Genomic DNA, 111,439 nt, shown 5'->3' on the forward strand with positions numbered 1-111,439 from the left:
CCGTCAATACTGATCCACAACTCGGCCTTGCCGACATCGACCCCGATCCGATGCGTTGCCATCATCACACCTCCCGAGCTAGCTTGGAGTGGTCTGTCGGGGCCTCACCGAACGCTGGCTTGCCATCTATCGTCGGTCCCGAGCCGATCGATTCCTTATCGGCGTTTAAGGTGAGGGGTGGGACGAACTCTCCTACCGTCTGTGCCACAGGCCAGATGCCAGCTTCGTCCCTCCACCCCGACAGACCCTTTCTAGGCCTGCCACGGGTAAACATACAAGCCTGCTTGCAGGCGAAGCCCCTGCCCGCGCCCGACTCTGGCGAACATGACATGCGCGGACCCGTTTGCTCCAGCATTGGTCCGATAACGATACACTTCGTCGATACATTCTCTGGTCGTCTGCGCAGGAGGCCATCATGAGCGAGTTGCAACGCATCACCTTTGATCCGGAAATCTGCGGTGGACGCCCTTGCATCCGCGGCACCCGGATGCGAGTGCGGGATGTCCTTGACCTTCTGGCGGCAGGGGCCTCGCGGGAGGAAATTCTGGAGGACTACCCCTACCTGACGGGCGAAGACATTACCGAGGCGTTGCGGTTTGCCGCGCGTCAAACGGATCACCCTGTTCTTCACGTCGCCTGAATGCGCTTCCTGGTCGACGCTCAGCTGCCGCCGGCCCTTGCGCGTTGGCTCGTTGACCAGGGTGTTGCGGCCGAGCATGTTGCGGATGTCGGACTTCTTGAGGCTTCCGATAAAGAAATCTGGGCGGAAGCTCTCCGAACGGGGGCCGTCATCGTGACCAAGGATGAGGATTTCGCCGTGTGGCGCTCCGCGGACTCGGGGGCCTATCCAGCCGTCGTCTGGCTTCGAATCGGAAATACCCGGAAAGCGGCCTTGCTCGAATGGTTCAAGCCGCTTCTACCTCGCGTGCTCCGGGCGCTGGAGAACGGCGAATCGCTGATTGAAGTCGACTGAGCGAGCGGCCCCTCGCTGAGCGAGTCCTGACACCACGTCTACTCAGGTGGAGTTGAAGTTAGCGGTCGTTCAGCCAGGCGGCCCACTGGGAGTGGGTGGAGACGTCCACGCCGTCGGCCTTCGCGGCCTGTTGCAGGTGGGTCTGCAGGTCGGCCATCAGTTCGGAATCCATCAGATCGGGCTCCAGGGTGAGCTGCGCATGCAGCGTGCTGTAGACGAGCTTGAGTTCAATTATCGGGTACTGCGACCAGTCGAGGTGGGCCATGGCGTCCGTTCTCCGTTTCCATCAGTTGAGTTATAGCCTGAGGGTGGCCTGCGGTGCCATTCAAAAGCACTTGCCAGGGAAACGTTGATTAATGTACACGCTCGCGTTGGCACCCCAGGTTTTCCGAGACAAGGCGCGGTGTGCAGCCGGTAGTGGTTCTACCGGCAAGGGCCGCAACGCAGGATCGGGGAACCTGGGGTGCCAACCCCGAAGGGGCTCGGCCTCTTTTGCGTGGGAACGGCGTTGCGGTTCCCTTGTGCAGAATGACTGCACGGCAGTCACCGCGCCTTGTTCGCACGCAAAAGCGACTCGAGCGCGAGCGTGTACATTGATCAATGTTTCCCCGGGGTGCGGAGATGTTTAAGCGCCGGGCACGTCTGCTGGTGGCGTCGGAACGCCCGGACGGGCGTGCCGCGCGCGTGGCGGAGCTGGCCGCGGCGGCCGAGTTCGAGGACTGGATCGAGGTACGTCCGGCGCGCGCGATGGGCGCGCTGACGGATGATGACCTGGCCTGGGCCGATTTGCTGGTGGCGGTCGACACCGCCGCCGCCCGCGCCATGCCCGAACATCGGCCCGCGACCTGCCGCCCGAAATACTGGCGCTTGCCCGACGAGACCGGCGCGGAGCTGGATCTACAGGCCCTGGAGGCCCTGCGTTGCATGGTTGGCGGGATGCGTATGCTGGCGCGGGTGGATGCCGAAGACGCCTGAGGGGCGTGTCGGCGCGTCCCGTCCAGTGTTCTTCAAGACGCGAGGCATTGCCTTGCGAATCCCGAGTCATCCCGGCCGCAGCAAAGCGGAGAGCCGGGATCTGCGGTGGTTACTTTGACCGGGCGTGTCAGATCCCGGATAACCGCTGCGTGGTTTCCGGGATGACGTCGAGAGAGGTGATCGGGGATACCCGGGCGTGATCGCGAGGGGCACGCCCGGGTTGGTTCCGACCGATCGCGACGGCGCTGTGCGTCTCGCGATGACGATGCTTCTCGCAGTTCGCGTCATGGCGAGGCTCCGTCAGGGGCCGTGGCCATCTGCGGACGCAACCGCTGAGGGTTGCCTGGCTCGGCGTCGGGGCTGTCCACGCGGCTCGCTGCTGCACGTCACGCGATGACGGGTCAGTTTTCCCTGTAGGCCTCCTAGTCGGGGGTGTAGGGCGTCGGTGCGCGGGCGTGCAGCTGGGCCAGGTGGTCTTCGTAGAGGGTCCAGATGCGCGGCGCGATGGCGCCGCGTGTACCGGGGTAGGTGAGGCGGTCGGGGTTGAAGCTGATCAGGCGTTCGATCTCGGTGCAGCGCAGTTCGTCGTTGATCACGTTGAAGATCAGGATCTGCGTGCCCTGGTCGGCGATGGGCAACAGGGCGCCGATGATGCCGGTGTCGTTCAATCCGGGCTCGCCGCGGGCGTCGCCGAGCTCGGCTGGGGGGCGCACCAGCGTCCCCAGCAGTTCCTGGTAGGCCTGATCACAGGCGTAGCAGATCTCGGGCGCGCGCAGCCCCTGCACCCGGGCGCAGGCCTGTTGCACGGTAGTGTCGGGCAGGGCCATGCGCTCCGGTGGAATCGGGATGCGGTTCGATTCGCCATTCGGCAGCAGGCGCGGTACCGCCTCCTGACAGGACGGGCATCGCCAGGTGGCGATGCGGGGGCCGTCGATTACGTTGCTGGGAGGCATCTGGCGACCCTCATCCGGGGGTTCGGGGCGGCATGCGGCGCGCGGTAGCGAACGCCTGGGTTGCTGGCTGATGAGGGCGGGGCCATTCGCGGGCAGGCTCGCTACCACAGGGGCGGGCCCACCGGTCCTGCCCCCTGGGTCGTCCTCGTTTCAAGCGAGCCTCCTGTTCAGCCGAAGTAGTCCGGTTCGTTACCGGGGCGCCACTTGATATTGCAACCGAGGCTGGGATGCTGCGGCTCCGGTGCCGGCTGGCCGGCGAGCAGGGCATCGCTGGCGGCGCGCAGGTCGCGGCCGGTGACCGGGGTGTCGGAACCGGGGCGGGTCTCGTCGAACTGGCCCCGGTAGTACAGCTTGCGATCGGCATCGAACAGGTACAGGTCCGGGGTGCAGGCGGCGTGGTAGGCCTTGGCGACGGACTGGTCCTCGTCGAGGCAGTACGGGAAGTTGTAGCCGAAGCGGCGGGCGTCGTCCTTCATCTTGTCCGGGGCGTCGTCCGGCACCGCCTGGATGTCGTTCGAGGTGATCGCGATTACCGCGATGCCCTTGTTCGAGTATTCGCGGCCATAGCGCGCGAATTCGTGGCGGATCAGCTGCACGAACGGGCAGTGATTGCAGATGAAGGCGATCATGTAGCCTTTCGCGTCGGGGAAGCTGTCGAGGCTGACGTTTTCGCCGGAGACGACGTCCGGCAGGGAGAAGTTGGGTGCCTCGGTACCGAGTTCGATCATCTGCGAGGGGGTGCGGGCCATGACTGCTCCAGTGGTCGGATTTGCGACAATTATACGGCGTTGGCCGGGGATGCTTGAAACCTTCCCGCCTCGCCCGCAATCTTTGAACAATACCTGAGTAATGGAGTAGGGAATATGGGCTGGGTGACCGGTGTCGTACGGGAGCGCAAGCAGTGGACGGACCGCCTGTTCTCGCTGCGCGTGGATGCCGAGGTCGAGCCGTTCAAGGCGGGGCAGTTCAACCGCCTGCGCCTGGAGATCGACGGGGAGATGGTGGGACGGCCGTATTCGTACGTGAACGCCCCGGGCGAGACCCCGCTGGATTTTTACCTGATCACCGTGCCGGACGGCCCATTGTCCAACCGCCTGGTGCAGCTGGAGCCGGGTGATCAGGTGGAGCTGATGCCGCGCGCGACCGGCTTCTTTACCCTGGACGAGCTCCCCGACAGCCGCGACCTGTGGTTGTTGTCCACCGGTACCGCGCTGGGTCCGTTCCTGTCCATCCTGAAGACGGACACCCCGTGGGAGCGCTTCGAGAATATCCGTCTGGTCCACGCGGTGCGCCAGGCGGAGGAACTTACCTACCAGGAAGCCATTCGGGAGTTTCAGGAGCGCGACGCGAAGCGGTTTCAGTACATCCCGTTCGTCAGTCGCGAGCCGTTCCCCGGGGGGCTCGAAGGGCGGGTGCCGGCCGCGATCGCCGAGGGCCGGCTGGAACACCACGCGGGCCTGAAGATTACCCCGGAGCATTCGCAGGTGATGCTGTGCGGCAACCCGGCCATGGTGCAGGACACGACCGCGATCCTGAAGGAGCGCGGCCTGGCGAAGAATCGCCGGCGCAAGCCGGGGCATATCACCACCGAGAACTATTGGTAGGCCCGGGGCTTTTTGGATTCGGGCCGGCCCTCTCGCCCTTCGCTCGCGAAGATCGCCCAAACTCGACAGGCTCCCGGGGCCATGTTGTAGGAGGCCAGCCCTCTGGCCGATGGGGTTTTGCCGGCGCCTGATCGGCCAGGGGGCTGGCCTCCTACGGGCTGTGGCTTGCGCTGGGGCTAGTCCAGCAGGTTCGCCGACCAGGCGCGGATCAGGCCCGCCACGTAGCGGGTGTGTTCCGGGCGCGAGAGCAGGTGGTCGGCCTGGTGCAGGGCGACGAAGCTCTTGGGGTGCTGCGCCTGCTGGAAGATCTTGCGGGCGTGATCCACGCTGACCACCGTGTCGCCCGGTGAGTGCAGCAGCAACAGCGGCCGCTGCAGCGTGTCGAGTGCGTGGTCCAGGGTCGGCTCCTCGATCGACTCGATGAAGGCGTGCCCAATCTCCACCGGGCGTCCGCCGATGCTGATCCGGGCGGAGCCCTCGCGCCGGATCTCGTCGGCCGTGTCCCCGAACAGGTGGGCGACGTGGCCGGGCCGGCTGGGGGCGGCAATGGTGACGACGCCGTCCAGCGTCTCGCGCTGCGCGCCGACATGGATCGCCATGGCCCCGCCGAAGCTGTGACCGACCAGCAGGTTGGTGTGCCGCCCGGTGAAGGTCTCCAGCGCCTCGAGCGCCGAGTGGAGGTCCTCGCAGTAGGTCTCCAGCGTGCTGTCGCGGAACTCGCCCTCCGAGTCACCCAGGCCCATGAAGTCGAAGCGCAGGGTGGCGATGCCCTCCTCGGCGAGGGCGCGCGCCAACCGTACCGTCGCCGGGAAGTCCTTGGAGCAGGCGAAGCAGTGCGCGATGCAGGCCTGACCGCGAATGGCATCGGCCTCGGGTGCGACCAGTACGCCGCCCAGACGGGGGCCGCGCGGGGTCTGGATGGTGAGCGGGGTGTTGTGGATCGCCATCGAGCAGGCTCCTGAAGGGCGGCTATGGTCCCGCCGGGGACGGTCTGCGATCATACGGGTTTGATGATCCGAATGGCCACGCGGGATTCTCCTGCCACGCGGCCACCACTTCACGGGACCACTGGGGGCCGGCTTGGAAACCGAGAGTCAGATTCGCGCACGCCTGGCCGAGCTGGAGGCCGAGCACCGGGCTCTGGATTCCGCTATCGGCGTGATGCACGAGCAGGCCGCACCCGACATCTTCGCCATCCAGCGCCTGAAGAAGCGCAAGCTGCAACTGAAGGACGCGATCCAGCGCCTGCGCAGCCGGCTGATCCCCGACCTCAACGCCTGACCCGGGATATTCACCACGAAGCGGACGGGGGCGCGCATGAGAGCAAAGCGCGTGACAGGAAGATTAGAAGACAGGAAGAAAGGCAAGGCTATAGGCCTTGGGCCCAGATCGTTCTGTTAAGCGTTTACCCGTCGGTCAGATCAGGGGCTCACGACACATAAAGTAATCTGTTTTTCTTCCCGCTCTTCCAGCCTTCCTGTGAATCGCCCTTGACCTTCTTCGTGCCTTCGTGGGCTTCGTGGTGAGCAAAAAAAACGGCGCCCGGAGGCGCCGTTCGAGTGCGTTCCGTGACGGAACGGCTGGGGTCAGCCCCAGATGTCGCGGGTGATCCCGGCGTACCAGGCCCGGGTGTACTGCGCCTCGCGGCTCCGGAAGCTGGAGCTGGCGCCCGACGGGCTGACGCCACCGGCACCATCGACCCCTGCTTGCGCGCCATCCTTGTACTGGTAGACCGCGGCCACGCTGATCGCGTAGTCCGGGGTGACCAGGCTGTAGCAGGTGTTGGCGGAGGAGGGGTTGATCGGCTCCTGGCCGGACAGTTCGCGCACGACCGCGGCCGCGACGATCTTGCCCTGGTTGTTGGCCGAGTGGCCGGACTTCGGCATGGCGCCCGCCACGCTGGCATCCCCCAGGACGTAGATGTTGTCGTCCATCTCCGACTTGAAGGTGAGCTGATCCACCGGGACCCAGCCCTCGTCATTGGTCAGGCCCACGTCGTGGGCGATCTGGCCGGCGCGCTGGGCGGGGATGAAGTTCAGCACGTCGGCACGGACGCGTTCGAAGCCGCTGTCGGCCAGCACGGTCATGTTGTCGACATCGATTTCCTCGGCGCGACCGCCCTCCGAGCCGGCGCGCCATTCAATCATGTCGCCGTAGTGCTCGGCCCAGCCTTCCTCGAACAGGCCCTGCTTGGAGAAGCCATCCTTCGGATCCAGGATGATGATCTTGGAGCGCGGCTTCTCCTGCTTGAAGTAGTTCGCGACCAGTGACACCCGCTCGTACGGCCCCGGCGGGCAGCGGAACGGGTTCGGCGGGGCGACCATGACGAACACGCCGCCGTTCGGCATGTTTTGCAGCTGGGAACGCAGCAGCTCGGTCTGCGAACCGGCCTTCCAGGCGTGCGGGACACGGTCGGCGTCGGCCTCGGAGATGCCGGGCATGTCGTCGTAGCGGAAATCGATCCCCGGGGACATCACCAGCTTGTCGTAGCTCATGCTGTCGCCGCCGGCCAGGCGCACGCTGCGCGCGGAGGCGTCCACCGCGGTCACCCGGTCCTGGACGATCTCGATGCCGTAGTCATCCCGCAGGGTGTCGTAGCCGTGGGCGATGAAGTCCATGTCCGCGAAGCCGCCGATCACCCAGTTGCTGCCATAGCAGGTGTGGTAGGTGGCGTTCGGCTCGATCAGCGTCACGCGCATGTCGGGCGAGAACTGCTTGATGTATTTCGCGGCGGTCGCGCCGCCGGAGCCGCCGCCCACGACCACGACGTGAGCCTTGTCGGCCCCGCGCATGCCGTTGGCTGCACAGCCAATGCCAGCGAAGGCCGCGGCACTGCTGATGCCGGCGACCTTCAGGAAATTGCGTCGAGTAAAGTCATGCATGATGTGATTCCCCCTGATCAGAAGCGGCTGAAGTAGCCGGCCATCGCTTCGATTTCCTCGTCGGTGTAGCCCTTGGCGTGACGATCCATGATCGTCGCGTCACGGTCACCGTCGCGGAATGCCCTCATCTGGCTCTCGATGACATCAGCGGGAATCCGGCCCAGATCCGGTACACCCTCCTGAGCGCCGGCCGCGTTGTGGCAGGCCTTGCAGGAGGCGGCCATCAGCTGGCCCCGGGTGATTTCGTCGTCGGCAAGGGCCTGGGTAGCAGTGCCCGCCATCGCTAGCGAGGCGGCAAGCCCCACCAGGTACAAATGCGATTTCTTCATTGGAACGGACTCCTCCGTTAGAAGTGGCTTTTTGCGAGCGACAGCTGTGGAGTACTGCCTTCATCCTCGGGCCCGGTGTGGTGATCCGGGTTGTGATTTGCGCCACCGGGTTCGAGCCCGGTAGTTGCGCCTGATCGCGAAAACCAACGATCATGGAAATCGTATAGCACACAGAAAGCGCCTTTTCGATACATTGCAAAGGCATCTGCCACCAGGAGGAGTGCCATGACAGGGGAGCGGCGTCGTCATCCACGGATCCCGATGACGGTCGAGGTCGTGGCCGAGTGCGAAAGCGGGGACACGGTGACCCTGACCACCAACGACATCTCCGGTGGCGGAGCCTTCCTGCAGTGGGACGATCCGGAAAACGCCTGTGTGGGGCACCTGATGAAGCTCGCATCGGATGACGAACTGATGCTCCAGGTCTTCGGCATGCTCGGGGATGGCGGCGAGGCGCCGCGGGTGAAGGCCCAGGTGGTGCGGGTGATGGACGGCGGCATCGCCGTGCGCTTCGATCCCGAGGAGCTCGAATAGGGGTTGCCCCGATACCCGAGGCGGCCGCGCTAGTCCTCGCGCTCGATCTGTTCCAGGCCCGCGGCCCACTCGTCGGCGATCATCGGGTTCGTCAGCAGCCAGTGCACGGTGTCCGCGCTCCAGTCGTCGCGGGCCTCCTGCAGTGCGGTATCCCAGTCCGTGACCGCGTAATCCCCGCGCCCGACGCCGCTGAGCGCCTGCAGTTCCGCCTGTTGTTCCGGGCCCAGGTCGCGCAGCGTGCCCTCCAGCTCCTGCAGGGTCAGGTCGCTGGCGTGGTCGGCCAGCACCTGCAGGGCCCAGTCGTCGTCACTGCCCTCGGCGCCGGTATCCGGGAAGACCACGTCCTCCTTGGCGTGGAACTCGCGGGCGGCCTGGATCAGCCGTTCCAGGGTCTCGCCGGGGATGCCAAGGGAGACGGCCATCGTCTAGTGGGACGGGGTCCGCTCCTGGGCGAGGACCCAGGGCGCAGCCACGATGGCGGTGAAGATCGGATCGTTCGCGGCCCAGCGCCGGGCATCGTCATCCGAGGCGCGGGCGACCTGGTCATTGGCTAGCCATTCGCTGACCTGATGCGTGGCGTCATCGCGGAAGGCGCGGGCCACCTCGATCAGGTCCAGTTCCGGTGCCACGCGGATCACCACGCCGCGGGCGAAATGCGGCATGAGCTCCTTCCACGGCAGCGGACCGGCCTCTTCTTCCAGGGGGATCTCGGGTTGTTCGGCAGGGGCGTCTTGCATGACGGTTCCGGTCGGTTTCAGATAGGGTTCAGGCTAGGCCGATACCCTTGCATCTTCAAGACCTTTCCACGCAAATCCCCGGAGGATGCGCCACCATGCGACCCACGCCGGATCTCCAGCCCGGACACCGCGAGCGGCACCCGATGCGGCGTCGCTCGGGCCCGGTGCGGGCGCTGGCCATGCTGTTCCTGGTCGCGCTTCCGGCACAGGCGCAGTTCAATACCGACGACCCCGAGGCCGCGGTCTGGGACCTGGACGAGGCTGTTGCCCAGATCGAGGCACATTACCCGGGGCGGGTCCTGCATGCCCGCGAGGATGTCAGCCGCTACGGGGCGCGCCTGTTCGTGATCCGGATCCTGACCAACGACCAGCAAGTGCGTACCCTGCGCATCGAGGAAGGTACGGAAGTGGAGCTCCCGGAATGAATCTGCGCGTGGTACTGATCGAGGATGACGTTGCCCTGCGCAACCAGATCGGCGAGGAACTGGACCGCAGCGGCTGCCGCGTGGATACCGCCTCGGATGGCGAGACCGGATTGTACCTGCTGACCGAGTACCACTGCGATATCGCCGTGGTCGACCTTGGCCTGCCCGGCATGGATGGCCTAGACGTGATCCGCAAGGCGCGCGAGTCGAAGCCGCGCCTGCCGATACTGATCCTGACCGCGCGCGACCGCTGGCAGGACAAGGTCGAGGGTCTGGAGGCCGGCGCCGATGACTACCTGGCCAAGCCCTTCCATATCCAGGAACTGCTGGCGCGCCTGCGCGCCCTGGCGCGCCGCAGCCTGCAGTCAGGCCAGGAGCGGCTGCACTTCGGCCCGCTGGTGATCGATACCGCCGGCGACGAGGTCTGGTTGAATGGCGAATCGGTGACCCTGACCACATTCGAGTACCGCCTGCTGATGACCCTGGTGCGCCAGCCCGGCCGGGTGCTGAGCAAGGACGCGCTGGCGGACTACCTGTACGACCACGACGAGGACCGCGAGAGCAACGTGATCGAGGTCCTGATCGGTCGCCTGCGGCGCAAGCTGGATGCCGATGGCAGCCTGGGGCTGATCGAGACCCTGCGCGGGCGCGGCTACCGCTTTGCCCGCGAACCCGACCCCGCCCCGGAAAACGAGTCGGACAGCGCCCGATGATCCACCCCGAGGCCGCCCGGTCCGCATGAAGGCGGCCCTGCGCAAGCTGCGCGGCAGCCTGGTGCTGCGCCTGGCGGGGGTCACGGCTGTCACCGTGCTGATCTTCTCGCTGCTGACGGCCTGGGTGCTGGAGGCGGCCTTTCGCGACAATGCGGCGGACGCGGTGGAGACCCGGCTGGAGGCGCAGGTGCTGCTGCTGATGGGGCTGGCCGAGGTGATCGGCCCCGCGGATGTACGGGTCCCCGAGATGCTCCCCGAAAGCCGGCTGCAACTGCCGGTCAGTGGCCTCTATGCGCGCATCCTCGGCGAGGAGGGCCAGACCCTCTGGCGGTCGCCCTCGACGGTGGGCGTCTCGCTGCGTGGCTGGTCGGAGGACGAGTACTTCAGCTTCAGCCTGCCCGTGCAGTGGGAGCTGGAGGGCGACCAGGTGGGACTGACCTTCCAGATGCTGGAGGACCGCGAGGCCTTCAATGAACAGGTCGAACAGTACCGCGTCAGTCTGTGGCAGGGGCTGGGCGCGATGACCCTGTCCATGATCCTGGTGCTGTCGCTGGCGCTGTGGTTCTGGGGGCTGCGCCCGCTGCGTCAGGTGCGGCGCGACCTGGACGCCCTGCGCCATGGCGACCATGCCCGTCTGGGCGGGTACTATCCCACCGAGGTCCGTGCCCTGACCGGCAGTATCAACGACCTGGTCGAGTTCGAGCGGGCCCGCCTGGCGCGCCAGCAGAATGCCCTGGCGGACCTGGCCCACAGCCTGAAGACCCCGATCTCCGCGCTGCGCCTGAACCTCGAGAGCGCGCGACCGGACCCGGACGACATGCAGCGTCAGGTCGACCGGTTGCAGGGGATCGTCCAGCACCAGCTGAATCAGGCGCAGCGGCTGGGGCCGGCCCCGTTCCAGGCTGCCGAGCCGCTGGCGCCGATCATCGAGCGAACCGGCCAGGCGCTGGGACGGCTCGCCGCGCAGGAGGGGGTGACGCTGGAGACCGACCTGGCCCAGGGCTGTACCTTGCGCATGGACGGTGGCGCCATCTTCGAGTTGCTGGGCAATACCCTGGACAACGCCATTCGCCATGCCACCAGCCGGGTGCGGGTCACGACGCGCTGCCAGCCCGGCGAGGTGATGCTGATCATCGACGATGACGGTCCGGGTATCCCGCCGGCCGATCGGGCCCGGGTGCTGGAGCGCGGCCAGCGCGCGGACACACGCGGCGGGCAGGATGCCGACCGGGATACCGGTCAGGGGCTCGGGCTCAGCATCATCCATACCCTGGTCACCGACCACCGCGGGACGCTGTTCATCGAACAGGCCCCGGATCTGCAGGGTGCCCGCATACGCATGGTGTTCCCGGGGGGCTGAACCGACTTGCCGGAGGGCTATCCCGCGGCAGCCGGTTCGCGCGGATCAGAGCCCCAGGCCTTCCATCGGCAGGCTCGGTGCCTCGCCCAGCACCCCGGCTCGCACGAGTGCCGCCGCGCCGCAGGCAAAGGTCCAGCCCAGATGCCCGGATCCGGTGTTCAGGTGCAGGCCGTTGATGGCGGTGGGGCCGAGGATCGGTGTGCCACGGGCACTCATCGGGCGCAGTCCGGTCCAGGGGGCCATCGTCTCCGGGTCGAAGTTCGCGGGCAGGCCGGTCAGGGTGCGCCGGCACTGATCGAGGACATTCGCCGCGCGCTCGATGTTCAGGTGACGGTCGCGGCCGGCAAATTCGGCGGTACCGGCCAGGCGCAGGCGCGCCCCCAGCGGGGTCATCACCACCTTGTTGGCGTCATCGATCAGCGGCAGATTCAGCCGGCAGTCGGCGTCCATCGGCAGGGTCAGCGAATAGCCCTTTACCGGGGCGACGGGCAGATGCAGCCCCAGCGGGCGCAGCAGGTCCGGGGCGTGGTAGCCATTGGCGACCACGCAGGCATCCGCCGCGATCGGCCCTTCGGAGGTCTCCACCGCGTCGATGCGGCCTAGGTGGGTGCGCAGGCGCCGTACGGTGACGTTCGGGTAGTAGCGGATGCCCCGGCGCTGGCCGATCGCGAGCAGCTGCTCGGTGAACCGTGCCGCGTCGCCGATCGCATCCCCGGGGAAGAACAGCCCGCCGCACAGGCGGTCGCGCACCGGGGCCAGCGCCGGCTCTTCCGCGATGATCCGCTCCACGTCCCAGTCCTCGAAGCGCACGTCCTCATCAATCATCGCCTCGCTGGCGGCGCGATTGTGGGCCTGGCTGGCCGGGTCCTGAAACAGCTTCAGGATGCCGCAGCGGCGAAAGTCGAAGTCCAGCCCCTCGCTCGCCAGTTCCCGCTGCAGGCGGTCGATCTCACGGAGCGAGAACGCGGCCAGGCGGGCATTCAGACGGGTGTGCTGCTCGAACAGTGAGCGGCGGCTGTGCCACAGAAAGCGCAGGCCCCAGCCGGCCAGCCCCGGCAGGGCACGCGGGCGCAGCAGCAGCGGCGACTCCGTGCGGCCGAGAAAGCGCAGCAGGTCCAGTCCGACGCCGGGGGTATTCCAGGGTTCGGCGTGGCTGGCATGCAGCATGCCGCCGTTGGCCTGGCTGGAGCCGGAGGCGGGGGCGGGGCCGGCATCCACCAGCACGACCTCGGCCCCGGCCTCCTGCAGGTACCAGGCGGTGGTCACGCCGATGACTCCGGCCCCGATCACGACTACGCGCATCCGCTGCTTCCCTTATCAAGAACGCTCATGTACCGCTTGCCAGTCGTTGGATCACGTCCGCGTATTCGCGTTCCAGCCGCTTCGGCGACACCTTCTCGCGGGTGCCCAGTTCCTGGGCAAACTGCGAGACGCGAAATTCCTCGATGCGGTAGCGAAAGGCGAGCACGTCCGGGTGGTCCGGCGCCCGCGCGATCAGCTCCTGTGCCTGTTGCCACAGCGGCTCGACCGCGACGCGTCGCGCGCGGTCCTTGTCCGGGGCCTGGGTCAGGCGTTCCAGGCGCTTGTCGATCGCCTGCAGGTAGCGCGGCAGCTCGGGCAGCACGGCGTGCGGGGTGCGCAGCAGGAAATCGGCCGGGACCAGGGCCTCGAGCTGCCCGCGGATGTCGCGCGCGGCCTCGATCCAGGACAGCGGCAGATCCCCCTGCAGCCGCGTGCGCAGGTCGTGCCAGTGGCGCAGGATCTCGGCGGCCAGGCGCGAGAGCTCCATCACCGTGGGCGAGAACTCGGGCAGGCTGGCCTCCAGGCGCTCTCCAAAGGCCTCGGCATCGCGCGGCCACGGCTCGGCCAGGAACACGCGGTCGGCCGCGGCCTCCAGGATCTGGTCGCGCAGGGCCTCGCAGCTGCCGAGCGTCGAGTAGTTCAGGCAGGCGCGTTCGATCTCCGGGAGCTGGCGGCGCAGGTCGCGGGCGGTCTTGCGCGCGCCCAGCAGGAAAAGCCGGCGCAGCCCCGCGCGGTGGGTGCGCGTGGCTTGGGCCGGGTCCGGTTCCAGCTCCAGCGAGACCGCGTCGCCGCGATCGACCAGGATCGGGAAGGCGCGCAGCTGCGCCCCCTGGTGGTCGAACTCGACGCTCTCCGGCAGCGCGCCGAAGTCCCATTCGGTGATCCCCTCGCGGGTGATCTCGTCCGGGCGGCTGGCGTCGAAGTGGGCCTCGGCGCTGTCGCCCAGCCGGCGCTTCAGCGCGGGCAGGTCGCGGCCGCTGGCCTGCTCCTGGCCTTCCGGGTCGAGGATGCGAAAGCGCATCACCAGGTGTGGCTCCAGGTTCTCCGGGCGCCAGGCATCCAGCGGGATCTCGGTACCGGTCATCGCGCGCAGGGCCTCGGCCAGCGCCGGGATCAGCGGGCCCTGGCGGTGCTCGATACGCGCGAGCGCGGCCTGCGCGAAGTCCGGCGCGGGCACGAACTGGCGGCGCAGGCCCTTGGGCAGGCTCTTCAACAGGGCGGTCACGCGCTCCTCCAGCAGCCCCGGCACCAGCCAGTCGCCCAGCCAGTCGGGCACCGCGTTCAGTGCCGCGATCGGGATGGTCACGGTCACGCCGTCGTCCGGCTGGCCGGGTTCGAAGCAGTAGGCGAGCGGCAGGCGCAGGCCTTCGAGCTCGAGGTGGTCAGGGTAGGCCCCTTGTGGGAGTGCGGTGTCCGGTTCGTTCAGGAGTTCCGCACGGTCGATCCGCAGGGCGTCCGGGTCCTTCTTCTCGGTCTTGAGCGCCCAGGTCTCGAAGCTGGTGCCGTCGGTGATCTCCGCCGGCAGGCGGGCATCATAGAAGTCGAACAGGCGATCCTCTTCCACCAGCAGGTCGCGCCGGCGCCCGCGCGCCTCCTGCTCGGCGATCTCGGCCACGGCCTCGCGGTTGGCCTGTACCCCCTTCGAGCGGGTGCGCAGTTCGCCGCCGACCAGGCCCTCGCGGATCAGGATACGCCGCGCCTCGGCCGGGTCGTGTCTTGCGAAGTCCACCGGCTTTTTCGGGGCGACGACCAGGCCGTACAGGGTGATGCGGTCGAAGGCCCCGACGCGTCCGCTGCGACGCTGGAAGTGCGGCTCGAAGATATGGTGCTTGAGCAGATGCGCCGCCGCGGCCAGGATCCAGTCGGGCTCGATACGGGCATTGTCGCGGGCGTAGACACGGGTGGTCTCGGCGATCTCCGCACTCATCACCCAGGCGGGTTTCTTCTTTGCCAGGACCGAGCCGGGGTGGATCTGGAAGCGGCGGTTGCGCGCGCCGAGGTAGTCGCCGCGCTCGGTCTTCTGCCCGATCTGGCTGACCAGCCCGGTCAGCAGTGCGCGGTGCACGGGCTCGGCGTCGGCGGGCTGGTGGTTCGGCTTCAGGTCCATCTCGCGGGCCTGGCGCAGCAGCTGCACGCGCAGTTCCTGCCACTCGCGCATGCGCAGGAAGTTCAGGAAATGCTCGCGGCACCAGCGCTTGAGCGCATTCGAGCCGAGATCCTCGCGCGCGGTGTGCCAGGCCTCCCACAGCCGCAGCATGCCCATGAAGTCGGAGCCCTCGACCTGGAACTCGCGGTGCGCCTGGTCCGCGGCCTGGGTGGCCTCGGCCGGGCGCTCGCGCGGGTCCTGGAGCGACAGGAAGGCGGCGATAGTCGCGGTCTCGGTCACGCAGCCGTGGTCGGCCCCGGCCAGCAGCATCGCGCCGTGGCGCGGGTCGATGGGCATGCGTGCCAGCTGGCGGCCGCGCGGGGTGATGCGCCCGCGCGCGTCCACCGCACCCAGCTCCTCCAGCAGGCGGTAGCCGTCCTTGACCAGGCGTGGATCGGGTGGATCCACGAACGGGAACTGGCGCGGCTGACCGAGCTTCAGCGCGGCCATCTGCAGGATCACCGAGGCGAGGTTGGAGCGCTGGATCTCCGGGTCGGTGAAGGGCGGGCGCAGGTGGTAGTCGTCCTCCGCGAACAGCCGGATGCAGATGCCGGGGCCCAGTCGTCCGCAGCGCCCGGCGCGCTGGTCGCAGGCGGCCTGCGAGATCGGCTCCAGGCTCAGGCGTTGGACCCGCGAGCGCCAGGAGTAGCGCGAGACGCGGGCCAGCCCCGAGTCGATCACGAAGCGGATGCCGGGGACGGTCAGCGCGGTCTCGGCGACATTGGTGGCGAGCACGATGCGCCGGCCCGAGTGCGACTGGAACACCCGCGACTGCTCGCGCGCGGACAGGCGTGCGTACAGCGCCAGGACCTCGGTATCCGCGCGCACCTGCCCGCGCAAGGCCTTGTGGGCGTCGCGGATCTCGCGTTCGCCGGGCAGGAATACCAGGATGTCGCCGGGGCCGGCCCGCTCGCATTCGGCCACCGCCTCGCGGATGCCGTCGAACAGGTCGCGCTCGCCGCGACCGGCGTCTTCGTCCTCGCCAGCGTCTTCCGGCTCGATCGGGCGGTAGCGCAGCTCCACCGGATAGGTGCGTCCGGCCACGGTGAGGATCGGGGCGTCGTCGAAGAACGCCGACAGCCGCTCCGGGTCCAGCGTCGCGGAGGTGATGATGATGCGCAGCTCCGGGCGCTTCTTCGACAAGCGCTTGAGCACGCCCATCAGGAAGTCGATGTTCAGGCTGCGCTCGTGCGCCTCGTCGACGATCAGGGTGTCGTAGGCGCGCAGCTCCGGGTCATGCGCCAGCTCGGCAAGCAGCATGCCGTCGGTCATCAGCTTGACCCAGTTGTTCGGCCCGGTCTGGTCGGAGAAGCGCACCTTGAAGCCGACGGTGGAGGTCTTGTCACCCCCCAGCGTGGTGCCCAGTTCCTCGGCGATGCGGCTGGCCACCGAACGCGCGGCGATCCGGCGCGGCTGGGTGTGGCCGATCAGCCCGGTCTCGCCGCGCCCGGCCTCCAGGCACAGCTTGGGCAGCTGGGTGGTCTTGCCGGATCCGGTCTCGCCGCACAGCACCAGCACCGGGTGTTCGCGGATCGCGGTGACAATCCGCTCGCGCTCGGCGTGGATCGGCAGGTCGCCGGCGTAAACGGGCTGCGGGCGCAGGCGGGCGCGCTCTTCAAAGCTTCCTTCGGCGCGGTCCAGGCGGTCGGCCAGGGTGTGAGCCAAGCGATCGCAGGGCTGGCCGCGCTTCTGGCGCTGGCGGGCCCGGCGCAGCAGGTCCGTGAGGTCCTTGCGTTCGGGGCCGGCGGGCAGCGCCTCGATACGGGCGGCGAGGGCGTCGAGATCCGGTGCGGGGGCCGGTTCCACGGTCAGCCCTGGTAGCGCAGACGCAGGGCCTCGATGTTCTCGGTGCGCAGGCGCTCCAGCGCCTGGCGCACGCGGTCCTCGTCACTGAACGGGCCGAGGTACACGCGGTACCAGGTATCACCCTGGATCTCGACCTCGTGCACCTGCGGGTCGAGGCCCAGCAGGGTCAGGCGGGCCTTCATCTCGTCGGCCTGGGCGAAGCGGCGGAACGACCCGGTTTGCAGGACCACCGGCTCCCCCTCGCTGGGGGATGCGGCGGGCGGCAGGGTCGGGGCAGGGGTGTCGCGCTCGGACTCTGGTACGCGGATCTCGTCCTCGGGCAGCAGCTCGTAGTAGCGAAACCGCGGTTCGTCGTCCGACGGTACGGTGTCGCGCTCCACGGGGGCCGGGGTCGGGGCCGGAGCGGCGGTCTCGGCTCCCGGGTCGCCGAACAGCGCGCCCAGGTCCGGTGATCGGTCGGCCCCCTGCAGGTACAGCACGGCGGCAATGCCCAGCCCGATCAGCAGGCCGATCAGCATCCACACCCAGCCGGGGATCGGTCGCGCGGCCTTGCGCGGGGCGGACTTGCGACGGGTCTTGCGGGCCTGGGCCATGGTCTACATCCGTTCCGGGGCGGTCACGCCCAGCAGGCGCAGGCCATTGTGCAGCACCTGCTTGGCCCCGGTCAGCAGGGCCAGGCGTGCGCCGATCACGGCGGCATCCTCCGCGTTCAGGAATGGCACCGCGTTGTAGTAGGCGTGAAAGCCGGCTGCCAGCTCGCGCAGGTACTGGGCGATCTGGTGCGGTTCGCAGGCCTCGGCGGCCGCCGCGATCACCTCGGGGAAGCGGTCCAGGCGATCCAGCAGGTCGTCTTCCTGCGGCTCGGTCAGGCGCTCGGACAGCCCGGTGTCGTCCAGCGCGCTGGCGGCATGGCCGCGCTCGGCCGCAGTGCGCAGCACGCTGGCGATGCGCGCGTGGGCGTACTGGATGTAGTACATCGGGTTGTCGTTGGACTGCGACTTGGCCAGGTCCAGGTCGAAGTCCAGGTGCTGGTCGCAGCGGCGCTGCACATAGAAGAAGCGCGCGGCATCCGACCCGACCTCGTCGCGCAGTTCGCGCAGGGTGACGAACTGCCCGGCGCGGGTGGACATCGGCAGGCGTTCGCCCCCGCGGTAGAGGATCGCGAACTGCACCAGCAGCACGTCCAGGCGGTCGGCCTCCAGGCCCAGGGCCTGCAGGGCGGCGCGCACGCGCGGGACGTAGCCGTGGTGGTCGGCGCCCCAGATGTTGATCACGCGCTCGAAGCCGCGCTGGAACTTCTCGCGGTGGTAGGCGATGTCGGAGGCGAAGTAGGTGTAGTCGCCGTTCTCGCGGCGCACCACGCGGTCCTTGTCGTCGCCGTAGTCGGTGGAGCGGAACCACAGGGCCCCGTCCTTCTCGTACAGCGCGCCGTGCGCCTCGAGATCCTGCACCGCGGCATCGATCGCGCCGGAGTCGGCCAGGCTGCGCTCGGAGAACCAGCACTGATACTCGACCCCGAACTCGCGCAGGTCGTCGCGGATGTCTTCGAGGATGGCGTTCAGGCCGCAGTCGAACACCGTGCGGTACAGCTCTGGGCCCAGCAGCTCGCGGGCGCGGGCGATCACCGCGTCGATGTAGATCTCCTTGTCGCCACCGGCCGGCTCGTCCGGCGGGAGGTCGCGGGTGACGGCCTCGGTCGCGTGCACGGCCTGTTCGCCGATCTGTGCGGTCAGGGCCTCGGCGACCGGGTAGATGTAGTCACCCTGATAGCCGTTGGCCGGGAACGGGACCTGCACCCCGTGCTGTTCCAGATAGCGCAGCCAGACGCTGGCGGCGAGGATGTTCATCTGCCGCCCGGCGTCGTTTACGTAGTACTCGCGGGTGACATCGAAGCCGCAGAAATCCAGCAGGTCGGCGACGGTGGCGCCGAACGCCGCGCCGCGGCCGTGGCCGACATGCAGCGGGCCGGTGGGGTTGGCGGAGACGAACTCCACCTGCACCGGGCGACCGCCGCCCACGCTGGAGCGGCCAAAGTCGGCGCCCTGGGTGGCGATGCGGCCGAGCACCAGCGTGCGGGCATCCGCGGCCAGGCGGAAGTTGATGAAGCCGGGGCCGGCGATCTCGGTGGCGGCGAGACCGGGTACCTCGGGCATTGCGGCGCTGAGGGCCTCGGCGAGGTCACGCGGTTTGCTCTTGGCCGGGCGCGCGAGCTGCATCGCGAGGTTGCTGGCAAAGTCGCCGTGTTCGCGGTCGCGGGCGCGCGTGACCTGCACCTCGACACCGTGATCGGCGGGTACACGGCCATCGGCCACCAGGGTCTCCAGGGCGGCCGCGAGGGCCTCGGTTAGGGTGTCTTTCAAGAGGGGCTCGATCCGTCGTGTAAAAAGGGCCGCATTCTAACCCGGAAGCGGCGCACGTGCCGCCCCGGCGCCTGCCGCGGGAACGGGTCAGGCGAGCGAGACGGGGTCGATGTCGATGGCGATGCGGGTGCCGCGCGGCAGGTCGTCGGCCTGCCAGGCGTGGCGCGCCCGTGCGAGGCCCTCGTGCAGGGGGTTGCGGCGCGTGGACTGCAGCAGGATCTGTTCGCGGAAGCGGCGGTTGACGCGGTGACGCGGCGCGGGGGCCGGGCCCAGTACCCGCAGGCCCTCGGTCGCGGCGCTGCGCAGGTGGGTGGCGACGCGCTCGGCGTGGCGGCGGGTGGTCTCGGCATCGCCGGCCTCGACCCGGACCAGGGCCAGGTGGCCGTGGGGCGGCAGCTCGGCAGCAGCGCGTTCCTCCAGCAGGGGCGCGACCATTGCCGGGTAGTCGGCGGCATCCAGGCCGCGAATCAGGGGGTGGTCGGGATGCCCGGTTTGGAGCAGCACGCGACCGCCGCCGGAACCACGCCCGGCGCGGCCGGCGGCCTGCACGATGAGCTGGAGGGTGTTTTCCGTGGCGCGCAGGTCGACGCTGAACAGGCCCTGGTCCACGTCGATCACACCGACCAGTCCGACCTGGGGGAAGTCGTGACCCTTCGCCAGCATCTGGGTGCCGACCACGATCGCGGCATCCAGCTGGCGGATACGGTCCAGTGCCGCCTCCAGCGCGCCCTTGTGACGGATGCTGTCGCGGTCCAGGCGGATCAGGGGGGTGGTCGGGAAGTGCCGCGCCAGGGCCTGTTCCAGCCGCTGGGTGCCGAGGCCGCGCTGCGCCAGCGGCTCGCCGCATTCCGGGCAGCGCTGGGGGCGCGGTTCCTGGTGGCCGCAGAGGTGACAGACAGCGCGCGGGTTGTGCGCGTGAATGGTCAGCCGGGCATCGCAATCCGGGCACTCGGCCACCCAGCCACAAGCGTCGCAGGCCAGTACGCGGGCGAAGCCGCGGCGGTTGAGCAGCAGAAAACACTGGTGGCCGGCCGCCAGGGTCTGCTGCATGGCGTCGAGCAGCGGGGCGGTCAGGCCCTCGTCCGGGAGGTGTACGCGCGTGTCCACGGTCTCGACGGTGGGTGGTCGGGTCCCGTCCGGGCGTGTGGTCAGCCGGGCGTGGGCGTAGCGGCCCGTGGTGGCCGCGTGCAGGCTCTCGAGGGTTGGGGTGGCGGAACCCAGAACCACCGCGGCCTGCTCCAGCTGGCCCCGCTTGATCGCCAGGTCGCGGGCGTTGTAGCGGAACCCGTCCTGCTGCTTGAAGGCGCTGTCGTGTTCCTCGTCGACGATGATCAGGCCGAGGTCGGGCAACGGGGTGAAGAGGGCCGAGCGGGTGCCGACGACGATGCGGCGCTGGCCCTGGCGGGCGGCCTCCCAGGCGCGCAGGCGTTCGCCCTCGGCCAGGCCGGAGTGGAGCAGGGCGACCTGCCCGGGAAACCGCTGCTGGATGCGCGCGCTCAGTTGCGGGGTCAGGGCGATCTCGGGGATGAGGAACAGCACGGCGCGCCCGCCTGCCAGCACGCGTTCGGCCATCTGCAGGTAGACCTCGGTCTTGCCGCTCCCGGTCACGCCCTCCAGCAGCAGCGGTGCGCTGGTCCCGGGTGTCAGGGCCTCAACGGCCGTGCGCTGGTCGGGGGTCAGATCGTGGTCGCTGGTGGTCGGCGGTGGCGGCTGTGTCGGGTCGGGTGTGATCGCCTCCAGCCAGCCACGCCCCTCGTAGTCGCGTAGTTCGCGCGGGGCCAGCTGCAGGCCGGTCGCGGCGGCCAGGGTGGCGCGATCCAGGGCCGTGGCCGCGTGTCCCGGCTCCAGGGCGCGGAGGACCGCCTGCTGGCGCCGACCGCGCGCGAGGCCGTCGGCCAGGGCGCGGGTGCCCTCGGGGGTGATCCGCCACAGGGTTTCGGGGGTGAGGGCCGGCAACGGGTCGCCGTGGCGCAGGGCCGGTGGAAGTGCCCCCAGCAGGGCCTCGCCCAGCGGGTGATGGTAGTAGCGGGCCCCGAATCGCAGGAGCTCCAGCAGGCGGGGCGAGAGGAGCGGTTCGCTCTCCGGGGCCTCGTTCACCGCCCGCAGGCGTGCGGGCGGCACGTCACTGGTGGTCGCCAGCTCGACCACCAGGCCGACCGTGGAGCCGCGGCCGAAGGGCACGCGCACCCGCTGTCCGGGCGTGAGCGACAGGTCTTCGGGGATGCGGTAGTCAAACAGCCGATCCAGGGGGCGATCCAGCGCGATGCGGGCGATTCGGGGCGCGACGGGCATGGGTCCAGTTTACTGCGTCGGGGCCCGGGAAGGGGGAGTCGGTTGCCTCAGGGCGGATCGGGTTGTTATCCACAAAAGCTGTGGATAACTCTGTGGGTGAAACGGGGGGAAGGGCCCTAAATGCTTGTTACTGCTGGGGGCGTCTTGGATTGGCCAAAAATCGACCAGAAGCCAAAAGAATCGAATAAACAGATAGTTACGGGGTTTATGTGAAACGGAGTGCGCGCTCTGTGTGCTAAGCGGCCGTTGGTTTCATCGCTTGTGGGTAGTCTGTACAGGGTGTGTACAATTGTGACGCCGTCCCGGGTGTTCATCGGGCCTTGAGGAAACAGTGATTCATGCGCACGCAAAAGCGACTCGAGCGCCAGTGTGTACATTGAGCAGTGTTTCCCGAGCCAACAAAAAACCCGGCACCGCGAGGCGGTTGGCCGGGTTTCGGTGGCGGGACCCGTATCCGGATCTCGCATTTGGGGCGGGCTACTAGCCGAGGGCCTTGACCGATGCCACGAGCTCGGCGGCCACCTTCTGGCCGTCGCCGTAGAGCATCTGGTTGTTGTCGGCGTAGAACAGGTGGTTCTCGATGCCCGAGAAACCGGAACCCTTGCCGCGCTTCACGCAGATGACGTTGTGGGCCTGGTCGGCGTTCAGGATCGGCATGCCGTAGATCGGCGATTCCGGGTTGGTCCGGGCCACCGGGTTCACGACGTCGTTCGCGCCGATCACCATCGCGACATCCGCGGTCTTGAACTCCTCGTTGATCTCGTCGAGGTCGAAGATGATGTCGTAGGGCACGCCGGCCTCGGCCAGCAGTACGTTCATGTGCCCGGGCATGCGGCCCGCGACCGGGTGGATCGCGAACTTCACGTCCACGCCGCGCTTCTGCAGCAGCTGGGTGAATTCCCAGATCTTGTGCTGCGCCTGCGCGACGGCCATGCCGTAGCCCGGCACGATGATGACCTTCTCGGCGTAGGCCATCATGATCCCGGCATCGTTGGCCTGGATCTCCTTCATCGTGCCTTCGATCTCTTCCTCGGCGCCGCCGGCGGAGCCGCCGAACTGGCTGAACAGGATGTTCTTGATCGGGCGGTTCATCGCCTTGGCCATCAGCTGGGTGAGCAGCGTACCGGCCGCGCCGACCACGATACCGGCGATCATCAGCGCCGGGTTGTCGAGCACGATGCCCTTCAGGCCGACCGCCAGGCCGGTCAGGGCGTTGTACAGCGAGATGACCACCGGCATGTCGGCGCCGCCGATCGGCAGCGTCATCAGGATGCCGAAGGCCAGCGCCAGGACGAAGAACAGCAGCAGCGTCGCCGAACCGATCTCGCCGCCGCCGGTGGCCATCAGGAAGCCGAGGATCACGGTGATGGCAAAGATCGCGATGTTTACGACCTGCTGGCCAGCGAAGGTGAAGGTCTTCTTCATCAGGCCCTGCAGCTTGGCGTAGGCCACCAGCGAGCCGGAGAAGGCCACCGAGCCGATCAGCGAGCCGGTCACGGCGATCGCCAGGCCGGTGTTGCTGACGGTTTCCGGGGTCGCCTGCAGCAGGTAGATCGCGCCGATGCCGGCCGCGGCGCCGCCGCCCATGCCGTTGTACAGCGCGATCATCTGCGGCATGTCGGTCATCGCGACCTTCTTGCCGCTCCACCAGGCCAGCGCACCGCCGATGGCGATACCCAGGATGATCAGGGTGTAGTTCACGCCGCCGGAGATCTCCGGATGCACGAAGGTCACGAGCGTGGCGATCACCATGCCCACGCCGGCCCAGATGATGCCCGGCCGCGCGGTGGTCGGCGAGGACATCTGCTTGAGGCCGACGATGAACAGTACCGCCGCCGCAAAATAGGCGAGGTTGATGATCATGCTCATGCGTTATCTCCCTTCTTGTCGTCCTTCTTGCTGGTCTTGAACATCTCCAGCATGCGTTCGGTGACGACGTAGCCACCCACGGCGTTGCCCGCGGCCAGGATCACGGCGACAAAGCCGATGGCCTGTTCCAGCGGGGTCGTGGCATGGCCCAGCGCGACCATGGTCCCGACCAGCACGATGCCGTGGACGAAGTTGGAACCGGACATCAGCGGGGTGTGCAGGATGACCGGCACCTTGGAGATGATCTCGTAGCCGGTGAAGGCCGCGAGCATGAAGATGTACAGCGCGATAAAGCCTTCGATGATCATGAGTTCGCTCCCTTCAGGGCCTCGCGGGTGGCCTCGTGCACGATCTCGCCGTCGCGGGTCAGCACGCTCTTGGCGATGACCTCGTCATCCCAGTCCGGCTGGAACTCGCCGCCCTCGGCGATCATCGGCGTGAGGAAATTGAGCAGGTTCTTTGCATACATCTCGGAGGCATGCAGCGGCACCTGCGAGGGCACGTTCAGCGGCGCGTGGATCACCACGCCCTTGTGCTTGCTGGTCTTGCCCGGCTTGGACAGTTCGCAGTTGCCACCACCCTCGGCCGCCAGGTCGATGATGACCGCGCCGGGCTTCATGCCCTCGACCATGTCCTTCGGGACCAGTTTCGGCGCGTCGCGGCCCGGGATCGCGGCGGTGGTGATCAGCACGTCGGCCTTGGAGATGAACTCGCCCAGGGCATCCTGCTGCTGTTGCTTCTCTTCCGCGGTCAGTTCGCGGGCGTAGCCGCCTTCGCCCTCGGCGGAGACGCCCAGATCGAGGAACTTCGCACCCAGCGACTCGACCTGCTCCTTGGTGGCGGAGCGCACGTCATAGGCCTCGACCATCGCGCCCAGGCGCTTGGCCGTGGCGATCGCCTGCAGCCCGGCCACGCCGGCGCCGATCACGATGACTTTGGCCGGGCGGATGGTGCCGGCCGCGGTGGTCAGCATCGGGAAGAAGCGGCAGGACAGATCCGAGCCCATGATCGCGCCCTTGTAGCCGACCACGGCCGCCTGCGAGGACAGCACGTCCATGCTCTGGGCGCGCGAGATGCGCGGGATCAGCTCCATCGCGAAGCTCAGGATCTTGCGCTCCTGCATCGCCTTGACCACGTCCGGATTGCGGTGGGCATGGAACAGGCTGACGACGGTGGAGCCCTCCGGCAGCTGGTTGACCTCTTCCACCGTCGGTGGGGCCACGCGGACCATCAGGTCCGACTGGCCGTAGGCCGTCTCGGTATCGACCACGGTGGCCTTCTCGTAGGCCGTGTCCGGGAAATGGGCATTGGAGCCGGCACCCTTCTCCAGCTGCACGGTGACGCCCAGATCGCTGAACTTGGCCGCCACCGTCGGATCCAGGGCCACGCGACGTTCGCCGCTGGCGGACTCCTTGGGAACGGATAATTTGATTGCCATGCGCTCTCTCCCCGGGCCAAACGTCCCGTACTCCCCTGGGACGATCAGCCGCGCTCGCGGGTGGTGAAATCGGATGCGGCACGCCTGAAGCGGGCATGCCGCACAAAAAACGACCCGCGAGTGTAGCGGAATCGCCCCCGTGCTTAAACCGTGTCCTGCGCTTGCAGGGTCTTGTTCCGGGCCGCGGAGCGTACGATACCTCGGGTCATGGCGTTGTAATTGCTTTGTTCTCGAAGGCTGTTTATTGTTTTTCCGGTCAGTGTTGCCCTGAGGGAGACGCGGGCGTGCGATTCAATCAGCGTCTCCCAAAGGGGGCATGGATTTGTTCACTCGATCCGGCGTGAGCAAATCCGTGTTTCCTTGAGACGGGACGGGTCATGTTGCCGAACGAGCATCAGGTCCTGCGCACGGACGCCGCGGGCATGCCGCTGGAGTGGATCGGCCTGGAGCAGGCCGTGCGCCTCTACTATACGGAGCAGGTGGCCTACACCTGTGGCAGCCCGCTTTATCGCATGCGCGGCGGCATCAACGCCCGCACCGGGCTGCAGTCGCGGATCGAGGTCAACTCGATCATCGCCACCTTTGGGACCCGCCAGTCCCGCTTCAACGACTACATCCCTCCGCTCAACAACACCACCCTGTTCCGCCGCGATGCCCACCTGTGTCTGTACTGCGGCCAGCATTTCTACGAGCGCGACCTGTCGCGCGACCATGTGACCCCCATCAGCCAGAACGGCGAGGACACGTGGACCAACGTGGTCACCGCCTGCAAGCGCTGCAACAACCACAAGGCCGGGTTCACGCCGGAAGAGGCCGGGATGCAGCTGCTGGCCATCCCGTTCACGCCAACCCATGCCGAGTACATCTTCCTCAAGGGCAAGCGCGTGCTGGCCGACCAGATGGAGTTCCTGCAGGCGCACTTCCCGCGCACCAGTCCCCTGCGCGGCCGTCTGGGCTGAACCGGCGCTGGCTGCCCCCGGGTCGCCGGCGCGCTATCCTTGACCGCTGAACCAAATGGCGCTGCGCCACTCCGACAGGGAGTCAGCGTCCCCTCATGTCGGCAAGGAGCACCATGAAGTACTTCGGAGAAGCGGATTATCGTCACGGCCAGGCGCGCGACGTCGGCGTATTGCTGACCAACCTCGGCACGCCGGACGAACCCACCGCGCCCGCCCTGCGCCGCTACCTGAAGGAGTTTCTCTGGGATCCGCGCGTGGTCGAGGTCCCGCGCCCGATCTGGTGGCTGATCCTTAACGGCGTCATCCTCAACATCCGTCCGAAGCGCTCGGCCGCCAAGTACGCCACCGTGTGGACCGACGAAGGTTCGCCGCTGCTGGCGATCTCGAAGCGCCAGGCCGAGGGTGTGCGCCGCCGCCTGGCCGAGCAGGCAGGGGAGGAGATCCCGGTTGCGCTGGGCATGCGCTATGGCAACCCGTCGATCGCCGCGGGGCTGGACGAGCTGCGCCGCCAAGGTGTGCGCCGCGTGGTCGTGCTGCCGCTGTACCCGCAGTACTCGGCCAGCACCAGCGGCTCCACCTTCGATGCCGTCGCCGATGTGCTCAAGGGCTGGCGCTGGGTGCCGGACCTGCAGTTCATCGCCGCCTACGACGCCCAGCCCGGCTACATCGAGGCCCTGGCCAGCAGTGTGCGCGAGCACTGGCAGGAGCACGGCCAGGCCGACCGCCTGGTGATGTCCTTCCACGGCATCCCCAAGCGCTACCTGCTGCAGGGCGACCCCTACCACTGCCTGTGCCATGCCACCGGGCACAAGCTGGCGCAGGCGCTGGGGCTGAATGACGACCAGTGGCAGGTCACCTTCCAGTCGCGCTTCGGGCGCGAGGAGTGGCTGCAGCCCTACACCGACAAGACCATGGAGGCCCTGCCGGGGCAGGGCGTGCGCTCGGTGGATGTGATCTGCCCCGGCTTCTCCGCCGACTGCCTGGAGACGATCGAGGAGATCGGCGACGAGAATCGCGAGATCTTCCTCGAAGCCGGTGGCGAGCGCTTCCACTACATCCCGGCCCTCAACGACCGCGCCGACCACCTCGACTTCCTGGCCGGGCTGCTGCACCAGCATCTGGCGCCGTGGCTCAACGATCCGGACAATGCCCCCGAGGCGCGTGCCGCGGCTCGCGAGCGCGCGCTCGCGCTGGGCGCCAAACAGTAACGTGGCGAAGGCCGGGGCGATGGACGGACCCGTGATGGCTGAACGGGAGCCGGGCGAGATCGAGATCGGCGCCGTGATCATTGGCGACGAACTCCTCAGCGGCAAGCGCCGGGACCGGCACCAGGCGCACCTGACCGAGGCGCTCGCCGAGAAGGGCCTGGAGCTATCGTGGATTCGGATCGTGGGTGACAACGCTCGCCTGTTGGTGCAGACGTTCCGCGAAACCCTGGCAAGCGGAGCCGAGGTGTTCAGCTTTGGCGGTATCGGAGCGACCCCGGATGATCGCACCCGCGCCTGCCTGGCCGAGGCGCTGGGTCGCCCGCTCCAGCGCCATCCGGAATTTGTCGATCTGCTGGAACGCCGCTTCGGTGACGAGGCCTATCCGCATCGTATCCGCATGGCCGAATTGCCCGAAGGCGCCAGCCTGATCCCGAACCCGATCAACGGTGTGCCCGGGTTTCGCTGCGAACGGCATTATTGTGTACCCGGATTTCCTGCCATGGCCGAGCCCATGGCGCGCTGGGTGCTGGACCAACGCTTCCCCCAGCGCAACGCGGAAGCCGGTTCAGTGGAAGAGAGCCTGATCCTGCAAAACACCACCGAGAGCTCGCTGGTGCCGGTGCTTGAGGCAATAGAGGCCGCATTCCCGGACCTGCGTATTTCCTGCCTTCCGCGCATGGATCGCGACGCGCCGCGGGTCGAATTGGGCGTACGCGGTCCCCGCGCCCGCGTCACCGAAGCCCATGCACGGCTACGCCAGACTTTGATCGAAGCGGGCTTCTTGGCCCACTGAGTCCTGGAGAGGTGCGCGATTCAATTCGCGTTTCCCCGATCGTCGGCGGCCTGCCGATCCTTGCCGCACTTGTCATCATGCACCTCGTATTTTCGGATTTGAGCGCCCCGTCGTGGGGCGCGTTCGCCCTTACGTGATGCACGGGGTCCGTGTCGCCGCCTGGTTCCCTTTCCCTCTGAACCGATAAGCCCTCTTCGAAACAGCATCTTAACCCCCTTTCTCGATGCCCCCGGGGCATTGGCATGGATGCTGCAAACACTTCCAGGCGTAAGAACACGTCAGAACAAGTTGAGTCGTGGCGTTACCGATCAATCCATTGGGCAAGACCTGATGGCCTCGAGGGAAGGGGTTTCAAATGACGAACAAGACTGTGCCGGTAGCAGACGAGACGGTGGAGAGTTCTCCTTCCGCGCCCGACAACCCGACGTCGACGGCCCCGGCAGCAGATACCGCGCCTTCGTCACAGGAAGCGCCTCGAGCGGGTGCGTCCTTGTCTGGTGGAGCGGGTGACGCTTCTATCGGCGAACGCCTGAAGGCATCAAGCGCTACCTGGTGGGCACGCTACAGCGTCCGGATGATCTCGGTGGTGGTGCTGATCGGTCTCTGGCATCTGGCCTCCGTCAATGACTTCCGACTGCTCCTCAACTTCGAAAATGTACCTCGGCCCGGGGTTGTAGGCGCGGTGCTGCTGGATCTGTTGTCGTCCGATACTTTCTATCGGCATATCGGTGCCAGCGTCGAGCGCGTCGCCATCGCCTTTGGGTTAGCCACCGTCTTGGGTGTCGCCCTTGGTGTATTCATGGGCCGCAATCGTTTTGTGGAGGATGTCTTCTCTCCCTACGTGGAGATCTTCCGGCCCATCCCGGCGGTGGCCTGGATCCCGCTGGCGATCCTGATGCTCCCTACAGAACAGAGCAGCATTATTTTCATTACCTTTCTCGGGGCCTTTTTCCCGATCGTGCTGAACACCATGCACGGGGTTGATCAGACACCCAAGGACCTCGTGCGGGCCGCCCGCGCTCTGGGCGCTTCCAGTACCTCGATTCTGATTCATGTCGTCCTGCCGGCGGCGCTGCCCAGCATCGTGGCGGGCATGGCCATTGGTATGGGCATCGCATGGTTCTCGCTGCTGGCAGGCGAGATCATCAGTGGCCAGTACGGGATCGGCTACTTCACCTGGAGTTCCTACTCATTGATTCAGTACCCGCAGATCATTGTCGGGATGGTAACGATCGGCCTCCTGGGGACCCTGTCCACGCTGTTGGTGCGCTATGGCGCCCGGCCGTTCCTGCGCTGGCAGCGTTAGGACCAGCCGCACCTCTTTCGGATCATGCTAAGCAACGGGATAGCACAATGAGAATTGGAAATTTCTGGGCCTTTGGCGAAGGGCCCTCACGCAAGAAACCCGCACCGGGTGGGGCGCTGGCGGGTCGTGCCGAGGCAGGCCGAGTGCAGATCTCCGATGTGTCCATCGAGTTCAACACCAATGGCTGCCGTAACCTGGCGGTGGATGGAGCGAATCTGGAGATTGAGCCGGGCGAATTCATCTGTCTGCTGGGGCCTTCGGGTTGCGGCAAGTCGACCTTGATGAATGCGGTGGCCGGCTTCGTCGCGCCCACGGCGGGGCGTGTCGAGGTGGATGGCAAGCGCGTGCGCGGGCCGGGGCCGGAGCGCGGCATGGTGTTCCAGCAGCACTCGCTGTTCCCCTGGAAGAGCGTGCGCAAGAACGTCGCCTTTGGCCCCCGCATGGCCGGTCACTCGAGGACCGAGTCCGACAGTATCGCGCGCACCTTCCTCGGGATGGTGGGGCTTTCGGCTTACGGCAACCACTTTCCGGCGCAATTGTCCGGGGGGATGCAGCAGCGGGTCGGCATCGCGCGCGCCTTGGCCAATTACCCTGACGTATTGCTGATGGACGAGCCGTTTGGGGCGCTCGATGCCCAGACCCGCTCGATGATGCAGCAAAACCTGGTGGATCTGCGCCAGGAGTTCCACACCACCATCGTGTTCGTCACACATGACATCGAGGAGGCTGTGTTCCTGGCGGACCGGATCATCGTGATGAGCGCGAGTCCGGGCCGGTTGATCAAGGATATCCGCGTCGACATCCCGCACCCGCGCACCCACGAGGTAGTGACCGAGCCCCGATTCGTCGAGCTGAAAAAGCAGTGTCTGGACCTGATTCGGGCCGAGACGACTCGGGCATTCGAGCAGCAGGGGCGGTCGGTCTAGAGCCGAAGAGCTACTGGATCCTCTTACACCTCATAACTTGTTATGATAGGCTAGTACATATGATCGATACGCACCGCCAAGCAGGGCTTGCAAGCACGGGACTCCCGCGTCCCGTGAGCCGGTCTGGCGGATCCGGGTCGCTCTACGGCTGGGTCCGCGACAGTCTGCGTCGCGAGATTCTCCAGGGAGTGCGCGCGCCAAACGAACGACTGGCCACCGAGAAGGAGCTGATCGAGGCCTTTGGGGTCAGCCGGATCACCGTGCGCAGGGCGCTTCGCGAGTTGCGCGCAGAAGGTCTGGTGGTAACCGCGCAGGGGCGCGGAATATTTGTCGCCCGCCCGCGGGTGAGCCAGGAGCTGCGGCGCATGGAGGCCTTTGGCGAGACGGTGACCCGTCAGATCGGTGAGGCCGATGTGCGCCTGCTTTCCATGCAGGAAATGACGCCGCCATCGCGGGTGACGCGCGAACTGGGGCTAGCGCCCGAGGACTCGGTCACCCGCATTCGCCAGGTGCAGTGCTTGCGGTCGGAGCCGGTCATGGTCAGTGAGAGCTTTCTGCCGCTGGCCATTGGGCGGCGCATATTCAGCCGCGATCTCACGGTGGACACCTTGTCCGTACTCAAAAATCGCCTGGGCCTCAGGGTGCGGAGTGCCCGTATCGAAATCGAGGCCTGTCACCCGGAGCCAGGGGTACAGGAAGCACTGGCGCTTCCGGTGGAGGCCCCGGTCCTGAAACTCATCCGTGTCTTTCTCGACCGCAGCGGTCGTGCCTTTGACGTGGAGTGTCTGTCGTTCCGCGAAGACACCTTCAACTGCAAGTTCCGTACGGATCCCAATGAGGAGTACCTATGAAAGTCAGCGAAATCGAAACAGTCGAGATGGATGTCCTGGTGATCGGCGGCGGGACCGGCGGTCCTCTGGCGGCCGTCACCGTCAAGGAAGAGAACCCCGAGCTGGATGTCATGTTGCTGGAAAAGGCCAACGTGAAACGTTCCGGCGCGATTTCCATGGGGATGGACGGCCTGAACAACGCCATCATCCCGGGTCGGGCCACGCCCGAGCAGTATGTAAAGGAGATCACCACGGCGAATGATGGCATCGTCCATCAGAAGGCGGTCCTGGCCTATGCCGAGCGTTCCTACGACATGATCCAGAAGCTGGACTCCTGGGGTGTGCACTTTCAGAAGGACGAGACCGGCGATTACGACGTGAAGAAGGTCCATCACATGGGTAGCTACGTGCTGCCCATGCCCGAGGGGCACAACGTCAAGAAGATCCTGTACCGGCGCCTGCGCCGTAACCGGGTGAAGGTGGAAAACCGTTACCAGGCCACCCGCCTGCTGAAGGATCGCGACGGCAAGATCGCCGGCGCCTTTGCGGTGAACACCCGGACCTCCGAGCCCATGCTGATCCGTGCCAAGGCCGTAATCATGGCAACGGGTGCGGCCGGGCGTCTTGGCCTTCCCACCTCCGGCTATTTGTACGGCACCTACGAGAACCCGACCAATGCGGGCGAGGGGCACGCGATGGCCTATCACGCCGGCGCCGACCTGGCGAACCTGGAGTGTTACCAGATCAACCCGTTGCTGAAGGACTACAACGGTCCGGCCTGTGCGTACGTGACCGGCCCGTTGGGCGGCTACACCGCGAATGCCCAGGGCGAGCGTTTCATCGAGTGCGACTACTGGTCGGGCCAGATGATGCTGGAGTTCTACCGCGAGCTGGAAGGGGGCAAGGGCCCGGTCTACCTGAAGGTGGATCACCTCGCCGAGGAGACCATCCAGGAGATCGAGACGGTCCTGCATACCAACGAACGCCCGTCGCGCGAACGCTTCCATGCCGGGCGTGGTACCAACTATCGCGAGCACATGCTGGAGATGCACATCTCCGAGGTCGGTTTCTGCAGCGGCCACTCGGCTTCCGGGGTGTGGATCAACGAACACGGCGAGACCACCGTGCCGGGCCTGTATGCGGCCGGAGACATGGGCTCGGTGCCGCATAGTTACATGCTCGGTGCATTCGTATACGGCCAGATCTGCGGCGAGAGCGCGACGCGTTACGTCAGTGACTGGACTGACGCACCACTGGACGAGTCGCTGATTGCCGCAGAACTCGAACGCGTGATGGCACCGCTGAATGCGGAGGACGGCATTCCGCCGGAGCAGATGGAATACAAGGTGCGCCGCCTGGTGAACGACTACCTGCAGCCGCCCAAAGTGACCAAGAAAATGGAGATCGGACTCAGCCGCATCCTGCAGGTGCGCGAGGACCTGGCCAGGCTCCACGCCCGGGATCCCCACGAACTGCTGCGGGCCCTCGAGGTGCATGCGATTGTCGACTGCGCCGAGATGGCGGCGCGCGCCTCCATGGCACGCAAGGAGTCCCGGTGGGGGTTGTACCACTACTCCATCGACCACCCCGAGCGCGACGACGAGAACTGGTTCTGTCACAGCCGCCTGTACAAGGGCGAGGACGGAACCATGTGCACCGGTACGCGCCCGGTGGACCCCTACATCATCCCGCTGGATGACGACGAGCTGTCGGCCTATCAGTCCATGCGGATCGAAAACACCGACGAAGTCGCCGCCGAATAAAGGGGAAGTGACATGCCTGTAGCGAACCACAAGACGACTGTCCCGGTGGTCGTCGATGAAGAAAAGTGCATCGCCGACAAGGGGTGCCGGGTCTGCATCGACGTCTGCCCGCTGGATGTCCTGCTGATCGACGAAGTCACGGGCAAGGCCCATATGCATTACGACGAATGCTGGTACTGCATGCCGTGCGAGAAGGACTGTCCGACCGACGCGGTCACCGTGAATATCCCGTACCTGCTGAGCTGAAGGTGAACCCGATGAGCCAATACAACGACCCCGAACTGCAGGACATTGCAGACAAGCTGGCCTCCAACGATGTGGAAATGCGCCGAGTGGGGGTGCTTGCCCTGGTGGACAGTGCCGAACCTGAAGCCGCTGATCTGCTGACAATGGCCCTGAAGGACCCCGACCCTTCGGTCCGCCGCGAGGCGGCCAAGGTGGTCGACGAGTTCGAATCCGCCGACATTGCGGATGCCTTGCTGGCAGCCCTCAGCGACAGCGACGAAGCGGTCCGCAATGCTGCAGCACACGCCCTGGCGGACCTGAAGGATACCGATGCGGCGCAGCCGTTACTCGGTGCGCTGAAAGGCAGCGACGATCCATTTGTCATCGTCGGGGTGCTGGGGGCCCTCAAGCCTATGCGGCTTGCCGAGAGCTGCGAACCGGCTCTGGCCTTGCTTCAGCATGCGGATGCCGCCGTGCGTCGTGAGGCGGTATCCGTCCTCGGATGGCTGCGTTCCCCGGCGAATCTTCCGGTCCTGATCGAGCGGGCGCGCGAAGACGCCGACCCGGACGTGCGGCGGGTGGCCGTGAGCGCCCTGTCGTACGGCGATCCGGACTCGATTGGCGATGCCCTGCTGGCCGGGTTGCAGGACGAGAATTGGCAGGTCCGAGCCGAAGCGGCCTCCATGATTGGCAAGCTGCGACTGCGGTTGGCCCTGCAGAGTCTGATCGAAGGCACGCGCGATTCCTTCTGGCAGGTACGTGAGAAGGCCGTTGAGGCCCTGGGCACTTTGGGTGACCCGAAGGCTGTGGAGGCAGTGGGCGTGTGCACCGACGACCCGGTGTCGAACCTGCGCAAGGCCGCGGTTGGCGCCCTGGGCGAGATTGGGGATGCCAAGGCGCAGGCGTACGTGGAAAGCGCGATGGACGACCCGGATCCCGATGTCCGCAAGACCGCCCTTTGGGCCCAGTCGAAGCTGCGCGTGGCGAGCTGATTCGCCGCGTGCTTCACCGAGAGCGACACGTCGCCATACGGAGGCAACCGTGACTTACGTAGTGAACGAGAACTGTATCCGGTGCAAGTACACCGATTGCGTCGAAGTGTGTCCGGCGGACTGCTTCCACGAGGGCCCCAACATGCTGGTGATTGACCCGGTGGAGTGCATCGACTGTGACCTGTGTGTGCCGGAATGTCCGCCCGAGGCGATCCAGCCGGAAGGTGAGTTGGCCGAGGATCAGAAACATCTCCTCGACTTGAATGCCGAGCTAGCGGCTATCTGGCCGCTAATAACGTCGGCAAAGGACCCGCTGCCCGACGCGGAAGAGTGGATCGAACGTTCGGGCAAGCTGGCCGAGCTGGAGCGCTGATTCGTTATGTCTCGCCTTGTTATTACAAGCTGGGTAACGCGTGGCGCCTTTCTCGGGGCTTGGCTGGCCGGCGTGGCCTCCATGCTGGGTGCGCGTCCGGTGGACGACCCGGATAACCCCCTGTTGTGGCCGCCGGTCACCACCCTGGTGATCGAGGAAACTGTGCTCGCCGAACTGGCTCGCACCTGTCCCGTGGAGGGCGGCCCGCTGGCCGCCGGAGGGCGCGCGTAATGAGCATGCAACCGCCGAAGGAGATCCGCCTGCAGGGGCAGGCCGGCGAGGTTCAGTTTTGCTGGCCGACCGGCGAGGTTACCTGCAAGCGTTTCGAGGCATTGCGGCTGGCGTGTCGCTGCGCCCATTGCACTCTGGCCCGGCGTCGGGACGAACCGGTGACAGACGCCACTCAAGTGGACGTGGTCGACATCGTTCCGTTCGGGGTCAGCGGGGTGCGCTTCGTGTTCTCCGATGGTCACGAGCAGGGCATCTATCCGTGGCGCTATCTGTGGGAGATCAGCGCGAGGGCCCCGGCCCATTCAACCAATGATGGAAACACAACCCGACTCGAATCTGGGAGGTAGACCCCATGGCAGCCTGTGACCCACAAGAAGTGCTGAGCGTGCACCACTGGAATGACACGTTGTTCAGCTTCAAGACCACGCGCGACCCGGGCCTGCGCTTCGAGAACGGTCATTTCGTGATGATCGGTCTCGAGGTGGAGGGCAAGCCCCTACTGCGGGCCTACAGCATCGTGAGCCCGAACCACGAGGAATACCTCGAGTTCCTGAGCATCAAGGTTCCGGACGGCCCGTTGACCTCGCGCCTGCAGCACATCAACGAGGGTGATCAGCTCCTGGTAAGCCGCAAGGCGACTGGCACGCTGGTGATCCACGATCTGCTGCCGGGCAAGAACCTGTATCTGTTCGGCACGGGCACCGGCCTCGCACCCTACATGAGCATTATCCGCGACCCGGAAACCTACGAGCGATTCGAGAAGGTGATCCTGGTCCACGGCGTGCGCTACAAAAGCGAGCTGGCCTACCAGGAATATCTGACCGAGGAGCTCCCGAACCACGAATACCTCGGCGAGCTCGCGCAGGAGCAGTTGCTCTATTACCCGACGGTCACGCGCGAGGACTTCGTTCACCAGGGCCGCATCACGGACCTGATCGAGAACGGCAAGATGGCTGAAGACCTCGGTCTGCCGCAGCTCGACCCGGAACAGGACCGCGCCATGATCTGTGGCAGCCCGGCGATGCTCGAGGACCTGTCGAACCTGCTGGATCAGATGGGCTTCACCGCCTCGCCCAAGACGGGCGTGCCGGGTGAGTACGTGATCGAGCGGGCCTTTGTCGAGCAGTAGTCCGGCGGCGCCGACTGAGCGGGAGATCACCATGGAACGCGAGCAGATCGAGATGGATGTGGTCATCGTCGGTGCGGGGCCTGCGGGCCTCGCGGCCTCGATCCGGCTGCGCCAGTTGGCGCAGGACCAGGGCCGGGACGATCTCTCGGTCTGCGTACTGGAAAAGGGGCCCGAGGTCGGGGCGCATATCCTTTCCGGTGCGGTGATCGATCCGCGCTCGCTCGACGAATTGATCCCCGACTGGCGCGATCTCGGAGCGCCGTTGAAAACGTCCGCCGTGGATGATCACTTCCTGTTGCTGCGCGAGCATGGAAGCCTGCGGCTGCCCACTCCCGGCGCACTGCGTAACGAGGGAAATTATGTGGGCTCGCTGGGCAACCTGTGCCGCTGGCTGGGCGAGCAGGCGGAGGCACAGGGGGTGGACATCTACCCGGGCTTCGCGGCGGCCGAGGTGCTGTACGACGAACAGGGTTCCGTGCGCGGTGTGGCCACCGCGGACACCGGCTTGCAGCCGGACGGTACGCCCGGCCCGCAGCACGAGCCCGGTGTGGAGATCGTGGCCGGGCGAACCCTGCTGGCGGAGGGCTGCCGTGGATCGTTGAGCCAGCAGGTGATTGCCGCCTACGAACTGGATCGAGATGCCGATCCGCAGACCTACGGCATTGGCATAAAGGAGGTCTGGGAAGTAGATGAATCCGTCCACCGCCCGGGCACCGTGGTGCATACCGTCGGTTGGCCCCTGGACGCCCGAACCTACGGCGGCGGCTTCCTGTACCACTTCGACGAGCGCCGCGTGTCCGTGGGGTTCGTGGTCGGGCTCGATTACGCCAACCCGAACCTCTCGCCTTACCAGGAGATGCAGCGGTTCAAGACCCATCCGGAGATTCGCCGCCATCTCGAGGGTGGGCGCCGCCTGTCCTATGGTGCGAGGGCCTTGGTGGAGGGTGGGGTTCAGTCCTGCCCCAAGCTGGAATTCCCGGGCGGGATGCTGGTGGGGGATGCCGCGGGCCTGCTGAACGTGGCGCGCATCAAGGGCACCCACACCGCCATGAAGTCCGGGATGCTGGCGGCGGAGGCGGTGTTCGAGCATTGGGCGAACGCATCCGAGCCGGCGGCGGCTACTGGCGTGGACCGGGCGCTGGCGGATTCCTGGGTCTGGTCCGAGCTTCGGCGCGCGCGCAATATCCGCCCCGCCTTCGCCCGCTGGGGATTGTGGGGCGGGCTGGCGTATGCCGCGGCAGACACCTATTTGTTCGGTGGCCGTGCGCCATGGACGTTCTCCCAGCACGCGGATCACGAGCAGCTACAGCGCCAGTCGGAGGCCTCGCCCATCGAGTATCCGGCGCCGGACGGGGAGCTTACATTCCCGTTGTTGTCGTCGGTGCATCTGTCGAACACCAATCACGACGAGAACCAGCCCTGCCATCTGCGGCTGCGTGATCCCGATGTCCCCATTCAGTTGAACCTCGCCGAATTCGGGGCGCCGGAGACACGCTACTGCCCAGCCGGGGTGTACGAGATTGTCGATGGCGACCAGGGGCCGCGCCTGCAGATCAACGCAGCCAACTGCGTGCACTGCAAGACCTGTGACATCAAGGACCCCACCCAGAATATCCAGTGGCAGGTACCGCAAGGCGGCGAGGGCCCGATCTATTCGGGCATGTAGGCCGCATCGAGTCCGATTGCCGGGCCGCAAAGTCAACGGGAGTGAATGCGATGAAAGTACTGGTCGGCGTAAAACGCGTGATCGATTACAACGTGAACATCCGCGTAAAGGCGGATGGTAGCGGTGTCGAGACTGAAAATGTCCGGATGTCCGCTAATCCCTTCGACGAGATTGCGCTGGAGGAGGCCGTACGCCTGAAAGAGGCCGGTATCTGCAGCGAGTTGCTGGCGGTGACGGTGGGTGACGAGGCCAGTCAGGAGGTTCTGCGCAGCGCCCTGGCAATGGGCGCGGACCGCGCGATCCGGATCGATGTGCCGGAATCGCCGCAGCCCCTGAACGTGGCCGCGTTGCTGGCCGCGGTCGCGCGCGAGGAGGCCGTCGACCTGGTGCTTCTTGGCAAACAGGCGATCGACGATGATGCCAACCAGACCGGACAGATGGCCGCTGCATTGCTTGGCTGGCCCCAGGGTACCTTCGCGTCCGAGTTGACCATCGAAGAGGGCCGGGCGCGGGTAGCACGCGAGATTGATGGCGGGCAGCAGACCGTTGAACTGGACCTGCCTGCCGTGGTGACCGCGGACCTGCGACTCAACGAGCCCCGGTTCGTGAAGCTGCCCGCGATGATGAAGGCGAAGAAACGTCCCATCGAGGAGCGCACGCCCGAGGCCCTGGGCGTGGATATGCGTCCGCGGGTGGAGCGGGTCAAGGTTTCCGAGCCCGTTCCCCGCGAGGCGGGTGTGAAGGTCGCGGACGTGGACGAACTGCTGGACAAGCTGCGCAACGAAGCGGGGGTGATCTGAGATGGCGAACACGATACTGGTTGTAGCGGAGACGGCAGGGGAGACACTGGCCGCCAGCACCTTGTCCACCCTGACGGCCGCCCGCGAACTGGACGGTCCCATCGACGTCCTGGTAGCGGGTGCACGCCCCGCGGCGGCGGCCGAAAGCCTCGCCTCGATGGCCGGGGTCCGCCGTGTGCTGGTTGCCGAGGCGCCTCATCTGGCAGGCGGCCTTGCTGAGGATCTTTCCGGGTTGGTGGCTGGACATGTCGAGCACTACAGTCATGTGCTGGCGTCCGCCACCACGTTCGGGAAAAACCTGCTCCCCCGGGTGGCGGCGCTGGTCGACATCCAGATGGTCTCGGATGTCACCGTGATCCAGGACGCGGAGACGTTCGTGCACCCGATCTACGCGGGCAATGCCAACGAAACCTTGCGGGTGCTGGAGCCGCACAAGTTGTTGACCATACGCCCGACTGCGTTCGCCAAAGAGGTGGTGGGCGGCGGTGAGGCCCAGCTTGAACGCATTGAGGTCGGTGAGACCCAGGCCCAGTCCCGCGAGGTCGAACTCCAACTCGACCAGTCGGACCGGCCGCAACTGGAATCCTCCGGGATTGTCGTATCCGGGGGGCGAGCCTTCGGCAGCCTGGAGAAATTCCGTCTGCTGGAGGAACTGGCAGCGGATCTGAACGCCGCCGTGGGCGCCTCGCGGGCAGCCGTGGATGCCGGTTATGCCCCCAACGACTGCCAGGTGGGACAGACCGGCAAGGTGGTCGCACCGGAGCTGTACATTGCGGTGGGCATCTCCGGCGCCATTCAGCACCTCGCCGGCATGACCGGATCCAAGGTCATCGTCGCCATCAACAAGGACCCGGATGCCCCGATCTTCGGCGTGGCCGACTACGGCCTGGTCGGCGACCTGTTCGATATCCTGCCGGAGCTCCACGAGAAGATCCGGCAGCTGCGAAGCGAGCCGGCACCCGGTCTGGCAGAAGCTTGAGTCGTGTCCTGGCGGGGTAACCGGCGCGTACAGTGGCGGTTACCCCACGGGATCGGTTACGAACGATCGATCTCGAATCGATACTTGAACGAGTCGCCACTGAAAAACAGAAACTCGTAGTCGATGGGCCGTCCGGAGCGATCGTGGGTTAGACGTTCCACCTGCAGAACCGGGTCGGCTGCCGACAGGCCCAGCTCCTTCTGTACTTCGTTGTTCGCGAGCCCGGCATCGATGCTGATGTTGGCTGCACCCAGCGGGATGCCCGAGAGGTTCTCCAGGATCGGGAAGATGTCGCCCGAAAGATCCTGATTGAACAAGGGGCGCCCCACATCCAATGGGAAATAACTGACTTCCAGTGACACTGGGACCCGGTTCAGGTAGCGCACCCGCTTCACTTCGACCACCGAGCCGCTTGTTGCACCCCCAAGGTCGAGTGCGTCGCGCACATTCTTGGGCGGGACCATTTCTTCGATTGAAACCACCCGCGCCGTTGCTTCGTAGCCCTGGGCCGCCATGGCCTCGCCAAAGCCTTCCAGGCGCCGCACGTTCTGCACCGCCTTCGGCTTGCTGACAAAACTGCCCTTGCCCTGTGAGCTGAAGATCAGGCCTTCGTTGTGCAGGTCACGCAGTGCCTGACGAATGGTAATGCGGCTGACGCCGAACCGTCGGGTGAGTTCGCTCTCGGATGGGAGCTTCTGGTGCGGCTGGTAGGTGCCGTCGAGGATCCTTTGGCGCAATGTTTCCTTGATCTGGACATACAGGGGCTGCGGGGATTCCTGAAGCGTTTGGCGGTCCGGGGTGCTGGATTCCATGGGCGCGTCTCGTTCCTCGATTCAACTCATCATATCGTGTCATAGAAGGAGTGAGATGGGTAGGGGAACGGACGGTTTGGCTGAGCGAAGTCGGCCGCGGGGTGCCGAATACGGCAGGTGTATTGCTTGTCATGATTGCTGGCGTTCACAGCCGTTATCCGGCACTCCAATAGCGCAGGGATTCCCCAGGTTGGGGCGGTGACGGGCATGGCGGCGGAAGCCGAGGTATTCCTTATTGAAGAATAAAACTCAAGGAAAACAGAAAGGTGCGGATTGTTTTCCCTCGATTGCGGAGTGCGGCACGGAATCTGCTGCGTATCCGGTAGATCAGTCATGGCCTGTTAGTACAGGCAAGTCCCCGAGCCGGGTCTAGTCGGCTGATCAAACGTTGGATGCGCCATTTTGGCGGACACTTAATTTTGGGAGAAGAACCATGCGTTGGAAGCCAATCGTTGCCGGTGTAGCAATCGCGGCCTTTTCCGGGGCCGCGGTGGCCGAGACGATCCAGATCCGGGTCGGGCACCAGAGTCAGGTCACCAATACGGTATCGGGCGGGGTCGTCATCGAACGCCTGCGTCTATTCGAGGAACACTTGCCAACCGATGGCAGATACGAAGATGTCGATTTCGTCGTCCAGTACGCCGACTTCGACTCCGGTCCGCCGATTACCAACCGAATGATCGCCGGGCAGCTCGAGTTCGGGGTCATGGGCGACTACCCGCTAATCGTGAACGGCGCGACCTTCCAGAATACTGGTCGTGCCGAGTCCTTGTTCGTTGCCATGACTGGGTACAACGCCCGCGGTACGGGTAATGGCATTGTGGTTCCAGTCGATTCCCCTGCGCAGAGTCTGTCGGATCTCGCCGGCCAGCAGCTTTCGACGCCGTTCGGCAGTGCCGCCTGGGGTATGACCCTGGATGCGCTGAGCCAGGCCGGTATCCTGGATGACATCCAGCTTCGCGACCAGGGGCCACCGGTCGGGGTAGCGAATATCCGTACGGGTAACATCGATGCTCATTCGAACTTCACCCCGTGGTCCGAGGTGATGGAGTATCGCGGGTTTGGCCGTAAGGTCTTCGACGGTAGCGAAGTCGGCCAGCCGACGTTCCATGGGACCGTGGTCCGTGACGACTTCGCGGAAGAGCATCCGCGTGTGGTTGAGGCGTACATTGCAGCCACGATGGAGGCGCAGGACTGGATCATGGAAGACCCCATGCGGGCGGCGACCAAGCTGGAAGAGTGGACCACGATCGAGAAAGAGGTCCTGTACCTGTACTTCAGCGAGGGCGGCATTACGTCGGTCGATCCGACCCTGAAACCCGAGTGGGTGGACGCGCTGAAGTATCACCATGCGACGCTGCAGCGGGAGCGTTCGGTCCCCGAACTGGACTTTGACCGCTGGGTGGACGACAGCTTCGTGCGAGCCGTCTACGAGGCTCAAGGCAAGGACTACGAGGAGCAGCTGGGCAAGATCACCCGATCCGAACCGGGCGCGCCCGGACTTCCGCCGGCCGAGGTCTGGTTCGCCGAAGAAGGCATTATCAAGTACGACTCCATTGGCGAGATGCTGGCCGCGGTCGAAGAGGTCGAGGAGTCAGGTTCCGACGAGGTTCGTGCGACGTATGTCTACGACCACGGCACGGGCCTCAAGCTGTTCGGCCACGTGGCGTCGTTCGTGGAAACCGAGGACGACTACGTCGCGTTCATGCGGGCCGGTGACGCCGAGGAATATGCCAGCGAGAACGGTGGCACCACTGTCGAACTGGCCGCCCTTCGTTACTAGGGTTCTATCCATGTAGCGGGTTATCCGACTCGCTTGTCTGAGGAAGCCATGGCCGCTCCGATCGGCCATGGCTTTTTTCCTGACACAGGGCCGGCTGTCGCATTCGCAACGATGAAGCCGAGGGAGCAATCCAGCCTCTGTGCCCCACTGAACTCGCGGTGCGATTTTCGGCACCATGCCCTGCTCGTCACGCAACCGCTCGGGTTGCTCGGCCACCGCCGCCTCCCTCGGGGTATGGATGCATCGCATCCTCCTGTCAGATAGAAGGAATCCGACGCCGATGCCGGTGCGCTTAGCAACGCTGATGTCAGTGGCGCTCATAGCGTTCGCCGCCAATTCCATCCTGACGCGTGCCGCGTTCACCTCAACGTCCATTGATCCGGTCAGCTTTACCGCGATCCGGCTTGTCTCCGGAGCGATCATGCTGTGGCTGATCGTTCGGGCCCAGCCGACCCTTCCAGAAGGACGGGGCAGTTGGGGGTCAGCGCTCGCACTCTTCGTGTACGCCATCGGGTTTTCGTTCGCCTACATTTCCCTGACCGCGGCGACCGGAGCGCTGCTGCTGTTCGGCGCGGTCCAGGTGACCATGGTCAGTTGGTATCTGGCGGCCGGCGCACGATTGACGTCTCGCCAATGGATAGGCTTCGCCCTGGCTTTAGCAGGACTCATCTGGTTGCTGTCGCCCGGGCTCTCGGCACCGCCCCCGATTCCTGCTGCATTAATGATCGTGGCCGGCTTCGCTTGGGGTGTCTACACGCTGCGGGCGAGTGGCAGTGGCGATCCGACCCGGGTCACGGCATCCAACTTCCTCCTGGCGAGCTTGCCTGCGCTGGTCCTGGCGGTGGCTTTCAGTCCAGGCGCCGTCGTGGACATTCCGGGTGCACTACTGGCCGCGGCGTCGGGCGCCCTGGCCTCCGGTCTGGGATATGCGGTCTGGTACGCCGCGCTCAAGCTCATTCGGACCTCCACCGCTGCGGTTGCCCAGCTGAGCGTGCCGGTGATCACCGCCATTGCAGGGATCGGCCTCCTCGCGGAGCCGTTGACCCTGCGTCTGGTGTTCGCCGGCATTGTCGTGTTGGGTGGTATTGCGCTGGTGGTCGTAAAGCCGAAGAGCTGAAGACCGATGTTCGGCAACGTCGGAGAACGCGACGTCAGGCGGCATTGGATCTGCCGATGACGTCCTGGCTCAGGAAAATCGGAATGACCTCGTCGGCGGTTGTCATTATTTCGCCCCGTTCTGGTGTATAAGCAAGTCTTTTATTGGATAGCGCGTTGGCAGGGGGCCTCGGCGCTTTCGACCCGCCGTTCCGGCGGCTGCCGCATACCAAACACGGTAGGCGGCAGAAATTACTGATCGCGCATCCCCGTGCGATGTTGGATGAGGCTACAAGGGCTTGAAAACTGAACTGGTGATCCCCGCTCCCGACACAACCACTCCGCCAAGCGCGGTGTCCGGGGCTGTAGTTCCTGCGGCAATGCTCGGGGAGGGAGCATTCGGAGATACTTCCGTTCCCGACTGGCTGTATGGGCTCGCCGCCGGCGAGCCCGTGGTCTGGCCCGACTTCCTGCCCGAGGACACGGTCGATGCGCTGCATGACGAGATCTACGCCCTGCGTGATGCCGCGCAGCTGGCGCAGGCGCGGATCGGTCGGGGTGGCGAGCGCCATCGCGACCGGGCCACCCGCGGTGACTGGATCCACTGGCTGGATGGTGCCAGCCCGGCCCAGCAGGCGTTCATGGAGCGCCTGGATGCGATACGGCTGGAGGTGGGCCGGTCGCTGATCCCGGGCCTGTTCGAGACGGAATCGCACTTTGCCCTGTACCCGCCCGGCACCCATTACGCCCGGCATGTGGATGCCTTCCAGGCCGGCAACTGCCGCCGGCTGTCGCTGGTGTTCTATCTGAACCGCGACTGGCACGAGCAGGACGGCGGCCAGCTCGCGATCTATGACGATGCCGGCCGCGAATGCCAGCGCATCCAGCCGACGGCTGGCACGCTGGTGATGTTCCTGAGCCAGACCGTGCCGCACGCGGTCCTGCCCACCCACCGCTGGCGCGCCAGCATCGCCTCCTGGATGCGCGTACGCGAGCTTGCCAACCCGCTCGCCGGGCTCGACCGCTTCTGACGCTTCTGAAACCGGTCGCGGCGCGTTCTTGCAGCCTGCGGCGCCGGCGCCCATGATCGGGAGAGGGCCTCAGCGCCCTTCGGTCGAGCGCAACGCGGCGGGCCAATATGGGCAAGAGCCGGCAAAGGCAGGGCAACAATCGCCTCCCCCGAGACACGTCGCCTGACGTGCCCCTGCAGCCCTCTTCGGCTTCGATCTGGGCCGAGCGCTATCAGTTGCGTGACGCCCGGGGCGAGCCGGTGGATGCCTCGGTCGAGGCGATGTTCGACCGTGTCGCCCTGGCCCTCGCGGCGGTCGAGGCGCCGGAGAAGCGCGCGCCGATCGAGCGCGAGTTCCGCTGGGCGCTGGACAATGGCGCCATCCCGGCCGGGCGGATACTGGCCAATGCCGGGGCCGAGGTGTACAAGCCGCAGACCACACTGATCAACTGCACCGTATCGCGCACGATCCGGGACTCGCTGCAGGCCATCCTCGATGCCAATACCGCCGCCGGCCTGACGCTCAAGGCCGGGGCCGGGATCGGCTACGACTTCAGCACCCTGCGCCCGAAGGGTGCGCTGGTCGCGGGTGCGGGCGCGCCGACCAACGGCCCGGTCGCGTTCATGCAGATCTTCGACCAGACCTGCCGCACCATCGGCGCGGCCGGTGGTCGCCGCGGGGCGCAGATGGCAACGCTGGACATCGGTCATCCGGATATCGAGCGTTTCATCCTCGCCAAGCGCTGCAAGGGGCGGCTGACCCAGTTCAACCTGTCCGTGCTGGTGCGCGATGCCTTTCTGGAGGCCGTGGAGCGCGACGACGAATGGGCGCTCGCCTTCCCGCTGCTGCCCGTCGAGCAGGACCGGGTGGCGACATCCGAGCTTGTCTATCGCGACTGGCCGGTGGTCGAGGACGGCTACCGCGTCGACGACCAGGGCCGGGTGGCCTGCCGTGTCTACCGCTGTGTGCGCGCCCGCGAGCTGTGGGACACGCTGATGCGCAGCACCTATGACGTCGGCGAACCCGGCGTCATCCTGATCGATCAGGTCAACCGCCAGAACAACGCCTGGTTCGACGAGGTGATCCGCGCCACCAACCCCTGCGGCGAGGAGCCGCTGCCGCCGGACGGGGCCTGTCTGCTGGGGTCGGTGAACCTGACCCGGTTCGTGTCCGCGTCGTTCACCGCCGATGCTGCCTTCGACTGGGAACGCTTCGAGCGGGTGGTGCGCGTGTTCACACGCATGCTGGACAACGTCGCGGACATCTCCGGGCTTCCGCTGCCGGAGCAGCGCGCCGAGATGCTGCGCAAGCGCCGCCACGGCATGGGCATCCTCGGGCTCGGTTCGGCGCTGGCGATGCTGGGGGAGGCCTACGGATCCGAGTCGGCCGCCGACTTCACCGCAGAGGTCTGTCGTCGCATGGCGCTGGAGAGCTGGCGCGCCGGACTGGAGCTCGCGCGCGAGAAGGGCCCGGCGCCGATCATGGACGAGGACTTCACGCTGACCGCGGACATGCTCCGGCGTCAGCCGGCGCTGGCCGAGGCCGGCTATCAGGTCGGCGACGTGCTGAAGGGTCGGGAGCTGCATGCCCGCTTCAGCCCCTACATGCAGCGCATCACCGAGGAGGACCCGGCGCTGGTCGCGGCGCTGGCCGAGGAGGGCGCGCGCTTTACCCACGCGACCTCCATCGCGCCCACCGGGACCATCAGCTTCTCGGTCGCCAACAACGCGAGCAACGGCATCGAGCCAACCTTTCTCCACCACACCACGCGCAACATCCGTCGCCCCGGGCGGCGCACCCGCGAGGCCGTGGACTGCTACTCGTTTGAGCTGCTGGCCTACCGCGCCCGCGTCGATGCCGAGGCGGGGCCGGGGGATCTTCCCGCCAACGCGATCACCGCGGATCGGGTCAGTGTGGATGCCCACATCCGCATGCAGGCCGCCGCGCAGCCGTGGGTGGACTCGGCCATCTCCAAGACGCTCAACGTCCCGAGCGATATCCCGTTCGAGGACTTCCAGCAGGTCTACCTGCAGGCCTGGCGCGTCGGGCTCAAGGGCTGCACCACCTACCGGCCCAACCCGCAGGCGGAGATGGGCGTGCTGATGGACCCCGAGCGCCTGCGCAGCACCTGGTACACCTTCACCCTGGCGGACGGCCGGGAACTGACCCTGCGTGGCGACGAAGAGGTCGAGTACGAAGGCCAGATCCACACCGCCGCCAACCTCTTCGCCGCGCTGGACGAGGGCTACTACGACGACGTCTGACGCCGTCGGGGAGGACACGATGCACCGGATCGACCAGCCCATCATCGCCTTTCGCCGCTCGGACACCCCGCAGGGCGAGGGCGCGTCCGGCAGCGACGATCACCCGCTGGGCAAACGCATTCCGTCGCGCCCCGAGGGCGAACTCGAGTCGGTCACCGAGAAGGTGCGCTACTGGACCCAGGACGGGCCGCAGACGGTTTATCTGGTGGTCAGCTTCGTCGCCGTCTCCGGCACGGTCAGCGGCGAGCGCGTGACCATCGAACGCCCGATCGAATTCTTCCTGCCCACCGGACAGCACTCCGAGTCCTACCAGTGGATCTCCGCCACTATGCGCAGCCTGTCGCTGGCGGCCCGTGGCGGCTACGCCGCCCGCGCCCTGCGCGACCTGCGCAAGGTCACCTGGGACCGCGGCCCGGTCCGCTGCGGCGAAAACGAGTACGGCAAGCCGCTGTATCACCCCTCCGAGGTCGCCGCGATCGCCCACGCCCTGCAACGCATCCTCCAGCGCCGCGGCTTCCTCGACCCCGACGGCCACCCCCGCCCGCTACGCGAACTGGTCGCCAACTACCGCGACCGGGACCGGACCCCGGAAGTCTCCGCCACCCTGGAAGCCCCGCATCGGGTGGCCACAGCCGCCGCCCCCTGCCCGCAGTGCGATGGCCACCTCGAAATCATCGACGGCTGCCCGACCTGCCGTGACTGCGGCTATTCGAAGTGCTAGTGCCTTCGGGCGAAGGCGGGCGGGACCCGAACGGCTGGCGACTCTGAAACCAAGAAAACGAACCGGGTACCAGGCGCCGACACGCGATCGACCAAAGGCTCACCCGGCCCTGAAGCACCATGGATAACCCCTTGGCTTGCAGGGCCGCCGTAGAAATCTCGAAGGGCGTCTCGTAGTCTCCCCGCCTCATCCATTCCGCCTGGAGAGACCGTGGCCCACATCCTGAACCCGTACGCTGACGATCAGCCCGAGCCGAAGCACATCGTGCTGCGCGCCCGCAGTGGGCAGGCGGTTTCGGCCAATTTCACCCTGCAGGATCGGCGAGGACGCCAGAGCGCGGCGGAATATCTGTTTCATCTCTATTCCACCATCAAGCAGAAGCTGGACGAGCCGGTCCTGGATACCGCTGCGCCCTCGCCGGACGACCAGACCGCCATGCAGCGACTGATCCTCTACTCGGCCGGCGCCCACGACACCATGTTCGGCACCTTCAATGCCTCCAGCGCTTCCTCCGAGATGCCGGAGGAGGAGCGCAACGAGTTCGTCGAGATCTTCCTGCTGGCCTGCGCCACGGTCATCGAAGGCCAGCGAATCACCGTCGACCTCCAGCGCGGCCTCATCACCGCCGAGACAGCCTGAACGTTTGTCTTGGTCAGGTTTTGCCTCTTGGCCCGCCTTAATCAGTGAGGCGAAATCCAAAGGTAGACCCTTTGGGCTATGGATGCGGTTACGATCTTCCCCAGCTTCTAATCGATTCAGAAAACCGAGCAAACGAGTCGCTAGTGGCATCACGCGCGTCTACCAATCCGAGCTCGTACACCATCTTCGCTATCTCGCGGGAGTCGCTCTCCCGGTAGTCTCTTGTGGTAGAACGCTGTGGGCGCAGGGCTCGCCGAAGCTCTTCTTTTGCGTGTTGAATCAGGCCGACGTTTGACCCTGAACGTGACGGATCACGCCACTTTCTGTTGACTGACCGAACAGCTTCAGGCCACAAGAACCACCACGCCTCGAGTTCCCAGGCAGGGGTCGCGGCTATGGCGTTTACTCCTTCCTCAGAAAGTAGTCTTTCGATTCGAGAGGAAAGCACTTCATGGGCGGGTTCCACGTTGTCGCAGTCTTCGTGAGCTATGACAAAAAGAACATCCCGCGCGCAGCGCTCGGCCTTTATGAATTCAGCAATTCCAATGGCGTTCTTGCGCGCCTTCGCCTCTTCCCTCCCCCTAACGAGCACTTGAGGCTTGCGCCGAGTTTGGGGGCGTGGCAAGTCATTCCGCAGCGCGTGCGTAAGCCACGCGAGCGACTCCGTGTCGTTTTGGTCCTCACCGAATATCAAGATTACAGGAGGTCGCTTTCGCTCCTTTTTATCCTTCTTCCTGTGCTTCAAAGAACACCACCAAGTGCGCCAGAAAACCAAAGTTCTCCCAGATCAAGCTCTGTGGAATCGCTCATTTCTGCGACGAGCTCGGGATCAATTGCCGGAATCACCGATTCACCGAGATGATTGCGCTCGCAGACGATTAGCTCAGAAGGGTCTAGACGATTTACTAACGCCGGAGAATGCGTGACGACGATAAGCTGCGTGCGCTCCTTGGCGTCGCGCATGCGCTCTACGATGCGATCTAGCGCGTGCGGGTGCAATCCATGGTCAATTTCTTCTACGCACGTCAGTAGCGGTGGATTCGGGTCATGCAGCATAGCCAGAATCGCGATGGCCCTTACGGTCCCAAATGAGGCCGCGCCCAAGGGTGTCGTGCCAGTGAGAGACTCCTCCACAATCCGGATTTCGACACCTTCCTGGCTGCCGCCAATGGGGTGAAGCTCAAGGTCGATGATCCCGGGGACTATCGTACTCAGGTCATCCTTCAACAGGCCAAATGTCTCTGGATGGGCCACCGACAACCATGAAAGAAAGGCGGCGACATTGCTGCCGTCCGACTCCAAACGCGATGTGGTCGTCTCTCGAGAGGGGCGGCGTGCTGCCCAACCATCTACCTCAAAAACCCGAAAGGTTTCGAATAACTTGGCAAGTTCGTCAACTTGGATCGCGCCTGCGTTGCGCCCAAGACGTCGAAGTGTGGAAAGCCCCGATGAACGGGAGGCAAGACCTAGTTCTTGTTGGTCAGAGTCCGTGCGAGCCCCATCGTCGATGGTCACTTTTCCGCCTCGAACGGTGATGCGTCGCCCGCGGCCTTGCGTCCTCTTAAATTGGAGATTCTCGATGCGAGCTAATATTTGTTTTTCATCACCTGACTTTGCCGAGCGAACCCGACGTTGCCAAAAGGTTAGCCCGTATTCATCAGGCGCGTTGGCGCTGGCGTAAGTGGTAACTTGCGCCTTGATGCCAATCTTTATTCTATTGCTGCTTGATGTGGACTTGCTGCGGGCGCCTCTAAAACGCAACGCCTCGAAACCACCGTGACTCTCAATCGCGGGAAGCAGGTCAGTCCGGACAGTGTCACCAAGAAACTGGATGACCTTGAGAAGATTGGTCTTTCCGGCCGCATTCGGCCCGACGAGGACATTGAGATCCCTCAGCTCAACCTGAACGTCATTCAGGCTCAGAAAGTTTTCAGCGCTTATTGAGTGTAGTGGACGCATTTTCTCGGGCTGTGTTCGTCTAGCCTATAGTTGGGCGACACCAACAGAATCCACATAGTGCCCATGGTGGAACCTGTTGTACATGGGGTGGCATTCCCGACTGGACGCCCGAGGAAACGAAATACTCGCCTACATGGTACCTACAAGTTTGTGGAGCGTGCAGCCACGTTTCGTAACTATCTGAAAATGTGGTGGGCCCGGTCGGACTCGAACCGACGACCAAGGGATTATGAGTCCCCTGCTCTAACCAACTGAGCTACAGGCCCGTATGCGGGGAGGGTACAAACGACTGCGGCGCCATTCTACCCGGAAAGGGAGAGATGGCGCCGCAGCGGCAGGGCAGGTTCCGGCTGGTCGGCCGGGACGCCGGTTACTCGGCGTCGGTGTAGGTGCGCAGCAGTTCGGCGCGGGTCGGGTGGCGCAGCTTGCGCAGGGCCTTAGCCTCGATCTGGCGGATGCGCTCGCGGGTGACGTCGAACTGCTTGCCGACTTCCTCGAGGGTGTGGTCGGTGTTCATGTCAATGCCGAAGCGCATGCGCAGGACCTTGGCCTCGCGCGGGGTCAGCGTGGAGAGGATCTCGCGGGTGGCCTCGGTGAGGCTTTCCTGCGCGGCGGAGTCCGACGGCGAGGCGACCTTTTCGTCCTCGATGAAGTCGCCCAGGTGGGAGTCTTCGTCGTCGCCGATCGGGGTCTCCATGGAGATCGGTTCCTTGGAGATCTTGAGCACCTTGCGGATCTTGTCCTCGGGCATCTCCATGCGCTCGGCCAGCTCTTCCGGCGTGGCCTCGCGGCCCATCTCCTGCAGCATCTGGCGGGAGACGCGGTTGAGCTTGTTGATGGTCTCGATCATGTGCACCGGGATACGGATGGTCCGGGCCTGGTCCGCGATGGAGCGGGTGATGGCCTGGCGAATCCACCAGGTGGCGTAGGTCGAGAACTTGTAGCCGCGACGGTATTCGAACTTGTCCACGGCCTTCATCAGGCCGATGTTGCCTTCCTGGATCAGGTCGAGGAACTGCAGGCCGCGGTTGGTGTACTTCTTGGCGATGGAGATCACCAGGCGCAGATTGGCCTCGACCATCTCTTTCTTGGCTCGGCGGGCCTTGGCCTCGCCGATGGACATGCGGCGGTTGATCTCCTTGATCTCGGAGATGTTCAGGCTGGCCTCGTGCTCGATTTCGGCGAGCTTTTTCTGCAGGCGCACGATCTCGTCCTCGTGCTCGGCGAGGGCGGTGGTGTACTTGCCCTTGGCCTTGCAGGCTTCCTTGATCCAGTCGAGGTTGGTCTCGTTCTTGGGGAAGCTGTCGATGAAGGTCTTGCGCGGCATCTGCGCCTGTTCCACGGCCAGCGCCATGATGCGGCGCTCGTGGCGGCGGATCTGGTCGATGCTGCCGTGCAGCTGCGTGGTCAGCTGGTCGACCATGCGCGGGACCAGCTTGAACTCCATGAAATACTTGGCCGTGGCCTCGCGTGCGACGGCGTAGGCCTCGCGGTTGCCCTTCTCGAAGGCCTTATGGGCCTTGGCGTGCAGCTTGCGCAGCTTCTCGAAGCGTTCGCGGGCCTCTTCCGGGTCCGGACCGGTGTCGACCGGTTCGGCGGCTTCTTCGTCTTCCTCGGCGTCCTCCACCTCGTCGACGATGGCATCCAGCTCGGCGCTGGCCTGCTGCTCGGCAGCCGCCGCGGCCGCGGCCTTCTGCTCGTCCTGGGCCTTCTGCGCCTGTTCCGGTGTCACCAGGCCGCGGGCCACGGCCTCGCCGTTGGCGTGGTCGTTCGGGTCGATGAAGGAGACCACCAGGTCGGTCAGACGGCCGTTGTTTTCGACAATCTGGTCGTACTCGTGGATCAGTCGTTCGATCGCGCCCGGGTGGTGAGCCAGCGCGAACAGGACCTGCATCAGGCCTTCCTCGATGCGCTTGGCAATGCGGATCTCGCCTTCGCGGGTCAGCAGCTCGACCGTGCCCATCTCGCGCATGTACATGCGCACGGGGTCGGTGGTGCGACCGAAATCGGAATCGGCCGAGGCAAGCGCGGCCACGGCATCTTCGGCGTCCTCGTCGGCGGAGACGGAGCCGTCGGACAGCAGCAGGCTGTCGGCGTCCGGGGCCTGCTCGTGCACCGCGATGCCCATGTCGTTGATCATCGCGATGATGTCCTCGACCTGGTCGGAGTCGATGATCGAGTCGGGCAGGTGGTCGTTCACCTCGGTATACGTGAGGTATCCCTGCTCCTTGCCCTTGGCAATCAGTTCCTTGAGCTGGGATTGCTGCTCTTCACGATTCATTGCGGTCGTACTCCGAGGTGCTTGGTCGAGCCGCTACAGGACGGCTCTAGGAAATTGGGGCGCAGAAAAATCAATCCTGTATTGTAGCAGAAGATTCTTATATTGCCGGTTGCCGGACGCTGATTGCGGTCAAGGCTCTGCGCGGCGCGCCATGTGGCGCCCTCCGGCTGTCTGAACAATGCGGGCAATCGCGTCCGCTTCAAGGCCCGGGCTGGCTATTGCGGCCGGTCGAATCGCTGCAGCTGCTCGGTAAGACGGGCGAGCTCGGCGCGTTGTTCCGTCCCCAGTTCGGTGCCGGGGCGAGTCAGTTCACGAATTCGCGAACGGTAGTGCTGGCGCAGGAGCTGGCGGGCGCAGTCCAGCGCCGTCTGCCGGGTGACGGCCACCTCGCCGTCGTCCAGGGCCTGGTGGGCCAGGGCCATCAGGCGCTGGAAGTGGCGTTCCTCGCGGAAGCGTTCCAGCAGCCCGGCGGTATGCCGTTCGGGGTTTTCGTCCAGGGCGGCGAGGAGCTCGCGCAGGGTGGCCGCGGCCACGCCGGGCAGTTCGACGAGCTGGCGGATTTCCGGTTGCGACCAGTCGAGTTCCGGGTGTTGCAGGACACGCGCCAGGAGGGCGCCCCACAGGGCCGGCGGGCTTTCGCCGCCGGGTGCCCGGCTGGCGGTGGGGTTGGCCGGAAGATCGCCCCCCGAACCCGAGGCCGTCGCGCGGGCGGGTTCGGGGGGCTGCTCGGACAAGACCTGTTCCAGGCGCTCGTGGCTCAGATGGGTCTCCTCGGCGATGCGTTCGACCAGCTGGTCGCGGAATAGGGGATCGCGCGTGGTGGCCACCAGCTTCATCGCGGCATGGGCGAAGCGGGTGCGGCCTTCGGCGGTGTCGGTCGGGTGCTCCTCGCGCAGCAGCCGGACCAGCGTCTCGGACAGGGGCAGGGCACCGGCCAGCCGTTCCTCCCAGCCGGCGAGGCCGTCACGCAGCACCAGGCTGTCGGGGTCGTCCCCCTCGGGCAGAAACAACACGCGCACCTCGCGCAGGCCCTGGATCGCGGGCAGGGCCTCGGCCAGTGAGCGCCAGGCCGCGCGGCGCCCGGCGGCGTCGCCGTCGAAGCACAGGGTGATGCGCGAGACCTGGCGGAACAGGCTGTCCAGGTGGGCGCGGGTCAGGGCGGTGCCCATGCAGGCCACCGCTCGGCGAAAACCGGCGCGGGCCAGCCCGACCACGTCCATGTAGCCCTCGACCACCACGATGTCATCCAGCCGGGTGCCGGCCTTGCGGGCCTCGAACAGGCCGTAGATGGTCTGTCCCTTGTGGAAGACCTCGCTCTCCGGGCTGTTCAGGTACTTCGGCTCGCCGTCTTCAATCAGGCGCCCGCCGAAGCCGGTAATGCGCCCGCGCCGGTCGCGGATCGGGAACATGATGCGCGCGCGGAAGCGCTCGCGGATGCCGCCGTCGTCGCGGCGCGCGGCCAGCCCGGCATCCACCAGTTGCTGCGGGGTGAAGCGGGGCTTGAGGGCCTCAAGCAGGCCCGAGGGCGGGGCCCAGCCGATCTGGTAGTCGCGGGCCGTGGTGCCGTCGATGCCACGGTTTTTCAGGTATTCGACTGCCTTCGGCGTCTGGCGCAGCTGCTGCACGTAGTAGTCGGCGGCCGCGTTGAGGGCCTCGTACAGCGGGGCGTGGGCCTCGCGTTTGTCGTCCCCTCCGGCCTCGCGCGGGACCTCCAGTCCGGCCTGTTCGGCCAGCTGCTCCACCGCCTCGGGGAAGCTCAGGTTCTCGTACTCCATCAGGAAGCTGATGGCCGTGCCGTGCGCCCCGCAGCCGAAGCAGTGATAGAACTGTTTTTGCGGCGAGACATAGAACGACGGCGTCTTCTCGCCGTGGAACGGACAGCAGGCGGCGAACTCGCGCCCGGCCTTCTTCAGGCTCACGCGGCGCTGGATCACCTCGACGATGTCGCTGCGCTCGAGCAGCTCGTCGATAAATGCCTGTGGAATGAGGCCTGCCATGGGGGTCTGCTGGGGTGCCTGAGCCGTGGGGGTATCCGGATGATACCGGCTGCCGCGGCTTGTGGGTCAGATGCGGTCGGAAACCACGCGTGCGAAGGCCCGAAAATCATCCAGATGCCGGGAGCAGACCGAGTGGGTGATGTCCCAGTTGATGCGTTCGTAGTTGTGCACGGCGATGTTGCGGAAGCCGACCGCCTTCTTGAGTCGCTCGGCCAGGGTCTGCTCGATCACGCCGCCTTCGACGAGGCGGTCGAACGTCTCGCCCATGGTGTTGGGCGGCGGGAGGTCGAGCGAGGTGACCAGGTGTGCCCCGATGTCTACGCATTGCTGCACGGCGCGCGACAAGTTCAGGGCAATGATGTCCTGAGTGTCCGGGTCCCGGGCCAGTTCCTCGGCCGTGGCGGGGCAACGCTGGCTGACCCGGTTAACGCAGTACCGTAGGGTCTCGAGTTTCTGCTCGACTACGCGCGGGTCCACGCGTCTCTCCGCTCGGCCAGGATGCGATTACGGTAGGGCAGGAAATCGGCCTGCTCGATCAGGTGACGGGTCAGGTAGCGCGCGTGGGTCTCGTCGCTGCCAAGCACGCGGATGCCCCGAGTCATGATCTCGCCCAGCAGGGGTTCGCCCGCCTGAGTCAGGTCCACGAGGTCCACCGGACGCCCGGTGGCCGCGGCCAGGGCATCGATCAGCTCGATGCGTGCCTGGGTATCCAGAGGCGATCCGGCGCTGACGGCGAGGTCGAGGTCGCTGTCGAACCGTGCGCCGCTGCGAGCCAGCGATCCGAACAGGATGGCCAGCTCCAGTTCCGGATGTTGTTCCAGCGTGCGCCGGATATCCGCAATTTCGGCTCTCGTTTCCATGGCCTCGAGTCTAGCAGGAGTATCGGCTTGCCCGACGGTTCTCCAAACGCCTCGGTTCCGCACTGAGACGGGCCAAAACAAAACGGGCCCCGTGAGGGGCCCGCGTCGTCGTGCCGCCGGGTGGCGGGTCAGGCGGCCTGGCGCAGGTTGGCCAGCAGGCCCCGGAGTTCGGAGGCCTTGGGCTTCACCAGCCAGAACGAGCCCTGGTAGTCGTCGAAACGTTCCAGGATCTCGCGGCCCCAGGCGCTGTCCGTCTCGTGCACGAACTCGGTGATGAGTTCCTCGAGATAGTTGCGGTGCGCCTCCATGTCCTCGGTGTCGAGGCGGTGCAGGTCGATCAGCTCGTTGTTGATGCGGTCCGGGAAGTCGTTCTCCCGGTCCAGCACGAACGCGAAGCCGCCGGTCATGCCCGCGCCGAAGTTGATGCCGGTGTTGCCCAGCACCACCATCACGCCGCCGGTCATGTACTCGCAGCCGTGGTCGCCGATGCCTTCCACCACGGCGATCGCGCCGGAGTTGCGCACCCCGAAGCGTTCGCCGCACTGGCCGGCGGCGAACAGCTTGCCGCCGGTCGCGCCATACAGGCAGGTGTTGCCCATGATGGTGGTGTCCTGGCTGGCGAAGCCCGAGCCTTCCGGCGGGCGGATCACCAGCTTGCCGCCGGTCATGCCCTTGCCGACGTAGTCGTTGGCATCGCCTTCCAGGTACAGGTGCAGGCCGCCGGCGTTCCAGACGCCGAAGCTCTGCCCGGCCGTGCCCTTCATACGCACGGTGATCGGGGCATCGGACATGCCCTGGTTGCCGTGGCGCTTGGCGATCTCGCCGGACAGGCGCGCGCCGATCGAGCGGTCGGTGTTGGCAACGTCGAAACGGTACTCGCCACCGGCCTTGTTCTCGATCGCCTCGAGCATCTCGGCGACCATCTTCTCGGCCAGCTCGCCCTTGTCGAACGGCTCGTTCTTCGGCTCCTTGCAGAAGCGTGGCTTGTCGGCGAGGTCGCCGCTGGCCAGCAGGCCGTTCAGGTCCAGGTGCTGCTGCTTCGGCGTCTCGCCCGGCAGGATCTCCAGCAGATCGGTACGGCCGATCAGATCCGTCAGGCTGCGCACGCCCAGCTTCGCCATCCACTCGCGGGTCTCGCGGGCGACAAACTGGAAGTAGTGCATGACCATCTCGGGCAGGCCGATGAAGTGGTTCATGCGCAGCACCTTGTCCTGCGTGGCGACACCCGTTGCGCAGTTGTTCAGGTGGCAGATCCGCAGGTACTTGCAGCCCAGCGCGACCATCGGGCCGGTGCCGAAGCCGAAGCTCTCCGCACCCAGGATCGCCGCCTTGATCACGTCGAGGCCGGTCTTCAGGCCGCCGTCGGTCTGCAGCCGCACCTTGTCGCGCAGGTCGTTGCCGCGCAGGGTCGCGTGGGTCTCGGTCAGGCCCAGCTCCCACGGGGTGCCGGCGTACTTCACCGAGGTCAGCGGGCTGGCGCCGGTGCCGCCGTCGTAACCGGAGATGGTGATCAGGTCGGCGTAGGCCTTGGCCACGCCGGCGGCGATCGTGCCAACCCCGGCCTCGGAGACCAGCTTCACCGAGACCAGCGCATCCGGATTGACCTGCTTGAGGTCGAAGATCAGCTGCGCCAGGTCCTCGATGGAGTAAATGTCGTGGTGTGGCGGCGGCGAGATCAGGGCCACGCCCGGATTCGAGTAGCGCAGCTCCGCGATCATCTTGTTGACCTTGTGGCCCGGCAGCTGGCCGCCCTCGCCGGGCTTCGCGCCCTGGGCAACCTTGATCTGCAGCACCTCGGCGTTGACCAGGTAGTGCGGGGTCACGCCGAAGCGGCCGGAGGCCACCTGCTTGATCTTGGACATGCGCTCGGTGCCGTAGCGGGAGACGGCCTCGCCGCCCTCGCCGGAGTTGGAGCGCCCGCCTAGGCGGTTCATCGCGGTGGCCAGGGCCTCGTGGGCCTCCGGCGACAGCGCGCCCAGGCTCATGCCAGCGGAGTCGAAGCGCGGCAGGATCTCGGCCTCGGGCTCGACCTCGTCCAGCGCGATCGGCTCGATGTCGTCGCGGACCTTCAGCAGGTCGCGCAGCACGGTCACCGGGCGTTCGTTCACCAGGTCCGCGTATTCCTTGTACACGCCGTAGTCGCCGGACTGCACGGCGCGGTGCAGGGTCTGGATCACGTCCGGGTTGTAGGCGTGGTACTCGCCACCGTGGACGTACTTCAGCAGGCCGCCCTGGCCGGCGCTCTTGCGCGGGTTCCAGGCGCGCTTGGACAGCGTCTCCAGGTCCGCCTCGATATCGGCGAAGCGGGTGCCCTTGATGCGGCTGGTGGTGCCGGTGAAGCAGGTGTCCACGACCTCGTCGGCCAGGCCGACGATCTCGAACAGCTGCGCGCCGCGGTAGCTGGCGATGGTGGAGATGCCCATCTTCGACAGGATCTTGAACAGGCCCTTGTTGATGCCGCGGCGGTAGTTCTGCGCCAGGGTCAGCGGGTCGGCGTTCGGGATCTCGCCGGATTCGCACATGCCGTGCAGCGCGGAGTAGGCCAGGTACGGGTAGATCGCGGTGGCCCCAAAGCCGAGCAGGACCGCGAAGTGGTGCGGGTCGCGCACGGTGGCGGTCTCGGCGACGATGTTCGCGTCGGTGCGCAGCTTGGCGCGGATCAGCGCGTGATGCACCGCGCCCACGGCCAGCGCGGCCGGGATCGGGCGGCGTTCCGGGTCGATGCCGCGGTCCGACAGCACCAGCACCACGGCACCGCCGCGCACGGCCTCGACTGCGTTTGCGGTCAGGGCCTTCACGGCGTCTTCCAGGGAGCCGGCATGGACGTCGTAGTTGAGGTCCATGCGCTCGACGCGGAAGGCGTCCTCGGTCTGGTTGCACAGCTCGCGGAACTTGGCCTCGGACAGCACCGGGGAGTCGGATACCAGGCGGTGGGCGTGGTCCGGAGTCTCCTCGAACAGGTTCTGCTCACGGCCGAAGCAGGTCTCCAGCGACATCACGATGCTCTCGCGCAGCGGGTCGATCGCCGGGTTGGTGACCTGGGCGAACTGCTGGCGGAAGTAGTCGTACAGCGAGCGGGTGTGGCGGGAGAGCACCGCGAACGGGGTGTCGTCGCCCATCGAGCCCACGGCCTCCTGACCGGCCTCGGCCAGTACGCGCAGGATCTGGTCGCGCTCCTCGAAGGTCACGTCGAACAGCTTTTCGTAGGTCTCCAGGCGCTCGGGCGGCATCGGCTCGCCGGAGAACAGCTGGTTGTCGTCCAGCTGGCTCTTCAGGTGCTTCTCGTGGGCGCGCAGCCACTGGCGGTAGGGCTGGCGCGTGCGGTTGATGCGGTCGACGTCCTCGGGATGGAGCAGCTCGCCGGATTCGGTATCCACGGCCAGCATCTGCCCGGGCTTCAGGCGGCCCTTGGCGACCACGTCCTCCGGGGCGTAGTCGTACACGCCGATCTCGGAGGCCAGGGTGATGTGGCGGTCCTTGGTGATCACATAGCGCGCCGGGCGCAGGCCGTTGCGGTCCAGGGTGCAGGCGGCGTAGCGGCCGTCGGTCAGCACGATCCCGGCCGGGCCGTCCCAGGGCTCCATGTGCATGGAGTTGTATTCGTAGAAGGCGCGCAGGTCGGAGTCCATGTGCGCGACGTTCTGCCACGCCGGCGGGACCAGCAGGCGCATCGCGCGGAACAGGTCCATGCCGCCGGCCAGCAGGACCTCGAGCATGTTGTCCAGGCTCTGCGAGTCGGAGCCCTCCAGGTTGACCAGCGGCTCCAGCTCGGCCAGTTCCGGCAGCTTCTCGGTGGCGAACTTGTGCTGGCGTGCGACCGCCCAGTTGCGGTTGCCCTGCACGGTGTTGATCTCGCCGTTGTGGGCGAGGAAGCGGAACGGCTGCGCCAGGCCCCACTGCGGGAAGGTGTTGGTGGAGAAGCGCTGGTGGAACACGCAGATCGCGGTCTCCAGCTCCGGGCGCTGCAGGTCGCGGTAGAACACCGGCAGGTTTTCCGGCATCACCAGGCCCTTGTAGGAGACCACGCGCGCGGACAGGCTCGGCACGTAGAACACCGGGTCGTCGCCCATCGCGATCTCGGCGCGGCGGCGCACCACAAACAGGGCGCGCTCGAAGTCATCGCCGTCCATGTCGGCCGGGGCGTTGATGAACACCTGCAGGATGTGCGGCTGGCTCTTCAGGGCCTCGGCACCACAGGCGTCTTCCGGGTTGACCGGGACCTCGCGCCAGCCGGCAAGCGTAAGCGGGCCGCGCTCGATCGCGTTCTCCACGGCGGCACGCGTCTCGGCGATCCGGTCCGGGTTGATGAACACGATACCGGCGGCGAAGCGCTCGGCCAGCTCGATGTTCGACTCCGAGGCCAGGGTGCGCAGGAAGGCCTCGGGGGCCTTCATCAGCAGCCCGCAACCATCGCCGGTCTTGCCGTCCGCGGCGATCGCGCCGCGGTGGGTCATGCGTTCCAGTGCCTTGATTGCCGTGTCCACCACCCAGTGGCTGGCGACGCCGTCCATGTGCGCAATGAGGCCGAAGCCGCAGTTGTCGCGCTCGAATTCGGGGCGGTAGAGGGTGCCGTTCAGTTGGTTCTGTCGCATCGGTGAACTCCGGTCGCAGCGCGCAGGGCCTTGCGCGGGCGCGGTACGTTGGGTCAGGGCCGTCCCTGGGAACAAGAACACGAAAAAAGGCGCAGGAATATAGCGAACCGCCATTCTCCCGGCAAACCGGGCCCGGTCAAGAAGGCACGACACCCGCGCAGGTAAAGCCCGGCGAGGCTATTCACCACGAAGCACACGAAGGCACGAAGAAGGTCAAGGCATTTTCACCACAGAGGACACGGAGGGCACAGAGAAAAGAAAGGAATTGGTGAAACTTGGGCGAATGCGGCTTTAAAGGCGCCTTGCCCTTCAACCCTGATTTTCTCCGTGTCCTCTGTGCACTCCGTGGTTCAAAACGCCCTTGAAGTTGACCTTCTTCGTGCCTTCGTGTGCTTCGTGGTGAACAAGGCCCTTGATCAGTCGCGGACGGCGTTCTGGACGGAGCCGATGGAGCGGATCCAGGGCTCGTCGTTGCGCACTGCGGCCGGCAGGTCCTCGGCGGCGCGCTGGGCGGCCGCCCGGTCGGAGAAGACTCCGGCCAGGATGACCACGAAGTCGCGGTTGTTGACCCGGGTCGGGATGTAGCGGATGGCACCCAGATCGTGCTGGTCCGCGTATGCGCGTGCGGCCTCCATGTTCGGCGCGGCCAGCAGCTGGATGGTCGTGGCGCTGCCGTCCTGGTTGTTCAGCCAGTCGCGGTCACTGGCCAGACGCGCGGCGTCGGCGTCGTCCACGGCCGGTGCTTCGGCGGCGGGTTCCGGCTCGGGTTCCGGTTCTGGCTCTGGCGCCGGTTCCGGTGCGGGCTCGGGGGTTGGCTCCGGCTCGGGTGCTGGCTCCGGCTCCGGAGCGGGTTCTGCGTCACCGGCTTCTGCGGTGGGTTCAGGTTCGGGTTCGGGTGCTTCTGCGGCCGGTTCCGGGGAGTCGGTCCCGGGCGCGGACGGTTCGGCCGCGGCCGGCGGGGGCAGATCCAGCGGGTCGGCCACGGCGATCTCGTCATCGTGCGCGGGCGCCGGCTCGGGCCTGGGTTCGGGCTCGGCCTCGGTGACGCGCGGTTCGGGCAGGGGTAGCTCGATGATCTCGCTGTCGGCGGGCGCGGGCTCGCCCTCCAGCAGTTGCCAGGCGACCGGTGCGGCGATCCCCAGTGCCATGGTGATGGCGACGGCGGGTACGAACCAGCGCTGGTTCCAGAACGCGGCGTTTTCCGGTGCCGGGGGCTCGGGGATACGGTCGTCGGCCGCAATGCTGCCCGGCTCGCTCGCGGAGCTCTCCGGGGCGGGAGGCTCGGCGGTGGAGGTGGACAGGGCTTCGGCCGCGGGCGTGAAGTCCTCGTCGTCGCGGCTCGCCCGGAGGCTCGGTTCCGGTTCCGGGGCGGGCTCGGGGGTCGGCTCGGGCTCCCTGCGAGCGGCGTGAAAGGCCGGTTCTTCTGTGTCCGGTTCCGGGTCGGGGGTATCGACCTCGGCGGCGTCCCCTGCGGCCACGCCGGGCGCGGCGCTGCCGGTGGTCGCCGCGGCGCTGGCCCGGCGCTCGCTGCGGCACTGGCGTTCGAGGAAGCTGTTGGCCTCGCGGTTGAGGTTGCCCGGCAGGCCCTGGCTGGTGGTCTGCAGGTGGGCAATGGCGTCCGCGTCCAGCAGGCGGTCGGGGTCGGTCAGGCCCGCCGCCTGCAGGCGATGGCGCAGGTAGGCCGCGGTCTGTTCCAGGTTGAAGGCGCGCAGGCTGACCCGGGTGACCTGATCCTCGTCGGAGGGGTCGGGCAGGTACAGGCGGCGGCGCAGCAGGCCGCCGGACCCCACCAGGATGATGCGCGGGGCGCGGCCGTGTTTGGCGAGGACCTCGCTGCGCATCCGCATCAGATTGTTGACGATGTCGGTCCCCACCAGGTGGGCATCGTCCATGGCAATGACCGGGTCGACGCCGTCGGCGACGCGGTCGGCCAGCAGTTCGGTCAGGGGGCGGTCGGGGTCGTCCGCGTTCTGCGAGCGCAGGTAGTTGCGAATGGTGTTGTCCACCGATTCGAACTGGGTATTGATCCGTGCGCGGAAGGCAATCAGCTCGAACGGGTCGGGCAGCATGGCCAGCAGCCGCATCAGCTGCAGGCTGCGTCCGGAGCCGTTCTCCCCGGTCATCAGGACGACCGCCCCGGGGCCGTTCAGAGCAGCCCGTGCCGATTCCAGCTGGCCGTCCAGCAGCGGGTCGCTGTAGATGAAGGTCTCGTCGGGGGCGTCGTCAAACGGCGGCGCGTGCAGGCCGAGTTGTTCCAGGCATTGTTCGGAAAGCGCCATCGGATTCGGTCTCAGGTCAGCGTGCCCAGGTCGAACAGGCGGTGGTGTTCGCGGATGGCGTGGCGGTCGGTCATGCCGGCGATGTAGTCGGCGATGGCGCGTTGCAGGGCGTGCGGGTCATGCGCGGCGATTGCGTCCGCGTGGCGCTGAAAGTTCTCGGGCATCAGGCGGGGCTCGGACTCGAACGCGGCGAACAGGTCGTGGATCAGCTGACGTGCCTTGTGCATGACCCCGTGGACCTGATGGTGATGGTAGAGGTTCTCGCGCAGGAAGCCCTTGAGTTCACGCGCCTGCTCGGCCACCTCCGGGCTGAAGCGGATCAGGGCCTCCCCGGCGCGGCGGACGTCATCGGCGGACTGCGGGCGGTGGCGGTCGATGGCCGCCTGGCTGCTCCCGATCAGGTCGCTGACCAGGGTGTCGATCATGCGGCGCACGGTCTCGTGCTGGGTTCGCCGTGGATCCAGATCCGGATAGCGGGCCTGGACCTTCTCGCGGCAGTCGCGGAACAGGGTGACCTCGGCGAGGCGGTCCATGGTGAGCAGGCCGGAGCGAAGGCCGTCGTCGACGTCGTGATTGTTGTAGGCGATCTCGTCGGCCACGTTGGCGAGCTGGGCCTCCAGGCTCGGCTGTTCCTTCTGCAGGAAGCGCACCCCGACCTCGCCCAGCTGGCGGGCCTTTTCGGGCGAGCAGTGCTTGAGGATGCCCTCGCGCGTCTCGAAGGTCAGGTTGAGGCCGTCGAACTCGGCGTAGTGGCGCTCCAGCAGATCGACGATGCGCAGGGACTGCAGGTTGTGCTCGAAGCCGCCGTGCTCGCGCATGCAGGCATTCAGGGCGTGCTGCCCGGCGTGCCCGAACGGCGTGTGGCCGAGGTCATGCGCCAGGGCGATGGCTTCGACCAGGTCCTCGTTCAGTTGCAGGGCGCGCGCGATCGAGCGCCCGATCTGCGCGACCTCCAGCGAGTGGGTCAGACGGTTGCGGAACAGGTCGCCCTCGTGGCTGATGAAGACTTGGGTCTTGTACTCCAGGCGGCGAAAGGCGCTGGAGTGCACGATGCGATCGCGATCGCGCTGGAAGTCGCTGCGGTGGCGGGGGGCGGGCTCCGCCTGGGCGCGCCCGCGCGAGTGCGCGGGATCGCAGGCCCAGGGTGCCAGTCCCGGTGTGAGGCTGCCGGGCGTGGTCATGGCCTCAGGCGACACGGGCATGCTCGCGCAGGGTATGGTCCAGGGCCGCCGGATCGAATGCGTCGGTCAGCACGGCCTCGCCAATGCCGCGCAGCAGGACCAGCCGCAGGCGGCCACTGGCGACCTTCTTGTCGATGGCCATCAATTCGCGGAAGCGCTCCGGGGTGACCTCGGCCGGGGGCTCCAGGGCCAGGCCGGCGCGTCGGATCAGGGCCTCCGCGCGTTCGCGGCCGGCGCGGTCCAGCCAGCCCATGCGCTCCGACATGCGTGCGGCCATGGCCATGCCGGTGCCGACGGCCTCGCCGTGCAGCCAGGCGCCATAGCCCATGCCGGCCTCGATCGCGTGGCCGAAGGTATGGCCCAGGTTCAGCAGGGCGCGGATGCCGCCCTCGCGCTCGTCGGCGGCGACGATCTCGGCCTTGCAGGCGCAGGAACGGCGAATGGCGTGGGCCAGCGCCTCCGGGTCCAGCGCGCCGAGGGCGTCGATGTGCTCCTCCAGCCAGGCGAAGAAGTCGGCGTCGCGGATCAGGCCGTACTTGATGACCTCGGCCAGGCCGGCCTGCAGCTCGCGCCGGGGCAGGGTCTTCAGGGTGTCGGTGTCGATCACGACCGCGCGCGGCTGGTGGAAGGCGCCGATCATGTTCTTGCCCAGCGGGTGGTTGACCCCGGTCTTGCCGCCCACGGAGGAGTCGACCTGAGCGAGCAGGGTGGTCGGCACCTGCACAAAGTCGATGCCGCGCTGATAGATGGCGGCGGCAAACCCGGCGATGTCGCCGACGACGCCTCCGCCGAGGGCGACAATCCGGCTGCCCCGGTCCAGGCGAGCCTCCAGCAGCCGGGTCAGGATGCTCTCCACCGTGGCCAGGGTCTTGTGCTGTTCGCCGTCGGGCAGTTCGATCCACAACGGCTCGCCGTCAAGGTCGCAGGCCGCGAGGCTGCGGCGCAGGGCGTCGCCGTACAGGGGGGCCACGGTGGTGTTGGTCACCACCGCGACGCGCCGGCCCGCCAGCGCCGGGCGCAGGTGTTCCGGGGCGGCCAGCATGCCCGGCCCGATGTGGATCGGGTAGGCGCGCTCGCCCAGTTCGACATTGAGGCTTTCCATGGGCGCCATCATAGCGTGCGGGCCGATGATGGCGTAAGCCGGGCATGCGCCGTGCTGCGGATCGCTTCACGGACTTTTGCAATTGGTGCGGGTTGGATTACCATAGGGAGTTCTGCATGGTCGCCCGGAGTGTTGGCGGCCGGTTTTGTTGTTTTTGATCGAAAAGATCCAGCATCCGTTTCGGAGATTGTATGCCGCACGTACGAGTTCGTGAGAATGAGCCCTTCGAGGTCGCCCTGCGCCGTTTCAAGCGCACCTGCGAGAAGGCCGGTGTGGTCGCGGAAGTCCGCCGCCGCGAGTACTACGAAAAGCCGACCACCGAACGCAAGCGCAAGGCCGCGGCCGCGGTGAAGCGCCAGCTTAAGAAGAACTCCCGCGACATGACCCGTCGGGTGCGCCTGTACTGAACCCCTGTCCGGGTAGCTGCCCGGACCCGAGGACCCGACCATGTCGCTCAAGGCCCGGTTGCAGGATGACGTGAAGCAGGCCATGCGGGCCCGGGAGAAGGACCGCCTGGCGGCATTGCGCATGATTCAGGCCGAGGTGTCGCAGTTCGAGGTCGACGAGCGGCGCGAGGCCGACGACGACACCGTTCTGGCAATCCTCAATCGCATGCTCAAGCAGCGGCGCGACTCCATCGATCAATACCAGAAGGGTGGTCGCGAGGATCTCGCCGAGCGCGAGGCCGCCGAGATCGCCATCATCGAGGAATACATGCCGGAGCCGCTGGATGCGGCGGCCCTCGATCAGCTGGTGCAGGAGGCGATCGCCGAGACCGGCGCCGCGGCCCCCGGCGACATGGGCAAGGTGATGGGCGTACTCAAGCCCCGGGTCTTCGGTCGTGCCGACATGGGTCAGGTGAGCCAGAAGGTCCGGTCCGCACTGGGGCATTCTTGACCGTTACGCTCGTTTGAGCGAAACGGACCATTCCTGAACGCATGAACGGTTGAACCCCGTGGCGTCATGCCGCCGGTTCCCGTCGGAGCGAGTGATCCATGGCTTCCAATCCGATGCAGTTCCTGGACCTGCCGCGCCAGGACCCTCAGAAGACCCCTGCCGAGATTCGTATCCACGAGTTCGGCGAGATCATTGGTCAGTTCGACCCGGCGACCGCGGGGCAGCAGGCGGGCCGCTGTCTGGCTTGCGGCAATCCCTATTGCGAATGGAAATGCCCGGTCCACAACTTTATCCCCAACTGGCTGAAGCTGGTGGAGGAAGGCAACCTGTTTGCCGCGGCCGAACTCTCGCACAAGACTAACTCCCTGCCCGAGGTCTGCGGCCGTGTGTGCCCGCAGGACCGTCTTTGCGAGGGCGCCTGCACCCTGAATGACGGCTTCGGCGCGGTCACCATCGGCTCGGTCGAGAAGTACATCACCGACGAGGCATTGAAGGCCGGCTGGCGCCCGGATCTCTCCGACGTCACCGCGACCGGCAAGCGGGTCGCGGTGATTGGCGCCGGCCCCGCGGGGCTGGGCTGCGCCGATATCCTGGCGCGCAACGGCGTGCAGGCAGTGGTGTTCGATCGCTATCCGGAAATCGGTGGCCTGCTGACCTTTGGTATCCCGCCGTTCAAGCTGGAAAAGCACGTCATCCGCACCCGCCGCGAGATCCTCGAGGGCATGGGGGTCGAGTTCCGTCTGAATACCGAGATCGGCCGCGACATCGCGATGGACGCCCTGCTGGAGGAATACGATGCCGTGTTCCTCGGCATGGGCACCTACACGGCGATGCAGGGCGGCTTCCCTGGCGAGGACCTGCCGGGCGTGTATCCGGCCCTGCCGTTCCTGATCTCCAACATCCGCCAGGTGATGAACTGGCCGCAGGAAGAGGGCGGCGAGTTCATCGACATGGCCGGGCAGCGCGTGGTCGTGCTGGGCGGCGGCGATACCGCGATGGACTGCAACCGCACCTCGATTCGCCAGGGCGCCGCCTCGGTGACCTGCGCCTACCGGCGTGACGAAGAGAACATGCCCGGCTCGCGCAAGGAAGTGGTGCATGCGCGCGAAGAGGGCGTGCACTTCGAATTCAACGTGCAGCCGGTGGAGATCGTCGGCGACGGCAAGGTGGAGGGCGTAAAGGTCGTGCGCACCCAGATGGGTGCCCCGGACGAACGCGGCCGCCGCCGTCCCGAACCGGTCCCCGGCTCCGAGCACGTGATCCCGGCCGACCGGGTGCTGATCGCCTTCGGCTTTCGTCCGTCGCCCTCCGACTGGTTTGCCGACTACAAGATCGGTATCGACGAGGGCGGGCGCGTGCAGACCGCGGGCGAGCATGCCTTCCAGACCGGCAACCCGAAGGTGTTTGCCGGCGGCGACATGGTGCGCGGCTCCGACCTGGTGGTCACCGCCGTCTTCGAGGGCCGCGAGGCCGCCGAAGGCATCCTCGAATACCTCGGCGTCTGAGCCTTTCGATGTCCAATAGCCTGAAAAACGATCGTCTCCTGCGGGCCCAGTTGCGCGAGCCGGTGGACCGTCCGCCGATCTGGATCATGCGCCAGGCCGGTCGCTATCTGCCGGAATACCGCGAGACCCGCGCGCAGGCCGGAAGCTTCATGAGCCTTTGCCAGAACCCGGAGCTGGCCTGCGAAGTCACCATGCAGCCGCTGCGCCGGTTCCCGCTGGACGCCGCGATCCTGTTCTCCGACATCCTGACCATTCCGGATGCGATGGGGCTGGGGCTGTACTTCGAGACCGGCGAGGGCCCGCGATTCCGCGAGCCGGTCCGCACGCTGGAGGCGATCGAGAACCTCCCGGTGCCCGACCCGGAGCAGGAACTGCGCTACGTGATGGATGCGGTGCGCCTGATCCGCCGCGAACTGGACGGGCAGGTGCCGCTGATCGGCTTCGCCGGCAGCCCGTGGACCCTGGCGACCTATATGGTCGAGGGCCAGGGCTCGCGCGACTTCGCCGAGACCAAGCGTCTGATGTACGGCGAGCCGCAGGCGATGCACGCCCTGCTGCAGAAGGTGGCCACCGCGGTCACCGACTACCTCAACGCCCAGATCCGCGCCGGCGCCCAGTCGGTGATGATCTTCGACACCTGGGGCGGTTCCCTGACCCCGCGCGCTTATCGCGAGTTTTCGCTGGCCTACATGCAGCGCATCGTCGATGGCCTGATCCGCGAGAACGACGGTCGCCGTGTGCCGGTGACGCTGTTCACCAAGGGCGGCGGTGCCTGGCTGGAGACGATGGCCGATACCGGGGCGGATGCCCTGGGCCTGGACTGGACCATCGAGATCGGCGAGGCCAGCCGGCGGGTCGGCGACCGCGTCGCGTTGCAGGGCAATCTCGACCCGTCGGTGCTCTACGCGCCGGAGGCCGTGGTGCGCGAGGAGACGCGGCGGGTGCTGGACGGCTTCGATCGCGATACCGGCCACGTCTTCAACCTGGGTCATGGCGTTCACCCGGGGATCGACCCCGAGCGCGTCGCCGCGATGGTGGATACGGTCACGAACTACCGCCGATAGCGGCATCCGGCTCGCCGCGGCCCGGACGGGCCGCCGGGGCATTCCACGAACCGCGCTTTTCGCTGGCGGCGCCTGCTCTTGAGGCCCCGCTCAGTCCGCCGGTGCCGGCGCTTCTTCGGCGTCGGCCTCTGCCAGCAGCCTTTCTACCTCCGCGCGCGTGGCCCGGGGCATCGGTCGCCCGTCCACCGGGGAGGGGGGCGACTGGCGCAACCCGTCCAGCGGGAAGACCGTCAGTTCCACGTCGGTGTCGTCGGGTCCGCGAAAGGCGAGGAAGGGAATGCGCTGCTCGCGGCCCTGACGGCTGCGATAGCGGCGTTCCCCGGTCTCGCACTGGATACCCCGTTCACCCAGTTCCAGGATTACCTCCTCCACGGTCTCGGCAAAACCATGCAGATTGAGCAGGGGCTGGGATTCGACCAGGCCCTGGAGCAGGGGGCCGACCAGGCGCGGCTCGAGATGGCGCAGGCGCTCCATCACGATCAGGGCCGCCGCCAGTCGTTCACGATAGGCGGCGCGGCTGGCCGGGCTGGCGAACAGCCGACTGCGCTCGATGGCGGCATCCTGGATCTCCAGATTGCCGGGCATCTCGTGACGGTTGTCCACTCCCAGGTGCTCGGCGGCCTTGCGCTTGGCGAGCGCAAAGTCGCGGATGCCGTCGTCAAGCATGATGCGCGCGGCCTCCTGCGCCAGTTCCTGGCGGATACGCGAAGGGGCGCCCATCAAAACACCAGTTCGGGTTGCTGACTGCCGCTGTCGCCGTCTCCGTTGCTCCCCGGGATCACGTGGCCGCGCTCCGGGATCTGATGGGGCAGTAGCCACTGGTTGCGCGCGCCCGGCGTGTCGTCACTGGGCGCGCGCTGGCCATTCGGCAGGATGGCGACGCGCACGAGGTCGTCGGGGCGCTCCAGCGGGCGTTCCGGCTCATCCGCCAGAACGCTCCCCATGAAGCGCGTCCAGATCGGCAGTGCCGCACGTCCGCCGCTCTCGCGCCGGCCCAGTTCGCGATTGTCGTCAAACCCGATCCAGGCGGTCGCGACCAGGTCCGCGTTGAACCCGGCGAACCATGCGTCGCGGTAATCGTTGGTGGTGCCGGTCTTGCCGGCCAGGTCGGAGCGCCCGAGCTCCAGGGCGCGCCGGCCCGTGCCCGAGGTGATGACGCCGCGCAGCATCTCGCCCATCTGCCAGGCGACCCCGGGCTGCAGGACCGGAGTGGGGTCGGTGTACTGCAGGGGCCCGCTGCTCGCGACCAGCGGCAGGTCCTGCCCCCTGGGGCTGGAGCAGGGGGCCGGGCAGGCGCGTTCGGTGGGCGCCTCGTAGAGCACCTCGCCATCCACGGTCTCGATGCGGGTGATGATCCAGGGACTGTTCAGGCGGCCGCCGCTGGCGAATACCCCATAGGCGTTGTTGAGCTGCAGCGGGGTCAGGGTCCCCGTGCCCAGGACCATGGACAGGTTGTTTGGCTGGGTTTCCAGGTCCAGGCCGAAGCGGGTCAGTTCCTGATGGACGTTCCCGGTACCCAGGCGGTCCAGCAGCCGGATAGACGCGAGGTTGCGGGAGTTGGCCAGTGCCTCGCGCAGGGTGGTTTCGCCATGGAAGCGCCGGGTGTAGTTCTGGGGTCGCCATTCCGCCCCGAGCGCTGGGTCGTTGAAGACCATCGGGGCGTCGATGACGGTCCCTTCGGGGCGGTAGCCCTCGCGCAGGGCGAGGGCGTACACCAGTGGCTTGAAGGCCGAGCCGGGCTGGCGCTGGGCCTGGGTCGTCCGGTCGTAGCGGTTTTCGAAGAAATCGAACCCGCCGGCCAGGGCTGTGATGGCACCGTCCTCCGGGGCTTGCGCGATCACGGCCCCGGTAACCTCCGGCTTCTGCGCCAGGCGCCAGCGCCCGTCGGTGTAGGGGCGGATGCGGATGACGTCGCCGCGGGCGAAATCGGGCGATCCGGCCCATTCGCGGTCCTCCGGCAGGATTGTCTGCTCGCCGATGCGGCCACCGTCGACCCGCAGGGTCCCGTCCTCGTCCAGGCCCAGCACCACTGCGGGAAAAAGCAGGCGTCCGTGGATGCCGATGGCCTTCAGTGCCCGTTCGCGGGCATCGGAATCGTCCAGGGTGGCCTCCGGAATGCGCATCTCCGGACCGCGAAAACCGTGACGCTCGTCATATTCCAGCAATCCTTCCCGCAGGGCCTGATTGGCCGCTTCCTGCTGGCGGGAATCAATCGTGGTGTGCACCTGGAGCCCGCGGCGATAGGCCTCGTCACCCCACAGGTTCACAACCATCTGGCGTGCCATCTCCGCGACCCAGTGGGCGTCGATTTCGGTCGCGGCGGTGTGGCGTTCCGACAGGACCGGGCGCGACACCGCCGTTTCGAAGGCGGCCTCGTCGATGGCGCCGGTCTCCAGCATCCGTCGCAGCACATAGTTGCGGCGGATCTCGGCGCGCTCGGGGCTGGCGACCGGGTTGGTCGTGGAGGGGGCCTTGGGCAGGGCCGCGAGGGTGGCGATCTCGTCCAGTTCCAGATCCTCCAGCGACCGGCCGAAGTAGACCCGCGAGGCGGCCTCGATACCGTAGGCCCGCTGGCCCAGATAGATCTTGTTCAGATACAGCTCGAGGATCTCGTCCTTGGACATTTCCTGTTCCAGACGGATGGCCAGGAAGATCTCGCGGAGCTTGCGTTCATACGTGCGGTCGCGCGTAAGAAAGATGTTGCGCGCCAGCTGCATGGTGATCGTGCTGCCGCCCTGGGTGCGCTGGCCGCCGGTGGAGACGACGTTGAGCGCGGCCCGGGCCAGCCCCATCACGTCCACACCCGGATGATCGTAGAAACGCTCGTCCTCGGCCGCGATAAAGGCGTCGCGAACCTGCTGCGGGATGGCGTCGATCCGCACCGGGATGCGCCGCTCTTCCGCGAACTCGCCCATCAGGCGTCCGTCCGCGCTGCGTACCTGCAGGGGTGTCTGCAGGCGCACGTCCCGCACGGCGTCCGCCTCGGGGAGGGTGGGTGCGTAGTAAACGTACAGGGCGGCCAGGGCGACGGACAGGCCGATACCGGCTGCCAGAATCAGGGCCAGCAGCGCCGTAATAATCTTAAAGACCGGATTCATGACAGCAAAAAAAGTGAGGCCAAGGTGAGAAGTCGCATTCAATGCGACTTGCAACCTCGAAGTCGCGGTGTATATTGTGAACGAGCTAGCATACGTGATTGTAACGCTACCAGTTACTTTCGTTGGGGTATACAGGGGGATGTGTGCTGAGTCTCGGAAAATCCAAACATGGGGTCCTGGGCGTGGACATCAGCTCGGCAGCCGTCAAGGTGCTGGAGCTGGCGCGACAGGGTAAGGGGTACCGGGTCGAGGCCTTCGCGGTCGAGCCGTTGCCGGACGGGGTGATGGTCGACAAGGTCTGTCAGGACACCGAGGCCGTGGGCAATGCCCTGGCCCGGGCGGTCAAGCGGTCCGGGACTCGACTCAAGCACTGTGCGATGGCCGTCCCCTCCTCCGCTGTCATCACCAAGACCATTCAAATGTCGGCCGCGCTGGGCGATGCGGAACTCGAAGGCCAGGTCTTCGTGGAGGCCGATCAGTACATCCCCTACACCCTCGAAGAGGTCAACCTGGACTTCCAGGTCCTGGGCAAGAACGAGAAGAACCCGCAGATGGTGGATGTCCTCGTGGTGGCCTCGCGTCGCGAGAACGTCGATTCGCGCGTGGCTATCGCCGAGGCCGCCAAGCTGACCCCCGAGCTGGTGGACGTCGAGGCCTACGCGATCGAGCACACCGCCGAGCGCCTGATGGAGCAGATCCCCGATCGCGAAAGCAAGCCTATCGTGGCGGTGGTGGACGTCGGCTCCTCGGTCACCGCGGTGTACGTCGTCAGCCAGGACGAGGGCGTGGTCTACACCCGCGAGCAGAATTTCGGCGGTCGCATGCTTACCGAGGAGATTATGCGCCGCTACAGCATGAACTATCAGGAAGCCGGGTCCGCCAAGATGAGCGGTGACCTGCCGGCCGACTACGGCAGCTCCATCCTCGAGCCCTTCAAGCAGACCATGGTCGACCAGATCCAGCGGCTGCTGCAGTACTTCTACGTCACGCGCCCGCAGGACACCATCGACCACATCCTCCTGGGCGGCGGGTGTGCGGCCATCCCGGGTGTGGACGAACTGCTGGAGGAGGCTGCCGGCACGCCGGTCTCCATCGCCAATCCGTTCCGCGGCATGGCGCTGGCCAAGCGGGTCAACCAGGAACGCTTCGCCAATGATGCCCCGGCGCTGATGACCGCCTGTGGCCTGGCCATGCGGGGGTATGCGTCATGATCTACATCAACCTCCTTCCCTGGCGCGAGAAGGCCCGCGAGCAACGGCGCAAGCAGTTCTTCGGTGCGGCCGGCGGCGCCGCTGTGGTCGGCGTTCTGCTGGCCTTCGCTGGCTACAGCTTCATGGGCGCGCTGATTGACCATCAGCAGTCGCGCAACCAGATGCTGGAGAGCGAGATCCGCGAGCTGGACCGCCAGATTGCCCGGATCCGAGATCTGGACGAGCAGCGCGAGGCGCTTATCGCCCGCATGGAAGTGATCCAGACCCTGCAGGCCCGCCGTCCCGAGGCGGTCCACCTGTTTGACCAGCTGGTCGAGACGCTGCCCGATGGCACATTCCTCAGCGAGGTTCGTCAGGAGGGCGAGAATGTCCGGCTGGTCGGGCGTTCCGAGTCCAACACGCGGATCTCCGCGCTGATGCGCCGGATCGACGCGTCGCCCTGGCTGGGCAGTTCCAACCTGCAGATCATCGAGACCCGGGAAGAGGGCCGTCTCCAGGTGCGTGACTTCCGTCTGGATGCCACGCAGACCCGGCCGGATGCCGAAGAGGGGGATTCCTGATGGATCTCAAGGAACTCAACCAGATCGACTTCAACAACATCGGGGAGGCCTCCTGGGGCGTCAAGGGCCTGATCCTGGTCGTAATTGTCCTGGCCATCCTCGGCCTGTCCTACTACCTGTTCATCGGTGATCAGCGCACGGATCTCGAGCGCGCGGAGAGCCGTGAACTGCAGCTGCGCGACGAGTTCGAGGACAAACAGCAGCGCGCCGCCAACCTTCAGGCCTACGAGGACCAGCTCGAGGAGATGGAGCGCATGTTTGCCTCCCTGCTCGAGCTGCTGCCCAGCAGCGCGGAGATCCCCAGTCTGCTGGTGGACATCTCGCAGACCGGATTGCAGGCGGGGCTGGAAATCGAGCTGTTCGAGCCCCGCGGCGAGAACCGCCGTGACTTCTACGCCGAGGTCCCGATCCGGCTGCGGGTCCGCGGCGGATACGAGGACCTCGCCGAGTTCGTCAGCGGGGTGTCGGCCCTGCCTCGGGTGGTGACCATGCACAACATGCATATCCGTCCCGGTGATTCCGACAATGACCTGCTGATGGATGCGGTCGCCCGTACCTACCGCTACCTGGAGGAGAACTGATGAAGCATTCTTCCATGCAGGTGGTGTGGCCCGGGTTGGCCCTGGTGCTGGCGGGTGGCTTCCTGCTTTCCGGCTGCACCCAGGATAACCGCGACCTCGAGCGCTATATCGCCGAGGTAAAGGAGCGCCCGGGGAGCGGGATCGAGCCGATCCCGACCCTGGACCCGCACGAACCGTACCTCTATCCCGGACATACGCGGTCGCCGTTTGACTCGTCGGTAATCGCGCAGCCGGAGCTGGCGGCGGCCGAGGGGCAGCCGGGTGATGCCGAGGTCGATCCCGATCGCCCGCGCGAGTTCCTCGAGGGCTTCCCGCTGGATTCCCTGCGCATGGTCGGGTCGCTGGAGCAGCATGGCGTTCGCTATGCCCTGGTCCGAACCCCGGACCGCGGGGTCCAGCGGGTAACGGAAGGCAACTACATGGGACAGAACCACGGCGAAATCGTCGAAATCACGCCCACCCAGATCCGGCTGATCGAGGTGGTGCCGGATGCCTTCGGGGGCCATGTGGAACGCGAGAATTCGGTAGCGCTGACCGAATAGCGGTTGGGGGAGAAGAACATGATGACGAGCATTCGCCGCAAGGTCGGCATAACCAACAGGGGATTCAACATGGGTTCTTCCATGCGCGCTTTCGCAGGGACGGTCGTGGCCGGCCTGCTGTTCATGGTGTCCCAGGGGGTGGCTGCCACCGAACTGGAAGAGATCCGGGCCGGCAGCCTGAGCGGGGACCGGGTGCAGGTGAACCTGCGCTTCTCCGAAGCGCCGCCTTCCGACATCCGTGCCTTCGCGATTGATTCGCCGCCGCGTATTGCGCTGGATCTGCCCAACGTGGGCAACTCGTTGCCACAGCGCGAGACCGACCTGAACGTGGGGCCCATCCTGCGCGCAAGCTCCGTAGAGGCGGGCAACCGCACGCGCGTGGTCCTCAATCTGACCCAGGCCTCCGAGTACCAGACCCGGGTGGAGGGCAATAACCTGATCCTGACCCTGGGTCGCGGGGTCTCCGAGGCGGATGCCCGAACCCAGCAGGTCGTGGACCGCGCGGGTGAACCGACCCCGGTCACCCGCAGTGCGCGCCCGGTCGAGATTACCGGAATCGACTTCCGTCGCGGCAGCGAGGGCGAGGGTCGCGTCGAGGTCGATCTCTCGCGCTCCGGCGCCGAGATCAACGTCCGTGAGCAGGCGGGGCGCATCGAGATGACCTTCCCCCGCGCGATGATCGACGAAGCCCTCGAGCGCCGCCTCGACGTCGTCGACTTTGCCACCCCGGTGCATATGATCGACACCGTCGCGGAACGTGACCGCGTGCGTATGGAGGTCGAGGCGCGCGGGGAATACGAGATCCTGTCCTACCAGAGCGACCGCCAGTTTGTCCTCGAGGTCGCCCCGATCTCCGAGGCGGAGCGCCAGGCCCGTGCGCGTGAGGAAGAGGAATTCGAGGGTGAACGCCTGTCGCTGAATTTCCAGGACATCGAGGTGCGCTCCGTCCTGCAGCTGCTGGCGGACTTCACCGATCTGAACATCGTGGTCAGCGATACCGTGGGGGGCAACATCACGCTGCGGTTGAACAACGTCCCCTGGGACCAGGCGCTGGACATCATTCTGCGCGCCCGCGGCCTCGACAAGCGCATGGACGGCAACGTCCTGTACGTCGCCCCCAGCCAGGAGATCGCCGCGCGCGAGCGCCAGGAGATGGAGACACAGCGTGACCGCCAGGAGCTGGAGCCCCTGCGCACCGAGTTCGTGCAGATCAACTTCGCCCAGGCGGAACAGATTGCCTCGCTGATCCGGGGTGGTGATGGCGGCCAGTTCCTGTCCGAGCGTGGCAGCATCACCATCGATACGCGTACCAATACCCTGCTGGTGCAGGACACTCAGAGCCGGATCGAGGACGTGCGTCGTCTGGTCTCGACGCTGGACGTCCCGGTCCAGCAGGTCCTGATCGAGACCCGCATTGTGATTGCGGAAGACACCTTCAACCGCGAACTGGGCGCTCGATTTGGCATTAGCGCGACTCGGGGGAGCGATCGACGTACGCCTGCGGGCCTGTCCGGATCGCTGGAAGGCTCCGACAGTGCCCTTGGCACCAGCCCCGGGAATATGGGCGGCCTTGCAATTGGTGATCGCCTGAACAGTTCGTTGCCTGCAGGCGGGAATGCCGGGAGTGCCGGGCTCAGCATCCTGCGCAGCGGCATTTTGCTGGATCTCGAACTGTCGGCCCTGCAAGTCGAGGGTCGCGGCGAGATCATCTCCAGCCCGCGTGTCATCACCGCCAACGGCCAGACCGCCACGATCAAGCAGGGTGAGGAGATCCCCTATCAGGAGGCGACCGCCTCCGGGGCGACGTCCACCCAGTTCATCGAGGCGGTGCTTTCCACCGAGGTGACGCCGCAGATCACACCGAACGGAAACGTGATCCTCGACATCAACGTCAAGAAGGATGAGCCCAGCCAGCGCGTTATCCTCGGCGTGCCGGGGATCAACAAGCGCGAGGTGGAGACCCAGGTCTTTGTCGGCAATGGCGAGACCGTGGTGCTGGGCGGCGTGTACGAGATCGACAGCCGCACCAACCTGGAGAAGGTGCCTTTCTTCGGGGACATCCCGTTCCTCGGCAACCTGTTCCGCAACCGCTCCACGGAGAACACCAAGGCCGAATTGCTGATCTTCGTGACCCCGCGCGTACTCGACTGAGTCCGCGTGATACCCCGGCTGCCGAAGGCACCGGGAGTTGATCCGAAAAGCCGGGGCCAGTCCCCGGCTTTTCTTTGTCGGACCCAGCCAGTAGCCTTGCCCCCATGCAGAACATCGTACTGGTAGGCCCTATGGGGGCCGGCAAGAGCACAATCGGGCGCGGCCTGGCCGGGCTGCTGCGGCGTCCCTTCTTCGACACCGATCAGGAGATCCAGCGGCGTACCGGTGTGGATATCCCGACCATCTTCGAGTTCGAGGGCGAGGCGGGGTTTCGCAAGCGCGAGACGGCGATGCTGGAGTCCCTGCTGGAACAGGAGGGGGCCGTGATCGCCACGGGTGGCGGGATCGTGGAACGCCCGGAGAATCGCGAGCTGCTGCGCGACCAGTTCGTGATCTACCTGCGCGTCCCGGTGGAGGAGCAGTTCCGCCGCACTCGGCGCAACCGCAAGCGCCCGCTGATCGCGGAGGCGGCGGATCCGAAGGCGCGGCTGCAGGAGCTGTTCGAGGCGCGAGACCCGCTCTATCAGGAGATCGCCAGCCTGACGCTGGAGGGCAAAGGTCGCCGTGTGCGCGACGCCGTCAAAGGCGTGTGCTCGGCCCTCCAGGTCCAGCGCCCCGACCTCTGCCAACCCCGCTCCGACGCTGGATCGAATTGACCACGAAGCTCACGAAGACACGAAGTAGGTCAAAAGCGTTTTGACCACAGAGGTCACGGAGGACACAGAGAAGGGAAAGGATTTGTGTGCCACTTAGCCCACAAAGATACGAGATCGTCCCGATTCTTTGGTTTTCGAACCCTTGAACCACAGTGGTTGTGAACGTCCCCGGCAGACGTGACATCCCCGTACCGGCCGCCCAAGAATTCAGCCCTTGTTCGTGTTCTTCGTGCCCTCTGTGGTGCAACCGCCCTTGACCTTCAATTCCGCGTGGGCCTGCGTGGTGCAGGCGGCTAGTGGCGGGTGTTGCCGCCGCCGTCGGGGACGAACATGCCTTCCTGGGAGGGGGGCGAGCGGCGGCCGTGCGAGGCGTGATGGAACAGGAGCCGCCAGCGCGAATCCACCCGTCGCCAGGTCTGGCTGATCAGGATGGTCCCGGTCGGCGCCACGTCGCCCGGGCGGGTGATCGCCTCCTCGATGACCAGGCTAATGACTTCGCCGCTGTCGTGGCGTCCCGCGATCTTTGGCTCGATACCGATGTTCAGTTCGCGCGCGAAGACCAGCAGCCAGCTCTCCATCACCTCCGCCACGCCGCGGTGCGCGCGCGGGCTGCCCGGGTGGATGCAGACGATGTCCGGCCGCTCGGCCCACAGGCGCATCATCTGCTCGATGTCGGCGGCGCGGAACGCGGTGTAGTACGCCTCGACGCAGCGGTCGGCATCGGTCTCCATCAGTGCATGCCCCCGGTCGGCCATTCCGGGGCCGGTTCCGGGTCCGGGCTGGCGTGGTGGAGCACCATGCGCCAGCTGTCGCCCACCTGGCGGTAGCCGTTGGTCGCCAGCATCACGCCCCGGCGCTCGCCGTGGACGTAGAGGTTTTCCCGCAGGACGTGCAGGACGAGGTCATCGCCCGGGATCGCCGTCACCTGGGTGCGGTGGACCACGACGCCGCGCATGCCGGGCAGAATGTCGTCCCAGCTCTCCAGGATCACGTCCGTTCCCTGCAGGCGTTCGCCCCCGGGGTGGATGCAGACGCACTCGTCGCTGTCGTGCCAGACCTCGCGCATGCCCTGCGGGTCGCCCGCCTGAAAGGCTTCGTAGAACGCGGCTTCCGCGGACTGGGGAGAGGGGAACGTGGCCATACGCGTCGGGGGAGCTCCAGAAACGGAATGCTTATTGTCGCAGGAGCGCTTCCCGATGACGAATGCGGGCCGGGCCGGGAGATGACGTGGTCGGCTCGAGCCGCCAGAATGGCGCCCCCGGACCTCTGGAGCCCGCATGGCACGCATCCTCGCCACCGGCATTGTGACCCTCGACCATACCCTCGACGTCGCCGCATTTCCCGCCGAGGACGCGGAGATCCGCGCGCTCGCCAGCACGACCCAGCCCGGCGGCAACGCTACCAATACCGCGGCGATCCTGGCCCAGTTCGGGCATCGCCCGGGGCTGGCCGCGGTGATTGCCCGGGGCGCGGGCGGGGATGCCCTGGTCGAGCAGTTGCAGGCGCGCGGGCTGGACGTACAGCACTGCGTGCGGCGGCCCGGAGCGACGCCGACCTCGCATATCCTGCGTTCCCGGGCCACCGGCAGCCGTACCATCGTCCACCACCGCGATCTCCCCGAACTGGAGGAAGCGGATGTCTCCGGCGTGCCCTGGTCGGAATACGACTGGCTGCACTTCGAGGGCCGTAACCCCGAAGCCCTGGTCGCGATCCTGGCAGCCGCGCGCGCGTGTATCTTCGACCAGCCCGTATCGCTGGAGCTGGAGAAACCCCGTCCCGGCCTGGAGGCCTGCCTTCAGTATGCCGACGTCCTGATGCTTTCGCGGGAGTGGGCCGCCACCGTGGCGGACACACCGGAGGACGCGCTGCGGCAGATGGCGAGCCGCTTCCCCGACCGCATCCTGACCGTGACGGCCGGAAGCGCCGGGGCCTGGCTGGCTGCCCGTGGCGCGATCCACCACTGTGCACCCACGCCCGGTCTGCAGGTGGTGGACAGCGTGGGTGCGGGAGATGCCTTCAATGCCGGCCTGATCGATGCGCTGGTCTCCGGCAACCCCCCCGAGCAGGCCTTGAACGCGGCCGTGCGCCTGGCCGAGCGCAAGCTCGCGCAGGTCGGGTTCGAGGGGCTGGCGGCGAAGGTGTCCGACCTCGGCGCCGGGCCGGGTTAGGGCCGGGAGAAAGGGGGGTAGCCGCCGGTTCAGCGGCACACAGGAGTCAGGGGGATCAGGCCTCTTCGCCGAAGCGGTCGGCCACCAGTTCAGTCAGCGCGTCCAGCGCCTCGGGGGCATCCTCGCCTTCGGTCTCGATGGTGATCTCGCTGCCCTGGGCCGCGGCCAGCATCATGACCCCCATGATGCTCTTGCCGTTGACCTCCTGCTGGTTGCGGGAGACGGTGACATCGGCGGCGTACTGGCTGGCCAGGCTGACAAACTTGGCCGCAGCACGCGCGTGCATCCCCAGGCGATTAACGATGGGGACTACGCGCTGCGGCATCGCTGCACTCCTGGTCGCAGAGAAGGATCCCGTCATGCCCGCCGGAGAGGGCCTTGTTGACCAGCTCGGTCAGGGGGAGGTGCTGGTAGTTGAGCACGCGGATCAGCATCGGCAGGTTGATCCCGGCGATCACGCGCGCATTTGCCCCGCGAGCCACTCGGCTGGCGACGTTGGAGGGGGTGGAACCGAACATGTCGGTCAGGATCAGTACCCCGGCGCCGCTGTCCAGGGTCGTCAGGCGCTCGCGGGCGCGGGCCAGGACCTCGTCGGGGTCGTCGTTCTGGGACATCGCCATGGACTCGCAGTCATCGGGCAGGCCGCCAAGCATGCTTTGCGCGGTCTGCAAGAGGGTGTCGCCCAGGTTTTGATGCGTGATCAGAATGAGACCAACGCCCATGGATCTGCTCCAATTGCGGGTTCCGTAGGGGCCTGCCCCCGCGCTTCGTGATTACTGCTTGCCCAGCTCGCGGTGACGGGTGCTAACAGTAACATGTTCCCGGTCCCGCCACGCCCCCGCAAGGCGTTCGACCAGGTATACCGAGCGGTGTCGGCCGCCGGTGCAGCCGATCGAGACCGTCACGTAACTGCGGTGGTCCTCCAGCAGGCGCGGGAGCCACTGCGAGAGAAAGCCCTGGATGCTGTCGAACATGGCCGCGACCTCCCCGTGCCCCTCAAGGAACTCGCATACGGCCGGGTCGCGGCCGGTCAGGCCGGCCAGCTCGCGTTCGTAGTAGGGGTTGGGCAGGCAGCGCACGTCGAACACGAAGTCCGAGTCCATCGGCGCGCCGTGCTTGAAACCGAAGGACTGGAACAGCAGGGACAGCTCGTGCTCTCCGCGCTCACCCATACGGTCGCGCAGCGTACGGGCCAGGTCGTGCATTGACAGCCGCGAGGTGTCCACCGTCAGGTCGGCCTCCGCCGCGACGTGGCCCAGCCACTCGCGTTCGCGGTCGATGGCCTCCACCAGGGGTACGCCATCGCGCGCCAGTGGGTGACGCCGCCGGGTCAGGTGGTAGCGCCGCAGCAGCACGTCGCTGGAGGCCTGCAGGAACAGGACCTCCACCTGCAGGCCCTCCGCCCGTAGCCCGGCCAGCAGGCTGGAAAACCCTTTCAGGGCCTCCAGCCCGCTGCGCACGTCGACGCCCACCGCCAGATGGCGATCGCCCTCGGTGTCGTAGTGGCCCTGGCGCACCTGGCGGATCAGATCCGGCAGCAGCGGCAGCGGGAGGTTGTCCACACAGAAATAGCCCGCGTCCTCCAGGGTGTGCAGGGCGACGGTCTTGCCGGATCCGGACAGACCGCTGACGATCAGCAGGCGCATGACGGCCTCAGCCCTCCGGGTCCGGGTTAGGGACGGTCGTGGCGGGCACGGCCCGGTGGTAGGGCGGCTCCTCGGCCTCGCCGCTCATCTGCCGCCGCTGGCGGGCGCGCAGGTCATCCCCGGCGATGTAGCCCTGCATGTGCAGCATGTGGTTGCGCACGGCGGCCTCGATCATCACCGCGATGTTGCGACCCGGCGCCACCGGGAGGCTGATCAGCGGGATCCGCAGGCCAAGGATGTCGATCTCGCCGCGGCGCCCGTTCAGCCGGTCGTCGGGCACCGGCGAGGGTTCACCGTGATCGCGCAGGTCGATAATCAGTCGCAGGTACTTGCCGCCCTTGATTGCGGAGTCGCCGTACATCGCGCGGATGTTCAGCACCCCCAGGCCGCGCACCTCGAGCAGGTCCTGGAGCAGGGCCGGGCAGTGACCGCGCACGATGTCGGGGGCAATGCGCGCGAACTCGGGGGCATCGTCGGCGATCAGGCGGTGCCCGCGCGAGATCAGCTCCAGCGCCACCTCGCTCTTGCCGACGCTGGAGGCCCCGCTGATCAGGACGCCGATGCCGAGGATCTCCATGAACACGCCATGGCGCACTTCGAAGTGCGCCAGACGCTGCTGCAGGAAGTAGCGCAGCAGCGCGATGATCTCGTGGCTGCTGGTGCTGGAGCACAGGATCAGCGGCAGCGCCTCCTGCGGGGCATGGGGCATCTCCGAGAACGGGCAGGTGTCCTCGGCGAAGATCACCGCGGTGGTGCCGGTGCGGGCCATCTCCAGGATCAGGTCGTTGCGCTGGTCGTCGCTGAGGCCGGCGATGTAGCGGGCCTCGAAGTCCCCGATGACTTGGATGCGGTTGGGTCGGATCAGGTTGAGGTGGCCGGCCAGAGGCAGGTCATCCCCGTCCTCGCCGACCAGCTTGCGGTCGGGGGCGGCGTGCTCGCCATGCACGAAGCGCAGATCCAGGCGGTTGCCCATAGCCTGGATCAGGCTCTCCACGTTGATGTCGCGGGCAATCCCGCCTTCGCCCAGTGCCTCGTTCATGAGCAGGGCCGGCGGGGATCGGTGGCGTGGCAGGGTGCGGGGCGCACGGGATCAGCCCTCGCGGAAGCGGCGGACGAGTTCCTGTTCCAGGCTGGCGGCATCGCCGGCCCGGCGCAGGGCGGCAATGGTGTCCGGTTGCGAAAGCCCGCGCGCCAGCTGGGCCAGCAGGTCGAGGTGATCGCTGGTGGCGGCCTCCGGGACCAGCAGGGCGATCAGGATGTCGACCGGCTCGTGGTCCATGGCGTCAAAGTCGACGCCGCTCTCCAGGCGCAGGACGGCCACGCGCGGAGCCTCGAGATCGGCCAGGCGGCCATGGGGGATCGCAACCCCATGGCCCAGGCCGGTGGAGCCCAGCTTTTCGCGCGCGGACAGGGCCTCGAAGATCGCGGTGCTGCCCGGTCCGCCGGCATCACCGCCGCCGGCGAGGAGTTCCGACAGGGCCTCCAGGGCCCGCTTCTGACTGGAGCATTCCGGCTCCAGGCGGATGCGCTCGGCGGTGATCAGCTCGGCAATGGACATGGGTCAGGAGGCCTGCTCGCGGTTGCGCTGGGCGCCCTCGGCCCGGTGATGATCCTTGACCTTTTCCTTGTGCTTGATCAGCTGGCGGTCGACCTTGTCGATCAGCGCGTCGATGGCGGCGTACATGTCCTCGTGGGAGGCCTCGGCGTGGATGTGATTGCCGCTGACCTGGAGATTCGCCTCGGCCTTGTTGAACTGGTTCTGGGTCTTCTCGTGGGTCAGCACGACGTGCACGTCGATGACCTTGTCGAAGTGGCGCTCCAGCTTCGCGAACTTCTCGTTGACGTAGTCGCGCAGGGCGTCGGTGAGGTCCACATGGTGGCCGGTCAGGTTGATCTGCATGGTCGGGACTCCTTGGTTACTTGTGGCCGGTGGGCATGGAGGCCATCTGCCGGCGTTCGCTGGATGAAGGGATCTGCATCGCCTCGCGGTACTTGGCTACGGTGCGACGCGCCACATTGATGCCCCGGTCCGCCAGGATCTGGGCGAGCCGGGCATCGCTGAGCGGCTTGTTCGCGGGTTCGTCGTCGATCAATTCGCGAATCATGGCACGGATGGCGGTGGCGGAACACTCGCCACCGTCGTTGGTGCCGACGTGGCTGGAAAAGAAATACTTGAACTCGAAGACCCCGCGCGGGGTGTGCATGTATTTCTGGGTTGTGACCCGGGAGATGGTCGATTCGTGCATCTCCAGGATCTCGGCGATATCGCGCAGGATCAATGGCTGCATCGCGACCTCGCCGTGTTCCAGGAAGCCCTGCTGGCGATGGACGATCGCCTCAGCGACGCGCAGCAGGGTGTCGTTGCGGCTGTGCAGGCTCTTCAGGAACCAGCGCGCCTCCTGCAGCTGGTCGCGCATGAAGGCGCTGTCGCGGGCATCCGATACCTGGCGCACCATGCCGGCGTAGAGGTCGTTGATACGGATGCGTGGCGCGATCTCCGGGTTCAGCTCCACGCGCCAGCCCTCCGGGGTGTGGCGCACGTAGACATCGGGCACCACGTATTCGGAGGTGGCGGCACTGATCTGCGCGCCCGGCCGCGGGTTCAGGGTGCGGATCAGGTCCAGGGCGCGCGCCAGTTCGTCCGGGTCGCGCACACCCGACTGGCGTTGCAGGGCTTTGTAATCCCGCTTGCCCAGGCTGTCCATGCCGTGTTCCAGGATCGCCCGGGCGGCCTCGCGGGCGGGGGCGTCCGGGGCCAGTTCGCGCAGCTGGATCTCCAGGCATTCGCGCAGGTCGCGCGCGCCCACGCCCAGCGGGTCGCATTGCTGGATCCAGTGCAGGACCGCCTCGACCTCGTCCACGCCGACGGGTTCGTCCTCGCCGCGGCTGATGGTCTCGGCCAGGGTCTCGAGGTCGCCTTCGAGATAGCCATCGGGGCTGATCGCGTCGATCAGGGCCGCGCCGATGCGCTGGTCGCGCGGGGTCAGGTGGCTCAGGTGCAGCTGCCACAGCAGGTGGTCCTGCAGGCCCTCGCCGTCATCGTCACTGGTGTTCTCCAGTGGGTCGCGGTCATCCACGCCCTTGGGGGCGGGCGGCGGTTCGTAGATGTCGTCCCAGCGGCTGTCGGTGGTGAGCTCCTCGGGAATCACGTCATCGCTGGTGGTAGTGGCCTCCATGCGGTCGCCTTCCACCACCTCGCCCTCCGCGTCCAGGCGCTCGGCCCCGCCCATGTCGTCCTCGTCTTCCACCTGTTCCAGCATGGGGTTGCTCTCCAGCGCCTGCTGGATCTCCACCTGCAGCTCGAGCGTGGACAACTGCAACAGGCGGATCGCCTGCTGCAGTTGCGGGGTCATGGTGAGCGTTTGACCCAGCTGAAGATTCAGGCCGGGTTTCAGCATTGGCTGTGCGGGTCGCGGGTGACCATAAGAGCGATCTTAAATGCTGCCTCGTGGTTTGTGCACCGGCGCGGGTTGTGCGCGTGCCGGAATCACAGGCGGAAATTCTCGCCGAGATAGACCCGGCGCACCTGGGGATCGGCCAGTAGCTCGTCGGGTGTCCCGGCGGCCAGCAGGCGCCCCTCGCTCAGAATATAGGCCCTGTGGCAGATCCCGAGGGTTTCGCGCACGTTGTGATCGGAGATCAGAACCCCGATGCCGCGCGCTGCAAGGTGGCGAATTACATCCTGGATATCGCCCACCGAGATCGGGTCCACCCCGGCAAAGGGCTCGTCCAGGCAGATGAATTGCGGGTCACCGGCCAGGGCCCGCGCAATCTCGGCGCGCCGACGTTCGCCGCCGGACAGCGCGATCCCGGGGCTGTGGCGCACGGTCTCGAGCTGAAACTCCTCGATCAGGGCGTCGCCGATACGCCGGCGTTCGTGGCGGTCCAGGCCGGGGCGCAGTTCCAGCACGGCCTGCAGGTTGTCCCACACGCTCAGGCGGCGAAAGATCGAGGCCTCCTGGGGCAGGTAGCCGAGACCGGCGCGGGCGCGCACGTGGATGGGCGCGCGGGTGATGTCGTGCCCGCCCAGGGTGATGCGCCCGGCGTTAGGGCGGATCAGCCCGACCAGGCTGTAGAAGCAGGTGGTCTTGCCGGCGCCGTTGGGACCCAGCAGGCCGACCACTTCACCGGGTGCGAGGTCGACATCCATCTGGTCGAGCACGGTGCGCTGGCCGTAGCGCTTGGTCAGTTCGCGCCCGATCAGGCGATCACGGGCCTCGGCGGGTGCCGGCGCCGGGCTGGTGGCGGGTGCGTTCATTCGTCGTCGCGTGGCTGGATGGTGATGCGTACGCGTTCGCTGTCGTCCTCGCCGCGTTCGGCCTCGATCACGTCGGTGGTCAGGTCGTAGGTGATGCGCTTGCCGCGCGCCTCTTCGCTGGCGGTGATCACATGGGCCTGGTCGGTGAGGATCATGCGGTCATCGTTCAGCAGGTAGTCGATGCGCAGCGCGGTGGCGATGCGCATCTCGCCGGTCTCGGGGTCGGGGGATTCCAGGCGGGCCGGCTCGCCGTGGGCCTCCATCTCGTAGGGGCGACGATCCCGGGTGCGCACGTAGACCGTGTCGGCCTCCAGCGTCATGTCGCCGCGGATCACGATCACGTCCCCGGTGTAGGTGCCCAGGCCCTGGCGTTCGTCCATCTCCGCGTGGTCGGCGGTGATCTCCACCGGCAGCGAGGGTCCCGACCCCTGCTGGCCCAGGGCCGGCGTCGCCAGCAGGGCGGAGAGGAGGCCGGCCGCCGCAAGCAGGCCCGGCAGGCGGCGGCTATTCGGGATCGGGGTCATGCGCGGGGTCCTCCTCGCTCGCCTCGCTGTAGAGCGAGTACACGTCATGGAACAGCTCTATGGTATCCGCTCGCGAGTCCACGCGCAGGCCGGTGCCGCGCTGGAACAGCCCGGGCTGGTTCAGGGTGGAGAGGGCGTCCGAGGTGGCGACCATGGTGTCTGTGGCGATGCGTACATCCCGCGAGTCGATGACCGTCTGCACGCGTTCGCCGAGGGCTGGTTGTACGCCGTGGGTGGGGCCGACCAGGTCCAGGGTTTCGTCAGCCGGGCGGTGCAGGGCCGCCGGGGCGGTCCAGCGCCATTCGATACCGCCATCGGCGAACAGGTCGAGTTCCGGGTCATCCACCCACTGCGGCCCGTCGCGGCCGAATTCGCGCAGTCGGGTGCCCTGCAGCCGGTGGGTCCGCTCACCGTCGTCGCTGGTGGCGTGCAGCGTGAATCCGTCGATCTGCAGGGTCACCTCGCCCTCGGGCGGGGTGACCTCGGCGGTTGCGGGGCTTGCGCACGCCAGCGTGAACAGGACCAACGGCGGCGCCAGACCGTACCGGTTGCGTCTCCGCCGGCTCATCCGTTCAGGTAGGTCTCGAGCAGGGCGTCCAGCCGGTCCTGCGCGGCCAGCAGCCCCTCGCAGGCCTCGCGCACGGCGCCGCGCCCGCCGTGGGCCTCGGTGACCCACTGGGCGTGGCGGCATACCAGCGGGTGGGCGTCCCCGACCGCGATCCCGAGCCCGACCCGCTGCATGGCCGGCAGATCGACGATGTCGTCGCCCATGAAGGCGGCTTCCGCCGGGTCATGGCCGGTGCGCTGCAGCAACTCGTGCAGGGCCTCGCCCTTGTCGCGGCGGCCCTGGATCAGGTGCTCCACGCCCAGGTCCCGCATGCGGTGTTCGACCACCCCGGAGGTGCGCCCGGTCAGGATGGCGATGTCGAGGCCGCCGTCCAGCGCCAGGCGGATCCCGTGGCCGTCGCGGCTGTTGAAGGCCTTGTACTGCTCGCCGCCATCGCCCAGGAACAGGCTGCCGTCGGTCAGCACGCCGTCCACGTCCAGGATAAGCAGGCGTACGGCCTGCTGGCGGGTGCGCAGGGTCGCGGCATCCAGGTTCATCAGGCCACCCCGGCGCGCAGCAGGTCGTGCATGTTGATCACGCCGACCAGGCGCTGGTCGGCGTCGGTGACCGGCAGGGCGTTGATGCGCCGGCTCTCCATGGTCTCGAGTGCCGTGACCGCCAGCCAGTCGGGCTGCGCGGTGTGGCCGCCGGTGGTCATCGCCTCGCCGATGGTCAGGCCGTCCAGGCTGTGCCCGGCATCCAGGGTGCGGCGCAGGTCGCCATCGGTGAACACGCCCTGGATGCGGTCGTCGGCGCCGGCCACGATCACCAGCCCGAGGCCCTTGCGGGTGATCTCGAACAGGGCGTCCTTCAGCGGGGCCTCCGGCGTGATGCGCGGGATCGCGTCGCCGGTATGCATGATGTCGGCGACATGCACCAGCAGCCGCCGGCCCAGCCGGCCGCCGGGGTGCGAGCGGGCGAAGTCGTTGGCGGTGAAGCCGCGTGCATCCAGTACCGCGACCGCCAGGGCGTCGCCCATCGCCAGCGCCGCGGTGGTGCTGGAGGTGGGGGCCAGGCCCAGCGGGCAGGCCTCGCGCTCGACACTGACATCGAGGTGCACGGTGGCGTCGGCGCCCAGGCGCGAGCCGGGGTTGCCGGTCATCGCGATCAGCGGCACGCCCAGGCGCCGGATCAGCGGCAGGATGGTGAGGATTTCGTCGGTCTCGCCGGAGTTCGACAGCGCGATGACCACATCCTCGCGGGTGATCATTCCGAGATCGCCATGGCTGGCCTCGCCCGGGTGCACGAAGAACGCGGGGGTGCCGGTGGAGGCCAGGGTCGCGGCCAGCTTGCTGCCAATGTGCCCGGACTTGCCCATGCCGGTGACGATCACGCGCCCCTTGCACTCGAGGATGCAGCGGCAGGCCTCGAGGAAGCTGTCGTCGATGCGCCGGGCGAGGTTGTGCACGGCCTCGGCCTCGTCGTTGAGGACGGCCAGGGCCAGGTTGCGGGTGGTTTCGGGGTTGAAGTTCATGCAGTTGCCGTAATTCCCAAATAGACAAGGTAGCTTGCGAAGGCGACGAGGAGAAGGGCGCCCTGCCAGCGCAGGATCTGTCCCCGGCGGCCCAGCGCGATCAGGAACAGGGCCACCGTCAGTGCCAGCATCACGGGATAGTCGCGTGCGAGGACGTCGGCGTCGATTGCCAGCGGCGCGATCAGGGCCGGAACGGCCAGCACCGCGAGCAGGTTGAACAGGTTGGAGCCGACCACGTTGCCGATCGCCAGCCCCGCCTCGCGGCGGAAGGCGGCGACCACCGATGTGGCCAGCTCGGGCAGGCTGGTGCCGATCGCGACGATGGTCAGGCCGATGACCAGATCGCTGACCCCCAGTTGTTCGGCGATTTCCACCGCGCCCCAGACCAGGGCCTGGCTGCTGGCCAGCAGGAGCAGTAGCCCGAACACCAGCCAGGCAATCGCGGGACCGAGGCGATCGCTGTCCGGGATGGTCTCCACCATGCCGCGCACGACTTCGGGGGCATCCTCGCCCGAGGCCTGTTGCGCGCGGCGGGCGGTCAACGCCATCCAGGCGGTGAATGCGGTCAGTCCCGCGAGCAGGGCGATGCCTTCCATCCGGCCCAGCTCGCCGCCGACCAGCAGGAGCAGTACGCCGAAGCTGACCAGCAACAGGATCGGCAGTTCGCGGCGAACCATGCCGCGGCCAATCGCCAGCGGTGCGACCACCGCGGCGGCCCCCAGCACCAGTGCGATGTTAGCGATGTTCGAACCGATCGCGTTGCCTACCGCCACGCCCGGGTTGCCCTGCAGGCTCGCGAGGACCGAGACCACGAGTTCCGGGGCCGAGGTGCCGAAGGCGACAATGGTCAGGCCGATGACCAGCGGGCTCACGCCGACCCCGCGGGCAAAGGCGGAGGCGCCGAACACGAAGCGGTCGGCACTCCAGGTCAGCAGGATCAGGCCGACGATGACGGCGGCGATGGGTAGGGCCATGGGGCAGACGGGTCCCGAACGGTCAGGCCGCGATTGTAGCGGATTGGGGCGCTGTGTCAGTGGCGCAGGCGCTCCAGGCACGCGGTGGTACTGACCCGCGGGGTCCAGCCCAGCTGCTCGCGAGCGCGGGCGCAGTCCAGCACCAGCGGGCCGTCCAGCCCGCGCACCCACCCGGGGTCGCCCGCGCGGGCGCTCAGGCGCCAGGCCAGCGGGTGCAGGGCGCGGATCAGTCCCAGGGGGACCGGTACCCCCCAGCGCCGCTGGTGGCGAGCCATGGCCCGCAGTGACCAGGCGGGTTCGGCCCCCAGATTGAAGGTGCCCTGTGTGCGGGTGGTCACGCTGCGGGCGATCGCCGCCGCGGCATCGTCCTCCCACAGGATTTGCACCGGTTGCTCGCCCGCGGCGGGATAGAAACGTCCGCGGGCGATCTGCAGCAGCAGCGGGTGCGCATGCGGCCCGACGATTGCGGGTGGGCGCAGGATAGTCACGCGGCATTCAGGGTGTTCGCGCGCGAGGGCGCGCAGGGCCTGCTCCACGGCCACCTTGTCCTCTGCATAGGGGAAGCGCGGCCGGGTCGGGTGGTCTTCGGTCAGGGGCTGCGGGCTGTCCGGCCAGGGGCCGTAGACCGCGGCGCTGGACAGGAACACGAGGTGGCGCACGCCGGCGGCGATCGCGGTCCGAAAGACCTGATCACTGAGGGCGACATTCTGCTGCCGGACCCAGGCACGGTCGTGGCGGCGGCCGTGGCCCCCCATCAACTGGAAGGCGAGGTGCACCAGGGTGTCGACCCCGGCCAGATCCTCCGGCCGGAGCCGCGTCAGGTCGCCCACACGGGCCTCGCAGACGGCGGCGCCTCCCGGCGGGGGGAGCGCCGGCGGGGTCCGGTCCAGCGCGAGGATGCGCAGGATCGCCGGCTCGCGCGCCAGGGCGGGCAGCAGGGCCTGTCCCACGCATCCGGCCGCGCCGGTCACGGCGATATGCATGGGTCCGTGTGGCCCTCAGGTCGCGCTGCGGGCGACGGCTGGAGCGGGGTCGGCGAACGCGGGCATGACCTCCTCCGCGAAGCAGTCCATGGACTCCTCGGCCAGGGCCTGCGGGACGGCGCCGGCGCCGAAGGCGAGCAGGACCTGGTCGACCCCCGCCTCGCGCAGTCCCTCGATGCGCTCGCGACACTCGGCGGGCGTGCCGACCAGCGTCATGCCCAGCATGTCGAGGATCTTGAGGTTGATCCCGGCCTTGACCAGGTGGCGGAAGCGGCCCAGCGAACGGTAGTAGTCGTAGCCCTCGATCAGGCGTTCCAGCACCGGCAGGGTCTGCTGGAACATGTGGCGGTAGAACCACTCGAACGCAGGCTTGGCCTCGCGCCGGGCGCGTTTGCCGTCCGGCAGGCACAGGACTCCAAGCGTCATGCCGACCCGCGGCGGATGGGCGATATCGGCGCGCGAGGCATCCCAGGCCTCGTGGTACAGGCGGATGTCCTCGCGGATCATCTGCCAGGGCTTGAACGGGCCCGCCAGCGCCCCGATGCCCTGCTCGGCCGCCCAGGTGAAGGACTCCGGGCTGACCGCGGCGGTCCAGATCGGCGGGTGCGGGGCCTGCACCGGGCGCGGCATCACGGGCACGTCGTCCAGGTGATGGAACGGGCCGTCCTGGGTGATGCGGCCGGTCGCGAAGGCCTGGCGCAGCGCGTCCAGCCCGGCATCGACCCGCGCGCGGGACTCGCTCATCTCGGCCCCGAATGTGGCATATTCGCGCGGCGAGAAGCCGCGTCCGATGCCGAGGTCCAGCCGACCGCCGGAGAGCTGGTCCAGCATGCCGACCCGCTGGGCCACCCGCAGCGGGTGGTGGTAGGGCAGGGGCACTACGCCGAGCCCCAGGCGCAGGTGCTCGGTGCGCTGGCTGGCGGCGGCCAGGACCAGGTCCGGCGCGGTGGAGTGCGAGAACTCCGGCATCAGGTGGTGTTCCACCAGCCAGGCGGTGCCGAAGCCCAGACGGTCGGCCCGCTCCCACAGGCGCAGGGTGTTCTCCAGCACCTCCGATTCGGAGGTCTGCAGGAAGTCGGGCACCGAGAGTTCATGGAATAGGTCGAAGCGCATGGCGCAACTGTGCCGCGCGCACGGGGGCGATACAAGCAGACTGCGCGAGGATACGGTTACAACGTGGTGATGGCCGGGCGGTGACGGCACGGAAGGAGACACATGACGAACGATCAGGAAGCGCTGGCGCTGCAGGCCGCCGGAGTCGCGGGCCCCGGCGAGGACTGGTGGGAAGGCTTCTTCCCGGAGGATCTGCCGCGCGAGTGGCAACTCGAGTATTACACCCACTATCACAGCCGCCTGCTGCTGCCCGCCGCGCTGTGGCTGGAGACCTCGGCCCCCGCGTTCGGCGACTGGGACGAGGCCGTCGCCCCCGCGCTGCGGCTGACGCTCGAGTGGCCGGTGGAGGTCACTCCCGAGTCGGGAGCCGCGCGGGCGCTCGCGCTTGCCGAGGCCGCGGGCCCCTGTCTGCAGGCAGTGGCGCCGGGGCCGATGACGGCGGCGCAGGTCTCGGCGATCCGGGAGGCGCTCGAGGCGGCCGGCCTGGCGCGACTGATGGTCTATGGACCCGGTGAGCCACATACGATCACCCACGCCGAGGCGGCTTTGTTTTATCCGGCCCCGACGGGATCGACGACCGTCGGTGGAGCCTGGCAGATCACCCCCGAGCCGGGCCTGGGCGCGCCGGGCTGGCGTGCGCTGGTGGAGGCCCTGGGTGCGGCCGGCGGAAGCGGCGAGACTCCGGTCTTCCTGCGGGCCCGCCCGGACCGTCTGTCGGACTTTCGGACCATCGCCCAGCTACTGGGAATGGGATGAGCATCTCCCCGTGGGTTTGACGGTCCACCGGCCGGCGGCCAGACTTCCGGGTTCTTAATGGCGAGGAGCGCGCGTGGCTGACCCGGCAGTGGCAGACAGTCCGCATATCGTGATCGAGAACCTGCGTTTCCGGCGCGGGCGCAAGGTGGTCTTCGACGACTTGTCGATGCGTATCCCGCGCGGGCAGGTGACGACCGTGATGGGCCCCAGCGGCAGCGGCAAGACGACCCTGCTGCGCCTGATCGGCGGACAGCTGCGCCCGGACGCGGGGCGCATCTGGGTGGATGGCCAGGAGGTGGCGAAGCTCTCCACCCGCCGCCTGTACGCCCTGCGCAAGCGCATGGGCATGCTGTTCCAGAGCGGCGCGCTGCTGACCGACCTTTCCGTATTCGAGAACGTCGCCTTCCCGCTGCGCGAGCACACCGATCTGCCGGAGGATGTGCTGCACGCACTGGTGCTGCTGAAGCTGGAGGCGGTGGGTCTGCGTGCGGCGCGCGATCTGGACCCGGCCTCGCTGTCCGGGGGCATGGCCCGGCGCGTCGCCCTGGCGCGGGCGATCGCGCTGGACCCGGACCTGATCCTCTACGACGAACCGTTTACCGGGCTCGATCCGATCACCATGGGCCAGATCGTCAGCCTGATTCGCCAGACCAACGAGAGCCTGGGGCTCACCAGCGTGCTGGTCTCGCACGATGTGGCGGAGGCGATGGCGATCTCCGACCACGTGGTGCTGATCGCCAATGGCCGGGTGGTGGATGCCGGGCCGCCGGACGAGCTGGAGGCGCGCGCCTCCGACTGGAGCGCGCAGTTCCTGCAGGGCCGCCCGGACGGGCCGGTGCCGTTCCACTATCCGGGCGCGTCCTATCGCGACGACCTGCTGGGACAGGGGGAGCGCCGCGATGACTGACGCGATTGCCTCGCTGGGCCGGACCACGATCAACGCCCTGGTGGTGTTCGGTCGCGCCTTCGTCTTCCTGATGCGGGTGCTGGCGAGCCTCGATATCGTCATCCGTCGGTTCGGCCTGACACTCGCCCAGGTGTATTCGGTGGGCGTGCGCTCGCTGCTGATCATCATCGTGTCGGGGCTGTTCGTCGGCATGGTGCTCGGGTACCAGGGCTACATCACGCTGGTGAACTTCGGCGCGGCCGAGGCCTTGGGCGGGGTGGTGGCGCTGTCGCTGGTGCGCGAACTGGGGCCGGTGGTCACCGCGCTGCTGTTCGCCGGCCGCGCCGGCTCGGCGCTGACCGCGGAGCTGGGCCTGATGAAGACGACCGAGCAGCTCTCGGCGATGGAGATGATGGCGGTGAATCCCTATCGCCGGATCTTCGCGCCGCGCTTTGTCGCCGGGTTCCTCTCCATGCCGCTGCTGGCCGCGATCTTCAGCGCCGTAGGGGTGATGGGTGGCTATATCGTCGGGGTGGGGCTGCTGGGCGTGGACAGCGGCGCCTATTTCTCGCAGATGCAGTCGGTGACCGACTGGAACGAGGATGTGCTGTCCGGCGTGATCAAGAGCATCGTGTTCGGCTTCGTGGTGACCTGGATCGCGGTATTCCAGGGCTTCAACGCGCAGCCGACCTCCGAGGGCATCTCGCGCGCGACCACGCAAACGGTGGTGGTCGCGTCGCTGGCGGTGCTGGGCCTCGATTTCATCCTGACCGGGCTGATGTTCGGCGCGGGTTGACCAACCAGTATTTCCCTAGGGTGGCAATATGAAGGTACGTTTCTTCGAACTGGCAGTGGGTGTCTTCGTACTGCTGGGCATCGGGGCGCTGTTCTACCTGGCGGTCCAGGTCAGCAACGTGACCGACTACCACGACCGCGACACCTACACGGTGACTGGCTACTTCGACAACATCGGCGGGCTCAAGACCCGGGCCCCGGTCACGGTCTCGGGTGTGCGCATCGGCCGGGTCGCGGATATCCGCTACGATCCGGAGCGCTTCCGCGCCGAGGTGACCCTCGCCATCCGCTCGGAGCACGACTATCTGCCGATGGATACGCAGGCGGCTATCCATACCGCGGGGCTGCTGGGCGAGCAGTACATCGCCCTGGAGCCGGGCGGCGACTACGAAACCCTGCAGGACGGCGACGAGCTGATGTTTACCCAGTCGGCCCTGGTGCTGGAGAACCTCATTGGTCGTTTCATGACCAACATGGGTAGTGACTGATTCGCCCAAACCCGGAGCAAGAGACATGACACGGTTGCGTGACTATATGTGGAGCCTGCCGCTGGGGCTGATGGTCCTGCTGCTGGCGGCGCCGGCCCAGGCCGACAATCCCGCCGAGATCATCCAGCAGTCCATCGACGCGGTGTACGAGGAGCTGCGCGCCAACGAGTCGCGTGCGCAGGAGGATCCGGACTTCGTGATCGGTGTCATCGAGGACAAGATCCTGCCGGGCGTGGACGTCAACGGCATGGCCCGGCTGGTCCTGGCGCGCCACTGGCGGGATGCCAGCAGCGAGCAGCAAAGCCGGTTCACCGAAGCCTTCAAGAACACGCTGCTGCAGGCCTACGGGGTGCAACTGGCCGACCATCTGGACAAGGATGTGCGCGTGATCGAGCGCCGCTCGCGCCAGGACGAGCGCATGGCGGTGGTGGCCACCGAGGTGGTGATGGGATCCGGCCAGTCGAACATCCAGGTGAACTACCGGCTGCGCCCGGTGAACGGCGAATGGAAGGTCTTCGATGTCGAGGCCGAGGGGCTCAGCTTCGTGGGCAACTTCCGCACCCGCTTCAACGAGGAGATCAACCGCGACGGTCTGGACGCCCTGATCGAGCGCCTGGAGGACGGGGACGAGAGCCTGGTCGAGGACGCGGTGGGCGATGCCATCCAGGACAACGGGGCCGGCAACCCGTGAGCGATGCACAGATCCGGGCCGATGACGGTGGCTTGGTCGTCAGCGGGCCGCTGACCTTCGCCACCGTCTCCGGGCTGGAGGCCCGGGCGCGCGGGCTGATGGCGCACCTGCCGGAGCATGCGCGGGTGGATCTGTCGCGGGCCGGACGCATCGACAGCGCCGGCGTGGCCTTCCTCGTCATCCTCTGGCGCCGGGCGCGGGAGCAGGGCCGCACGCTGGTCTTCGAACCCCTGCCGGACGGGCTCCGGCCGCTGCTGGGGCTGTATGACCTGGAGGCGATCATCACCGCCTCCGCGGCCCGATCCGTGGCCTGACCCGGGCGAACGGGCGAGTGCCGCGCGGATTCGTTATCATGGCGCGTTTCGCCGGGCCATGGTCGGTCCGGCGGTGAATCCGGGCACCCCATGGACAAGCTGATCATCACCGGAGGCGGCCGACTCGAGGGTCAGGTCTGGATCTCCGGGGCCAAGAACGCCGTGTTGCCGATCCTGTCCGCCACCCTGCTGGCGGACGGGCCGATGACCATTGGCAACGTCCCGCACCTGCAGGACGTCACCACGACCATGGAGCTGCTCGGGCGCATGGGCGTAAGCCTGACGGTCAACGAGCGCATGCGCATCGAGGTCGACCCCACCACGCTGACTCAGTGCGTGGCACCGTACGATCTGGTGAAGACCATGCGCGCCTCCATCCTGGTGCTGGGGCCGTTGCTGGCGCGCTTCGGCGAGGCCGAGGTGTCGCTCCCGGGTGGCTGTGCGATTGGCTCGCGGCCGGTGAATCTGCACCTGCGTGGCCTCGAGGCCCTGGGCGCCGAGATTGATGTCGACGGCGGCTACATCCATGCGCGCGCGGATCGCCTGAAGGGCGCGCGGGTGGTGTTCGACCAGGTCACCGTGACCGGTACCGAGAACCTGCTGATGGCCGCGACCCTGGCCGAGGGCGAGACTCTGATCGAGAACGCCGCGCGCGAGCCGGAGGTGATCGATCTGGCGGACTGCCTGACGGCGATGGGGGCGAAGATCCAGGGCGCCGGCACCGACACCATCCGGGTGCAGGGCGTGGAACGCCTGCACGGCTGCGAATACGACGTGATGCCGGATCGAATCGAGACCGGTACGTTCCTGGTCGCGGCGGCCGTGACCCGCGGGCGCGTGCGCTGCCGCAATACCCGCCCGGAGTTGCTGGACGCGGTCCTGGCCAAGCTGGTCGAGGCCGGTGCCCGCGTGGATACCGGGCCCGACTGGATCGAACTGGACATGGAAGGCCGCCGGCCGAAGGCGGTGAACCTGCGTACCGCGCCGTTCCCGGCCTTCCCGACCGACATGCAGGCCCAGATGATGGTGCTGAACACGGTCGCCGAGGGCACCGGCTCGGTGGTGGAGACGGTCTTCGAGAACCGCTTCATGCACGCGCTGGAGCTGCAACGCATGGGCGCGCACATCACGATCGAGGGCAATACCGCGATCGTCGAGGGTGTGGAACGGCTGGTCGGCGCGCCGGTGATGGCGACCGACCTGCGGGCCTCGGCCAGCCTGATCATCGCCGGCCTGGTGGCCGAGGGCGAGACCGAGGTGGACCGCATCTACCATATCGACCGCGGCTACGAGTGCATCGAGGAAAAACTGAGCCAGATCGGCGCGACCATCCGTCGCGAGCCGGTCTGATACGCGACTCACACGGAACCGGACGAACGCCTGACCCATGATGGATCCCAACGCCCTGACCATCGCCCTGTCCAAGGGCCGTATCCTCAAGGACACCCTGCCGCTGCTGGCCAGCGCCGGGATTGAACTGCTGGAGGATCCGGACAAGACGCGCAAGCTGATCCTCGACACCAACCGCGAGGACGTGAAGATCGTGGTGGTGCGGGCGACCGACGTGCCCACCTATGTGCAGCACGGCGCGGCATCCATTGGCGTGGCCGGCAAGGACGTCCTGATGGAGCACGGGGCCGCGGGGCTGTACGAGCCGCTGGACCTGCATATCGCCCAGTGTCGCCTGATGCTGGCCGGGCGCCCGGGCCAGCAGCCGGACCCGCAGCAGCGCCTGCGCATCGCCACCAAGTTCGTGAACATCACGCAGAACTATTTCGCCCAGCAGGGCCGTCAGGTCGAGATCATCAAGCTCTACGGCTCGATGGAACTGGCGCCGCTGGTCGGTCTGGCCGACTACATCGTGGACCTGGTCGATACCGGGAACACCCTCAAGGCCAATGGCCTGGAGCCGCTGGAACTGATTACCCCTATCAGTTCCCGGTTGATCGTGAACCAGGCAGCCATGAAGATGCGACATAGAACCATTCAAAATCTCATCGAGGGCCTGCGCGAGGCCGTCACGCCCGCGACGACGTAACCGAGAACACCATGACCGCCGATACCGACGACCTCCGAATCCGCGAAATCCAGGAGGTGTCCGCCCCGGACACCGTCCGCGAGGAGCTGCCGATCACCGATGCGGCCGCCGACACCGTGTTCGAGGCACGCCAGGCCTGCCATCGCATCCTGCACGGTGAGGACGATCGCCTGCAGGTGATCGTCGGCCCCTGCTCGATCCACGACGTGGATGCCGCGCTGGACTATGCCGATCACCTGAAGACCCTGCGCGAGGAACTCTCCGATGCCCTGCACATCGTGATGCGGGTGTATTTCGAGAAGCCGCGCACCACGGTCGGCTGGAAGGGCCTGATCAACGACCCGGACCTGGACGGCAGCTTCCACATCAACAAGGGCCTGCGCGTGGCGCGCGGGCTGCTGCGCGATCTGGCGGTCAAGGGCATGCCGGCGGCTACCGAATACCTCGACCTGATCAGCCCGCAGTACATCGCGGACCTGGTCGCCTGGGGCGCGATCGGCGCTCGCACCACCGAGAGCCAGGTGCACCGCGAACTGGCCTCCGGCCTGTCCTGCCCGGTGGGCTTCAAGAACTCCACCGACGGCAGCCTGCGGGTGGCGATCGACGCGATCCGCTCGGCCTCACGCCCGCACCACTTCCTGTCGGTGACCAAGGCCGGTCGCTCGGCGATCTTTTCCACCACCGGCAACGACGACTGTCACATCATCCTGCGCGGCGGCAAGCAGCCGAACTACGATGCCGAGAGCATCGAACAGGCCTGCAAGGAGCTGCGCATGGCCGAGCTGCCGGAGATGGTGATGGTCGACTGCAGCCACGCGAACAGCCGCAAGGACCCGCAACAGCAGGTCGAGGTGGCACGGGTGCTGGGCGAACAGATCGCCGGCGGTGACCGACGCATCATGGGTGTGATGCTGGAGAGCCACCTGACCGGCGGCCGCCAGGACATCCTGCCCGGCAAGCCGCTGAAATACGGCCAGAGCATTACCGATGCCTGCATGGGCTGGGACGACAGCGAGGCCACCCTGCGCCTGCTGGCCGAGGCCGTGCGGGCCCGCCGCAAGACGCCCGTGCCTGCCTGACAAGACGTCCGTGCCCGTCTGAACCGAGGAATACGCCATGCCCTCCATTGCCCGACTCGATACCCAGCAGCCCGATTTCGACCAGGCCCTGGAGCACCTGCTGTCCTGGGAGTCCGTTGCCGACACCGGCGTACGCGATGCGGTGGACGAGATCCTGGGGGCCGTGCGCGCCGAGGGTGACGCGGCCGTGCTGCGCTACACCGCCAAATTCGATCGCCTCGATCGCCCTGCGGTCGCGGACCTGGAGATCCCGCACGAGCGCCTGCAGGCCGCGTTGGAGTCGATCCCGCCGGAGCAGTGCTCGGCATTGGAGACCGCCGCCGCGCGCATCCGCCAGTACGCCGAACACCAGAAGATGCAGGACTGGGACTTCACCGACGAAGACGGCACGGTCCTCGGTCAGCGTGTGACCGCGCTGGATTCCGTCGGCCTGTATGTGCCCGGTGGCAAGGCGGCCTACCCGTCCTCCGTGCTGATGAACGCGGTCCCGGCGAAGGTCGCCGGCGTCGAGCTGCTGGTGATGGTCGTGCCCGCCCCGGGCGGCGAACTGAACGATCTGGTGCTGGCCGCGGCCGCCGTGGCCGGGGTGGACCGCGTGTTCACCGTGGGCGGCGCCCAGGCGGTGGCGGCCCTGGCCTATGGCACCGATACCATCCCGGCGGTGGACAAGATCGTCGGCCCCGGCAACATCTTCGTGGCCGCGGCCAAGCGCGAGGTGTTCGGCACGGTCGGCATCGACATGATCGCCGGCCCGTCGGAGATCCTGGTGGTCTGCGACGGCGAGACCGACCCGGACTGGATCGCGGCCGACCTGTTCTCGCAGGCCGAGCATGACGAACAGGCCCAGTCCATCCTGCTGTCCTGGGATGCGGCCTTCCTCGACCGCGTCGCGGAGGCCATGGACCGCCTGCTGGCCGAGATGCCGCGCGCCGAGATCATCCGCACCAGCCTCGACAAGCGCGGTGCGCTGATGAAGGTACGCGACTCCGCCGAGGCCGTTGCCGTCGCCAACCGCATCGCCCCGGAACACCTGGAGCTGTCCGTGGCCGACCCGCAGGCGATGCTGGACGCCGGCCTGCGCCACGCCGGCGCGATCTTCATGGGCCGCTACACCTCCGAGGCCCTGGGCGACTACTGCGCCGGGCCCAACCACGTGCTGCCGACCTCGCGCACCGCGCGCTTCTCCTCGCCGCTGGGGGTGTACGACTTCCAGAAGCGCTCGAGCATCATCCACTGCTCGGCCGAGGGCGCGGCGACGCTCGGCAAGACCGCCGCCGCCCTCGCGCACGGCGAGGGCCTGACCGCCCACGCGCGATCCGCCGAACTGCGCAGTCGATGACCGCACGCTCGACACGAACCCCGGACGCCCTGATGCGCCCGGAGGTGCTGGCGCAGCCGGCCTATCAGGTGGCCGACGCCACCGGCCTGATCAAGCTGGACGCGATGGAGAACCCGCACCCCTGGCCCGGCGCGCTGGAAGACGCCTGGCTGGAGGCCCTGCGCGACCCGCAACTGAACCGCTATCCGGATGCCCAGGCGCTGGGCCTGGCCGGGCAGGTGCGCGCCGCCCACGGCGTGCCCGAGGCCGCCGGGCTGATGTTCGGCAACGGCTCCGACGAGCTAATCCAGATCCTGATCACGGCGATCGCCGGATCCGGGCGACCGGTGCTGGCGCCGGAGCCGACCTTCGTGATGTACGGCGTGCTGGCCCGGGCGCTGGGCGTGCCGTTCGTTGGCGTGCCCCTGAACGCGGACTTCACCCTGGACCTCGCGGCGATGCGCGCGGCGATGGCCGAGCACAACCCGGCCGTGGTGTTCCTGGCCTACCCCAACAACCCCACCGGCACGTTGGACGACGCCGCGACGGTGGAGGCGGTCGTCGACGCGAATTCGGGGGTTACCGTGGTCGATGAGGCCTATGCCCCGTTTGCCGCCCACAGCTTCCTCTCGCGGGTCGGCGCGGATGACGGCCTGATGGTGATGCGCACGGTCTCCAAGCTGGGGCTGGCCGGCGCTCGGCTCGGCTATCTGGCCGGCACCCCGGCCTGGATCGACGCGCTGGACCGGCTGCGCCTGCCATACAACATCAACACCCTGACCCAGCGCTCCGTCGCCTTCGCCCTGGATCATCGCGAGGCACTGGATGCCCAGGCGCGGGGGATCATCGAGGAACGTGGCCGTCTGTCGAACGCACTCGCGGCGATTGACGGCATCGAATACGTGTTCCCGAGCCAGGCGAATTTCATCCTGTTCCGGGTGCGCGAGGGACACGGGCATGCGACCTTCGCCGCCCTGCGCGACGCCGGCATCCTGATCAAGGACGTCGGCCGCGCGCATCCCCTGCTCGCCGACTGCCTGCGCGTCACCGTCGGCCGCCCCGACGAAAACGACGCCTTCCTCGCCGCGCTGGGCCAGGCTCTCGGTTCCTGACGTCTTCTTGTTGCACCACAGAGTGCACGGAGCCCACGGAGAATGTCGCAGGGTTGTCGGGGTCGGTGTCCACCTTTTCCCGCCCGGCAACGTTCCTTGGTTATCCCGGAAACCGCGTCGCGGTGATCCGGGATCTCGGCGGTGGGGTCCGTCCGAACGTCGCGGGGCGGGATGGGCCGCATAGATCCCGGCTCTCCACTCCGCTGCGGCCGGGATGACACGGGTCGTTTGAATGTCGCGCCGCGACGGATTTCGCCCAATCGGCCACACCCCCGAAGCCCTTCTTCCAGCCTTCCCATCTTCCTGTTAACCGAGACCCGAACTTCTCCGTGTCCTCTGTGCCCTCTGTGGTGAACGCCCTTCCTGGCCCTTCACCTTGCAAGGTCGGTTAGCGGCGGCCGGCGGGTGGCTCCAGGCGCAGGCCGCGGACCTCGCCCAGGGCGCCGCCGGCGCGCAGGGCAGCGGCGAACGGGGATTGGCGCGCCGGTTCGCCGTTGATGCTCTCGATGGTCACGCCGCGGCGCTTTGGCAGCCAGCGGCTCCCGGCGAGCTGGCGGATCGCCTCGGTGACGAGTGCCGCGTGGGCCTCGTCGGTGTCGATGCCGGGGATGGTCTCCCAGACGAACAGCTGGCGGCCGGAGGCGGCCAGGTACAGCAGCGGCTGGCCCCCTGCCAGTGCGACCAGCGCCCCGGCGACGCGGCGCAGGCGGCCCTCGGCGCCTTCCGGCGGCTCCGGCCAGGGCAGGAGCTGGCCCCAGGGGCTGGCGGGGTCGACGCTCGCCAGCCACTGCGGTTCGGGGGTGTCGTCGGCCGCGCGTTCCAGGGCGCGCAGGCGGTCCACTGCGCCGGCGCGGGCGAACTGCGCGCCGGTCAGGCCCTCGACGAAGTGGCCGCGGCGCAGCTTGCCGGCGTCCTCCATCGCGCGGTAGACGGGATACACGCGCCCGAAGCCGCCCGGCAGGCCCTCTCCGCGGGCCATCTCGCGGCTGACCACGCCGTACCGGGCCAGCAGGTTTTCGGCCTGTTCGCGGGCGCGTTCGGTCAGCGACACGCCGGGGTCGATCAGCTCGGCGACCCGTGACCAGCGGCCACCGGCCAGACCCTGTCCCGGTCGTCGTCGGCCACGCGCGGACGTCTTGCGCTGGCCCAGGCTGCGCAGTGGCGCGAAGGTGTCGTTGGTGATCTGCCCGGCCCAGACCAGGTCCCAGATCGCGGCCTCGATCGCGTCCTGGCGGGCGTCCGGCTGTGCGCTGCGGGCCGCGCGTTCCAGCTCCAGGTAGAAGCAGGCGCCGCGCCGGTCCAGGGTCTCCAGGATCGCCTGCGCCAGCGGGTCGTCGTTGGCGAGGGTATTCGTGGCATCGGCCTCCGGTTCCAGCAGCACCATCGCCTGTTCGCGGCGCAGGAAGGCGACGCGCCCGTCGCGCTGGCCCAGCGCACCACTGCCCACCCAGACGAATTCCCCGGAGGCGGTGATGCGGTCCAGCGCATCCAGCGAGAAGTCGCGCACCCGCATCGGCAGTACGTGGGCGGTCCAGGCGGACCAGGGCAGGGCGATGCCCTCCAGTTGTGTCAGCGTGTCGCGCAGGGCACCGGCCCCGCGGCCGGGCTCGGTCAGGCCCTGCCAGGCGGGCAGGAAGCGGCCCAGCGCACGGGCGTCCACCGCGGCCGCCTCGTCGCGCAGCCGCGCCAGGGTGCGGCGCTTCAGCCGCCGCAGGATGTCCAGTTCGCACCAGTCCTCGCCCGTGCCCTGCGGGCGGATCTCGCCGCGCAGCAGCACGCCGGCACGTTCCAGGCTTTCGAGCGCCGGCAGCAGTGCGCCCGGCGCGAGGCCGTAGCGAGCGCCCAGGTCCTCGTTGCGGAAAGGTCCGTGGGTACGGGCGTAGCGGCGCAGCAGCTGTTCCAGCGGGCGCTGCGGCGGTTCCAGGAAGGCGGCGGGCAGGCCGGGCGGGGGCACCACGCCGAGGGCATCGCGGTACAGCGCGGCGTCCTCGGCCGCGATCCAGCGCGACTCGCCGGCGATGCGCACCTGCACCGTGCGCAGGGACCGGGCGAGCTGTTCCAGCCACGGCCCCGGCGCCTCGGCGCAGGCGGCCGCGACCTCGTCCGGGGTCAGGTCCCCGCGCCGGCGCAGCAGGTCGTGTAGCGCGTCGGCGTCTTGCACCCGGGTCGCCTCGGTGGCGTGCGCCAGCTCGGCCTCCAGCTCGGCCAGGGCCTCGGGGTCGATCAGCTCGCGCAGCTCGGCCTGGCCCAGCAGTTCGGCCAGCATGCCGCGGTCCAGCGTGAGCGCCTGGGCCTTGCGCTCGGCCATCGGCGCGTCCTGCTCGTAGATGTAGGCCGCGACGTAGGCGAACACCAGGCTGCGGGCGAACGGCGAGGCCTGCGGCGTCTCCACCTCATGTACGCGGATGCGGCGTTCCTGCACCCCGCGCAGGATCTGGCGCAGGGCGTCCAGGTCGAACACGTCGGCCAGCACCTGGCGGTAGGTCTCCAGCACCACCGGGAAGCTCGCGTACTCGCGCACTGAGGCCAGCAGCTGCTGCGACTTCAGCCGCTGCGCCCACAGCGGGGTGCGCTGGCCGGGGCGGTTGCGCACCAGTAGCAGGGCGCGCGCCGCGTTTTCGCGAAAGGTGCTGGCGAACAGGGTGGAGTGGCCCAGCTCGCGGGTGACCGCCTCCTCCAGCTCTTCCGGGTCGGGGAACAGGCTGTCCAGTTCGGGCAGGTCCTCGCTGTCGGCCAGGCGCAGCACGATGCCGTCGTCGGTGTACATCACCTGCACCTCGAAGCCGGAGTGGCTGGTCAGCGCGCCCTGCAGGGCCAGCGCCCAGGGGGCGTGCACGCGCGCGCCGAACGGGGTCAGGATGCAGACGCGCCAGTCGCCGACCTCGTCGCGGAAGCGCTCGACCACGATGCGCTGGTCGGATGGCAACTGGCCGGTGGCCTCGCGCTGTTCGTCGATGTAGTCGCTGAGGGTCTCCACCGCCGCCTCCGACAGTGGCGCGTGTTCCCTGAGCCAGGCCGTGCGCTCGGCCCGGCCCATGCGTGCCAGGCGCTCGGTGGCGGCGCCGATGGCCTGGCCGAGCTGGATCGGGCGGCCGGGGCCGTCGCCATGCCAGAACGGCAGCTTGCCGACCTCGCCGGGGGCGGGGGAGACCAGCACCCGGTCACGGGTGATCGCCTCCACATGCCAGGTGCTCGCACCCAGGGTCACGTTCTCGCCGGTCTTCAGCTCGAACACCATCTCCTCGTCCAGCTCGCCGATGCGCGGCCCGCCCTCGCCAACATGCACGCCGTACAGCCCACGGTCGGGGATGGTCCCGGCGTTCAGGCGCGCGGCCAGTGCCGCCCCCCGGCGCGGGGTCAGTTCGTCGCGGGCGCGGTCCCAGGCGAGCCAGGGGCGCAGGTCGGCGAAGTCGGTGCTGGGGTAATGGCCGGAGAGCATGTCCAGCGTGGCCTCGAGCAGCGCCCGCGACAGCTCGCGCCAGGGCGCGGCGCGGCGGACCAGAGCGTGCAGCTCGTCCACCGTGCGCGGGCGTTCGCAGACCATCGCGACGAGCTGCTGGGCCAGCACGTCCAGCGGGTTGTGCGGGGCATGGATCGGTTCCAGCGCGCCGGCCTGCATGCGCTCGCCGATCACCGCGCATTCGAGCAGGTCGCCGCGAAAGCGTGGCAGCAGCAGCGAGCGCGAGACCTGGCCCACCCCGTGCCCGGCACGCCCGGCGCGCTGCAGGCCACGCGCGACCGCACCGGGGGATTCGACCATGATCACCAGATCCACCGCGCCCATGTCGATGCCCAGCTCCAGCGAGCTGGTCGCGACGATGCCGCGCAGGCGCCCGGTCTTCAGCCGGCCCTCGATCTCGGCGCGGCGCTCGTGGGAGACGCTGCCGTGGTGGGCGGCGACCAGGTCCTCCACCGGTTCGGCATCCTCCGGCTGCTGCTCCCGCCAGGCCTCGTTGATGCGCTGGACCAGTCGCTCGCACAGCCCGCGGCTGTTCACAAACACGATGGTGGAGCGGTGCTCGAGGATCGCGGCCAGCAGGCGCGGCTCCAGGCGTGCGGCGCGGTCGCCGCCAGCGGTGGGGAGCTGCCCGGTGCCCTGGCTGTACACCGCGCCGAGGATGGAGCCGGACGGGATCGGGCCGGATGGTGAAGGGCACTTTGCCTCCGGTCCTTCGATGGTCGGTTCTGCGTGCTCGGCGGGTGGCTCCTCGGGGGCGAGGATCTCCAGGTCCAGGCGCGGTGGCTCGGCGGCGTCGATCACCTCCACCTCGCGGTCGCCGCCGAGGAAGCCGCGCGCCACCTCCACCGGGTGCACGGTGGCGGAAAGCCCGATGCGCTGCGGGTCCTCGCCGCAGCGTTCGGCCAGGCGTTCCAGCGACAGGGCGAGATGCGCGCCGCGCTTGTTGCCGGCCAGCGCATGCACCTCGTCGATGATCACCGTGTGGATGGACTCGAGGTTTTCGGCGGCCTTCGAGCCCAGTAGCAGGTACAGCGACTCCGGCGTGGTCACCAGGATGTCGCCGGGTTCGCGCGCCTGGGCGCGGCGCTCGGCCTGCGGGGTGTCGCCGGTGCGGATGTGTACCACCGGCTCGCCTGCGGTCTCGCCTGCGGTCGGGCCCGCGGTCTCGCCCAGACGCGCGGCGGTCTGAGCGATGCCGGTCAGCGGGGCGCGCAGGTTGCGTTCGATGTCGGTGGCCAGCGCCTTCAGCGGCGAGATGTACAGCACCGAGTAGCCGCGCCGGGCATCCGGTGCGGACTCGCCGGTCAGGCGGTCAATGGCGCTGAGGAAGGCGGCGAGGGTCTTGCCGCTGCCGGTGGGGGCGATCAGCAGGCAGTGATGGCCGGCCCGGATCGCGGGCCAGCCGCGCGACTGGATCGCGGTCGCCTGCCCGAAGGCCTCGCCGAACCAGGTATCGGTCGCGGGGCGAAAGGGCGTGACCGGCATCGGCTCGCGTATGACGCGTCAGGCGTGGCCGACGGTGGTGTCGGTGGTGGCGTGGAAGTAGTCGCTGTCGCGCGCCAGCTCGTCGATCAGCTCGTGCAGCATGGCCAGGCGGCTCTCGGCGTCCGAGAACGGGGCGCAGTCCTCGCACAACGGATCGCCGCAGGGCTGGCGGCTGTACAGCCAGAAGTGCACGGCACCGGCCAGCAGGCCGTCGGCGACGTCGCCGGTCTCGGCGGCCTGGCCGTCGTCGGCGAGCCGGTTGGCCAGCTCGATCAGGTTCTGGGCAGCGTTGTTGTAGGTCTGGTCGGCGGTGTCGTTCATGGATTCTCGAAATCGGTTTTCGGCTAGCCGCGATCCTTCGATCGCGAACGAACCCGGCAGTTTACCGCGACTGGCCGATATTCCGAAGAAACAGGGGAATATGCCGCTCCTCGGGGGACAGTCCGCCGTGGGCGCCAATGAAGAATGGCCCCTCGTCGTCGTCCGGCGGGTCTACCAGGTAGGCGTCCTCCGCCGGCAGCAGCAGGTAGTCGCCGGCGCGCGCCCGCAGCTCGGGGTGCTCCCGGTTATGCCCAGGCGGAAGGCCCAGTGTGCCGTGCCCCAGCCAGTCGGCGGCGGGGATTGCGGCCACGTCCTCACCGAAGGCCGCGTGCAGCGCGCGGCGAAACTCCGTATTGAGGCCCTCCCGCACGTGGGCAATGGCAGCACGCGGCTCGCCGGTCAGGCGGTGACGCAGGCAGGCCTGCACCGCCGGGTGCTCGCGCAGGTCCAGGCGGCGCTCCATGGTGCGCATGCCGTGGTCGGCGGTGGTCAGGAAGATGCTTTCCTGGCGCTGGATCTGCGCGCAGGTCGCGGTGTAGGCCAGGTCCAGCTGCTTCAGGTGGCGCTCCACCTCCGGGCTCTCCGGGCCGTAGGCGTGGCCCAGGTGGTCGAGCTCCGACCAGTAGACGTAGGTGAAATGCGGCCCCGGTGTCGCGTTCACATGCGCGGCCACCCGTGCCGGCAGCTCGGACAGGTCCTCGAAGCCGATGAACGCGGCGGAGCCGTTCATCATGCGGTTGTAGGGTGTGCCGCCGATCCAGTCCGGGCCGATCATGGTGGTGTGGCAGCCGAGCCGGTCGACCAGGCGGTCTGGCCGTACGCGGCCGGTCAGCTCGCGGTAGCCGAGCGTGGCCGGGCGGTCCTCGGCGTCGCGCTCCTGGCCCATCAGCACCGTCAGCGTGCGCTCGGCAGACGGCAGCCGGGTGTGCCAGCCGAGCAGGCCGTGCTGCGCGGGTGCGCGCCCGGTCAGGATGCTGGTGATCGCGGTCGCCGTGGTGCTGGGGAACACGGTCTCGAGGTCGGTTACGTAGTCCGCGCCCAGCAGCGGCGTGTGGCGGCGATAGCGGGTGGCAAAACCGTCGATCAGCCACAGCACGATATGGCGGTCCGGCCCCAGGTGTTCGGATACACCCGCCAGCGGCGGGTGGCTGGCCACCGGGTTCAGGCTGGCCTCGATCTGGCCGAGCAGGTCCATCAGCCCCGGCGCTTCCAGCCGGGCGCGCAGGATGTCATCCACGACCGAGTCGGCCGCGGCGTTAGCCGTCATCGACAAGCGATCAGGCCTTGCCGCCGTCGCCACCCATGCAGGGCGGGGAGTCGGCGACCTTGCCGGCACGCTCGAACCACTGGTCCGGGTCCAGCGTGTGCAGCGCCAGGGCATGGATGCCCCCGGCCAGCTCGTCGGCCAGGGCCTGATTCACCAGCCGGTGCCGCGCGATCAGCTTCTGATCACGAAAGGCGTCGGACACCACCGTCACCTTGAAATGCGACTCCGAACCCGGCGGCACGTTGTGCATGTGGCTCTCGTTCACCACCTCCAGATGCTCGGGCGCAAAGCGCTCCTCCAGCTTCCGGGTAATGGTCTCCTGCATGTTCATCGACGACTCCAGTGCTTCGATTGACGGGACATCGCACTCAGTGTGCCGTGTCGTACCCGCATGTCCAGATCCTTGGCCAGCCGCATGGCTGCCGCTGTCTGGGGGGGCAGTCATCAGCCTTCCCGTGTGCGTTCCTTCCAGTAATCCGGGTGGCGATGCAGGTGCATGACCGCGAGAATCAGGATGCCCCCGTCCTCTTCTGCGTAGAGAACCCCGTACGGAAACCGCTTCACGAATGAGCGCCGCACTTCGCCCTCCAGAACGGTCCAGGCACGCGGGTAGGCGATGGCGCGTTGCACCGCTGCAAACACTTCAACTGCAAAATCGTTCCCGAGGCCGGGCTCGATTTCTTCGTAGTACTGAACGGCCTCGGTGAGTTCTTGCTCCGCTTCCGGGTGAAAGCGAAAACTCATCGTTCAAACCGGCTCCATATCCTCTCGAAGACCTGTTCGCCCGGAATCGCTTCGACTGTGCCCGAGCGGATCTCTTCCAGGCGCTTCCGCGAGACCTCCGCCCATTTGCGGTCCACGCCCGCATCGGGCGGGTTCAGGCTGCGCAGGAGGGAATCGACCACCAGAGCGCGCTCTTCCACGGGCAGGGACTCGGCTTCGTCAATAAGGTCTTTGATCTTCATGTCACCATCTTCCTGGTATCGCTGGGGGGCGATGACCGGCGCAAGCGGAATTCTCATACTGGCATCTTGCGGCCGGTAGTGCGAGATGGCGGTTTGGTGGTTACATCCGGGAGGGGCTATGCGGCAGACGCTGGCGTTTGATGTGTACGGGACGCTGATCGATACCCAGGGGGTTACGGCGACGCTCGAAGGGTGGATGGGCGAGCGGGCGCCGGTGCTGGCGCGGGCCTGGCGCGAGAAGCAGCTGGAGTACACCTTCCGGCGCGGGCTGATGGGGGCGTACGCGGATTTCGATACCTGCACCGAGCAGGCGCTGCGGTACTGCTGCGAGGCACTGGGTATCGCGCTTGAAGCGGAGCAGGAGGCGGAGCTGTTGCGGTGCTATCGAGAGCTCCCGGCCTTCGCCGATGCGGGGTCGGCCCTGGACGAGTTGCGGGCGGAGGGACACCGTCTGTTCGCGTTCTCCAACGGGACCACTGAGACGGTCAGCGGGCTGCTGCGGAACGCCGGCCTGGAGGATCGCTTCGAGGATCTCGTCAGCGTGGACGAGATCGGTTGCTTCAAGCCGGACCCGCGCGTGTACCGGCATTTCCTGCAGCGGGCCAATGCCTCGCCCACGGATGCGTGGTTGATCTCGGGCAACCCCTTTGACGTGATCGGCGCGCAGGCTGCGAGCATACGCACGGTCTGGCTCGACCGTGCGCGGCAGGGTCTTTTCGACCCCTGGGGCGGGGAGCCCACGGCCACCATCGGCGGCCTGGACGAACTGTCCGGGGCACTGCGTTAGCCGGGGTCTTGCCGTCGGCAAATATTCCTGCTGGAGCGGGCTATTGGCGCCCGGTGGTTGCGCTACGATGGAGATCGGGCCGCCGCCGGGAGAGGAGCGTGAGCCAGCAGGTCAAGCAACGGGTTGCGCCCGCCGCAGAATCGGCCTTGATCCGTCCGGCCACGCTGGAGGATCTGGAGGCGCTAGTCGCGCTGGAAGATGCGGCGTTCGAGATCGATCGCATCTCGCGGCGGCAGTTTCGCTACCTGCTCACGCGTGGGCATGCGGTCACGCTGGTGGCGGAGGATGCCGGCGGGGAGGGCTTGCTCGGCTACGTGATGCTGCTGTTCAGCCGCGGTACTTCGCTGGCACGGCTGTACTCGATTGCGGTCAGCGCGCGGGCGCGCGGCCAGGGGCTGGGCCGGCGTCTGGTGGAGGCGGCGGAAGACGCGGCGCGCCAGCACGGGCGGACCGATCTGCGCCTGGAGGTGCGGCGCGACAATGCGACCAGCCTGGCCCTGTTCCGCGGGCTCGGCTATCGCGACTTCGGCACCATCGACGATTACTACGAGGACCACATGGATGCGCTGCGGCTGCAGAAGTCGCTGGCGACCGGCCCCGATCCGGCGCTGGTGCGCGCGCCCTACTACGCGCAGACGCTGGAGTTCACCTGCGGCCCGGCCGCGCTGATGATGGCGATGCGCGCGGTGGACCCGGCGCTGAAGCTGGACCGGCGCCTGGAGCTGCGCCTGTGGCGGGATGCCACCACGATTTTTATGACCTCGGGCCACGGCGGTTGCGGGCCGTACGGGCTCGCGCTGGCGGCCGCCTATCGCGGGTTCGAGGTGGAACTGCTGGTGCGCGATCGCGGCGTGGCGTTCGCGGATTCCGTGCGCAGCGCGGAGAAGAAGGAGGTGATGCAGCTGGTGCAGGAGGACATGGTCGAGGAGCTGGAACAGCTGGGGGTGCCGGTGGTGCACGGTCCGGTGAACGTATCCCAGCTGGAGGCGCGCTTTGCCGAGGGCGGGGTGCCGGTGGTGCTGATCAGCAGCGTGCGGCTGTATGCCGAGCGCTTCCCGCACTGGGTCACGGTGACGGGCTTCGACGAGCGCTTTGTCTACGTGCATGACCCGTTCGTGGACGTGGAGCAAGGGGAGCGCGCGGTGGACTCGGTGAACATGCCGATCGCGCGTGCGGACTTCGAGCGCATGGCGCGCTACGGCCGCGCGGGGCTGCAGGCGGCGGTGATCGTCGGCCCGCGCCGTACGGCGGAGGGCGCGCATGCCTGAGCACCGCATCCTGGTCGAGCGCCGGGCGGACTGGAAGCCGCACTTCCCCGACCTGCCGGTCATGGCCATCGACGACTACCTGCGCGGCCCGGCCGCCGACGACCCGGCCATCCTGCGTGTGATCAACCTGTGCCGCAGCCAGCGTTACCTGTCCGCCGGGTACTACGGCTCGCTGCTGGCGGAGGCGCGCGGGAACCGGGTGATCCCCAGCGTACGCACCCTGCAGGACCTGTCGCGCAAGTCCATCTACAGCCTGGATACCGAGGAGCTGGACGAGCGCGTGGCACGCGTTCTGGGCCGCAGCCGCCAGGGCGCGCAGCCCGAGCGCCTGGAGCTGACCGTGCTGTTCGGCCAGTGCGACGAGCCGGCGCTGCAGGAGATCGCCGGCCAGCTGTTCGCCCTGTTCCCCGCGCCGATGTTCCGGGTGGAGTTCCGGCTTCAGGGCCGCTGGCAGATCCACGCCCTGCGCCCATTCGCGCTGAACACGCTGGAACCCGAGCAGGAGCCGGCCTTCTTCGCCGCGCTGGAGCGTTACCTCTCCAAGCCCTGGCGGCGGCGCCGCGGGGCACGCAGCGCGCGCTACGAGCTGGCCATTCTGCACAACCCGGACGAGGCCATGGCCCCGTCCACGCCGGCCACGCTCAAGCGCTTCGCCCGCGCCGGGCAGGAGCAGGGGATGGATGTCGAGCTGATCCAGGCGCGCGATCTGCCACGGCTGGCGGAGTTCGACGCCCTGTTCATCCGCGAGACCACCGCCATCGACCACTACACCTATCGCTTCGCGCGCAAGGCCGAGGCCGAGGGCATGGTGGTGATCGATGACGCCGACTCCATCCTGCGCTGCACCAACAAGGTCTATCTGGCCGAGCGCCTGGCCGCCCATCGCGTGCCGACGCCAAAGACCGTAATCCTCAACCGCGAGACCATCCTGCGCGCGGAGGAGCAGATCGGCTATCCCGTGGTGCTCAAGATCCCGGACGGCAGCTTCTCGCGCGGCGTATTCAAGGCGAACGACCGCGCCGAGCTGGAATCCATCGCCCGGCGGCTGCTGAAGGAGAGCGATCTGATCCTCGCCCAGGAGTTCGTCTACACCGAGTTCGACTGGCGCATCGGCGTGCTCAACCGCCAGCCGCTGTACGCCTCGCAGTACCTGATGTCGCGCAAGCACTGGCAGATCGTCAACCACGACGCCAAGGGCGGCCCGCGCGAGGGCGGCTTCCGCACACTGGCACTGGCGGACGTGCCCGCCGCCGTGGTCAAGACGGCCGTCAAGGCCGCCAACCTGATCGGCAATGGCCTCTACGGCGTCGATCTCAAGCAGACCCCGCGCGGCGTGATGGTCATCGAGGTCAACGACAACCCCAACCTCGACGCCGGCATCGAGGACAAGGTCCTCGGCGAGACCCTCTACACCACCCTGATGCAGGACTTCGTCCGCCGCCTCGACGCCGCCCGCCGCCACCGCGCAGCACCCTGATTGGAACGGGGTCTGCCCGTCGCCACGTCGCAGGATGCGATGAGCGAAGCGAATCGCATCGGGGGATGCACCGAGCGGGGAGTGGTGCGTTTCGCTGCGCTCAACGGCACCCTACGGTTGCAGGATGTTGCCTACCTGTGTCGGGCGGCGGTCAGGCTACGGCCTCGGGTGGTTCCTGCAGCGGGTCGTGGAGTTCGAGGTCGACCATCAACTCGTTGGCCAGGGCCTCCAGGTCGTCCTGCAGCGTGTGCAGGTCCAGGCCTTCCGGCACGCCCAGGCGGGCCTTTGCGCGGAACATCGGCTCGCCGGTCATCGAGCCCGGCTCGCAGGCCGTCTCCAGCGTCTCGACACTCACGCCGTGGCGCGAGAGCACGGCGGTAATGTCCTGCACGATTCCCGGCCGGTCGTGTCCGATCAGGTCCAGCACCACGGGATGCCGCGCCGCTGGCGGCAGCTCGCTGCCCCGCTGGACATGTAATTGCAGCCCGTCACCCTCCAGTTCGCGCAGCGCCGCCTCCAGCGCGTCCGCATTCTCGGTATCCACCTCCAGCAGTACCACCCCGGCAAACTGCCCGGCCAGTTGCGACATCCGGCTTTCCAGCCAGTTGCCGCCCGACGTTCGCGCCCGTGCTGCCACCGCGCTCACCAGCCCCGGCCGGTCCGGCCCGATCACCGTCAGAATCACCGAAGTCTTCATACGCACTTCCTCACACGAATCGCTATCGGACCAACCATCCTGCGCGCCCTTGCAGGCCATGACAATGCGCTGAATGTTGCTCACGGCGCCACCGCTCGACGATCGGCAGCATCGCTGCTCTCAGGCGTCGGCGGTTTCGGGGAGGTTGTAGAAGGCGCGGGCGGTGGCGGTGGTGTGGGTGGCGAGGTCTTCCGGGGTCTCGTCGCGCAGCTGGGCCACGTATTCGCCGATGTGGGGCAGGAAGGCGGGCTCGTTGCGCCGGCCGTTGCCGATCTTCTTGCCGCTGCCCTTGGGCAGGGTGCGCGGCAGGAGGTAGGGGGCGTCGGTCTCGATCATCAGGCGGCCACGCGGGATGCGCGGGACCAGCGGGTGCAGGTGGGTGCCGCGGCGTTCGTCGCAGACCCAGCCGGTGATGCCGATGTGGCAGTCGAGGTCGAGGTATTCGGCCAGGGCGTCGGCCTCGCCGGTAAAGCAGTGCACCACGGCGGCCGGCAGCTTGTCGCGCCAGCGGCGCAGGATCTGAGCGAAGTCGTCGTGGGCGTCGCGCTCGTGCAGGAACACCGGCAGGCCGAGATCGGCGGCCAGCTCCAGCTGGGCCTCGAAGGCGATGCGCTGCTGCGGGCGCGGCGAGTGGTCGCGGTTGTAGTCCAGCCCCATCTCGCCCATGGCGACGACGTTGGCGTCCGCGCGGGCGAGGTCACTGAACCGCGCGGCGATCGCGTCGGTCCACTGTCTGGCCAGGTGCGGGTGTACGCCCAGGGTGGCGCGGC

109 protein-coding genes and 1 tRNA gene (1 of these 110 cut by a window edge) are annotated in these 111,439 nt (G+C 67.3%); 56 read left to right on the plus strand and 54 right to left on the minus strand.

What is annotated here, in order from left to right:
- The first annotated feature begins 415 nt into the window (after window positions 1-415).
- The gene (locus D105_RS0108030) at window positions 416-640 is read left to right on the plus strand and encodes a DUF433 domain-containing protein (RefSeq protein WP_018865525.1); all 225 of its coding nucleotides are present in this window, start codon (window positions 416-418) and stop codon (window positions 638-640) included.
- Complete coding sequence (locus D105_RS0108035) at window positions 641-973, plus strand: DUF5615 family PIN-like protein (RefSeq protein ID WP_018865526.1); 333 nt, start codon at window positions 641-643, stop codon at window positions 971-973.
- A 58-nt stretch (window positions 974-1,031) separates the two neighbouring features.
- Here the strand turns inward: D105_RS0108035 and D105_RS0108040 are convergent, their stop codons facing one another.
- Window positions 1,032-1,238, minus strand: a complete 207-nt coding sequence (locus D105_RS0108040) for a hypothetical protein (RefSeq protein ID WP_018878098.1) — start codon at window positions 1,236-1,238, stop codon at window positions 1,032-1,034.
- 356 nt (window positions 1,239-1,594) lie between these two features.
- Between D105_RS0108040 and D105_RS0108045 the strand changes: the two genes are divergently transcribed.
- On the plus strand, window positions 1,595-1,948 hold the full coding sequence (locus D105_RS0108045; RefSeq protein WP_018878099.1) for a hypothetical protein: 354 nt from the start codon (window positions 1,595-1,597) through the stop codon (window positions 1,946-1,948).
- A 422-nt stretch (window positions 1,949-2,370) separates the two neighbouring features.
- Here the strand turns inward: D105_RS0108045 and D105_RS0108050 are convergent, their stop codons facing one another.
- Window positions 2,371-2,901, minus strand: coding sequence for a hypothetical protein (locus D105_RS0108050; protein WP_018865529.1), 531 nt, complete (start codon window positions 2,899-2,901; stop codon window positions 2,371-2,373).
- A 167-nt stretch (window positions 2,902-3,068) separates the two neighbouring features.
- Window positions 3,069-3,650 carry a thioredoxin family protein gene (locus tag D105_RS0108055; RefSeq protein WP_018878100.1) on the minus strand — a complete coding sequence of 194 codons (582 nt, stop codon included), beginning with the start codon at window positions 3,648-3,650 and terminating at the stop codon, window positions 3,069-3,071.
- 114 nt (window positions 3,651-3,764) lie between these two features.
- Here D105_RS0108055 and D105_RS0108060 point away from each other — a divergent pair, with 114 nt between their 5' ends.
- The gene (locus D105_RS0108060) at window positions 3,765-4,505 is read left to right on the plus strand and encodes a ferredoxin--NADP reductase (RefSeq protein ID WP_018876552.1); all 741 of its coding nucleotides are present in this window, start codon (window positions 3,765-3,767) and stop codon (window positions 4,503-4,505) included.
- A 176-nt stretch (window positions 4,506-4,681) separates the two neighbouring features.
- Here D105_RS0108060 and D105_RS0108065 read toward each other — a convergent pair whose 3' ends face one another.
- Window positions 4,682-5,452: a S9 family peptidase gene (locus tag D105_RS0108065; protein WP_018876551.1), complete on the minus strand. Its 771-nt coding sequence runs from the start codon at window positions 5,450-5,452 to the stop codon at window positions 4,682-4,684.
- A 133-nt stretch (window positions 5,453-5,585) separates the two neighbouring features.
- Between D105_RS0108065 and D105_RS0108070 the strand changes: the two genes are divergently transcribed.
- Complete coding sequence (locus tag D105_RS0108070; protein WP_017942660.1) at window positions 5,586-5,786, plus strand: YdcH family protein; 201 nt, start codon at window positions 5,586-5,588, stop codon at window positions 5,784-5,786.
- Between the two features lie 305 nt (window positions 5,787-6,091).
- On the opposite strand, the gene D105_RS0108075 is transcribed toward D105_RS0108070, so the two are convergent.
- Together D105_RS0108075 and D105_RS0108080 are read right to left on the minus strand one after the other, a co-directional pair.
- Window positions 6,092-7,387, minus strand: coding sequence for an NAD(P)/FAD-dependent oxidoreductase (locus D105_RS0108075; RefSeq protein WP_018878101.1), 1,296 nt, complete (start codon window positions 7,385-7,387; stop codon window positions 6,092-6,094).
- A 17-nt stretch (window positions 7,388-7,404) separates the two neighbouring features.
- Window positions 7,405-7,716 (minus strand): c-type cytochrome, encoded by a 312-nt coding sequence (locus D105_RS0108080; protein ID WP_018865534.1) that lies wholly within the window; start codon window positions 7,714-7,716, stop codon window positions 7,405-7,407.
- A 225-nt stretch (window positions 7,717-7,941) separates the two neighbouring features.
- Here D105_RS0108080 and D105_RS0108085 point away from each other — a divergent pair, with 225 nt between their 5' ends.
- The gene (locus D105_RS0108085) at window positions 7,942-8,250 is read left to right on the plus strand and encodes a PilZ domain-containing protein (protein WP_081618392.1); all 309 of its coding nucleotides are present in this window, start codon (window positions 7,942-7,944) and stop codon (window positions 8,248-8,250) included.
- A gap of 29 nt (window positions 8,251-8,279) precedes the next feature.
- Here D105_RS0108085 and D105_RS0108090 read toward each other — a convergent pair whose 3' ends face one another.
- Window positions 8,280-8,672, minus strand: a complete 393-nt coding sequence (locus D105_RS0108090) for a DUF3775 domain-containing protein (RefSeq protein WP_018876549.1) — start codon at window positions 8,670-8,672, stop codon at window positions 8,280-8,282.
- A 3-nt stretch (window positions 8,673-8,675) separates the two neighbouring features.
- A complete protein-coding gene (locus D105_RS0108095) occupies window positions 8,676-8,987 on the minus strand; it encodes a DUF2288 family protein (RefSeq protein ID WP_018878102.1) in 312 nt (103 codons plus the stop codon).
- A gap of 95 nt (window positions 8,988-9,082) precedes the next feature.
- Here D105_RS0108095 and D105_RS0108100 point away from each other — a divergent pair, with 95 nt between their 5' ends.
- The 3 genes from D105_RS0108100 to D105_RS0108110 are packed head-to-tail and all read left to right on the plus strand — an operon-like array spanning window position 9,083 to window position 11,485.
- Window positions 9,083-9,412: a PepSY domain-containing protein gene (locus D105_RS0108100; protein ID WP_026279137.1), complete on the plus strand. Its 330-nt coding sequence runs from the start codon at window positions 9,083-9,085 to the stop codon at window positions 9,410-9,412.
- Window positions 9,409-10,125 (plus strand): response regulator transcription factor, encoded by a 717-nt coding sequence (locus D105_RS0108105; RefSeq protein ID WP_018865539.1) that lies wholly within the window; start codon window positions 9,409-9,411, stop codon window positions 10,123-10,125. Before D105_RS0108100 ends, D105_RS0108105 begins: the two co-directional genes overlap by 4 nt.
- 25 nt (window positions 10,126-10,150) lie before the next feature.
- Complete coding sequence (locus D105_RS0108110) at window positions 10,151-11,485, plus strand: HAMP domain-containing sensor histidine kinase (RefSeq protein ID WP_018878103.1); 1,335 nt, start codon at window positions 10,151-10,153, stop codon at window positions 11,483-11,485.
- A 45-nt stretch (window positions 11,486-11,530) separates the two neighbouring features.
- Here the strand turns inward: D105_RS0108110 and D105_RS0108115 are convergent, their stop codons facing one another.
- The 8 genes from D105_RS0108115 to D105_RS0108150 form a co-directional block, all read right to left on the minus strand.
- Entirely contained in the window at window positions 11,531-12,787 is a 1,257-nt protein-coding gene (locus D105_RS0108115; RefSeq protein WP_018878104.1) for an FAD-dependent oxidoreductase, read from the minus strand.
- A 25-nt stretch (window positions 12,788-12,812) separates the two neighbouring features.
- A complete protein-coding gene (gene hrpA / locus D105_RS0108120) occupies window positions 12,813-16,739 on the minus strand; it encodes an ATP-dependent RNA helicase HrpA (protein WP_018878105.1) in 3,927 nt (1,308 codons plus the stop codon).
- A gap of 2 nt (window positions 16,740-16,741) precedes the next feature.
- Window positions 16,742-17,332 (minus strand): SPOR domain-containing protein, encoded by a 591-nt coding sequence (locus D105_RS0108125; protein WP_018878106.1) that lies wholly within the window; start codon window positions 17,330-17,332, stop codon window positions 16,742-16,744.
- Between the two features lie 3 nt (window positions 17,333-17,335).
- A complete protein-coding gene (argS, locus tag D105_RS0108130) occupies window positions 17,336-19,099 on the minus strand; it encodes an arginine--tRNA ligase (protein ID WP_018865544.1) in 1,764 nt (587 codons plus the stop codon).
- Window positions 19,100-19,186: 87 nt separating this feature from the next.
- Window positions 19,187-21,391 (minus strand): primosomal protein N', encoded by a 2,205-nt coding sequence (locus D105_RS0108135; RefSeq protein ID WP_018878107.1) that lies wholly within the window; start codon window positions 21,389-21,391, stop codon window positions 19,187-19,189.
- Between the two features lie 480 nt (window positions 21,392-21,871).
- Entirely contained in the window at window positions 21,872-23,260 is a 1,389-nt protein-coding gene (locus tag D105_RS0108140; RefSeq protein WP_018865546.1) for an NAD(P)(+) transhydrogenase (Re/Si-specific) subunit beta, read from the minus strand.
- The gene (locus D105_RS0108145) at window positions 23,257-23,568 is read right to left on the minus strand and encodes an NAD(P) transhydrogenase subunit alpha (RefSeq protein ID WP_017942675.1); all 312 of its coding nucleotides are present in this window, start codon (window positions 23,566-23,568) and stop codon (window positions 23,257-23,259) included. The genes D105_RS0108140 and D105_RS0108145 overlap by 4 nt, the downstream gene beginning before the upstream one ends.
- The gene (locus D105_RS0108150) at window positions 23,565-24,698 is read right to left on the minus strand and encodes an NAD(P) transhydrogenase subunit alpha (protein ID WP_038032844.1); all 1,134 of its coding nucleotides are present in this window, start codon (window positions 24,696-24,698) and stop codon (window positions 23,565-23,567) included. Before D105_RS0108150 ends, D105_RS0108145 begins: the two co-directional genes overlap by 4 nt.
- A 377-nt stretch (window positions 24,699-25,075) precedes the next feature.
- Here D105_RS0108150 and D105_RS0108155 point away from each other — a divergent pair, with 377 nt between their 5' ends.
- The 16 genes from D105_RS0108155 (at window position 25,076) to D105_RS0108230 (ending at window position 38,878) form a co-directional block, all read left to right on the plus strand.
- Window positions 25,076-25,657: an HNH endonuclease gene (locus D105_RS0108155; protein WP_018878109.1), complete on the plus strand. Its 582-nt coding sequence runs from the start codon at window positions 25,076-25,078 to the stop codon at window positions 25,655-25,657.
- Window positions 25,658-25,770: 113 nt separating this feature from the next.
- A complete protein-coding gene (gene hemH, locus D105_RS0108160; protein WP_018878110.1) occupies window positions 25,771-26,865 on the plus strand; it encodes a ferrochelatase in 1,095 nt (364 codons plus the stop codon).
- A gap of 34 nt (window positions 26,866-26,899) precedes the next feature.
- Entirely contained in the window at window positions 26,900-27,658 is a 759-nt protein-coding gene (locus D105_RS0108165) for a molybdopterin-binding protein (RefSeq protein ID WP_018865550.1), read from the plus strand.
- A gap of 355 nt (window positions 27,659-28,013) precedes the next feature.
- Entirely contained in the window at window positions 28,014-28,964 is a 951-nt protein-coding gene (locus tag D105_RS14210; protein ID WP_038032845.1) for an ABC transporter permease, read from the plus strand.
- 143 nt (window positions 28,965-29,107) lie between these two features.
- Complete coding sequence (locus D105_RS0108175; protein ID WP_018878112.1) at window positions 29,108-29,890, plus strand: ATP-binding cassette domain-containing protein; 783 nt, start codon at window positions 29,108-29,110, stop codon at window positions 29,888-29,890.
- A gap of 59 nt (window positions 29,891-29,949) precedes the next feature.
- Window positions 29,950-30,741 (plus strand): GntR family transcriptional regulator, encoded by a 792-nt coding sequence (locus D105_RS0108180; protein ID WP_081618736.1) that lies wholly within the window; start codon window positions 29,950-29,952, stop codon window positions 30,739-30,741.
- Window positions 30,738-32,483 carry a fumarate reductase/succinate dehydrogenase flavoprotein subunit gene (locus D105_RS0108185; RefSeq protein ID WP_018865555.1) on the plus strand — a complete coding sequence of 582 codons (1,746 nt, stop codon included), beginning with the start codon at window positions 30,738-30,740 and terminating at the stop codon, window positions 32,481-32,483. Before D105_RS0108180 ends, D105_RS0108185 begins: the two co-directional genes overlap by 4 nt.
- Window positions 32,484-32,495: 12 nt before the next feature.
- Complete coding sequence (locus D105_RS0108190) at window positions 32,496-32,729, plus strand: ferredoxin family protein (protein ID WP_017942684.1); 234 nt, start codon at window positions 32,496-32,498, stop codon at window positions 32,727-32,729.
- 11 nt (window positions 32,730-32,740) lie between these two features.
- On the plus strand, window positions 32,741-33,700 hold the full coding sequence (locus D105_RS0108195) for a HEAT repeat domain-containing protein (protein ID WP_018865556.1): 960 nt from the start codon (window positions 32,741-32,743) through the stop codon (window positions 33,698-33,700).
- 49 nt (window positions 33,701-33,749) lie between these two features.
- On the plus strand, window positions 33,750-34,073 hold the full coding sequence (gene fdxA, locus D105_RS0108200) for a ferredoxin FdxA (RefSeq protein ID WP_018865557.1): 324 nt from the start codon (window positions 33,750-33,752) through the stop codon (window positions 34,071-34,073).
- Between the two features lie 6 nt (window positions 34,074-34,079).
- Window positions 34,080-34,304 (plus strand): hypothetical protein, encoded by a 225-nt coding sequence (locus tag D105_RS0108205; protein ID WP_026279139.1) that lies wholly within the window; start codon window positions 34,080-34,082, stop codon window positions 34,302-34,304.
- Entirely contained in the window at window positions 34,304-34,651 is a 348-nt protein-coding gene (locus D105_RS0108210) for a gamma-butyrobetaine hydroxylase-like domain-containing protein (RefSeq protein ID WP_018865559.1), read from the plus strand. Before D105_RS0108205 ends, D105_RS0108210 begins: the two co-directional genes overlap by 1 nt.
- A 5-nt stretch (window positions 34,652-34,656) precedes the next feature.
- Entirely contained in the window at window positions 34,657-35,433 is a 777-nt protein-coding gene (locus D105_RS0108215; RefSeq protein WP_026280448.1) for a ferredoxin--NADP reductase, read from the plus strand.
- Window positions 35,434-35,464: 31 nt separating this feature from the next.
- Window positions 35,465-37,099, plus strand: a complete 1,635-nt coding sequence (locus D105_RS0108220; RefSeq protein WP_018878113.1) for an electron transfer flavoprotein-ubiquinone oxidoreductase — start codon at window positions 35,465-35,467, stop codon at window positions 37,097-37,099.
- A gap of 50 nt (window positions 37,100-37,149) precedes the next feature.
- Entirely contained in the window at window positions 37,150-37,899 is a 750-nt protein-coding gene (locus D105_RS0108225) for an electron transfer flavoprotein subunit beta/FixA family protein (protein WP_018878114.1), read from the plus strand.
- A gap of 1 nt (window position 37,900) precedes the next feature.
- Window positions 37,901-38,878 (plus strand): electron transfer flavoprotein subunit alpha/FixB family protein, encoded by a 978-nt coding sequence (locus tag D105_RS0108230; protein ID WP_018878115.1) that lies wholly within the window; start codon window positions 37,901-37,903, stop codon window positions 38,876-38,878.
- A gap of 56 nt (window positions 38,879-38,934) precedes the next feature.
- Here the strand turns inward: D105_RS0108230 and D105_RS0108235 are convergent, their stop codons facing one another.
- Window positions 38,935-39,690, minus strand: coding sequence for a GntR family transcriptional regulator (locus tag D105_RS0108235; protein ID WP_018865564.1), 756 nt, complete (start codon window positions 39,688-39,690; stop codon window positions 38,935-38,937).
- Window positions 39,691-40,123: 433 nt separating this feature from the next.
- Between D105_RS0108235 and D105_RS0108240 the strand changes: the two genes are divergently transcribed.
- From D105_RS0108240 to D105_RS0108265, 6 genes are all read left to right on the plus strand, one after another.
- Window positions 40,124-41,473, plus strand: coding sequence for an ABC transporter substrate-binding protein (locus D105_RS0108240; protein ID WP_018879627.1), 1,350 nt, complete (start codon window positions 40,124-40,126; stop codon window positions 41,471-41,473).
- Between the two features lie 280 nt (window positions 41,474-41,753).
- The gene (locus D105_RS0108245; RefSeq protein ID WP_018865566.1) at window positions 41,754-42,590 is read left to right on the plus strand and encodes a DMT family transporter; all 837 of its coding nucleotides are present in this window, start codon (window positions 41,754-41,756) and stop codon (window positions 42,588-42,590) included.
- Between the two features lie 430 nt (window positions 42,591-43,020).
- A complete protein-coding gene (locus D105_RS0108250) occupies window positions 43,021-43,599 on the plus strand; it encodes a 2OG-Fe(II) oxygenase (RefSeq protein WP_026280449.1) in 579 nt (192 codons plus the stop codon).
- 107 nt (window positions 43,600-43,706) lie between these two features.
- The gene (locus D105_RS0108255; protein ID WP_038032849.1) at window positions 43,707-45,842 is read left to right on the plus strand and encodes an adenosylcobalamin-dependent ribonucleoside-diphosphate reductase; all 2,136 of its coding nucleotides are present in this window, start codon (window positions 43,707-43,709) and stop codon (window positions 45,840-45,842) included.
- Window positions 45,843-45,861: 19 nt separating this feature from the next.
- Complete coding sequence (locus D105_RS0108260) at window positions 45,862-46,563, plus strand: hypothetical protein (RefSeq protein ID WP_018878118.1); 702 nt, start codon at window positions 45,862-45,864, stop codon at window positions 46,561-46,563.
- 210 nt (window positions 46,564-46,773) lie between these two features.
- Entirely contained in the window at window positions 46,774-47,202 is a 429-nt protein-coding gene (locus D105_RS0108265) for a hypothetical protein (RefSeq protein ID WP_018878119.1), read from the plus strand.
- Between the two features lie 741 nt (window positions 47,203-47,943).
- On the opposite strand, the gene D105_RS14720 is transcribed toward D105_RS0108265, so the two are convergent.
- From D105_RS14720 to aroB, 10 genes are all read right to left on the minus strand, one after another.
- Window positions 47,944-49,161, minus strand: a complete 1,218-nt coding sequence (locus D105_RS14720; RefSeq protein WP_081619293.1) for an AAA family ATPase — start codon at window positions 49,159-49,161, stop codon at window positions 47,944-47,946.
- Window positions 49,162-49,350: 189 nt separating this feature from the next.
- Window positions 49,351-49,427 (minus strand) — tRNA-Ile (locus D105_RS0108280).
- Window positions 49,428-49,531: 104 nt separating this feature from the next.
- Window positions 49,532-51,442: an RNA polymerase sigma factor RpoD gene (gene rpoD / locus D105_RS0108285; protein WP_018865574.1), complete on the minus strand. Its 1,911-nt coding sequence runs from the start codon at window positions 51,440-51,442 to the stop codon at window positions 49,532-49,534.
- A 215-nt stretch (window positions 51,443-51,657) separates the two neighbouring features.
- Complete coding sequence (gene dnaG, locus D105_RS0108290) at window positions 51,658-53,439, minus strand: DNA primase (RefSeq protein ID WP_018865575.1); 1,782 nt, start codon at window positions 53,437-53,439, stop codon at window positions 51,658-51,660.
- A 66-nt stretch (window positions 53,440-53,505) separates the two neighbouring features.
- On the minus strand, window positions 53,506-53,916 hold the full coding sequence (locus D105_RS0108295) for a DUF86 domain-containing protein (protein ID WP_018865576.1): 411 nt from the start codon (window positions 53,914-53,916) through the stop codon (window positions 53,506-53,508).
- Window positions 53,901-54,299 (minus strand): nucleotidyltransferase family protein, encoded by a 399-nt coding sequence (locus tag D105_RS0108300; RefSeq protein WP_018865577.1) that lies wholly within the window; start codon window positions 54,297-54,299, stop codon window positions 53,901-53,903. Before D105_RS0108300 ends, D105_RS0108295 begins: the two co-directional genes overlap by 16 nt.
- Window positions 54,300-54,427: 128 nt before the next feature.
- Window positions 54,428-58,891 (minus strand): glutamate synthase large subunit, encoded by a 4,464-nt coding sequence (gltB, locus tag D105_RS0108305; protein ID WP_018878122.1) that lies wholly within the window; start codon window positions 58,889-58,891, stop codon window positions 54,428-54,430.
- A gap of 416 nt (window positions 58,892-59,307) precedes the next feature.
- The gene (locus tag D105_RS0108310; protein WP_026280450.1) at window positions 59,308-61,170 is read right to left on the minus strand and encodes an SPOR domain-containing protein; all 1,863 of its coding nucleotides are present in this window, start codon (window positions 61,168-61,170) and stop codon (window positions 59,308-59,310) included.
- Window positions 61,171-61,181: 11 nt separating this feature from the next.
- Window positions 61,182-62,351: a deoxyguanosinetriphosphate triphosphohydrolase gene (locus tag D105_RS0108315; protein WP_018878123.1), complete on the minus strand. Its 1,170-nt coding sequence runs from the start codon at window positions 62,349-62,351 to the stop codon at window positions 61,182-61,184.
- 4 nt (window positions 62,352-62,355) lie between these two features.
- Window positions 62,356-63,465, minus strand: coding sequence for a 3-dehydroquinate synthase (gene aroB / locus D105_RS0108320; RefSeq protein WP_026280451.1), 1,110 nt, complete (start codon window positions 63,463-63,465; stop codon window positions 62,356-62,358).
- A 179-nt stretch (window positions 63,466-63,644) separates the two neighbouring features.
- Between aroB and rpsU the strand changes: the two genes are divergently transcribed.
- The 4 genes from rpsU (at window position 63,645) to hemE (ending at window position 66,919) form a co-directional block, all read left to right on the plus strand.
- Complete coding sequence (gene rpsU / locus D105_RS0108325) at window positions 63,645-63,860, plus strand: 30S ribosomal protein S21 (RefSeq protein WP_012981683.1); 216 nt, start codon at window positions 63,645-63,647, stop codon at window positions 63,858-63,860.
- A gap of 40 nt (window positions 63,861-63,900) precedes the next feature.
- Window positions 63,901-64,350: a GatB/YqeY domain-containing protein gene (locus D105_RS0108330; protein WP_018876527.1), complete on the plus strand. Its 450-nt coding sequence runs from the start codon at window positions 63,901-63,903 to the stop codon at window positions 64,348-64,350.
- Between the two features lie 98 nt (window positions 64,351-64,448).
- Complete coding sequence (locus D105_RS0108335) at window positions 64,449-65,855, plus strand: FAD-dependent oxidoreductase (RefSeq protein WP_018865582.1); 1,407 nt, start codon at window positions 64,449-64,451, stop codon at window positions 65,853-65,855.
- A gap of 8 nt (window positions 65,856-65,863) precedes the next feature.
- Entirely contained in the window at window positions 65,864-66,919 is a 1,056-nt protein-coding gene (gene hemE / locus D105_RS0108340; RefSeq protein ID WP_018876526.1) for a uroporphyrinogen decarboxylase, read from the plus strand.
- A 90-nt stretch (window positions 66,920-67,009) separates the two neighbouring features.
- Here hemE and D105_RS0108345 read toward each other — a convergent pair whose 3' ends face one another.
- The gene (locus D105_RS0108345; protein ID WP_018878126.1) at window positions 67,010-67,639 is read right to left on the minus strand and encodes a hypothetical protein; all 630 of its coding nucleotides are present in this window, start codon (window positions 67,637-67,639) and stop codon (window positions 67,010-67,012) included.
- A complete protein-coding gene (locus D105_RS0108350; protein WP_018878127.1) occupies window positions 67,639-70,017 on the minus strand; it encodes a penicillin-binding protein 1A in 2,379 nt (792 codons plus the stop codon). The genes D105_RS0108345 and D105_RS0108350 overlap by 1 nt, the downstream gene beginning before the upstream one ends.
- Before the next feature lie 143 nt (window positions 70,018-70,160).
- Between D105_RS0108350 and D105_RS0108355 the strand changes: the two genes are divergently transcribed.
- From D105_RS0108355 to D105_RS0108380, 6 genes are all read left to right on the plus strand, one after another.
- Window positions 70,161-71,228 (plus strand): pilus assembly protein PilM, encoded by a 1,068-nt coding sequence (locus D105_RS0108355; RefSeq protein ID WP_018876524.1) that lies wholly within the window; start codon window positions 70,161-70,163, stop codon window positions 71,226-71,228.
- Window positions 71,225-71,788, plus strand: a complete 564-nt coding sequence (locus D105_RS0108360; protein WP_018865587.1) for a PilN domain-containing protein — start codon at window positions 71,225-71,227, stop codon at window positions 71,786-71,788. Before D105_RS0108355 ends, D105_RS0108360 begins: the two co-directional genes overlap by 4 nt.
- Window positions 71,788-72,369 carry a type 4a pilus biogenesis protein PilO gene (locus tag D105_RS0108365; protein WP_018865588.1) on the plus strand — a complete coding sequence of 194 codons (582 nt, stop codon included), beginning with the start codon at window positions 71,788-71,790 and terminating at the stop codon, window positions 72,367-72,369. Before D105_RS0108360 ends, D105_RS0108365 begins: the two co-directional genes overlap by 1 nt.
- Window positions 72,369-72,911: a pilus assembly protein PilP gene (locus tag D105_RS0108370; protein ID WP_018865589.1), complete on the plus strand. Its 543-nt coding sequence runs from the start codon at window positions 72,369-72,371 to the stop codon at window positions 72,909-72,911. Before D105_RS0108365 ends, D105_RS0108370 begins: the two co-directional genes overlap by 1 nt.
- 18 nt (window positions 72,912-72,929) lie before the next feature.
- Window positions 72,930-75,062, plus strand: a complete 2,133-nt coding sequence (gene pilQ / locus D105_RS0108375) for a type IV pilus secretin PilQ (protein ID WP_196800207.1) — start codon at window positions 72,930-72,932, stop codon at window positions 75,060-75,062.
- 104 nt (window positions 75,063-75,166) lie between these two features.
- On the plus strand, window positions 75,167-75,718 hold the full coding sequence (locus D105_RS0108380; protein ID WP_026280452.1) for a shikimate kinase: 552 nt from the start codon (window positions 75,167-75,169) through the stop codon (window positions 75,716-75,718).
- Between the two features lie 293 nt (window positions 75,719-76,011).
- On the opposite strand, the gene D105_RS0108385 is transcribed toward D105_RS0108380, so the two are convergent.
- Both D105_RS0108385 and D105_RS0108390 read right to left on the minus strand, forming a co-directional pair.
- Window positions 76,012-76,473, minus strand: coding sequence for a nuclear transport factor 2 family protein (locus D105_RS0108385; protein ID WP_018876521.1), 462 nt, complete (start codon window positions 76,471-76,473; stop codon window positions 76,012-76,014).
- The gene (locus D105_RS0108390; protein WP_018865593.1) at window positions 76,449-76,859 is read right to left on the minus strand and encodes a nuclear transport factor 2 family protein; all 411 of its coding nucleotides are present in this window, start codon (window positions 76,857-76,859) and stop codon (window positions 76,449-76,451) included. Before D105_RS0108390 ends, D105_RS0108385 begins: the two co-directional genes overlap by 25 nt.
- A gap of 136 nt (window positions 76,860-76,995) precedes the next feature.
- On the opposite strand from D105_RS0108390, the gene D105_RS0108395 reads away from it, so the two are divergent.
- On the plus strand, window positions 76,996-77,886 hold the full coding sequence (locus D105_RS0108395; RefSeq protein ID WP_018878130.1) for a PfkB family carbohydrate kinase: 891 nt from the start codon (window positions 76,996-76,998) through the stop codon (window positions 77,884-77,886).
- Window positions 77,887-77,941: 55 nt separating this feature from the next.
- On the opposite strand, the gene D105_RS0108400 is transcribed toward D105_RS0108395, so the two are convergent.
- The 15 genes from D105_RS0108400 to D105_RS0108470 all read right to left on the minus strand — a co-directional run bounded on the left by D105_RS0108400 (window position 77,942) and on the right by D105_RS0108470 (window position 89,465).
- A complete protein-coding gene (locus tag D105_RS0108400) occupies window positions 77,942-78,211 on the minus strand; it encodes an HPr family phosphocarrier protein (protein WP_018865595.1) in 270 nt (89 codons plus the stop codon).
- Window positions 78,183-78,608, minus strand: coding sequence for a PTS sugar transporter subunit IIA (locus tag D105_RS0108405; protein WP_018865596.1), 426 nt, complete (start codon window positions 78,606-78,608; stop codon window positions 78,183-78,185). The genes D105_RS0108400 and D105_RS0108405 overlap by 29 nt, the downstream gene beginning before the upstream one ends.
- Before the next feature lie 51 nt (window positions 78,609-78,659).
- Window positions 78,660-79,532, minus strand: coding sequence for an RNase adapter RapZ (gene rapZ / locus D105_RS0108410; protein ID WP_018878131.1), 873 nt, complete (start codon window positions 79,530-79,532; stop codon window positions 78,660-78,662).
- Window positions 79,533-79,539: 7 nt separating this feature from the next.
- Window positions 79,540-80,571, minus strand: coding sequence for an HPr(Ser) kinase/phosphatase (gene hprK, locus D105_RS0108415; RefSeq protein WP_018865598.1), 1,032 nt, complete (start codon window positions 80,569-80,571; stop codon window positions 79,540-79,542).
- 51 nt (window positions 80,572-80,622) lie between these two features.
- Window positions 80,623-81,090 (minus strand): PTS sugar transporter subunit IIA, encoded by a 468-nt coding sequence (locus D105_RS0108420; RefSeq protein ID WP_018865599.1) that lies wholly within the window; start codon window positions 81,088-81,090, stop codon window positions 80,623-80,625.
- Window positions 81,091-81,093: 3 nt separating this feature from the next.
- Complete coding sequence (hpf, locus tag D105_RS0108425) at window positions 81,094-81,432, minus strand: ribosome hibernation-promoting factor, HPF/YfiA family (RefSeq protein WP_018865600.1); 339 nt, start codon at window positions 81,430-81,432, stop codon at window positions 81,094-81,096.
- Window positions 81,433-81,448: 16 nt separating this feature from the next.
- Window positions 81,449-82,930, minus strand: a complete 1,482-nt coding sequence (locus D105_RS0108430; protein WP_018878132.1) for an RNA polymerase factor sigma-54 — start codon at window positions 82,928-82,930, stop codon at window positions 81,449-81,451.
- Between the two features lie 89 nt (window positions 82,931-83,019).
- On the minus strand, window positions 83,020-83,790 hold the full coding sequence (gene lptB, locus D105_RS0108435; protein ID WP_018878133.1) for an LPS export ABC transporter ATP-binding protein: 771 nt from the start codon (window positions 83,788-83,790) through the stop codon (window positions 83,020-83,022).
- A complete protein-coding gene (gene lptA / locus D105_RS0108440; protein ID WP_018865603.1) occupies window positions 83,787-84,314 on the minus strand; it encodes a lipopolysaccharide transport periplasmic protein LptA in 528 nt (175 codons plus the stop codon). Before lptA ends, lptB begins: the two co-directional genes overlap by 4 nt.
- The gene (gene lptC / locus D105_RS0108445; protein WP_018865604.1) at window positions 84,295-84,840 is read right to left on the minus strand and encodes an LPS export ABC transporter periplasmic protein LptC; all 546 of its coding nucleotides are present in this window, start codon (window positions 84,838-84,840) and stop codon (window positions 84,295-84,297) included. The genes lptA and lptC overlap by 20 nt, the downstream gene beginning before the upstream one ends.
- A 38-nt stretch (window positions 84,841-84,878) precedes the next feature.
- Window positions 84,879-85,418 (minus strand): HAD family hydrolase, encoded by a 540-nt coding sequence (locus tag D105_RS0108450; RefSeq protein WP_018865605.1) that lies wholly within the window; start codon window positions 85,416-85,418, stop codon window positions 84,879-84,881.
- The gene (locus tag D105_RS0108455; protein ID WP_018865606.1) at window positions 85,418-86,395 is read right to left on the minus strand and encodes a KpsF/GutQ family sugar-phosphate isomerase; all 978 of its coding nucleotides are present in this window, start codon (window positions 86,393-86,395) and stop codon (window positions 85,418-85,420) included. Before D105_RS0108455 ends, D105_RS0108450 begins: the two co-directional genes overlap by 1 nt.
- Window positions 86,392-87,369: a calcium/sodium antiporter gene (locus D105_RS0108460; RefSeq protein WP_018876516.1), complete on the minus strand. Its 978-nt coding sequence runs from the start codon at window positions 87,367-87,369 to the stop codon at window positions 86,392-86,394. Before D105_RS0108460 ends, D105_RS0108455 begins: the two co-directional genes overlap by 4 nt.
- Window positions 87,370-87,425: 56 nt before the next feature.
- Entirely contained in the window at window positions 87,426-88,352 is a 927-nt protein-coding gene (locus D105_RS0108465) for an NAD-dependent epimerase/dehydratase family protein (RefSeq protein WP_018878134.1), read from the minus strand.
- Window positions 88,353-88,367: 15 nt separating this feature from the next.
- Complete coding sequence (locus D105_RS0108470) at window positions 88,368-89,465, minus strand: LLM class flavin-dependent oxidoreductase (protein WP_018878135.1); 1,098 nt, start codon at window positions 89,463-89,465, stop codon at window positions 88,368-88,370.
- Window positions 89,466-89,567: 102 nt separating this feature from the next.
- On the opposite strand from D105_RS0108470, the gene D105_RS0108475 reads away from it, so the two are divergent.
- The 11 genes from D105_RS0108475 (at window position 89,568) to hisC (ending at window position 98,942) form a co-directional block, all read left to right on the plus strand.
- Complete coding sequence (locus tag D105_RS0108475) at window positions 89,568-90,221, plus strand: hypothetical protein (protein WP_018878136.1); 654 nt, start codon at window positions 89,568-89,570, stop codon at window positions 90,219-90,221.
- Between the two features lie 73 nt (window positions 90,222-90,294).
- Window positions 90,295-91,128, plus strand: coding sequence for an ABC transporter ATP-binding protein (locus D105_RS0108480; protein ID WP_026280453.1), 834 nt, complete (start codon window positions 90,295-90,297; stop codon window positions 91,126-91,128).
- Window positions 91,121-91,903, plus strand: a complete 783-nt coding sequence (gene mlaE, locus D105_RS0108485) for a lipid asymmetry maintenance ABC transporter permease subunit MlaE (RefSeq protein WP_018876513.1) — start codon at window positions 91,121-91,123, stop codon at window positions 91,901-91,903. Before D105_RS0108480 ends, mlaE begins: the two co-directional genes overlap by 8 nt.
- A 28-nt stretch (window positions 91,904-91,931) precedes the next feature.
- On the plus strand, window positions 91,932-92,390 hold the full coding sequence (gene mlaD, locus D105_RS0108490) for an outer membrane lipid asymmetry maintenance protein MlaD (RefSeq protein ID WP_017942739.1): 459 nt from the start codon (window positions 91,932-91,934) through the stop codon (window positions 92,388-92,390).
- A 46-nt stretch (window positions 92,391-92,436) separates the two neighbouring features.
- Complete coding sequence (locus tag D105_RS0108495) at window positions 92,437-93,081, plus strand: ABC transporter substrate-binding protein (protein WP_018865612.1); 645 nt, start codon at window positions 92,437-92,439, stop codon at window positions 93,079-93,081.
- Window positions 93,078-93,395 carry a lipid asymmetry maintenance protein MlaB gene (locus D105_RS0108500; RefSeq protein WP_018878138.1) on the plus strand — a complete coding sequence of 106 codons (318 nt, stop codon included), beginning with the start codon at window positions 93,078-93,080 and terminating at the stop codon, window positions 93,393-93,395. Before D105_RS0108495 ends, D105_RS0108500 begins: the two co-directional genes overlap by 4 nt.
- Before the next feature lie 90 nt (window positions 93,396-93,485).
- Complete coding sequence (gene murA, locus D105_RS0108505; RefSeq protein WP_017942742.1) at window positions 93,486-94,745, plus strand: UDP-N-acetylglucosamine 1-carboxyvinyltransferase; 1,260 nt, start codon at window positions 93,486-93,488, stop codon at window positions 94,743-94,745.
- Between the two features lie 37 nt (window positions 94,746-94,782).
- Window positions 94,783-95,433: an ATP phosphoribosyltransferase gene (gene hisG, locus D105_RS0108510; protein WP_017942743.1), complete on the plus strand. Its 651-nt coding sequence runs from the start codon at window positions 94,783-94,785 to the stop codon at window positions 95,431-95,433.
- 11 nt (window positions 95,434-95,444) lie between these two features.
- Window positions 95,445-96,512 (plus strand): 3-deoxy-7-phosphoheptulonate synthase, encoded by a 1,068-nt coding sequence (locus D105_RS0108515; protein WP_018878139.1) that lies wholly within the window; start codon window positions 95,445-95,447, stop codon window positions 96,510-96,512.
- Window positions 96,513-96,549: 37 nt separating this feature from the next.
- Window positions 96,550-97,851 carry a histidinol dehydrogenase gene (gene hisD / locus D105_RS0108520; protein WP_018878140.1) on the plus strand — a complete coding sequence of 434 codons (1,302 nt, stop codon included), beginning with the start codon at window positions 96,550-96,552 and terminating at the stop codon, window positions 97,849-97,851.
- Window positions 97,848-98,942: a histidinol-phosphate transaminase gene (gene hisC, locus D105_RS0108525; protein ID WP_026280454.1), complete on the plus strand. Its 1,095-nt coding sequence runs from the start codon at window positions 97,848-97,850 to the stop codon at window positions 98,940-98,942. Before hisD ends, hisC begins: the two co-directional genes overlap by 4 nt.
- A gap of 388 nt (window positions 98,943-99,330) precedes the next feature.
- Here the strand turns inward: hisC and D105_RS0108530 are convergent, their stop codons facing one another.
- From D105_RS0108530 to D105_RS0108555, 6 genes are all read right to left on the minus strand, one after another.
- Window positions 99,331-103,887 carry a DEAD/DEAH box helicase gene (locus tag D105_RS0108530; protein ID WP_018878142.1) on the minus strand — a complete coding sequence of 1,519 codons (4,557 nt, stop codon included), beginning with the start codon at window positions 103,885-103,887 and terminating at the stop codon, window positions 99,331-99,333.
- An 18-nt stretch (window positions 103,888-103,905) separates the two neighbouring features.
- On the minus strand, window positions 103,906-104,208 hold the full coding sequence (locus D105_RS0108535; protein ID WP_018878143.1) for a hypothetical protein: 303 nt from the start codon (window positions 104,206-104,208) through the stop codon (window positions 103,906-103,908).
- 61 nt (window positions 104,209-104,269) lie between these two features.
- A complete protein-coding gene (locus tag D105_RS0108540) occupies window positions 104,270-105,475 on the minus strand; it encodes an alkaline phosphatase family protein (RefSeq protein ID WP_018878144.1) in 1,206 nt (401 codons plus the stop codon).
- 10 nt (window positions 105,476-105,485) lie between these two features.
- A complete protein-coding gene (locus D105_RS0108545; RefSeq protein WP_018878145.1) occupies window positions 105,486-105,806 on the minus strand; it encodes a BolA family transcriptional regulator in 321 nt (106 codons plus the stop codon).
- Window positions 105,807-105,919: 113 nt separating this feature from the next.
- Complete coding sequence (locus D105_RS0108550; RefSeq protein WP_018138965.1) at window positions 105,920-106,219, minus strand: type II toxin-antitoxin system RelE/ParE family toxin; 300 nt, start codon at window positions 106,217-106,219, stop codon at window positions 105,920-105,922.
- Complete coding sequence (locus tag D105_RS0108555; RefSeq protein ID WP_018138966.1) at window positions 106,216-106,440, minus strand: addiction module protein; 225 nt, start codon at window positions 106,438-106,440, stop codon at window positions 106,216-106,218. The genes D105_RS0108550 and D105_RS0108555 overlap by 4 nt, the downstream gene beginning before the upstream one ends.
- A gap of 118 nt (window positions 106,441-106,558) precedes the next feature.
- Between D105_RS0108555 and D105_RS0108560 the strand changes: the two genes are divergently transcribed.
- From D105_RS0108560 to D105_RS0108570, 3 genes are all read left to right on the plus strand, one after another.
- The gene (locus tag D105_RS0108560; protein WP_018878146.1) at window positions 106,559-107,227 is read left to right on the plus strand and encodes a haloacid dehalogenase type II; all 669 of its coding nucleotides are present in this window, start codon (window positions 106,559-106,561) and stop codon (window positions 107,225-107,227) included.
- Window positions 107,228-107,325: 98 nt separating this feature from the next.
- Window positions 107,326-108,495, plus strand: a complete 1,170-nt coding sequence (locus D105_RS0108565; protein ID WP_018878147.1) for a GNAT family N-acetyltransferase/peptidase C39 family protein — start codon at window positions 107,326-107,328, stop codon at window positions 108,493-108,495.
- Window positions 108,488-109,972: a RimK family protein gene (locus tag D105_RS0108570; protein WP_018878148.1), complete on the plus strand. Its 1,485-nt coding sequence runs from the start codon at window positions 108,488-108,490 to the stop codon at window positions 109,970-109,972. The genes D105_RS0108565 and D105_RS0108570 overlap by 8 nt, the downstream gene beginning before the upstream one ends.
- A 151-nt stretch (window positions 109,973-110,123) precedes the next feature.
- Here D105_RS0108570 and D105_RS0108575 read toward each other — a convergent pair whose 3' ends face one another.
- Both D105_RS0108575 and D105_RS0108580 read right to left on the minus strand, forming a co-directional pair.
- Window positions 110,124-110,669, minus strand: coding sequence for a glycine cleavage system protein R (locus tag D105_RS0108575; RefSeq protein WP_018878149.1), 546 nt, complete (start codon window positions 110,667-110,669; stop codon window positions 110,124-110,126).
- Window positions 110,670-110,789: 120 nt separating this feature from the next.
- Window positions 110,790-111,439, minus strand: the 3' portion of a protein-coding gene (locus D105_RS0108580; protein WP_018878150.1) for a TatD family hydrolase. Its footprint extends 172 nt past the window's final position; only the last 650 of its 822 coding nucleotides appear in the window; its start codon lies beyond the right edge, outside the window; its stop codon occupies window positions 110,790-110,792.

It is taken from the genome of Thioalkalivibrio sp. ALE28 (genome assembly GCF_000377425.1).
Taxonomy (GTDB): domain Bacteria; phylum Pseudomonadota; class Gammaproteobacteria; order Ectothiorhodospirales; family Ectothiorhodospiraceae; genus Thioalkalivibrio.

Excerpts from the sequence above, each read along its gene's own strand:
- D105_RS0108030 (WP_018865525.1), top strand. The coding sequence starts at position 416 with ATGAGCGAGTTGCAACGCATCACCTTTGATCCGGAAATCTGCGGTGGA.
- D105_RS0108035 (WP_018865526.1), top strand. The coding sequence starts at position 641 with ATGCGCTTCCTGGTCGACGCTCAGCTGCCGCCGGCCCTTGCGCGTTGG.
- D105_RS0108040 (WP_018878098.1), bottom strand. The coding sequence starts at position 1,238 with ATGGCCCACCTCGACTGGTCGCAGTACCCGATAATTGAACTCAAGCTC.
- D105_RS0108045 (WP_018878099.1), top strand. The coding sequence starts at position 1,595 with ATGTTTAAGCGCCGGGCACGTCTGCTGGTGGCGTCGGAACGCCCGGAC.
- D105_RS0108050 (WP_018865529.1), bottom strand. The coding sequence starts at position 2,901 with ATGCCTCCCAGCAACGTAATCGACGGCCCCCGCATCGCCACCTGGCGA.
- D105_RS0108055 (WP_018878100.1), bottom strand. The coding sequence starts at position 3,650 with ATGGCCCGCACCCCCTCGCAGATGATCGAACTCGGTACCGAGGCACCC.
- D105_RS0108060 (WP_018876552.1), top strand. The coding sequence starts at position 3,765 with ATGGGCTGGGTGACCGGTGTCGTACGGGAGCGCAAGCAGTGGACGGAC.
- D105_RS0108065 (WP_018876551.1), bottom strand. The coding sequence starts at position 5,452 with ATGGCGATCCACAACACCCCGCTCACCATCCAGACCCCGCGCGGCCCC.
- D105_RS0108075 (WP_018878101.1), bottom strand. The coding sequence starts at position 7,387 with ATGCATGACTTTACTCGACGCAATTTCCTGAAGGTCGCCGGCATCAGC.
- D105_RS0108080 (WP_018865534.1), bottom strand. The coding sequence starts at position 7,716 with ATGAAGAAATCGCATTTGTACCTGGTGGGGCTTGCCGCCTCGCTAGCG.
- D105_RS0108085 (WP_081618392.1), top strand. The coding sequence starts at position 7,942 with ATGACAGGGGAGCGGCGTCGTCATCCACGGATCCCGATGACGGTCGAG.
- D105_RS0108090 (WP_018876549.1), bottom strand. The coding sequence starts at position 8,672 with ATGGCCGTCTCCCTTGGCATCCCCGGCGAGACCCTGGAACGGCTGATC.
- D105_RS0108095 (WP_018878102.1), bottom strand. The coding sequence starts at position 8,987 with ATGCAAGACGCCCCTGCCGAACAACCCGAGATCCCCCTGGAAGAAGAG.
- D105_RS0108100 (WP_026279137.1), top strand. The coding sequence starts at position 9,083 with ATGCGACCCACGCCGGATCTCCAGCCCGGACACCGCGAGCGGCACCCG.
- D105_RS0108105 (WP_018865539.1), top strand. The coding sequence starts at position 9,409 with ATGAATCTGCGCGTGGTACTGATCGAGGATGACGTTGCCCTGCGCAAC.
- D105_RS0108110 (WP_018878103.1), top strand. The coding sequence starts at position 10,151 with ATGAAGGCGGCCCTGCGCAAGCTGCGCGGCAGCCTGGTGCTGCGCCTG.
- D105_RS0108115 (WP_018878104.1), bottom strand. The coding sequence starts at position 12,787 with ATGCGCGTAGTCGTGATCGGGGCCGGAGTCATCGGCGTGACCACCGCC.
- D105_RS0108125 (WP_018878106.1), bottom strand. The coding sequence starts at position 17,332 with ATGGCCCAGGCCCGCAAGACCCGTCGCAAGTCCGCCCCGCGCAAGGCC.
- D105_RS0108135 (WP_018878107.1), bottom strand. The coding sequence starts at position 21,391 with ATGCCCGTCGCGCCCCGAATCGCCCGCATCGCGCTGGATCGCCCCCTG.
- D105_RS0108140 (WP_018865546.1), bottom strand. The coding sequence starts at position 23,260 with ATGAGCATGATCATCAACCTCGCCTATTTTGCGGCGGCGGTACTGTTC.
- D105_RS0108145 (WP_017942675.1), bottom strand. The coding sequence starts at position 23,568 with ATGATCATCGAAGGCTTTATCGCGCTGTACATCTTCATGCTCGCGGCC.
- D105_RS0108150 (WP_038032844.1), bottom strand. The coding sequence starts at position 24,698 with ATGGCAATCAAATTATCCGTTCCCAAGGAGTCCGCCAGCGGCGAACGT.
- D105_RS0108155 (WP_018878109.1), top strand. The coding sequence starts at position 25,076 with ATGTTGCCGAACGAGCATCAGGTCCTGCGCACGGACGCCGCGGGCATG.
- hemH (WP_018878110.1), top strand. The coding sequence starts at position 25,771 with ATGAAGTACTTCGGAGAAGCGGATTATCGTCACGGCCAGGCGCGCGAC.
- D105_RS0108165 (WP_018865550.1), top strand. The coding sequence starts at position 26,900 with ATGGCTGAACGGGAGCCGGGCGAGATCGAGATCGGCGCCGTGATCATT.
- D105_RS14210 (WP_038032845.1), top strand. The coding sequence starts at position 28,014 with ATGACGAACAAGACTGTGCCGGTAGCAGACGAGACGGTGGAGAGTTCT.
- D105_RS0108180 (WP_081618736.1), top strand. The coding sequence starts at position 29,950 with ATGATCGATACGCACCGCCAAGCAGGGCTTGCAAGCACGGGACTCCCG.
- D105_RS0108185 (WP_018865555.1), top strand. The coding sequence starts at position 30,738 with ATGAAAGTCAGCGAAATCGAAACAGTCGAGATGGATGTCCTGGTGATC.
- D105_RS0108190 (WP_017942684.1), top strand. The coding sequence starts at position 32,496 with ATGCCTGTAGCGAACCACAAGACGACTGTCCCGGTGGTCGTCGATGAA.
- D105_RS0108195 (WP_018865556.1), top strand. The coding sequence starts at position 32,741 with ATGAGCCAATACAACGACCCCGAACTGCAGGACATTGCAGACAAGCTG.
- D105_RS0108205 (WP_026279139.1), top strand. The coding sequence starts at position 34,080 with ATGTCTCGCCTTGTTATTACAAGCTGGGTAACGCGTGGCGCCTTTCTC.
- D105_RS0108210 (WP_018865559.1), top strand. The coding sequence starts at position 34,304 with ATGAGCATGCAACCGCCGAAGGAGATCCGCCTGCAGGGGCAGGCCGGC.
- D105_RS0108215 (WP_026280448.1), top strand. The coding sequence starts at position 34,657 with ATGGCAGCCTGTGACCCACAAGAAGTGCTGAGCGTGCACCACTGGAAT.
- D105_RS0108220 (WP_018878113.1), top strand. The coding sequence starts at position 35,465 with ATGGAACGCGAGCAGATCGAGATGGATGTGGTCATCGTCGGTGCGGGG.
- D105_RS0108225 (WP_018878114.1), top strand. The coding sequence starts at position 37,150 with ATGAAAGTACTGGTCGGCGTAAAACGCGTGATCGATTACAACGTGAAC.
- D105_RS0108230 (WP_018878115.1), top strand. The coding sequence starts at position 37,901 with ATGGCGAACACGATACTGGTTGTAGCGGAGACGGCAGGGGAGACACTG.
- D105_RS0108235 (WP_018865564.1), bottom strand. The coding sequence starts at position 39,690 with ATGGAATCCAGCACCCCGGACCGCCAAACGCTTCAGGAATCCCCGCAG.
- D105_RS0108240 (WP_018879627.1), top strand. The coding sequence starts at position 40,124 with ATGCGTTGGAAGCCAATCGTTGCCGGTGTAGCAATCGCGGCCTTTTCC.
- D105_RS0108245 (WP_018865566.1), top strand. The coding sequence starts at position 41,754 with ATGCCGGTGCGCTTAGCAACGCTGATGTCAGTGGCGCTCATAGCGTTC.
- D105_RS0108255 (WP_038032849.1), top strand. The coding sequence starts at position 43,707 with ATGGGCAAGAGCCGGCAAAGGCAGGGCAACAATCGCCTCCCCCGAGAC.
- D105_RS0108260 (WP_018878118.1), top strand. The coding sequence starts at position 45,862 with ATGCACCGGATCGACCAGCCCATCATCGCCTTTCGCCGCTCGGACACC.
- D105_RS14720 (WP_081619293.1), bottom strand. The coding sequence starts at position 49,161 with ATGCGTCCACTACACTCAATAAGCGCTGAAAACTTTCTGAGCCTGAAT.
- rpoD (WP_018865574.1), bottom strand. The coding sequence starts at position 51,442 with ATGAATCGTGAAGAGCAGCAATCCCAGCTCAAGGAACTGATTGCCAAG.
- dnaG (WP_018865575.1), bottom strand. The coding sequence starts at position 53,439 with ATGGCAGGCCTCATTCCACAGGCATTTATCGACGAGCTGCTCGAGCGC.
- D105_RS0108300 (WP_018865577.1), bottom strand. The coding sequence starts at position 54,299 with ATGGAAACGAGAGCCGAAATTGCGGATATCCGGCGCACGCTGGAACAA.
- gltB (WP_018878122.1), bottom strand. The coding sequence starts at position 58,891 with ATGCGACAGAACCAACTGAACGGCACCCTCTACCGCCCCGAATTCGAG.
- D105_RS0108310 (WP_026280450.1), bottom strand. The coding sequence starts at position 61,170 with ATGGCGCTTTCCGAACAATGCCTGGAACAACTCGGCCTGCACGCGCCG.
- D105_RS0108315 (WP_018878123.1), bottom strand. The coding sequence starts at position 62,351 with ATGACCACGCCCGGCAGCCTCACACCGGGACTGGCACCCTGGGCCTGC.
- aroB (WP_026280451.1), bottom strand. The coding sequence starts at position 63,465 with ATGATGGCGCCCATGGAAAGCCTCAATGTCGAACTGGGCGAGCGCGCC.
- rpsU (WP_012981683.1), top strand. The coding sequence starts at position 63,645 with ATGCCGCACGTACGAGTTCGTGAGAATGAGCCCTTCGAGGTCGCCCTG.
- D105_RS0108330 (WP_018876527.1), top strand. The coding sequence starts at position 63,901 with ATGTCGCTCAAGGCCCGGTTGCAGGATGACGTGAAGCAGGCCATGCGG.
- D105_RS0108335 (WP_018865582.1), top strand. The coding sequence starts at position 64,449 with ATGGCTTCCAATCCGATGCAGTTCCTGGACCTGCCGCGCCAGGACCCT.
- hemE (WP_018876526.1), top strand. The coding sequence starts at position 65,864 with ATGTCCAATAGCCTGAAAAACGATCGTCTCCTGCGGGCCCAGTTGCGC.
- D105_RS0108345 (WP_018878126.1), bottom strand. The coding sequence starts at position 67,639 with ATGGGCGCCCCTTCGCGTATCCGCCAGGAACTGGCGCAGGAGGCCGCG.
- D105_RS0108350 (WP_018878127.1), bottom strand. The coding sequence starts at position 70,017 with ATGAATCCGGTCTTTAAGATTATTACGGCGCTGCTGGCCCTGATTCTG.
- D105_RS0108360 (WP_018865587.1), top strand. The coding sequence starts at position 71,225 with ATGATCTACATCAACCTCCTTCCCTGGCGCGAGAAGGCCCGCGAGCAA.
- D105_RS0108365 (WP_018865588.1), top strand. The coding sequence starts at position 71,788 with ATGGATCTCAAGGAACTCAACCAGATCGACTTCAACAACATCGGGGAG.
- D105_RS0108370 (WP_018865589.1), top strand. The coding sequence starts at position 72,369 with ATGAAGCATTCTTCCATGCAGGTGGTGTGGCCCGGGTTGGCCCTGGTG.
- pilQ (WP_196800207.1), top strand. The coding sequence starts at position 72,930 with ATGATGACGAGCATTCGCCGCAAGGTCGGCATAACCAACAGGGGATTC.
- D105_RS0108380 (WP_026280452.1), top strand. The coding sequence starts at position 75,167 with ATGCAGAACATCGTACTGGTAGGCCCTATGGGGGCCGGCAAGAGCACA.
- D105_RS0108385 (WP_018876521.1), bottom strand. The coding sequence starts at position 76,473 with ATGGCCGACCGGGGGCATGCACTGATGGAGACCGATGCCGACCGCTGC.
- D105_RS0108390 (WP_018865593.1), bottom strand. The coding sequence starts at position 76,859 with ATGGCCACGTTCCCCTCTCCCCAGTCCGCGGAAGCCGCGTTCTACGAA.
- D105_RS0108395 (WP_018878130.1), top strand. The coding sequence starts at position 76,996 with ATGGCACGCATCCTCGCCACCGGCATTGTGACCCTCGACCATACCCTC.
- D105_RS0108400 (WP_018865595.1), bottom strand. The coding sequence starts at position 78,211 with ATGCCGCAGCGCGTAGTCCCCATCGTTAATCGCCTGGGGATGCACGCG.
- D105_RS0108405 (WP_018865596.1), bottom strand. The coding sequence starts at position 78,608 with ATGGGCGTTGGTCTCATTCTGATCACGCATCAAAACCTGGGCGACACC.
- rapZ (WP_018878131.1), bottom strand. The coding sequence starts at position 79,532 with ATGCGCCTGCTGATCGTCAGCGGTCTGTCCGGATCCGGCAAGACCGTC.
- hprK (WP_018865598.1), bottom strand. The coding sequence starts at position 80,571 with ATGAACGAGGCACTGGGCGAAGGCGGGATTGCCCGCGACATCAACGTG.
- D105_RS0108420 (WP_018865599.1), bottom strand. The coding sequence starts at position 81,090 with ATGTCCATTGCCGAGCTGATCACCGCCGAGCGCATCCGCCTGGAGCCG.
- hpf (WP_018865600.1), bottom strand. The coding sequence starts at position 81,432 with ATGCAGATCAACCTGACCGGCCACCATGTGGACCTCACCGACGCCCTG.
- D105_RS0108430 (WP_018878132.1), bottom strand. The coding sequence starts at position 82,930 with ATGCTGAAACCCGGCCTGAATCTTCAGCTGGGTCAAACGCTCACCATG.
- lptB (WP_018878133.1), bottom strand. The coding sequence starts at position 83,790 with ATGAACGCACCCGCCACCAGCCCGGCGCCGGCACCCGCCGAGGCCCGT.
- lptA (WP_018865603.1), bottom strand. The coding sequence starts at position 84,314 with ATGACCCCGATCCCGAATAGCCGCCGCCTGCCGGGCCTGCTTGCGGCG.
- D105_RS0108450 (WP_018865605.1), bottom strand. The coding sequence starts at position 85,418 with ATGAACCTGGATGCCGCGACCCTGCGCACCCGCCAGCAGGCCGTACGC.
- D105_RS0108455 (WP_018865606.1), bottom strand. The coding sequence starts at position 86,395 with ATGAACTTCAACCCCGAAACCACCCGCAACCTGGCCCTGGCCGTCCTC.
- D105_RS0108460 (WP_018876516.1), bottom strand. The coding sequence starts at position 87,369 with ATGGCCCTACCCATCGCCGCCGTCATCGTCGGCCTGATCCTGCTGACC.
- D105_RS0108465 (WP_018878134.1), bottom strand. The coding sequence starts at position 88,352 with ATGCATATCGCCGTGACCGGCGCGGCCGGATGCGTGGGACAGGCCCTG.
- D105_RS0108470 (WP_018878135.1), bottom strand. The coding sequence starts at position 89,465 with ATGCGCTTCGACCTATTCCATGAACTCTCGGTGCCCGACTTCCTGCAG.
- D105_RS0108475 (WP_018878136.1), top strand. The coding sequence starts at position 89,568 with ATGACGAACGATCAGGAAGCGCTGGCGCTGCAGGCCGCCGGAGTCGCG.
- mlaE (WP_018876513.1), top strand. The coding sequence starts at position 91,121 with ATGACTGACGCGATTGCCTCGCTGGGCCGGACCACGATCAACGCCCTG.
- mlaD (WP_017942739.1), top strand. The coding sequence starts at position 91,932 with ATGAAGGTACGTTTCTTCGAACTGGCAGTGGGTGTCTTCGTACTGCTG.
- D105_RS0108495 (WP_018865612.1), top strand. The coding sequence starts at position 92,437 with ATGTGGAGCCTGCCGCTGGGGCTGATGGTCCTGCTGCTGGCGGCGCCG.
- murA (WP_017942742.1), top strand. The coding sequence starts at position 93,486 with ATGGACAAGCTGATCATCACCGGAGGCGGCCGACTCGAGGGTCAGGTC.
- hisG (WP_017942743.1), top strand. The coding sequence starts at position 94,783 with ATGATGGATCCCAACGCCCTGACCATCGCCCTGTCCAAGGGCCGTATC.
- D105_RS0108515 (WP_018878139.1), top strand. The coding sequence starts at position 95,445 with ATGACCGCCGATACCGACGACCTCCGAATCCGCGAAATCCAGGAGGTG.
- hisD (WP_018878140.1), top strand. The coding sequence starts at position 96,550 with ATGCCCTCCATTGCCCGACTCGATACCCAGCAGCCCGATTTCGACCAG.
- hisC (WP_026280454.1), top strand. The coding sequence starts at position 97,848 with ATGACCGCACGCTCGACACGAACCCCGGACGCCCTGATGCGCCCGGAG.
- D105_RS0108530 (WP_018878142.1), bottom strand. The coding sequence starts at position 103,887 with ATGCCGGTCACGCCCTTTCGCCCCGCGACCGATACCTGGTTCGGCGAG.
- D105_RS0108535 (WP_018878143.1), bottom strand. The coding sequence starts at position 104,208 with ATGAACGACACCGCCGACCAGACCTACAACAACGCTGCCCAGAACCTG.
- D105_RS0108540 (WP_018878144.1), bottom strand. The coding sequence starts at position 105,475 with ATGACGGCTAACGCCGCGGCCGACTCGGTCGTGGATGACATCCTGCGC.
- D105_RS0108545 (WP_018878145.1), bottom strand. The coding sequence starts at position 105,806 with ATGAACATGCAGGAGACCATTACCCGGAAGCTGGAGGAGCGCTTTGCG.
- D105_RS0108550 (WP_018138965.1), bottom strand. The coding sequence starts at position 106,219 with ATGAGTTTTCGCTTTCACCCGGAAGCGGAGCAAGAACTCACCGAGGCC.
- D105_RS0108555 (WP_018138966.1), bottom strand. The coding sequence starts at position 106,440 with ATGAAGATCAAAGACCTTATTGACGAAGCCGAGTCCCTGCCCGTGGAA.
- D105_RS0108560 (WP_018878146.1), top strand. The coding sequence starts at position 106,559 with ATGCGGCAGACGCTGGCGTTTGATGTGTACGGGACGCTGATCGATACC.
- D105_RS0108570 (WP_018878148.1), top strand. The coding sequence starts at position 108,488 with ATGCCTGAGCACCGCATCCTGGTCGAGCGCCGGGCGGACTGGAAGCCG.
- D105_RS0108575 (WP_018878149.1), bottom strand. The coding sequence starts at position 110,669 with ATGAAGACTTCGGTGATTCTGACGGTGATCGGGCCGGACCGGCCGGGG.